Here is a 96836-nt window from a genome sequence, read left to right as displayed (position 1 = left end):
CGGCCGCGGTGAGGATCGACTCGACCTCGGCCCGGTCTTTGGCGACGGACACCACCGCTTCGGTGGTCGACGACTGCGCCACCGCGGCCGCGCGCCTGTTCGCCGCCGGGGTGGGCGTGGACTGGGCCGCGACGTTCGCCGGCCTCGACCCCCAACGCGTCGACCTGCCCACGTATCCCTTCCAGCGCCGCAGGTTTTGGCTGTCGGCGGAGATGGTGGGCTCACGCGATGTCGACGGCCTGGGCCTGACCGGGTCCGACCATCCCCTGCTGGGCGCGGTCGTGGAACGGCCCGACTCGGGAGAGGTGGTGCTGGCGGGCCGGTTGTCGCTCGCCGCGCAACCGTGGCTGGCCGATCACGCGGTGGGTGGGGTGGTGCTGTTTCCCGGGGCCGGCTTTGTGGAGCTGGCGCTGCGCGCCGGTGACGAAGTCGGCTGTTCGGCAATCGAGGAGCTCACGTTGTCGGCGCCGCTGGTGTTGCCGGCAACCGGCGGCGTCCAGGTGCAGGTGCTGGTGGGTGTCGCCAACGACGCGGGCGCTCGGGCCGTGTCGGTGTATTCCTCAGGCGCGCAGTCGGATTCGGGATGGGTGCTGCACGCCGAGGGCGTGTTGACTGCGCGGGCGGTGGCGCCGATCGCGGATTCCTCGGCATGGCCGCCCGTGGGTGCGGTCGCCGTCGACGTCAGCGGCGCCTACGAGAGCATGGCCGACCGCGGCTACGGCTACGGCCCGGCGTTCCGGGGGCTACGGAGCGTGTGGCGGCGGGGAACGGAGATATTCGCGGAAGCCACCGTCCCGCAGGACGCGGGGGTCGCGTTGGGCGGGTTCGGGATTCACCCGGTGCTGCTCGACGCGAGCCTGCATGCCCTGGGGGTGGGCGGCGAGCAGGATCAGATCCTGCTGCCCTTCTCCTGGCAGGGTGTGACGTTGCACGCCGCGGGCGCAGCGCACGTGCGGGTTCGGATTGCGCCGACGGGGTCGGGGGCGATGTCGCTGGAGATCGCCGACGCGGCGGGGCTGCCGGTGTTGTCGGTGGGGGAGTTGGTGGTTCGCCCGGTGTCGCCCGAGCAGCTGGCAGCGGCGAGTCGTCCCGGCGGGGGCCTGCTCGAGGTCAGCTGGTCTCCAATTTCGCTGAACGGCGATGCGCCGGCCGAGCCCGCGGAGGTGTGGGAATGCGCCCCCAGTGCGGGCAACCCGGTCGAGTCGGTGCACGCGGCCACCGCGGACGCGCTGGAACTGCTGCAGTCGTCGCTGACCGAGGATCGAAGCGGTCCGTTGGTGGTGGTGACCCGCGGCGCGGTGGGGCTGGCCGGCGAGGACGTCACGGATCTGGCCGGCGCGGCGGTGTGGGGGCTGGTGCGTTCGGCGCAGGCCGAGCATCCGGGCCGGGTGGTTTTGGTCGATTCCGACGGGTCGCTCGACGCCGAGTCGGTAATCGGCTGTGGTGAACCGCAATTGGTGGTGCGCGAGGGCGTGGCCTACAAGGCGCGGCTGACCCCCGCGCAGTCGGGCCCGGCGCTGGAGCTGCCGGCGGGCGAGTGGCGACTGGCCGCCGGTAGCGGGGGAACGCTCGAAGACCTGGTGGCCCAGCCGTGCCCCCGGGCGGACGTGGCCGCCGGCCAGGTGCGGGTGGCGGTCGCCGCGGTCGGCGTGAACTTCCGGGATGTGCTGGTGGCCCTCGGGATGTACCCGGGCGCGGCGCAATTGGGCGCCGAGGGCGCCGGCATCGTCGTCGAGGTCGGCCCCGAGGTGACGGGCCTGGCCGTCGGTGATGCGGTGATGGGGATCCTGGGCCTGGCGGGTTCCGAAGCGGTCGTCGATCAGCGGTACGTGGTGCGGGTGCCGCAGGGGTGGTCGTTGACCGAGGCCGCGGGTGTGCCGGTGGTGTTCTTGACGGCCTTGTACGGGTTGTCGGTGCTGGCCGGGGTACGGGCCGGGCAGCGGGTTCTGGTGCACGCCGCGGCCGGCGGGGTCGGCATGGCCGCCGTCCAGCTGGCCCGGCACTGGGGCGCGGAAGTGTTCGTCACCGCGAGTCGCGGCAAGTGGGACACGCTGCGCGCCATGGGATTTGACGAAAACCATATCGGTGACTCGCGGTCGCTGGAATTCGAGCAGAAGTTCTTGGCGGCCACCGACGGGGCCGGCGTGGACGTGGTGCTCAACTCGCTGGCCGGGGAGTTCACCGACGCGTCGTTGCGGTTGCTCGCATCCGGCGGGCGCTTCATCGAGATGGGCAAGACCGATCTGCGTGACCCGCAGGCGATCGCCGCGACCTATCCCGGTGTGCAGTATCGGGCGTTCGACCTGATGGAGGCCGGGCCCCGGCACATCCAGGAGATGTTGGTCGAGCTGATCGGGCTGTTTGAGGGCGGCGCCCTGCGGCGACTGCCGTTGCGGGCCTGGGACGTGCGCCGCGCCGTCGAGGCATACCGGTTCGTCAGCCAGGCCCGGCACATCGGCAAAGTGGTTCTGACGCTGCCGAACCGGCCCGGCGTCGGGCTGGCCGGCGGCACGGTGTTGATCACCGGCGGCACCGGGATGGTCGGCGGTCTGGTGGCACGTCACGTGGTCAGCCGGTACGGGGTTCGCCACGTCGTCTTGGCCAGCCGCCGCGGCCAAACCGCCGACGGCGCCGACGAACTGGTGGCCGACCTGACGCGGGCGGGTGCCACGGTCCAGGTGGTGTCCTGCGACGTGAGCGACCGCGCTGCGGCCGCGGACCTGTTGGCGGGGCTCCCCGAACAGCATCCGTTGAGCGCGGTGATTCACGCCGCCGGAGTGCTCGACGACGCGGTGATCGCCTCGCTGACGCCCGAGCGCCTCGACACGGTGCTGCGGGCCAAAGCCGACGCCGCCTGGAACCTGCATGAGCTGACCCGGGACCTGAATCTCGCAGCATTCGTGGTCTTTTCATCGATGGCCGGCGTGGTGGGCGCACCCGGTCAGGGCAACTACGCGGCGGCCAACAGCTTCCTCGACGCGCTCGCCGTCCACCGACGCGCGAATGGCCTTCCCGCACTGTCGGTCGCCTGGGGACTCTGGGAACAGGATTCCGGAATGACGCAGCATCTCGGCGATCGCGACAAGGCCCGGATAAGCCGCGTCGGGCTGGCCCCGCTGTCCGGCGAGCAGGCGCTCGATCTCTTCGATACCGCACTGCTGAGCGAGCAACCCATCGTCGTGGCCACCCGCCTCGACCGGGACGCGCTCGCCCGCAACAGCGCGGCGCTGCCCCCGCTGTTGAGCGGCTTGGCCAACCGTCCCGCCCGACGCGTGGTCGACCACGTCGAGATCGCGATGGCGTCGACGGGTTTGCGGGCGCGGCTGGCCGGCCTGACCCCCGAGCAGCGGCACCGCGAACTGGTGGATCTGGTGTGCGGCAACGCCGCCACGGTGCTCGGTCACAGCAACACGGACGTCGAGGCCGAACAGCCCTTCCAAGATCTCGGCTTCGATTCGCTGACCGCCGTCGAACTACGCAACCGGCTGAAAAATGCTACCGGCCTTACCCTTTCGCCGACGCTGATCTTCGATTACCCGTCCCCCGCCGCGCTCGCCGAGCATCTGGACGGCCAGCTCGCCGCGGGCCCGGGCGCCGAAAAGCCCGACCCGATGTCCCGCTTTGGCGACGTTGTCCGCGAACTCCAGACGCTGATCGGCCAACCCGGCTTGGACCCCGACGACAAGAAGCGCATGACGGCACGCATCGAGATGCTGCTGACCCTGAGCACCGCTCAATCCGATCCCGCCGCCCATGACGAGCTTTTCGACGACGACATCAAGAACGCCACCGAGAGCGAACTGTTCGCCATCCTCGACGAAGAATCCGGACCCTGACCGTGCGCCCGGCAGACGTAGCGATCATCGGGATCGCCTGCAGGTTCCCGGGCGCCGCCAACCCCGCCGAATTCTGGCGCGTGCTCCGCGACGGAAAAGAAGTCACTCGTGTCGCCGATGGGAAGACCCGCCGAGAGGGGCTGCTGGACAACGTTGCCGAGTTCGACGCGGACTTCTTCAACATCTCGCCGCGCGAGGCCGGCGCGATGGATCCCCGCCAGCGGCTGGCGCTGGAGCTCGCCTGGGAGCTTCTCGAGGACGCGTTCCTGTTGCCGGAAAGCCTGCGCGGAGAACAGGTCGCCGTTTACCTCGGCGCGATGAGCGACGACTACGCGGTGCTGACGCTCGACACCGTGGAACACGTCGACCATCACTCCTTCGCCGGAATCAGCCGGGCGATGATCGCGAACAGGATTTCCTACGCCTTGGGCGTGCACGGCCCGAGCATGACGATCGATTCCGGTCAGTCATCGTCGTTGGTGGCCGTTCACGCCGCGGCGGAGAGCCTGCGCTCGGGCGAATCGAAGCTGGCCATCGCGGGCGGTGTCCACCTGAACCTGGCCAGCGAGACATCCTTGCTGGAAAGGGAATTCGGGGCGCTATCGGCGTCAGGCCACACCTATGCCTTCGACGCCCGCGCCGACGGTTACGTGCGCAGCGAGGGCGCCGGGCTGGTGCTGCTGAAGCCGTTGCGGGCCGCCCTCGAGGACGGGGACCGCGTCCGGGCGGTCATCCGCGGCAGCGCGGTCGGCAACGCCGGGCACACTGCCGCCGGGCAGACGGCGCCCTCGGTCGCGGGACAGGCCGACGTCATCCGACGCGCCCTTGGCGACGCGGGCCTCGAACCGGGCGAGTTGGAGTATGTCGAGGCGCACGGCACCGGCACCCCGATCGGCGACCCGGTGGAGGCGAATGCGCTGGGGGAGGCGATCGGCAGGCTCGGACAGCGCCCGCTGACCGTGGGATCGGTGAAGACCAACATCGGCCACGCGGGCGGCGCCGCGGGCATCGCGGGTTTGCTCAAGGCCGTGCTGTCGATCGAGAACGGCGCCATTCCCGCGAGCCTCAACTACGCCGGGCCGGCGATCGATCTGGACGGCCGCGGGCTGCGCGTCAACACCGAGCTGACCCCCTGGCCGCCGCGGGAGGGTCCGCGCCGGGCGGGGGTGTCGTCGTTCGGCATGGGCGGCACCAACGCCCACGTGATCGTCGAGCAGGGGCCCGCGCGCCCGGAAACGCCCGTGACCGAACGGGAGAACGGGCCGACCGTGTGGGTGCTGTCCGGCCGCTCGCAGCGCGCGTTGGCCAATCAGGCCGCGCGACTGCGCGCGCGTGTGGCCGGCGACCCGGGGCTGGATGCGAGCGACGTGGCGTGGTCGTTGGCGACGACGCGCTCGGTGTTCGAGCATCGCGCGGCGCTGGTGGGCGCCGATCGCGAGGCGCTGACCGAGGCATTGGCCGGTTTGGCGCGCGGCGAGCCGCGTACCGACACCGTCCTCGGCCGGGCGCACGCGCCGGGCACGACGGCGTTCGTCTTCCCCGGGCAGGGCGCGCAGTCGCTGGGGATGGGTGCCGAACTGTACGGCCGGTTCCCGGTGTTCGCGAAGGCTTTCGACGAGGCCACCGCCGCGCTGGATGACCGGCTGCGCGGCGTGATGTGGGGGAGCGACCCAAACCTGTTGGATAACACCGAGTTTGCACAGCAGGCGTTGTTTGCTGTCCAGGTGGGGCTGGCGGCGCTGCTGCGGCACTGGGGGGTGGTCCCCGGCGTGGTGATGGGGCATTCCGTCGGCGAGATCACCGCCGCCCATGTCGCGGGCGTGTTGTCGCTGTCCGACGCGGCCAAGGTGGTCGCGGCGCGGGGCAGGTTGATGGCGGGGTTGCCCGCCGGCGGCGCGATGGTTGCGGTCGGCGCCGGCGAGGGCGAGGTGGGGCCGCTGCTCACCGACGGGGTGGCCATCGCGGCGATCAACGGCCCCGAAGCGGTGGTGATCTCCGGCGCGGAAGCCGCCGTCGGCGCCATCGCCCAAACCCTGGCGGACCGGGGCAGGCGCTTCCATCGGTTGGCGGTCTCGCACGCGTTCCACTCGCCGCTGATGGAGCCCATGATCGAAACCTTCGAAACCGCGGTGTCCGACATCTCGCCAGAAGAGCCTCGAATACCGTTGGTGTCCAACGTGTCTGGGCAGCTCGTCGGACCCGGCTACGGATCCGCGCGGTACTGGGCCGAGCATGTGCGCCGTCCGGTTCGCTTCGCCGACGGGGTGCGGGCCGCCGAGGCGTCCGGGGCCGGCGTGTTCGTCGAAGTCGGTCCCGGCGGCGGGCTTAGCGCCGCGGCGGAGCAGTCTCTGGTAACCGAGCACTCCGTCGCGACGGTCACGCTGGCCAAGGATCGCCCGGAGGTCGAGTCGCTGCTCATGGCGGCCGCTCGGTTGTTCACCACCGGCGTGGCGGTCGACTGGAGCGCGGTCCTGCGGGCCGGCCGGCGGGTCGAGTTGCCGACGTATGGCTTTGTGCGCCAGAGGTTTTGGCTGGGCACCGGTACAGATGCGCCGACACCGGACGCCCAGCACGAGACGGCCGAGCGCCTACGCCAACTGCCGCCCCGCGAGCGCCGCCGCCGCCTGATCGAGCTGGTGTGCGCCCACGCCGCAGCGGTGTTGGGACATCCGGACGGCCACGCCGTCGACCCGGACCGCGCCTTCCAGGATCTCGGATTCGACTCCCTGACCGGGGTGGAACTGCGCAACCGGCTCAAAGCCGATACCGGGCTGGCCTTGTCGCGCACGCTCATCTTCGACTATCCCAACCCCGCGGCGCTGGCCGACCATCTCGGTCAACAATTGCTGAGCGGCGAATCCGAAGAGTCCGACGAGGAAAAGGTGTGGTCGGTGCTGAGAAAGATTCCGCTTCAGGAACTTCGCAGAACCGGATTGCTGGACAAATTGTTGCTGTTGGCCGGCGACCCGGAAACGTCGCTCGACGATTCGACGGTTACCGATGACGCCATCGATTCCTTGAGCCCTGACGCGCTAATTGCGCTTGCCCTTGACGCGGCAGAAGGCGACGACGTTCAATAGTCAAACTGCTACTGGCGGAATTGATTACGCGTCGCGTGCCCACCTTAATTTGACACACGTTGAATATCAACCGAATTGCGATGCTGCGCGAAAACTCTTAAACTTCCCACGATACGGAGCGGTTCTCAGCCTCGGGTGAAAGTCTTCGCTTTCATCCGCCCATAACCAACAAGGTGGGCGCATGAGCGTCATCGCAGGTGTGTTCGGCGCGTTGCCGCCGTATCGGTATAGCCAGAGCGAGATCACGGACCAATTCGTCGAGTTTCCGGGGCTGAAGGAACACGAAGAGATCGTGCGACGTCTCCACGCCGCCGCGAAGGTGGACAGCCGCCACTTCGTGCTGCCGTTGGAGCGCTACCCCACGCTGACCGACTTCGGGGAGGCCAACGCGATCTTCATCGACGCCGCCGTCGACCTTGGTTGCGAGGCGCTGTTGGGCGCGCTCGACGAGGCCGGCCTGGAGCCGAAAGACATCGACATGATCGCGACCACCACGGTCACGGGAATCGCGGTGCCATCGCTGGACGCCCGCATCGCCGGGCGGCTCGGCCTGCGTCCCGACGTGCGCCGGGTGCCGCTGTTCGGATTGGGTTGCGTGGCCGGCGCCGCCGGGGTGGCCCGGCTGCACGACTACCTGCGCGGCGCGCCCGACGGCGTCGCGGTCCTGGTTTCGGTCGAGCTGTGTTCGCTCACCTACCCGGCCGTCAAGCCGACGGTGTCCGGCCTGGTCGGCAGCGCGCTGTTCGGCGACGGCGCGGCCGCGGTGGTGGCGGTCGGCGACCGGCGCGCCGACCAGGTTCGCGCGAGCGGGCCCGACATCCTCGATTCGCGCAGCCGCCTCTACCCCGACTCGCTGAACATCATGGGCTGGAACGTCAGCTCCTCGGGGCTGCAGCTGGTGCTGTCGCCGGACTTGACGACGTTGATCGATCGCTACCTGGCCGACGACGTCAACGGCTTCCTCGCCACCCACGGGCTCAGCAGGGACGACATCGGCGCATGGGTCAGCCATCCGGGTGGCCCCAAGGTGATCGACGCCATCACCCGAGCCCTGGAATTGGCCCCCGACGCGCTCGAGCTGACGTGGCGCTCGCTGGGCGAAATCGCCAACCTCTCGTCGGCCTCGGTGCTGCACATCCTGCGCGACACCATCGCCAAGCCGCCACCCAGTGGTAGTCCCGGGCTGATGCTCGCGATGGGTCCCGGCTTCTGCTCGGAATTGGTCCTACTGCGCTGGCACTGAGCGAAGCACTTCCACCGTCAGTCCCGGCTTGGGCGACAGCGCCGCGAGGTTGTGCGCGCGGATGCGCTGCGGGGGCAGCCGCAACGTGGTCCGCGCCACGAGGCGGGCGAGCATGACGGTCATCTCGGTGGTGGCCATGACCGCCCCGATGCACCGGTGCAGGCCCCCGCTGAACGGAATGAATTCGTGGGGAGCGGGTTTGCGGTAGCCCGGTGCGCCGACGTCCCAGCGTGACGGCCGGAATTCCGTTGGCTGCGGCCACAGCTCGGGCAGGCGGTGCGTGACGTACGGGCTGAAGATCAGCAACCGGCCCGCCGGGATGCGATGCCCGTCGAACCTGAGGTCGCGCATCACCTTGCGCGCCGAGATGACCCCGGGCGGGTAGAGCCGCAGCGTCTCGTGCACGACGCCGTTAAGGTAGACCAGCTTGTCGAGGTCGGCGGCTGCGGGAGACCGGTCGCCGAGCACCCGGCGCACTTCGTCGACGGCGGTGTCCCAGGCGCCAGGCACGGAGAGCAGCGAATAGATGGCCCAGGCCAACGCGCCGCTGGTGGTCTCGTAGCCGGCGGTGATCAACGAAATCACCGCATCGCGAATCTCGTCATCGCTCAACGCGTAGCCCTCGTCGCCGCGCCCGTCGATCAGCATCGTCAGCATGTGGTCGTCGGGCCTGGGATCCGCACGGGCGGCGGCGATCTGGGCGTCGACGAGGTCGTCGATGCGTCTCCGCGCCACCTCCGCCCGCCGCCAGCCCGGCGCCCGGAACCGTCGCTGCAAAGTCACCGCCTGCGGAAGCATGTGGGTCAGGTCCAGCAGGGGCTGCAGTTGTTCGCCGAGGAAATCGGAGTGCACGGCCATGCGCTGGCCGAACAGGCTTTCGGCGGTGCTGCGCCGCACCGCCGAGCGGCAGTGGCGATAGATGTCCAGCCGCTGCCCGGCCCGCCATTCGTCGATGACGGCGTCGACGTTGGCGACCATGGTCTGGACGTAGTCCTGGATCTGCCGATGCCGCAGACCGGGCGCGACGACGCTGCGCCGGCGCCGGTGGTCGTCGCCGTCGCTGACGATCAACGCGGTGGGCCCGTCGACGATGGCGAGGTTCTCGAACGTCTCCCGCCAGCTGAACGCGTCGGCGTTGGCGAACACGAACTTGTTTGCCTCGGGGCCAAGCAGGTAGGTGTAGCCGTGGCGACCGACGCCGGAATTGACCATCGGGCCCCGCCAGCGGTACAGCGCCAGCAACGCCTCGCCGGGCGGGTACCGTACCGGCCGATACGTCTCGCGCCTGACCGCGAACATGACCCAATTATTCGAGTAGCTCAGATAGCTCCAGCCAGCGGCTCTCCGCCGCGGCGACCTCGCTTTCCAGACCGCGCAACTCGCCCGTCAGCCGCGCCAGGCCGACGTGATCGGACTGGTCGTGCTCGGCGAGCTCGTGATGTTTGGCCGCGATCCGCTCGGCGAGGCGCGCGAGCTGACGGTCCGTCGCGGCCAGCTCCTTCTCGGCGGTGCGGCGCTCCGCGCCCGACATGCCCGAAACGGACGCCGGCGCAGCCGAGGCCGACGCCGCAACCGGCCGGCGGGCCGACAGCCGCAGATACTCGTCGACGCCGCCGGGCAGATGCCGCAGCCGGCCGTCGAGGATCGCGTACTGCTGATCGGTGACCCGCTCGAGCAGGTACCGGTCGTGCGACACGACGATCAGGGTGCCCGGCCACGAGTCGAGCAGGTCCTCGACCGCGGTGAGCATGTCGGTGTCGACGTCGTTGGTGGGCTCGTCGAGCAGCAACACGTTCGGTTCGGACAGCAGCGTCAGCATCAGCTGCAGCCGCCGTCGCTGGCCGCCGGACAGGTCGCCGACGCGCGCGGACAGCTGCCCGCGGCCGAAGCCGAGCCGCTCCAGGAGCTGGGCCGGGGTGACCTCCTTGCCCTCGACCTCGTAGCCGCCGCGCAGGCCGCCCAGCACGTCGGCGATCCGGTCGCCGGCCAGCGCGTCCAGCTCCTCGCCCCGCTGATCCAGCACGGCGAGCCGCACGGTCTTGCCGCGCTTGACGCGCCCGCTGTCCGGTAACACCGTGCCGGCGATCAATCCCAGCAGCGTCGACTTCCCGGCACCGTTGGCCCCGACGATGCCGGTGCGCTCGCCGGGCGCGATCCGCCATTCGACGTCGCGCAGCACCGGCCGCCCCTCATACGCCACCGACACGTCGAGCAGATCGACGACGACCTTGCCCAGCCGCGCGGTCGCCAGCTTGGCCAGCTCGACGTTGTTGCGCAGCGGCGGCACGTCGGCGATCAGCTGGTTGGCGGCCTCGATGCGGAACTTGGGCTTGCTCGTCCGCGCCGGCGGGCCCCGACGCAACCACGCCAGCTCCTTGCGCATCAGGTTCTGCCGCTTGGCCTCGGCAGCCGCGGCCAGCCGGTCGCGTTCGACCCGCTGCAGCACGTAGGCGGCGTAGCCGCCCTCGAACGGCTCGACGATCCCGTCGTGCACCTCCCACGTCGCGGTGGCGACTTCGTCGAGGAACCAGCGGTCGTGGGTGACCACCAGCAGCCCGCCGGTGCTGCGCGCCCAGCGCTCGCGCAGATGGGCGGCCAGCCAGGTGATGCCCTCGATGTCCAGGTGGTTGGTGGGCTCGTCGAGGGCGATCACGTCCCACTCGCCAATCAGCAGCCGCGCCAGCTGCACCCGTCGTCGTTGCCCGCCGCTGAGCGTGGAAACCGTTGCATCCCAGGCGATGTCGGATACCAGCCCGCCGACCACGTCGCGCACCCGGGCGTCGCCGGCCCACTGATGCTCCGGTTGCTCGCCGACCAACGTCCAGCCCACCGTGCGGTCCGCGTCCAGGGTGTCGGCCTGGCTCAGCTCGCCGACCCGCAGCCCGCTGCGGCGGGTGACCCGCCCGGCGTCGGGCCGCAGCCTGCCGGTCAGCAGGCCCAGCAGGCTGGACTTGCCGTCGCCGTTTCGCCCGACGATGCCGATGCGCGCGCCGTCGTTGACCCCCAGCGTCACCGACTCGAACACGACCTGCGTCGGATATTCCAGGCGTATGCCCTCGGCTCCCAGTAGGTGCGCCACCGGGCAATTATTCGAGGGTCAGCAGCGCGTGGTCGACGTGGGTCCGGGTGTCGGGCGACGCCTTGCCGGCGACGGCCTCCAGGAAGCGGGCCGCGAGGTCGCGGACCTTGAGATTGGTTTCCTGGGACCGCCAGGCCAGGATGTCGAAGGCGCGTTCGGCGGAGATGCCGTAGGCGCTCATCAGCACGCCCTTGGCCTGCTCGATCCGGGCGCGCGCGTCGGCCACCGCCTCCAGGACGTTGGTGATGTCGGAGTGCAGCGAATCGGTGACGTCGACGTAGAACCCGGACGTGCCGATCAGCGCGCCGGTGTCATCGAGCATGCGGTCTCCCGCGACGACGACGCAGCGGGTGTGCCCGGCGGTGTCGATGATGCGGTGCCTGCTGCTGAACGGCTTGCCGTTGACCACGCGGTCCAGCACGGCGGCGACGCGCTCGCGGTCCTCGGGGTGCTTGTGGCGCAGCAACAGCTCGGTGGTGGGTTCGGCCTGGCCGGGCTCGTAGCCATGCATGCGTGCGACGGCGTCCGACCATTCCCAGCGCTGGCCGTCCAGGAAGAACCGGAACCTGCCCACCCGCTGCGGCTCGCCCAGGCCCAGCACCAGGTCGAGCGCGCCCAGCTCGCGCCCCCCGACTCCGTCGGACAGCGCCCGCGGTCTGTCTGCGGCTGCATCTTCGAAGTTCACAGCCATCGCGTCTCTCCCGGAATGCTTGCGCTTTTGCCTTATCAATGCCCGTTTTCGGGAACGTTCAAGCACGCCGGGGCCGCGCCAAATCCGTGGATCAACTCACGCGGTACTGCTCGGCGTCGGCGTGCTTGAATTCCAGCCCGAGCCCGGGCCGGTGCTGATCGGGCCGCAAGGACCCGCCGTTGGGGGGCAGGGCGCCTTCGAACAACATGTGCTCGATGCGGTGGTGGTCGTGGAAGTACTCCAGGTGCCGCAGGTTGGGAATCGCGGCGGCGACGTGGGCATGCAGGTTGGGTGCGCAGTGTCCCGACACGTCGACGTGATAGGCGGCGGCGACGGCCGCGGCACGGTGGAAGTCGGTGATGCCGCCGCAGCGGGTGACGTCGATTTGCAGGCAGTCGACCGCGTCGGCCGCCAGCATCCGGCGGAAATACGTAATGTCGTAGCCGTATTCGCCGGCGGTGACGTCCGGCGGCACCTGGTCGCGCACCTCCCGAAGCCCGGCGAGGTCGTCGGAGGAGACGGGTTCCTCGAACCAGGTGACATCGTGCTCGGCCATGGCGTGCGCGACCCGGATCGCCTGCTTGCGCCCGTAGCCGCCATTGGCGTCGACATACAGTTCGACGTCGGGCCCGATCACCGTGCGCGCGAAAGCGATTCGGTCCAGGTCGCGGCGCTCGTCGGAACCCGACGACTCGCCGATCTTGATCTTCACGCGGGGGATTTTCCAATCGTCGACCCAGCGCTCGAGCTGTGCGCGGGTCGCGGTGTCGTCGTAGGTGGTGAAGCCGCCGCTACCGTAGATCGGCACCTCGGGATGCGCCACGCCGAGCAGTCGGCACACCGGGATGTCGAGCAGCTTGCCCTTGAGGTCCCACAGCGCAGTGTCGACCGCCGAGATCGCGCAGGACGCCAGGCCCGGGCGCCCGCTGTTACGGACCCCTTTGACCATCGACTCCCAGGCGCCGGGGATGTCGAGGGCGCTGTGACCCTTGACCGCGCCGGCGAGCGGACCGGTGATCAGCTCGCGGCAGGCGCCGGCGGCGTAGGTGTAGCCCAACCCGCGGCGGCCGCCCGCGACCACCTCGGCCAGGATCAGCGTCGTCGACGACCACGCGAACGTGCCGTCGGCTTCCGGCGCGTCGGTGGGGATTTCGTACGCCTGCCCGGTGACCTCGTCGATGCAAGCATCCAGCATGCGGTCCTCCTAAGTTTTCAGGGTCGCGCGAACGCCGCCCGGCAGGGTGTATCGGGCGACCGCTTCCGCGATCCGGTGGCGCAGCCGGACGAGCGTGGCCAGCACGTCGCCGGTCGGCGCGTCCGCCACCGCCGGCGTCCGCCGCGCCTGGGCGGCGCCGGCGACCGCGAACAGGCCGGCGGTCGCGGCGCTCAGCAGCGTCAGCCGCCGGGCGCCGCGGTCCACGGCCGCCCAGCCGAGCATGGTGATCGCGTGTACGAAGTCGACCTCGGCACCCAGCGCCACGCTCACCGCGTCGGGCCTGATGTCGGTCGCCGCCGCCTGCGTCAGCAGCCGCGCCCCCAGGATGCGGGTCACCGCGCGCTCCCGACCGGTCGCCGGCTTGCCGGACGCCAGCCGCAGCAGCGAACTCGGCGCGGCGAGGAGCACCAAGCCGTAAGCGATTCGCGCCCAGGCCGTCATCGCGCCCGCCGCATCGCCAGCATCGCACCCAGCCCGAGCCCCAGCGCGCCGGTGCCGCCGACGAGCAAATGCTGGGACATCCACACCTGCGGGCTATGGGAGTGAGCCTTGCCGTCGAACTCGCCGTGCGCGCCGTGGTCGCTGCCGGGCTCCTCGTCGACCGGCTGCCAAAGATTGTGTGGCCGTTGCCCGTTCGTGCGTTCATCGGTCTGTTGCGAGTCGTATCCGGTGCGGCCGAGGTAGCGATCCAGCAGCGGCGCGACAAACTTCTGCGCGAGGAGGGTGACCGCGGTGCTGTCGCCGACCCAATACTGTTTGCGCCCAGGATGATCCGCCGCATACACGACACCCCGAGCCGCGACCTCCGGCTGGTAGATCGGCGGCACCGGCTGCGGGTGCCGGGGCAGCCGGGACAGCACCCAGGAGAACTGCGGGGTGTTGACCGCCGGCATCTGCACCACGGTGATCCGCACGTTCGAGCCCTCGTGCAGCAGCTCGCAGCGCACCGATTCGGTGAACCCGTTGGTGGCGTGCTTGGCGCCGCAGTAGGCCGACTGCAGGGGGATCGACCGCTCGCTGAGCGCCGAGCCGACCTGCACGATGGCGCCGCGATCGCGCGGCCGCATCTTCGCCAGCGCCACCATGGTGCCGTGCACGTAGCCGAGGTAAGTCACCTCGGTGACGCGTTTGAACTCGTCGGGCGTGATCTCGTGAAACGGCGCGAACACGGACGTGAACGCGACGTTGATCCAGGTGTCGATAGGGCCGAAGGTCAATTCGGCCTCGTCGGCGGCGGCAGCGACGGCCGAATAGTCGGCCACATCCGTCTGGATTGCCAGCGCCTTCCCTCCGCCGGCCTCGACGTCGCGCGCCGCGCCCTCCAGCCCGGCCGCGCCGCGGGCGAGCAGCGTGACATTGGCGCCGCGCTGCCCGAACAATTGGGCAGTCGCGCGGCCGATGCCGGCGCTGGCCCCGGTGATCACCACGTTTTGTGTCATAGCGTCTGCCTTTCGTCTTGGCGGGTCAGTCGTGATGGACGGCGTCGTCGGCGAGGGTGGCCGTGCATTCCAGCAGCAGGGCGTGCGCGAATGCCTGCGGCAGGTTGCCGCGCAGCTGTCGCTGCCTGACGTCGTATTCCTCGCAGAAGAGTCCGGGCGGCCCGCAGGCGGCGCGGTTGCGTTCGAACCAGCGCATCGCGCAGTGGGCATGGCCCAGTTGGTGTTCCGCCAGGGCCATCATGAATCCGCAGAGCAGGAAGGCTCCCTCGGCGTCGCCGAGGTCGCGCTCGTCGTGCCGGAAGCGGTACACGAACCCGTCGTCGGTGAGTTGTGCGCGGACGGCGTCCAGTGTGGCGCGGGTGCGCGGGTCGTCAGCAGGCAGGGCGCCGCGTACCGGGGGCAGCAGCAGCGACGCATCGACTCCCGAAATCCCGGGACTGCGTTGCCAGTATCCGTCCTGTGGGTGCAGGCTCTTGCCCGCGGTGTCGGCGAGGATGGCGTCGGCCAATGAGGCGGAGGAGGAAACCTCCGCACCACCGCCGGCCACCTTGGCGATGGCGCGTAGCCCGGCCACACATGCCAGGCGCGACTGCGTCCAGTACTCGTCTTCGAGCTCCCAGATTCCCGCATCCGGTTCGCCCCAACGCTTTTCGATCGCGACGATGGCCGTCTGGGCGGCGCGCCAGCCGTCCGCGTCGAGCCGATCGGCGGCGGCGGCCCTGGCCAGTAGCTGCAGCGCCTCGCCGAAGACATCGAGCTGGAACTGTTGGTTGACCCAGTTGCCCATCTTGTCCGTGCCGCCCGGGTAGCCGGGCAGGTCGAGCGTTTGTTCGCTGGGAACGGGGGCGCCGCTGACGGTGTAGGCGGGCTTGAGCTTCGGGCCCTCGTCGAGCAGCCGGCCACCGACGAATTCGACCGCTCGGTCGAGCAGCTCGGTTGCGCCCACGGCCGCCGCGCCCATGCCGGCGTACACCTGGTCGCGGATCCAGGCGTAGCGGTAGTCGTAGTTCTGGTTGGTGTGCGCACGTTCGGGCAGGCTCATCGTTGCGGCCGCGACCATGCCGCCACCGCTGCTGGTCAGCCCGCGCAGCACCGCATACGAATGCCGCCCGTCGCGCGGCGCGATGGTGCAGCTGAGCGCGGGCATGCTGCGCTGCCAGGCGGCCGCGGTGGCGTCCCAGGTGGTGTCGGGGTCGGGCGGCCGGTCGGGCAGTTCGTGCTCGGACAACTCCAGCACGAAGTCGTGGTGCCGGCCCTCGCCGATGGTGCTCTCGCAGGTGAGTAGCTCGTTGCGGTCATAAGAGGAACGCGCGGCGCGCGCGTCAGCGCCGCCCGACCACCGCCAGCGCAGCCGCCCCGATCGCCCGCTCCATACCCCGTCGTCGAGGCTGAGCTTCCCCGCGCCGTGCCGACCGAATTCCGCGCTCGGCCGCAGCAGCACGCGCACGCGCGCGGTCCCCTGGCAGCCAATCAGCCGACGCAACAGCACCACCCGATCGAGGTCGCCCGGAAAGGCCAGCGCCTCACGGCATTCCACGATGCCGCCGCGGGTGATCCAGCGGTTGCGCCAGATCAGGCTGCCCGGCTCGTAGTAGCCGCCCCATACGTGCCGCGCATCGGTCGGGGTGATCGCATACACCCCGTCGCCGCCGATGAGGTCGGAGAAGACGGCGTCGGAGTCCCAGCGCGGCGCGCACAGCCACGCAACGTCGCCCTGCGGACCGATCAACGCGCCCCGTTCGCCGTCGGCGAGTAGCGCGTACTCGCGCAGCACCCGCGGGGAAAACTCCGCATCGACGACGGTCGTCCGCTCAGCCACGGGCCGCCGCCTCGGACCGGACCGGGCGGCTGCCGCCGGGCGCCGCGGCGCTGATCTTTCCGGTCGCCAAGCGCTCGGCCAGCCGCGAGGCCAGCGCCATGATCGTCAGGGCCGGGTTGGCCGAGCCCTGTGTCGGGCAGACCGACCCGTCGGCGAGGAACAGGTTCGGCATGCCCCACACCCGGTGGTCGGAGTCGACCACCGAATTCTGCGGGCCGGTCCCCATGCGGGCGCCACCGATCAGGTGGGCGTAGCGCTCGACGGTCACCACGTCCTGGGCGTCCCCCGCGCGCAGGATGTCCTTGATCACCTTGGTGGAGTAGGCCATGTTGGCCCTGTCGTTGTCGCACAGCGAGTAGTCGAACCGGGCCACCGGGATGCCGTACGGGTCGGTCTCGTCCGCGAGGGTGACCCGATTGTCCGGCCGAGGCAACAGCTCGTTGAGCACCCCGATGGTGGCCCAGTGGTTGTAGTCGCGCATGTACTCGCGTAGCGCGCGGCCCCAGTGCCCGTCGGCCATCACGTGTTCGGCCCAGCCGATGGGCATGGGCGACACGGTCTGGATGGAAAAGCCGCGGGCGAAGCCGCGATCGGGGTCGGTTTCGTAGAACTGCTCGGAGGACACCTCGGGGGGAGGCGCCTTGTACATGCGCAGCTCCTCAGGCCACCGGCCTGCGGACTGCGTGGCGCCCTGCACCATCACGTACCGCCCGACCTGATCGTCGTTGTTACCCAGCCCGTTCGGGAAGCGGTCGCTGGCCGAGTTCAGCAGCAGGCGCGGGGTTTCGATCGAGTATCCCGCCACGGCAACGGCTTTGGCGCGCTGCAGGCGCTCGGCGCCGCCCACCTCGTCGTAGTACACCACCCCGCGCGCCGCGCCGTTCTCGTCGAGTTCGACGCGGGCGGCCATGCAGTTGGCGCGGATCTCCACGCCGTGGGCCAGCGCGTCGGGCAGGTGCGTGACGTACGGGCTGGCCTTGGCGTTGACCTTGCAGCCCTGCAGGCAGTAGCCGCGGTAGATGCAGTGCGGGCGGTTGCCGAAGGTGCCGTTGACGATGCCGACGGGCCCGACACGCATCTCGATGCCGAGTTTCATCGCGCCGCGCCACAATTTGGCGGCCGCCCCCGAAATAGGATGGGGGGCAAAGGAATAGCGGTGTTTGTGGCCCCATGGCCAGTCCTGGCCGGCGACCGGCAACTCGAGCTCGACGCGCTCGTAGTGGGGCAGCACGTCTTCGTAGCGGATGGGCCAGTCGGCCCCGACCCCGTCGAGGGTGCGGGTGGCGAAGTCGCTGGGGTGGAACCTCGGACAGTAGCCGGCGTAGTGCACCATCGAGCCGCCCACCCCGCGCCCGGAGTTGTTCTTGCCCAGCTCGATCGGGTCGTCGCCACCGATGATGCGCTTCTGCGTCCAATACAGTGAATGGGAGCCGGCCTCGTCGGACACCCAGTCCTCGTCGGGGTGCCAGAACGGGCCGGCCTCGAGGATGACGATCCGCCACCCGGCGCGCGCCAGCCGTTGCGCCAGCACCGAGCCGCCGGCGCCGGCGCCGACGACGACCAGGTCCACCTCGTCGTCGTCGCGGAAGCGCCGCATGGTCTTCTCGCCGGGCAAGTCGCGGGAGTGCACGTCGAGCAGGAAACGCGAATCGTTGTCCTTGGGACCGACCGCCCCCTTGAACAGGCCTCGCCAGAAGTCACCCATCAGATCTCGCCGTTCTGTACGACTTCGACCGGGTCCTCGTCGGTGGCGCCCGGGGTTTCGAAGGGCTCGCGCGCCGCGGCCGGCCCGGTCGCACCGCCAAGACGCATGAACCCGCGCGGGTAGGCCGGCCCGCCGAAGCCGATCTCGTTCCAGGCCCAGGGATGGGAGTAGAAGCCCGACAGTGTCATTCGCATGCACACCGACCAGGCGCGGTTGACGTTCAGGCGCTCCCACGCCCCGCCCTCCAGCTGGCCCTGCGAGAACTGCTCGATGATCGCTTCGCGGGCGTGGGGCTCGGCTTCGGCGAAGGTCTTGCCGTAGCGGCGGGCCGCCGTCTCGTCGAGTGCGCGCAGGACCAGTCGCCAGGTGTCTCGGTCGTCGGGCATGTCGGCGTACTGGTAGCCGTCCAGGCGCCCGTCGGCGAGCTTGCCGTCGACCGACTCGGCCACCGGCACCCGCGGCTCGCCGTCCTGTGCCAGCACCGTGTCACAAAACGCACGCAGGCAGGGTTCCTGCTCGGCGGTGAAAAACCGGAGGGGACCGGGCGGTTCCAGCCGGGCCAGCACCACCTTGCGGGTGGCGTCGTCCCACGAGTCGGCGGTCTGAAGAACGTCGAAATCGGGGTAGCGCCCGATCATTTGGGGCGTGGTGCCGCGGCGTTGTTTCGGAAGCCACGACGGGTGCGGCGGCTGGCGGTCGGGGCGCAGGTTGGGCAGGTGGTCGGGGAGAGAGATATCGGCCATAGTCAAAGTCCCTCGCAATCCGTCGTTATCGCCGGAACCGTTCCCGGCGCAGGATCGAGGCCAGCAGTCCCATCCCGCCGACCATGCACATCAATCCGGGCGCAGCGATCGGCGGGCCCATCGGCACGTTGTAGGACGCGTTCTTCCACCCGCCCGGTTTGCGCGCAACGCCGCGAGCGTGCAGGTATTCACCCATCAGGCCGTTGGCCGTGTAGATGCCCGCGGTGATCGGGAGCCAGAGCTTGGCCCAGCGTCGCGAGAAAACCCCGCCGATTCCGGCGACGACCACCGGCGGGGTGACGACGATCGGGCTCCACATCCATTTGTTGCCGAAGCTGGCCTTGTAATGCTCGAAATAGATTTCCGCCGTGGTGACCACTGCCGCGATTGCCGTCAGTCCCGACAGGGAACGTTCGAAGCGACCGTGCGCGACGTCGTACAAGGCGAGCTCGGCCACCTGCCCCGCTCCGCCGCCCCGGCGCCGTCCGGCGTTGTCCAGCAACATCATTTGACTTTCCCTTCGTGCCGTCGGCCGGGCCTGGGCGGCCCGGGCCGAATCCGGTGGCGAGCTGTCTGGTGGCGAACGCGGGTACAGCGTCCTGAACCGGTGAGTCGTGTCGACGTTCCGCGCCAAGAGGCCCTCGTGGGGGAAACCCGCCGTCTGCCCATCGGGGCACCTCACTCCCGCAGGGAAACACGCTCGGACGGCTACCCCTACGACGCCGCTCAGAGTCGAGTCGAGGTAGCTGCCCAGAGGACCAGTTAGCGCCCAGCTGCGTGTTTCAACCGAAGTGGTCGTGACGGCATGCAGGCATGCGTCGCAAACCCTGCGCTCGGGTGTAATACCCGGATTCGTGGGGGCTAACCATCCAATTCCGCGCCGGGCCAGGGGTGGCGCTAAGCCATGGGCGGCAACGCAAGTCATCCTTCGCCGATTCGTCGGCTCGGATCGGTTTCAGCCGCGACGACCGGGTCAATCCTGCGCTCAAGGAAGGACCGGATGATGGTCAGCGCACACGATGGACTCCAGGCCGAATCTGGTCCCGGGGCATGGGGCCTCGCGGACGCGTTGCGCGCGAGCCAGCGGGCCGAGCAGGCGCGGCGGCTGGCGAGGGCGGCGCAGCGATCCGCGGCGAACAGCCTGGATAATTCGGCGGACAGTCACGAGCGAACCGCGAACGCGTATGACGACGCGGCCCAGCGCGGCGATCTGCGCGCGGACGAGTACCGCGAACATGCGGCTCGCCACCGTGAGTATGCGGCGGAGGACCGCAGCATGGCGCAGCGCCTGCGGCGCATGGCCGACAGCGACCCGTTGGGATTCGGCGCCTAAGAAGCGGCGCGGAGCGGCCGAAGAATTTACGGGCTCGACTAATTCGATGCCCCCATCGAGCCGCGCTGGGCCGCCCCCGGGCAAACAGCCTGACCAGAACCGCCGGGAACGCCGGTGTGCCATGATGGCGGAGCTGTCAAGAGTCAGGGAGCAGCGGTGGATCTCAATTTTTCGATGGTCACGCGTCCGGTCGAACGGCTGGTCGCCACGGCACAAAACGGGTTAGAGGTCTTGCGGCTGGGGGGCTTGGAAACCGGCACGGTGCCGTCGCCGTCCCAGATCGTCGAGAGCGTCCCGATGTACAAGCTGCGCCGGTATTTTCCCCCGGACAGCCGGCCCGGGCAGCCGCCGGTGGGCCCGCCCGTCCTGATGGTCCACCCGATGATGATGTCGGCGGACATGTGGGACGTCACGAAAGAAGACGGCGCGGTCGGGATCCTGCACGCCGGGGGGCTGGATCCCTGGGTCATCGACTTCGGTTCGCCGGACAAGGTCGAGGGTGGCATGCGCCGCAACTTGGCCGACCACATCGTCGCGCTCAGTCAGGCCGTCGACACCGTCAAGGACGTCACCGGCAGCGATGTGCATCTGGTGGGCTATTCGCAGGGCGGGATGTGGTGCTATCAGGCCGCGGCGTACCGCCGTTCGAAGAATATCGCCAGCATCGTCGCCTTCGGGTCGCCGGTGGACACCCTGGCCGCCCTGCCCATGGGCATCCCGGCAAACTTCGCCGCGCCGGCCGCGAACTTCATGGCCGACCACGTCTTCAGCCGGATGGCCATCCCAAGCTGGATGGCGCGCGCCGGCTTCCAGATGATGGACCCGCTCAAGACGGCCAAGGCCCGGGTGGACTTCGTGCGCCAGCTGCACGACCGCGAGGCGCTGCTGCCGCGCGAACAACAGCGCCGGTTCCTCGAGCGTGAAGGCTGGATCGCGTGGTCGGGCCCGGCGATCTCCGAGCTGCTCAAGCAGTTCATCGCGCACAACCGCATGATGACCGGTGGCTTCGCGATCAACGGCCAGATGGTCACGCTCACCGACATCACCTGCCCGGTGCTGGCCTTCGTCGGCGAGGTGGACGACATCGGGCAGCCGGCCTCGGTGCGTGGCATCCGGCGGGCGGCGCCGAACGCCGAGGTCTACGAACGCCTCATCCGCACAGGGCATTTCGGTCTGGTGGTCGGATCCCGGGCGGCGCGCGAGAGCTGGCCCACCGTCGCCGAGTGGGTGCGCTGGCTGTCGACGGGCGGGGACAAGCCGAGCGGCATCGACCTGATGGCCGATCAGCCGATCGAGCACACCGACAGCGGTGTCGCGATGAGTTCGAGGATCACGCACGGCATCGGTGAGGTCTCCGAGGCGGCGATCGGGGCGGTGCGCGGAGCGGCCAGCACCGTCGTCGCGGCCAACAAGTCGATGCGCACGCTGGCCGTCGAGACCATCCGCACGCTGCCCCGGCTGGTGCGGCTCGGGCAGATCAACGACCACACCCGGATCTCGCTGGGCCGCATCATCGAAGAGCAGGCGCGCAACGCCCCGCAGGGCGAATTCCTGCTGTTCGACGGGCGCGTGCACACCTACGAGGCCGTCAACCGGCGCATCAACAACGTCGTCCGCGGCCTGATCGAGGTGGGGGTGCGCCAGGGCGATCGGGTCGGCGTGCTGATGGAGACCCGCCCCAGCGCCCTGGTGGCCATCGCCGCGCTGTCTCGGCTGGGCGCCGTCGCCGTGGTGATGCGGCCTGACGCCGACCTGGTTGCGTCAGTGCGGCTCGGGGGAGTCAGCGAGATCCTCACCGACCCGAGCAACCTCGACGCGGCGCGCGACCTGCCGGGTCAGATCCTGGTGCTCGGTGGCGGTGAGTCGCGCGATCTGCACCTGCCGCATGACAGCGACGTCATCGACATGGAACAGATCGACCCGGACGCGGTCGCGCTGCCGGCGTGGTACCGGCCCAACCCGGGATTGGCGCGCGACCTGGCGTTCATCGCGTTCACCGCCGCCGGCGGCGAGCTGGTGGCCAAGCAGATCACCAACTACCGGTGGGCGCTGTCTGCGTTCGGGACCGCTTCGACGGCCGCCCTGGATCGCAGCGACACCGTGTACTGCCTCACGCCGCTGCACCACGAGTCGGCCCTGCTGGTCAGCCTCGGCGGCGCGGTGGTCGGCGGCACCCGCATCGCGCTGTCGCGCGGTCTGGACTCGAAGCGCTTCGTCCAGGAGATCCGCCAGTACGGCGTGACGGTCGTGTCCTATACCTGGGCGATGCTGCGCGACGTGGTCGACGATCCGGCGTTCGTGCTGCACGGCAACCATCCGGTGCGGCTGTTCATTGGCTCGGGCATGCCGACCGGTTTGTGGCAGCGGGTGCTCGACGCGTTCACGCCCGCCAACGTCGTGGAATTCTTCGCCACCACCGACGGACAGGCCGTGCTGGCCAACGTGTCCGGCGCCAAGATAGGCAGCAAGGGCCGCCCCCTGCCCGGCGTCGGGCGCGTCGAGCTCGCGGCCTACGACGCGGAGCACGACCTGATCCTGGAGGACGACCGCGGCTTCGTGCAGCGCGCCGAGCCCCTGCAGGTGGGGGTCCTGCTCGCCCAGTCCCGCGGGCCGATCGATCCGAGCGCGTCGGTCAAGCGGGGGGTCTTCGCCCCCGCCGACACCTGGATCTCCACCGAGTACCTGTTCTACCGCGACGGGGACGGCGACTACTGGCTGGCGGGCCGGCGCGGCTCGGTCGTCCACACCGCGCGCGGGCTGGTGTTCGCCGAGCCGGTCACCGACGCGCTGAGCTGCATCAACGGGGTCGACCTCGCGGTGACCTACAACGTCCCGGTGGGTGACCGCCAGTTGGCGGTCGCTGCCCTGACGCTGTTGCCCGGGGCCAGCATCACCGCAGCGGATTTGACTGAGGCTGTCGGCGACCTGCCCATCGGGGTGGGGCCCGACATCGTGCAGGTGTGCCCAGAGCTGACGCTCAGCGCCACCTACCGTCCCACCGTCAGCGCGCTGCGCGCGGCCGGGATCCCGAAGGCGGGGCGCCAGGCGTGGTACTTCGACGCGACCAGCGAGCAGTTCCGCAAGCTGACGCCGGCCGCGCGGTCCGAACTGAGCGGTGGGCAGTGATGCTCGACGATGCCCTGCTCGCCATCCTGGTGTGTCCGGCCGACCGGGGACCATTGGTGCTCATCGGGGACGAGCTGCTCTACAACCCGCGGCTGCGCCGCGCCTACCGCATCGAGGACGGCATCCCGGTGCTGCTGATCGACGAGGCGCGCGACGTCGACGACGACGAGCACGAACGGCTCATGGCGCGATCCCGTCCGGCAGATCCCCGGTAAGGTAGCGCTGCAGATTCGGCGCGATGGTTGCGGCGATCTGATCGGCCGGTAGCGACGCGAACGGCTCGAATTCAAGGATGTAGCGCGCCATCACGACGCCGACCAGTTGCGAGGCGACGAACTGGATGCGGATTTGACCGGTGCCCGGCGGATTGTCGACGCGGGGACCCATTTCGACCGCGATCACGTCTTCTATGAACGAACGAAACAGGTTGGTCTGCGAGCCGGCCAGGATCGACCGCAGCGCGGCGACGAACGCCGTACCGATCTCGGAGTCCCACAGCGGCAACAACATTGACGGTAAGGTGTGGCCGAGCTCCTCGACGGGCACCTCGCGCAGTGCGCCGATGACCTCCATCGGGTCGATCGGGATGTGCACGGCGGCGGCGAACAGCTTTTCCTTGGTGCCGAAGTAGTGATGCACCAGCGCCGAATCGACGCCGGCCGAAGCGGCCACCGCGCGAATCGACGTGTTACGGATACCGTTGCGGGCAAACAGCTCTCGGGCGCTGGTCAGGATCCGCTCGCGGGTATCCGAGCTGCCCGCCGGTCGCCCGGGCCGCCTCCGGCCCGTGTTGATAGCCGTCATGCTATGGCCCTCCGTGGCGACCCGCTGCGCCCGGCTCCGCCGCGCTTGCGATCGCCACTAGGGCGTCCGTGGCGACCCGCTGCGCCCGGCTCGGCCGCGCTTGCGATCGCCACTAGGGCGTCCGCCGGTGCAGTGTCGCCGCCGCCAGGCACAGCGCCGCGAGCGCGAAACCCATCACAACAACGATGTCGCGCACGGCGATGTAGGTGAGTTCGCTGTGCGTGCCCACCTGCTGCAGCGCCTCCAGCGCGTAGCTCGCCGGAAGCACATTGCTGATCCACTGCAGCCAGTGCGCCATCAATGCCCGGGGCACGATGATGCCGGCCAAAAGCAGCTGCGGGACCATCACCAGCGGGATGAACTGCACGGCCTGAAACTCGGTGCGCGCGAAGGCGCTACACAGCAGGCCCAGCCCGACACCCAGCACGGCGTTGACGATGGCGATCACGAACACCCACACCGGGCTACCCGCGGTGTCGAAACCCAGCAACCAGAACGACACGATGCAGGCCAGGATCGCTTGCGCCGCAGCGGCTATGGAGAACGCGGTGCCGTAGGCGATGAGCAGATCCAGCCGGCGCAGCGGCGTGGTCAGGATGCGCTCCAGCGTCCCGGAGGCCCGCTCGCGCTGCATGGTGATCGACGTGATGATGAACATCACGAAGAGCGGGAACAGGCCCAGCAGGATCAGGCAGGCGTTGTTGAACGGGGACGGGGTGCCGGGGCGGTGCGGGGCGTTCTCGAACATGAAGTACATCAGCGTGATCACCAGGATCGGCACGAGCAGGATCAGCGCGACGCTGCGGTGGTCGGCGGCCAGCTGACGCAGGATGCGCGTCGTGGTGGCCGCGTAGGCCTTCAGCCCTAACCGGCCCGGAGCTTCGTGCTGCGCTTGATGATGGACAGGAACGCGTCCTCCAGTGACGGACATCCGGTGTCCTCTCGTAGTCGGGTCGGGGTGGTGTGGGCGACGAGGTGGCCCTCGCGCATCAGCAACAAGTCGCCGCAGTGGTCGGCCTCGTCCATCACGTGGCTCGAGACCAACAGTGTGGTGCCGCCGCGGGCGAGCTCGGTGAACTGCTCCCACAGGTCGACCCGCAGCACCGGGTCCAGACCTACGGTCGGCTCGTCGAGCACGAGCAGTTCGGGCCGGCAGACCAGCGCGCACGCCAACGACGCCCGGGTGCGCTGACCGCCGGACAGGTTGCCGCAGAAGGCGGTTCGATGGTCGGTCAACCCGACCCGCTCGATGGCCGCGTCGGCGGCGGAGTTGTCGAAGCCGTACAACGAGGCGAAGTAGCGGACGTTGTCCACGATCCGCAGGTCGTTGTAGATCGTCGGGTCCTGCGGCATGTATCCCACTCGGCGGCGCAGCGCCGGGCTTCCGGCCGGCCGGCCCAGCACGGTGACGGTGCCCGACTTCACGATCTGGGTGCCGACGATGCAGCGCATCAGGGTCGTCTTGCCGCAGCCGGACGGGCCGAGCAGCCCGGTGATCGTGCCCTTGGCGATGGTTACCGAAAAGTCATGCAGCGCAGGGCGTTTACCCCGGACGACGCGCAGATGCTCGATGCTGACCGCGGGGGCGTGTCCCCTCGCCAATAATTCATCACTCGATGAACTCATCATGTGATGAATACTCCGCCCCTGCCCGGACGATGTCAAGACCCGCTTCCCGCGAGCGTGAAATCCATGACGTGACACGCCGCGGCGTCGTGGATTTCACGCTGGGCGGCGCCCGTCCGCACTTCCTCTCGGCGCTTAACCAGCACGCAGCCCGGCCGCGGCCGATAAGATCACCGCGACGTACCGGACCCACTGCAGGCCTGGCTTTTACACTGCCGTTGGGAAGGCCGACCGACCCCGAGCCGCACATCGACAGGACCACTGACAGGTCCAGGGAAAGGCAACACGTCATGGCTGAGGAGCTGACACCGCATTTCGAGGATGTGCAGGCGCACTACGACCTATCGGACGACTTCTTCCGCCTGTTCCTCGACCGCACCCAGATGTATACGTGCGCGTACTGGCTCGGCGGCGACGACATGACACTGGAACAGGCGCAGATCGCCAAGATCGACCTGTCGCTGAGCAAGCTGGGCTTGCAGCCGGGCATGACGATGCTGGACCTGGGCTGCGGCTGGGGCGCCGCCATGATGCGCGCCATCGAGAAATACGACGTCAACGTCGTCGGCATCACGCTGTCCAAGAACCAGGTCGCCCACGTCGAGCAGCTGTTCGCCGAGTCGGACAGCCCGCGTTCCAAACGGGTGCTACTCGAGGGCTGGGAGCGGTTTCACGAGCCGGTGGACCGGATCCTGGCGATCGGCCCGTTCGAACACGTCGGTTACGACCGCTACGACGCGTTCTTCAAACGGACGTATGAGCTGTTGCCGAGCGGCGGCACGATGCTGCTGCACACGATCACCGTCCTCTCGGAGAAGGAGATCATCGAGTCCGGCTTGCCGCTCACCCCGGCGATCGTCGAGTTCAGCGACTTCATGAAGACCGAGATCTTCCCGGGCGGCTTCCTGCCGACCATCGACATGGTCAAGGAGTTCTCGGCGAAGGCCGGCTTCAAGCTGAAGCGTCGCCAATCGCTGCAGCGCCATTACGCGAAGACCCTGGACGTCTGGGCCGCGGGCCTGGAGGCGCACAAAGAAGAGGCGATCGCGATCCAGTCCGAAGAGGTCTACGAGATGTATATGAAGTACCTCACCGGCTGCGCGAACCTCTTCCGTAAGGGTTACACCGACCTCAACCAATTCACGCTACGCAAGTAGCGATCGGCTCATCGTCCTCCCGGGCGGCGTAGCGGCTGATGACCGTGCACGCCTTCGGCGTAAGCGGGTTCGGCGTGCTCGGTGAGGTCGACGGCGGTGGTGTCGTCTTCGGCGCTGAGCCGAAAGCCCATCACACGATCGATCCTGCCGTGTCGGTAGGTTCGGTGGGTGGTTGCAGGGGAGCTGGTGGTGGATCCGGTCGCCGCGGCGCACCGGCTGCTCGGCGCCACCCTCAACGGCAGGGGCGTGCGGGCCGTCGTCGTCGAGGTCGAGGCCTACGGCGGGGTTCCCGACGGTCCCTGGCCGGACGCCGCGGCCCACTCGTACCGCGGCCGGTCCGGCCGCAACGCGGTCATGTTCGGCCCGCCCGGGCGCCTCTACACCTACCGCAGCCACGGGATCCACGTCTGCGCGAACGTCTCGTGCGGGCCCGACGGGACCGCCGCGGCCGTCCTGCTGCGCGCCGCCGCCGTCGAGGAGGGCACCGACGTTGCGCGCGCCCGGCGCGGCGAGCTGGTCCGCACCGCCGCGCTGGCGCGTGGCCCGGGCAACCTGTGCTCGGCGTTGGGAATCACCATGGACGACAACGGGATCGACCTGTTCGATCCCGACGGCCCGGTGACCCTGGAACTGAACGCCCCGCTGACCGGCACGGCGGGACCCCGCGTCGGCGTCAGTCAGGCGGCGGACCGGCCGTGGCGACTGTGGCTCGCCGGGCGCCCGGAGGTGTCGGCCTACCGGCGAAGCCCGCGCGCACCGGCGCCGGGCGAGAGCAACTAGCACGCGCGTCGGCGTTCGCTGCCGGCCCGTAACATTGGTCTGCGAAATGGTGAGCCTGACTCAGCTCGAGGTGCTGATCGCCGTCGTGGAGGCGGGAGGGTTTTCCGGAGCGGCGAAGAAGCTTTATATGAGCCAGCCGTCGGTGTCCAACCACATCCGTAATCTCGAGATCTCACTCGGCGTGCCGTTGGTTCAACGCAGCACGAAGGGCGCGCGCACCACACCGGCCGGCGATGTCGCGGTCGCGCACGCCCGCAAGGTGTTCGAGTTACTGGAAAGCCTGCGACATGGGGCCGCCGGCTTCCAGGGGCTGGAGGCGGGTCGGCTGTCGATCGCGGGCACGACCACATTGGGGACGTATTTGTTGCCAAGGCTGCTGGCCGATTTCGCCGGACGGGCGCCCAGGGTCGAGTGTCAGGTTCGGGTGGGCAATGAGGACACTGTGGAAAACTGGCTGCTGGACGGCGAGGTAGCCCTGGGCTTGTGCGCAGACACCCCGCGCGAGGAGCAGTTGATCGCGCAGCCGATGTTCTCCGAAGCGATGTTGTTGGTGGCGCCCGCCGGAACGTCGCTTGGCGGTCGAATCGTTCGACCCAAAGACCTTGCGGGTCAACGCTTCCTGCTGCGCGAGATGGGTTCGGCGACCCGGCGGCAGCAGGAGGCGGCGCTTCGGTCGTGGGGTTTGGACGCCGCCGAACAGTGGGATCTGTGGGGGCCCGACACACTCAAGGAAGCGGTCCATGCCGGGCTGGGTCTGACGTTGCTTTCCGAGCACGTGACAGCGCGGGAGCGCGCATCGGGAACCCTGGTCGGGTTGCAGGTCGATCCGCCGGCGCCGAGACGAACGGTGTATCTGGTGCGGCGGGCCGACCGGGTTTTGACTCCGCCAGAGCAGGCCTTCGTCGCGCTGATCGGCGGCATCGGCTCCTGGCCCGGCTAATCCATCAGTACTTGATGCAGGCCGAACGCAGTTCGGTGTAAAAGTCCCACATGTCGGGCGAACACTCTGGCGGGCCGAGCTGGGATGCCTTGGCGCCGACGTGCGGAAGGTGGGCGTACGCACCGACGCCCGGTCGGTTTACGTGCAGCATGCCCGCCTGAAAGTCGTGCAACGCCTTAAAAATCAGCGCAGGATCTCGCGTGAAGATGGTGCCCGACATGCCGTAACGCACCGAGTTCGAGATCCGCATCGCGTCGTCATACCCGTCGCAGACGATTACCGACAGCACCGGGCCGAACACTTCTTCCTGGGCCACTTCGCTGTTCCAGCCGACGTTCGTCAAAACCGTCGGCTCGACAAAGTACCCTGGGGGGTCCAAGGTGAGAGTGTTTCCGCCGCAGGCGATCTCGGCCCCGTCGGCGACCGCCTTGTCGACCGCGTCAAGGCATGCACGCTGGCGTTCGGCGTTCACGACGGGGCCGATGTCAACGTGGTCCTCGTCGCCACGACCGACCCGCATCGCGCGCACGCGCGGGACCAGTCGGGCCAGCAGGGCGTCGTGCACCGTGCGGTCCACGATGACGCGGCTGGTGGCGCTGCACCGCTGACCGCTTTGGCCGAACGCGCCGTAGAGGATCGCGTCAACGGCGGCGTCGAGGTCCGCGTCGCCTAGGACGATCAACGCGTTCTTGCCGCCGAGCTCCAGTTGGGTTCGCATCAGCCGGCCGGCGCCGGCCCGGTTGATGGACTGTCCGACCGGCAGCGAGCCTGTGAACGAGATGCCCGAAACGCGGGTATCCGCAACGAGGGCCTCGCCGGCATCCCGGTCGCCCTGAATCAAATTCAGCACACCGGCCGGTGCGCCGGCGTCAGCAAACGCCTGCACCAGCAAGGCCGACGTGTGCGGCGTCAGCGGCGAGGGTTTGAGCACGGCGCTGCACCCCGCCAACAGTGCGGGGGCAACTTTCCACGTCGGGATGGTCAGCGGGAAGTTCCACGGGGTGATCAGCCCGACGACCCCAAGCGGGCGGCGAAACGTCATCGCGATGGTGCGTGGTTCCTCGGCCGGCGTGGTCACGCCGTTGATACGGCGCGCCTCACCGATGGTGAAGTCGAGGATGGCCAGCGAGCGGTGCACCTCGCCCTTCGCCTCGGTGAGCCGCTTGCCCTGCTCCCGAGTGATGGCGGCGGCGAATTCGTCGGCGCGCTGTTCGACCAGGCGTCGGGCGCGGCCGAGCACCTCGGCGCGGGCGATCGGCCCGGCGGCGTCCCACGCCGGTTGGGCCGCGACGGCTGCGTCGATCGCGGCGACGACGTCGGCGGCGCCCGATTCTGTGAACTCCCCGATGACGTCGTCGGTGTTGGCCGGGTTGATGTTGCTCCGCAGCCGCCCGCCCGCGCTCGGCTTCCACGCGCCGCCGACGTAGTTCAGCAGATGGTCGGGATGGGGCTGGGTCACTGTGGCTCCTGTGGGGCGCGCGTAATCAGCGCATCCGGACGGCGATGCGTAGGGACGCGCCGCTGCTGGCGGCGGCGACTGCGGCGTCGATGTCGTGCAAGGGGTAGGGCTGCGGGACGAGGGCGGCGAGGAATTCCTGCGAGTCGGTGCGGACAAGGAAGTCGACGGCCTCAGCGAGATCGTCGAGCCGGTAGTTGTGGCTGCCTACGACGGTCGTCAGGTTCTTGACGTAACTGCTGGGTTCGAAGCCGATCTCCGGCGCCGGCGACACCGAACCTACCAGGGCGATCCTCCCACCCACATCGATGATGTCGAACGCCCCCCGTATGGCGGCGTTGTCGCCCGACATCTCGAAAATGACGTCCGCTCCGTATTTACTTGCTGCACAGGCGATTTGATCCGGATCACAGGCCACGGTGGCGCCAAACCGGCCGGCCATCTCCCGGCGCGCTGCATCGACGTCGCAGGCGATGATGTGCTTGACTCCCAGGTCACGGGCATATGCGATGGAGGTAAGGCCCAGCATGCCGCAGCCCAAGACCACGACGGTGTCCTCGCCGCTGAGCCCCACGCGTCGGGCCGCGCACACCACCGTCGCGGTGGCGCAGTTGGCCGGCGCCGCCAAGGCGGACGGGAGATGGCGCGGCACCCGAACCAAGCCGGTGCCGGCGAGGAGGTGGCAGTGCGTCGCCAGCCCGCCGTTGAGTCGCCAGTGCGGCTCGATCGCCTCGTGTCCGTACTTGCGGACGCTCACGCATTTCTGCGGAAGGCCCCGCCGACACCGGCGACACTCCCCGCACGCGGTGCCGATGGTCCAGGTGACCCGGTCACCGGTGGCGAGTGCCCGTCCGTCGTGCCCGTAGGCCGCCGCGCCCATCGCCGCGATCGAACCGACGGCCTCGTGGCCGAGCACGGTCGGCGCGGGCGTGGGCCGGTCGCCGGCGATGGTGTGCAAATCGCTACCGCAGATGGTGGCCTGCTCGACCGCGATGAGCAGCTCACCGGGGCTCAGCCGGGGGAGCGGTTGGCTTTGCAGCGAGAATCCCTCCTCGACGCCAGACCACACCGCCGCGGTGGCGGTGTCGGAACTCAACGCCGGATCGTCAGCGCAACCAGAGCGCTGAGCACGCACGACGTGGCGACGATCGGAAAAACCAGGGCGGTATTACCTGTGTGGTCCATGACTCGGCCGATCAGCGGCTCGGCCGCCCCGGCGAACAAGTAGGAGAAGAAATCCACCACCCCGGTTGCGGTTCCGGCCATCCTCTTGCCCGCGATATCGGGACAGAGCGCCCAGAACGACGACTGCGGGCCGTACACGAAGAACCCGGTCAAGAACAGCACCACGATGCCGGCGCCGGTCCCGAGATGCCCGAGATACATGGCCATCGCAAAGACGGCACCGAGCAGCATGAACAGGATGATCGGTCGGTCGCGACGAGATCCGAAGATGCGATCGGACACTTCGCCGTTGGTCAGCGCGCCGAACGCCATGCCCACCGGAAGCGCGACGGAGATCCACAGCGGGCTGATGGCACCGCCCCCCTTGGTCCAGTTCTTGCCCAGGAAGTACACCGGCACCCAGATCAGCAACCCGTACCGCGCGGCGTTCTGAAAACCGATCGCGATTCCGGTCGACCAGATCTTGGGGTTGCGCAGCACCGCCTTGTACCGATCCAGCGACCGCCCGCCGTCCCCGTCCGCGGCGGACGGCTCGACGTGCTCGGCGTCGCCGACATAGGACGCCGGCGGCTTGACGCGGGCATTCTTGGGGTTCTCCCGGGAAAGCAGGTAGAAGGTGATCCCACCGAAGAGCATGAGCAACACCGGGATTCGGAAGATCCACTGCCAATGCAGGTGCAGCGTGTCGACCACGATCGTCGACGTCACGAACGCCACGACCGATGCCATCCCGGCCGCGAAAGTGTAGAAACCGAAGCTCTTGCCGCGTTCGTGCGGACCCCACCAGTTCGAGATCACCCGACTGCCCGACGGCCAGCCCATGGCCTGGGCGAAGCCATTGGCGCACCAGAAGAACGCCAGCGACTTGGTGCCCACCGCAAAGCTGGTGCACCAGTTGAGGATTGTGGACAGCACCGCGCCCAGGGTCATCAGCCGCCGGCCGCCGAACTTGTCGGCCACATTGCCATTGAGCATTTGGCCGGCGGCGTAACACCACAGCATCGCGCCGCTGATGGCACCTAGCGTGCCCTTGCTCAGCCCTAGATCGGCCTGGATGCCGGGGATCGCAAAGCCGAAGGTCTGCCTGCCGGTGTAGAAAAATAGGTAACAGAACATCGTCGCGAGCAGCATCCGCCACTTGAGCCTCGCGAATTTCGCCTCCGACACCGCCACCGGATCCAAAGTGGCCGTTTGCTTTTGGTAGGTGCTAGACATCGTCTTCCGCCGATCTTGGGTTGGTCACACCGCCGAAGCGGCGTCGGAATGGTGCTGTGCTACGAAAGTCGTTGCCACCCAGAAGGCGTCGTAGTTGTGCACGGACGCCGGCAGGCCGTAGGGCTCGTCGACGAGTTCGGGCGGGGGCAGACAACGGTTGATGATGAACGGGACCTGAAGCTCGCCCAGCGCGCCGTGGGAGCGCAGCGGGGCGTCGAGGCCGGTGAGGTCGTGCCAAGCCGCGAACCGGCCGAGCGCGGTGTCGGCCTCGGCGAGCACCACCACATCGCCGATCCGGTCGGGGGGCAGGCCATAGATCCGGGCGGCGTCCTCCCGACCATGGGCCGTCTCAATCCCGTCGAGCTGGCGCAGCCGCGCGATGACACGATCGCGGTCGGCACCGGCGGGGAGGTAGACGCTGGCGAACGAACCCAGCGCCCCGTGGTGGACGGTGTAGGGATCGGTGATCGGCAGGATGACCCGCACGTCGTCGCCGCCCTCAGCCCCGTCGGCGTCAGGAAGGCCGAGGATGCCCCGCACCGCGTCCTCGACGTAGAGCACCTTGGCCGTGCCGGTTTCGTCCGTCTTGGCGCTCATGCCGTGGTCGGCGGTGAGCACCACGATCGCGCCGAGGGCGTCGATTTGTGCTGCGTAGGAATCGATCATCTCGTAAAACGCGTTGGCGGCCGCGGCGCCCGGCGGGTGTTTGTGCTGGATGTAATCGGTCAGCGAGAGGTACATCAGATCGGCCCCGCGAGCCTTGAGGATCGCGACGCCCGCAGCCAGGGTGAACTCGCTGAGGTCCGCCGAATAGACCTGCGGGAGCGGCATGCCGACGAGATCGAGGACATCGCCGATGCCGTTGCCGATGATGGTGGCTTCATCGGCCTTCTCGGCGGAAAAACAGATGCCACTGCGGGCGGGGGAGACGAACTTCTCGCTGCCATCGAGGCTCGGCCCCTGATCGACGAGGCCGGCGCCGAGCAGCCGGCGCAGTTTGTCCTTGGCCGTGACGACCACAACGTCCAGGCCGGCGTGATTGGCCGCGGCGAAGATGGTCGGCGCGCGCAGGAACCGGCTGTCGTTCATCAACACCTCTTCGCTGCGCTCGGCGTCGAAAAGGTAATTGCCGCAGATGCCGTGGACGGCTGGCGGCTGACCGGTCGCGATGGAAAGGTTGTTCGGGTTGGTCAATGCGGGCATCGCGCAGTGCGCCGGCCATGTGCTGCCCCGACCGGCCAGCACCGCGCTCAGCCACGGCATCCGACGGGCCTTCATCGCTTCCACGTGATAGTCCGGTTCGCTCCCGTCGATGCAAATGACGACGACGGGGGCGTCGGTCATCAGGTACGCCCGGTTGTTGACGGAGAAATTGGTCGACCGCACTGCCGCTCCTTGTTCGGTGGCTTGCCGGGGAAAAGAGTGCCTGCGGTCGACGCCGGGCAGAACCCCGAATTGCCCTATGGGAGCCATAGCCCGCGCGATGAAACGTCGACAACATTTAGGCCGAACGTTTTCTGGTTGAACGGCGGGTGAGCACAACGTAGCGAGTTCAAGCTCTCTCGCATACGCGATGCTCAGCCGGCGCTAACCCATGCCGACCCTCATCCGAAACGGCTTCTGGCCCAAGCGCTTAATGGGCTTCGCGCTTGCGCCCGGCTAGGCAGCAGCGGGAGTGTCCGGGCGCGATACGACCCGAAACGCCGGGTCCAGGCGGCGCGCGATCAACACGAACGTCACGGCCAGCAGCGGCGCGATGGCGCTGTAGACCGCGGCGGGCGTGGCCATCACGGCGCTGTTCAGCAACTGCGGGCTCAGCGCGATGCCCATCGCCACGACGGCGTTGTGCATCCCGACCTCCAGGCTGACAGCGACGGCCTGCCGCGGGGCCAGGCGCATCAGGCGTGGCGCGAGGTAGCCGACCATCAGGCTCACGGCGCAGAAAACCACGACGGCCCCGGTCAGCAGGCCGATGTTGTGCCAGAGCGTTGTTCGTCCGCCGGCGATGGCCGCAACGATCGCCAGCACCAGCAGCGTGAGCGCCGCGATCCGGACCGGCTTCTGCATTCGCCGGGCCAGCTCGGGGAAGCGGTGACGAATGGCAACCCCGATCGCGATGGGAACCAGCACCAGGCCGATCACCGCCAGGAACTTGTCCAGCTGCAGCGGCAGAAACCGCCCTTCACCGAGAAACCACGTCATCGCCACCGCCAGAATCGTGGGCAGGGCAACGATTGACAGCACCGCGTTGATTGCGGTCAGGGTGAGGTTTAGCGCCAGATCGCCGTTGAACAAATGGCTCAGGATGTTCGACATCGTCCCGCCGGGGGTCGCCGACATCAGCATGAGCCCGACCGCCAGGTGCGGTTCGAGATGGAAGACCTCGGCGATCACCAGGCACAGGGTCGGCAGCAGCAACGCCTGACAGATGAGCGCCACCGTGAGTGGTTTGCGCAGGCCCGCGGCCCGCTTGAAATCGTCGACGGTGAGGGTCAGCCCCAGCGCGAGCATGATGATCGCGACGACCAACGGCCAGTATCGGTTGTCCATGACGCTCCGCGTTGTTGGTGCGCGTACCGGGAAAAGCGGGGGCGCGACGATGCGCCACGTAGTTAGCTTGCCTTATATCACGGCGCGTGGGCGAATCGACCGCGTCACAGCGACTAAAGTCGTGCGCGATGAATTCCGGGATCCTTGACGAGCTGGGGTGGCGCGGGCTGATCGCGCAGTCCACCGACCTTGACGCGCTGGCCGCCGAGGCGGAGCGCGGTCCGATGACCGTCTACGCCGGATTCGACCCGACCGCGCCGAGCCTGCACGCCGGGCACCTGGTTCCGCTGCTGGCGCTGCGCCGCTTCCAGCGGGCCGGCCACCGGCCGATCGTGCTCGCCGGCGGCGCCACCGGAATGATCGGCGACCCGCGCGACGTCGGCGAGCGCAGCCTCAACGAGGCGGACACCGTCGCCGCGTGGACCGAGCGCATCCGCGGGCAGCTGGAGCGCTTCGTCGACTTCGACAACTCGCCCACGGGAGCCGTCGTCGTCAACAACCTGGACTGGACGGGCCCGCTGTCGGCCATCGAGTTCCTGCGCGACATCGGCAAGCACTTCTCGGTCAACGTGATGCTGGACCGCGACACCATCCGGCGGCGCCTCGACGGCGAGGGCATCTCCTACACGGAGTTCAGCTACATGCTGTTGCAGGCCAACGACTACGTCGAGCTGCACCAGCGCCTCGGCTGCACGCTGCAGATCGGCGGCTCGGATCAGTGGGGCAACATCATCGCCGGGGTACGCCTGGTCCGCCAGAAGCTCGGCGCGACGGTGCACGCGCTGACGGTCCCGCTGGTGACCGCGGCCGACGGCACCAAGTTCGGCAAGTCCACCGGCGGCGGCAGCCTGTGGCTGGACCCCGAGATGACCAGCCCGTACGCCTGGTACCAGTACTTCATCAACACCGCCGACGCCGACGTGATCCGCTACTTGCGCTGGTTCACCTTCCTGTCCGCCGACGAGCTGGCCGAGCTGGAGCGGGCCACCGCCGAGCGCCCGCAGCAGCGCGCCGCGCAGCGGCGACTGGCCCGCGAGCTGACCGTGCTGGTGCACGGCGAGGCGGCCACCGAGGCCGTCGAGCACGCCAGCCGGGCGCTGTTCGGGCAGGGCGAACTGGACCGGTTGGACGAGGCGACGCTGGCCGCGGCGCTGCGCGAGACGTCGGTCGCCGAGCTCAAGCCCGGCAGTCCCGACGGGATCGTCGACCTGCTGGTGGCCAGCGGCCTCTCGGCGAGCAAGGGCGCCGCGCGGCGCACGATCGGCGAGGGCGGTGTTTCGGTCAACAACGTGCGCGTCGACAGCGAGGAATGGGCGCCCCGGCCCTCGGACTTCCTGCACGGCCGATGGCTGGTGCTGCGGCGCGGCAAGCGCAACGTCGCGGGCATCGAACGCGTCGCCTAGTCGTTACCGTGTCGTATCGCCGACGTGACCTCGGCTGACCAGGGTGGTCACGGTGACTAGCGCGACGCGGATGCTGCGGGTGATGGTGCTGAGCGCGGGCCTGGCCGGCCTGACCGCCGTACTGGCCGCACCCGTGCACGCCGACTGGATGGGCAACGCGTTTCTGCGGGCCCTCACCAACGCCGGCGTCCCGGTGTCGCAGCCCGACAGCGCGACGGCGCTCGGTAGGTCGGTGTGCCCGATGCTCGTGGAACCCGGCGGGTCGTTTGACTCGGTGATCAGCACGGTCGCCGATGGCCACGGAATGTCGCACGACGCGGCGGGCGTTTTCACCATCGTCGCGATCGCGACCTACTGCCCCGCGGTGCTGGCGCCGCTGCTGACGGACCGCCCGCCCGCGTAGTCGGCCTCGCGCCGCCCGCCGTGTGTACTCACGGCTTTCGGTGTGTACACGGGGCGCGATCTGGGCACTTTTCCCGCCCTGGCCGCACACTCAAGGCCATCACCGCACACTCGTCAAAGGCCCCGCCGCCGCGCCCGTATCCTTTGCAGAGTGGTCGACGACAGGCAGGGGCACAGCGGTAGGCGGGGACCGCGCAAGGCATCCGGCTCCTGGTCGGGTCCCGGCCGCGCCCGGCCGGCGCAGCCGCGCACCGCTGACAAGGACCATCGCGCGCCGAACGACGGGCCCCCGATACCGCCCGGCGTGGAAGCCAAACAACTGGCGCCCGAAATCCGCCGCGAGCTGAGCACGCTGGACCGTGCCACGGCCGACGCGGTGGCGCGGCACCTGGTCGCCGCCGGTGAGCTGATCGACGAGGACCCCGAGGCCGCGCTGAAACACGCCCGTGCGGCGCGGGCCCGGTCCAGCCGGATCGCCGCGGTCCGCGAGGCCGTCGGAATCGCCGCCTACCACTGCGGCGACTGGGCCCAGGCGCTCGCCGAATTGCGAGCCGCCCGCAGGATGGGCAGCAAGTCGCCGCTGCTCGCGCTGATCGCCGATTGCGAACGCGGCCTTGGCCGTCCGGAGCGGGCGATCGAATTGGCGCGCGGCGAGGAGGCGGCCCAGCTGTCCGGCGACGACGCCGACGAGCTGCGGATCGTCGCCGCCGGCGCCCGCGCGGATCTCGGGCAGCTCGAGCAGGCGCTGACCGTCCTGTCCACCCCCCAGCTCGACACGAGCCGCAGCGGCTCGACGGCGGCCCGGCTGTTCTACGCCTACGCCGACACGCTGCTGGCGCTCGGCCGCAATGACGAGGCGCTGGAATGGTTCCTGCGCTCGGCGGCCGCCGATATCGACGGCGTCACCGACGCCGAAGAGCGCGTCGGCGAGCTCGCCTGAGATGAAAACCATTGCGCAGCAATACGATTGCCTGCTCGTCGACCTGGACGGCACCGTCTTCCGCGGCGCCCAGCCCACCGAGGGCGCCGTGCGGTCGCTTGACGAAGTCGAAAGCCGCAAGCTCTTTGTGACCAACAACGCCTCCCGCAGCGCCGACGAGGTGGCGCTGCACCTGCGCGAGCTCGGCTTCACCGCGACCGCGACCGACGTCGTCACCAGCGCCCAGAGCGCGGCCCGGCTGCTGGCCGACGAGCTCGCCCAGGAATCGCGGGTGCTGATCGTCGGCACCGACGCGCTGGCCAACGAGATCGCCGCCGTCGGGCTGCGCCCGGTGCGCCGCTACGACGACGACCCCGTCGCCGTCGTGCAGGGCCTCTCCACCACCATCGGCTGGCCCGACCTCGCCGAGGCCGCCCTGGCCATCCGGGCGGGCGCGCTGTGGGTGGCCGCCAACGTCGACCCGACCCTGCCCACCGAGCGCGGCCTGCTGCCGGGAAACGGATCGTTCGTCGCCGCGCTGCGGGCCGCCACCGGCGCCGAACCGCGGGTCGCGGGCAAGCCGGCGCCCCGGCTGCTGCAGGACGCGGTGGCCCGCGGCGACTTCCGCGCGCCCCTGGTGGTCGGCGACCGGCTGGACACCGACATCGAGGGCGCCAACGCCGCTGACCTGCCCAGCCTGATGGTGCTCACCGGGGTCAGCACCGCCCGCGACGCCGTGTTCGCAGCGCCGGAGCTCCGGCCGACCTACATCGCCCACGACCTGCGCTCGCTGCACTCCGAGGGCGAGCGGCTCGCGGTGAAGCCGCAGCCCGGCTGGCACGTCGAGGTCGGGGACCGGGTGGTGACGGTCACCGCCAACGGCGCCGACGAGGGCGACGGGCTCTCGGTCGTCCGGGCCGTCGCGCACGCGGTGTGGGGCGCCGCGGCGGCCGGGCCCGTGCGCATCGAGGCGGCCGACGCGCGCGCCCGGGACGCGCTGCAGCGCTGGTCTCTGGACTAGCGTGGGTACCCGATGAATATCGATCCCGATCAGCTTCGCGCTGAAATAGATGCCCTGGTCGCCCAGCTGTCGGATATCGGGGATCCGGAAAACCCCGAACACGAGCCGTCCCTCGCCGAGCTCGAAGAGATAGCGCGCCGCCTCTCCGAGGCGCACGACGTGCTGCTGGCCGCGCTGGAGTCGGCGGAGAAGGGCTGAGTACCGCCGTGGCACGACGTGCCCGCGTCGACGCCGAGCTCGTCCGCCGCGGGCTCGCCCGATCCCGCCAGCAGGCCGCGGAGTTGATCGGCGCCGGCAAGGTGAGCATCGACGGCATGCCCGCGCGCAAGCCCGGCACCGCGGTCGACATCACCGCCGCCCTGACCGTCACTGACGAGAACGAGCGCGCCTGGGTGTCGCGAGGGGCGCACAAGCTCATCGGCGCCCTGGACGCCTTCGGCGTTGCGGTCGCGGGCCGCCGCTGCCTGGACGCGGGCGCGTCGACGGGCGGGTTCACCGAGGTGCTGCTGGATCGCGGGGCGACCGAGGTGGTGGCCGCCGACGTCGGCTATGGCCAGCTGGCCTGGTCGCTGCGGTCCGATCCCCGGGTAATCGTCGTCGAGCGCACCAACGCCCGCGCACTGACGCCGGAGGCCATCGGCGGCCCGGTCGACCTGGTGGTGGCCGACCTGTCGTTCATCTCGCTGGCCACCGTGTTGCCCGCGCTGATTGGATGCGCTTGGCCCAGCGCGGATATCGTTCCCATGGTGAAGCCGCAGTTTGAGGTGGGCAAAGGCCAGGTCGGCGCCGGTGGGGTCGTCCAGGATCCCGGCCTGCGCGCCGACGCGGTTTTGCGGGTCGCGCGGCGCGCGGGGGAGCTGGGCTGGCAAGCCGTCGACGTCACCGCCAGCCCGCTGCCGGGCCCGTCGGGCAATGTCGAATACTTCTTGTGGCTGCGTGCCGAGACCGATCGGGGGCTATCTGCTGATGGGCTGGTGGACGCGGTGCGGCGCGCCGTGGAAGAGGGCCCGCAATGAACACTGAGCGCACCGTGCTGCTGGTGGTGCACACCGGCCGTGAGGAAGCGACCGAGACCGCGCGCCGGGTTCAGAAGGTGCTGGGCGACAATGGGATTGGGCTGCGGGTGCTGTCCGCCGAGGCGGTCGACCGCGGACCGCTGAACCTGGCCCCCGACGACATGCGGGCCATGGGCGTGGAAATCGAGGTGGTCGACGCCGAGCCGTCGGCGGCCGAGGGCTGCGAACTGGTGCTGGTGCTCGGCGGCGACGGTACCTTCCTGCGCGCGGCCGAATTGGCCCGCAACGCCGGGATTCCGGTGCTCGGCGTCAACCTGGGCCGGATCGGCTTCCTCGCCGAGGCCGAAGCCGAGGCGATCGACCGGGTGCTCGATCACGTGGTGGCCCGCGACTACCGGGTGGAGAACCGCCTGACGCTGGACGTCGCGGTGCTGCACAAGGGCCACGTCGAACACGGCTGGGCGCTTAACGAGGTCAGCCTGGAAAAGGGTCCCCGGCTGGGCGTGCTCGGCGTGGTCGTCGAGGTTGACGGCCGCCCGGTGTCCGCGTTCGGCTGCGACGGGGTGCTGGTGTCGACGCCGACCGGCTCCACCGCCTACGCGTTCTCAGCCGGCGGCCCGGTGCTCTGGCCCGACCTGGAGGCAATCCTGGTGGTGCCCAACAACGCTCACGCGCTGTTCGGCCGGCCCATGGTCACCAGCCCCGAGGCCACCATCGCGATCGAGACCGAGGCGGACGGGCACGACGCCCTGGTGTTCTGCGACGGGCGCCGCGAAATGAGGATCCCGGCCGGCAGCCGGATCGAGGTGACCCGCTGCGACACCCCGGTCAAGTGGGCGCGGCTGGACAGCGCGCCGTTCACCGACCGCTTGGTGCGCAAGTTCCGGTTGCCGGTGACCGGTTGGCGCGGAAAGTAATGACCGGGTGCTTACCGAAATACGCATCGAGTCGCTGGGTGCCATCAGCGCCGCGGTCGGGGAGTTCGGCCACGGCCTGACGGTGCTGACCGGCGAGACCGGCACCGGCAAGACCATGGTGGTGACCGGGCTGCACCTGCTCGGCGGGGGCCGGGCCGACCCGAACCGGGTCCGCTCGGGGGCCGACCGCGCCGTCGTCGAAGGCCGTTTCACCACAACCGATCTCGACGACGAGACGGCGGCGCAACTGGACGCGATCCTGGAAGACTTGGGCGCCGAGCGTGACGAGGACGGCAGCGTGATCGCGCTGCGCTCGGTCAGCCGCGACGGACCGTCGCGAGCTTCCCTTGGCGGGCGCAGCGTGCCCGCCAAGTCGTTGGGCGACTTCACCACCGAGCTGCTCACCCTGCATGGGCAGAACGACCAGCTGCGCCTGATGCGGGCCGAAGAGCAACGCGGCGCGCTGGACCGCTTCGCCGAGGCCGGTCCCGCCCTCGAGCGATACCGCAAGCTCCGCGAGGCGTGGCTGACGGCGCGCCGCGACCTGATCGACCGCCGCGAGCGAGCCCGCGAGCTCGCGCAGGAGGCCGACCGATTGCAGTTCGCGCTGAACGAGATCGACACCGTCGACCCGCAACCCGGGGAAGACGACGCGCTCGTCGCCGACGTCCTGCGCCTCTCGGAGCTGGACACGCTGCGCGAGGCCGCCGCCACGGCGCGCGCCGCGTTGTCGGCCGACGACGGCGACGGGCTCGGCGGGGGCGCGATCGACTGTCTCGGAAAGGCAAGGGCCGCACTCGAATCCACCGACGACGCCACGCTGCAGGCATTGGCCGGCCAGATCGCCGAGGCGCTGACGGTGGTCGACGACGCGGCTCACGAACTGGGCGGCTTCCTCGACGAGCTGCCCGTCGATGCGAGCGCGCTGGAATCCAAGCTGGCTCGCCAGGCCCAGCTGCGCACGCTGACCCGCAAGTACGCCGCCGACATCGACGGGGTGCTGCGGTGGGCGGGCGAATCGCGGGAGCGGCTGGCGCAACTCGACGTGTCCGAAGAGGCGATCACCGCGCTGCAACGCCGTGTCGACGAGCTGGCGCGCGAATTGGGCGACGCCGCAGTCGATCTCGGTAAGGTTCGGCGCAAGGCCGCCAAGCGGCTGGCCAAGGCGGTGACCGCGGAACTGTCCGGGCTGGCGATGGCCGACGCCGAGTTCACCATCGACGTGGCCATCGATGTGGCAACTGACCCGGACGATCCCGCCACCCTGACGCTGCCCTCGGGCGAGACGGTTCGCGCCGGCAGTGACGGCATCGACCAGGTCGAGTTCGGCTTCGCGGCGCATCGCGGCATGACCGTGCTGCCGCTGGCCAAGAGCGCCTCCGGCGGCGAGCTGTCCCGCGTCATGCTGGCGTTAGAGGTTGTCTTGGCGGCCTCGGCCGCCGGCACCACGATGGTGTTCGACGAGGTGGACGCCGGCGTCGGCGGCCGCGCCGCGGTCCAGATTGGCCGGCGGCTCGCGCGGCTGGCCCGCACGCATCAGGTCATCGTGGTCACGCACCTGCCGCAGGTCGCCGCCTACGGCGACGTGCACCTGGTGGTGCACAGCGCCGGACCCAAGGGCACCAGCGTGGTGCGCCGGGCGAGCGGCGACGAGCGGGTCGCCGAGCTGGCGCGGATGCTCGCGGGCCTCGGCGACTCCGACAGCGCCCGCGCGCACGCCCGGGAACTGCTCGAGACCGCCCAGGCCGACGCCGACTAGTCCCCCTCCACGCGTGCGTCCGCGTTTGTACGCCGACACGCCGCAAACTGCGTACAGATGCGCGCCCTCGCCTCCAGAATCAGAAGTTGTAGCCCTTGTTGATCGGCTTGGTCTACGGTGCGGCAATGCAGCGAATTAGCCTGGCATTGAACACAGCCACGTCCGGGCCTTGGGCCGAATATGCGGGGGTTGCAGTCGCAGCGGTGCTACTAATCGGTTTGCCACTGGGTGCGGTGATTTATGGTCTGGTGAGCGCCCGCGGCCGGCAGCGCAAAAGGCTCGTCGTCCTGGTGTTGACCACATTCCTCGTTTACGTCGGCGTCTTGCTTGCTGTGAACCTTTGGAACCACGCACACAGGCATCACAGCCCCAGCCATCCCACCGGCGTGCCCTCCGGCCGCCCTTCGTGACTGTCGAGGTTCGGGCACTCACCTCCCACCCTCACCGCGACCGAACCGGGATCAGCCTGTTACTAATGTGACTCTAGATAACTTATGAGGCAGATGTTACGGCGCGCCTACTCGCCTCGCCCTGGCTTCGCGGACAGAATCGCCCCCATGAAGATGTCAGGTCTGCTTTCGCGTAACACGACACGGCCGGGCCTCACCGGCACCGCCCGGGTCGACCGGAACATCGATCGCCTGCTGCGCAGGGTGTGTCCCGGCGACATCGTGGTGCTCGACATCCTGGATCTGGACCGCATCACAGCGGACGCGTTGGTGGAGGCCGACATCGCCGCCGTCGTCAACGCGTCGCCGTCGGTGTCGGGGCGCTACCCGAATCTTGGCCCCGAGGTTCTGGTCAACAACGGGGTGACCCTGATCGACGAGACCGGGCCCGACGTCTTCAAGAAGGTCAAGGACGGCGCCAAGATCCGCCTCTACGAGGGCGGCGTGTATTCCGGTGACCGGCGGCTGGTCCGCGGCACCGAGCGCACCGACCACGACATCGCCGACCTGATGCGGGAGGCCAAGAGCGGCCTCGCGGCCCACCTGGAGGCGTTCGCCGGCAACACGATCGAGTTCATCAAGAGCGAGAGCCCGCTGTTGATCGACGGCATCGGCATCCCCGACATCGACGTCGACCTGCGCCGCCGGCACGTGGTGATCGTGGCCGACGAGCCCAGCGCCGAGGACGAGCTGCGCTCCCTCAAACCGTTCATCAAGGAGTACCAGCCGGTGCTCATCGGCGTCGGCACCGGTGCGGATGTGTTGCGCAAGAACGGTTATCGCCCCCAGATCATCGTCGGCGACCCCGACCAGATCAGCACCGACACCCTCAAGTGCGGCGCCCAGGTCGTGCTGCCCGCCGACGCCGACGGCCACGCGCCGGGCCTGGAACGGATCCAGGACCTCGGCGTCGGGGCGATGACCTTCCCGGCCGCCGGTTCGGCGGTCGACCTGGCCTTGCTGCTGGCCGACCACCACGGTGCCGCGTTGCTCGTGACGGCCGGCCACACCGCCAACATCGAGACGTTCTTCGACCGCAACCGCACCCAGAGCAACCCCTCGACGTTCCTGACGCGGCTTCGGGTGGGGGAGAAGGTGGTCGACGCCAAGGCCGTTGCGACCTTGTACCGCAACCACATTTCGGCGGGCGCCATCGCGCTGCTGGCGCTGACGATGCTGATCGCCGTCATCGTCGCGCTGTGGGTCTCGCGCACCGACGGCGTGGTGATGCACTGGATCACCCACTACTGGAACCACTTCACCCTGTGGATACAGCACTTGCTCACATAGCTTTTCGACGAACGGTGCGTTAAATGATCTCGTTACGCCAACACGCCCTATCCCTGGCCGCGGTCTTCCTGGCGTTGGCCGTGGGCGTCGTGCTGGGCTCCGGATTCCTCTCGGACACCCTGCTGTCCAGCCTGCGTGACGAGAAGCGCGACCTGTACACCCAGATCAACGGGCTGAACGACCAGAAGAACGCGATGAACGAAAAGCTTGCCGCCGCAAACAATTTCGACAACCAGCTGGCCGGCCGGATCGTGCACGACGCGCTGGGTGGGAAGTCGGTGGTGATGTTCCGCACCCCGGACGCCCGGGACGACGACGTCGCCGCGATCGCGAAATTCATCGGCCAGGCCGGCGGAACCGTCGCCGGAACGGTCTCGCTCACCCAGGAGTTCGTCGACGCCAACTCCGCGGAGAAGCTGCGGACGGTGGTGAACTCCTCGATCCTGCCCGCCGGTCAGCAGTTGAGCACCAAGCTCGTCGACCAGGGCTCGCAGGCCGGCGACCTGCTCGGCATCGCCATGCTGATCAACGCCAACCCGGCCACCCCGCCGATCGACGACGCGCAGCGCGACACCGTGCTGGCGTCGCTGCGCGACACCGGCTTCATCACCTATCAGCCCGCCGACCACCTGGGGGCGGCCAACGCCGCGCTGGTCGTGACCGGCGGCGCATTGCCGCAGGACGCCGGCAATCAGGGCGTGAGCGTGGCCCGGTTCTCCGCCGCACTTGCACCCCACGGCTCGGGCACCCTGCTGGCGGGCCGCGACGGCTCGGCGACGGGGGGCGCGGCGGTCGCCACCGCCCGCGCCGACGCCGGCATGAACACGGCGATCAGCACCGTCGACGACATCGACGCCGCGCCGGGACGGATCACGACGGTCCTGGGCCTGCACGATCTGATCAACGGCGGCCACATCGGGCAGTACGGCACCGGGCACGGCGCCACCTCGATCACCGTGCCCCAGTAAATCGTCGGTGGGCCCTCGCTAGGGCGTGTTCGCGGCGCGTCGGCGTGCCGGATGTTAGGGTGGATTTCCGTGGGTCGGCAGGCCCAGCTAGTTAAATTGCTAGACAAATCCAAGCCCTGCCCGTCTTCACGGAGGTCGCCAGTGCGCAAGCACCCGCAAACCGCCACCAAGCACCTCTTCGTCAGCGGTGGGGTTGCTTCCTCGCTCGGCAAGGGGCTCACCGCCAGCAGCCTGGGGCAGCTACTGACGGCTCGCGGGTTGCACGTCACGATGCAAAAGCTCGACCCCTACCTCAATGTGGACCCGGGCACCATGAACCCGTTCCAGCACGGCGAGGTGTTCGTCACCGAGGACGGCGCTGAGACCGACCTCGACGTCGGCCACTACGAGCGGTTCCTGGACCGCGACCTGTCCGGATCGGCGAATGTGACCACGGGGCAAGTGTATTCGACCGTCATCGCCAAGGAGCGGCGCGGCGAGTACCTCGGCGACACCGTCCAGGTCATTCCGCACATCACCGACGAGATCAAGCGGCGGATCCTGGCCATGGCCCAGCCGGACGCCGACGGCAATCGCCCGGACGTCGTCATCACCGAAATCGGCGGCACCGTAGGCGATATCGAGTCGCAGCCCTTTCTGGAGGCGGCGCGCCAGGTGCGCCACGACCTCGGCCGGGAAAACGTGTTCTTCCTGCACGTGTCGCTGGTGCCGTACCTGGCGCCCTCGGGTGAGCTCAAGACCAAGCCCACCCAGCACTCGGTCGCCGCGCTGCGCAGCATCGGTATCACCCCGGACGCGCTGATCCTGCGCTGCGATCGCGACGTCCCCGAGCCGCTGAAGAACAAGATCGCCCTGATGTGTGACGTCGACATCGACGGCGTCATCTCCACCCCGGACGCGAAGTCGATTTACGACATCCCGAAGGTGTTGCACCGCGAGGAGCTCGACGCGTTCGTGGTCCGCCGGCTCAACCTGCCGTTCCGCGACGTCGACTGGACCGAATGGGACGACCTGCTGCGCCGGGTACACGAGCCGCACGAGACCGTGCGAATCGCGTTGGTGGGCAAGTACGTCGAGCTGTCCGATGCCTACCTGTCGGTCACCGAGGCGCTGCGCGCCGGCGGGTTCAAGCACCAGGCCAAGGTCGAGATGGTGTGGATACCGTCCGACGACTGTGCGAACCCCCATGACGCCGCCGCCGCGCTGAGCGACGTGCACGGCGTCCTGGTGCCCGGCGGTTTCGGCATCCGCGGCATCGAGGGCAAGATCGGCGCCATCCGGCACGCCCGCGGCCGCGGCTTGCCGGTGCTGGGGCTGTGCCTTGGGCTGCAGTGCATCGTGATCGAGGCCGCCCGCTCGGCCGGCCTGATGGAAGCCAACTCGGCCGAATTCGAGCCGGGCACACCGGATCCCGTCATCTCCACGATGGCCGACCAGGAGCACATCGTGGCCGGCAACGCCGACCTCGGCGGCACCATGCGGCTCGGGGCCTACCCCGCCGTGCTGGAGCCGGATTCGATTGTGGCCCAGGCGTACGGCGCGACGGAGGTGTCCGAGCGGCACCGGCACCGCTACGAGGTCAACAACGCCTACCGCGACAAGATCGCCGAGAGCGGCCTGCGCTTCTCGGGCACCTCGCCCGACGGCCACCTCGTCGAGTTCGTCGAGTACCCGCCCGAGGTGCACCCGTTCATCGTCGGCACCCAGGCCCACCCGGAGCTCAAGAGCCGGCCCACCCGGCCGCACCCGCTGTTCGTCGCGTTCGTCAAGGCCTCCCTGGACTACAAGGCGGGCGAGCAGCTTCCGGTGGAGATCCCGGAGCAGTCGTCCAACGGCAACCAGCATCGTGACAGCGTTCAGCGGCCGCTACCCGAGCCCGCGACCCGTGGCTGAGCACGTCTTCGAGACGGCGTCATCCGAAACGCTGCACACCGGAAAGATATTCGCGCTGCGCCGCGATCAGGTCCGGATGCCCGGCGGCAAGCTCGTCACCCGTGAAGTCGTCGAGCACTTCGGCGCGGTGGCCGTGGTGGCGATGGACGACGACGGCAACATCCCGTTGGTGTATCAGTACCGGCACGCGTTCGGGCGGCGGCTGTGGGAGCTGCCCGCCGGGCTGCTCGACGTCGGTGGCGAGCCCGCGGAGCTGACCGCCGCCCGGGAACTGCACGAGGAGGCCGGCCTGAAGGCCGACACCTGGCGCGTGCTCGTCGACCTCGACTCCACGCCCGGCTTCAGCGACGAATCCGTGCGCGTCTACCTGGCCACCGGCCTCACCCAGGTGGACCGGCCCGAAGCGCACGACGAAGAGGCCGACATGACGCTGCAGTGGTATCCGCTGGAAGATGCCGTCGACAAGGTGTTCAGGGGCGAGATCGTGAATGCCATTGCGGTGGCGGGGATTTTGGCCGCGCACGTCGCCACCACCGAGTTCATGATGACGCGCCCGCCCCGCAGCCCGTGGCTCGACAAGCCGACCGCGTTCGCCGCGCGAAAGGCCGCGCAATGACGGCGGCGGTTCTGGACACCCAGCTGCAGGGCTACCTCGACCACCTGACCATCGAACGGGGCGTGGCGAAGAACACGCTGACCTCCTATCGCCGCGACCTGCGCCGCTATTCGAAGCACCTGTCGGACCGCGGAATTCACGACCTGGCCAAGGTCGGCGAGGACGACGTCAGCGAGTTCCTCGTCTCGCTGCGCCGCGGCGACCCCGACGCCGGGACGGCGGCGCTGTCGGCGGTGTCGGCGGCGCGGGCGCTGATCGCGGTGCGCGGTCTGCACCGGTTCGCCGCCGCCGAAGGCCTCGCCGAGCTGGATGTGGCTCGGGCCGTGCGCCCCCCGACGCCCGGCCGTCGGCTTCCCAAGAGCCTGACGATCGACCAGGTGCTGGCGCTGCTCGAAGGCGCCGGCGGGGACGGCCCGAGCGACGGCCCGCTGACGCTGCGCAACCGTGCCCTGCTGGAGTTGTTGTACTCCACCGGATCTCGGATCTCCGAGGCCGTCGGCCTCGACGTCGACGACATCGACACCGAGGCACGGTCGGTGCTGCTGCGCGGCAAGGGCGGTAAGCAGCGACTTGTGCCCATCGGGCGCCCCGCCGTGCAGGCGCTGGACGCCTACCTGGTGCGCGGCCGCCCCGACCTGGCACGGCGCGGCCGCGGCACGCCGGCCATCTTCCTCAACGCCCGCGGCGGCCGGCTGTCGCGGCAGAGCGCGTGGCAGGTGCTGCAGGACGCCGCCGAGCGCGCCGGGATCACCTCGGGCGTGTCGCCGCACATGCTGCGGCATTCCTTTGCGACCCACCTGCTGGAGGGCGGCGCCGACGTTCGCGTCGTGCAGGAGCTCCTCGGGCACGCGTCGGTAACGACGACGCAGATCTACACGCTGGTCACCGTGCACGCGCTGCGCGAGGTGTGGGCCGGGGCGCACCCGCGCGCGCAATAATTGGCGGGACCGGGCGCAATAACGGCGCGAGCAGACGCAAAAGCCCCCATTTCGTCGGCGTGTCGGGGGCTTTTGTGTCTGCTCACGGTCAATCTAGCCCAGGTATTCGGACTCCAGCACCAGGTCGGACACCATCGACTGGTACTCGACGTGCGTCTTGTGCTCGACGGTGTTCCACCCCTTGCCCTGTTGCTGGCGCATGTATTCGCGGTACTTCGGCGCACCGGGGATTCGCACGTTGTCGGCGACCACGATCGCGCCCGGATGCAGCCAGCCCCGATCGACGATGCTCATCAGGTCGCCCAGGTAGGCGTCCTTGTCGTGATCCAGAAACACGAAATCCAATGCCCCCGAAGTAAATCCGTGCTCGCCGGCCAGCGCGTCCAGGGTGCGCCCGCCGTCGTCGATGGTGCCGACGACACAGGTGACCCGGTCGGCTACGCCGGCGTGCTCCCAGATCCGGCGGGCGTTGACGGCGTTGGCCTCGGCGAGCTCGACGGAATACACCTTGGCCGTGGGGGCGGCGCGGGCGATCCGCAGGGCGCCGTAGCCGCAGTAGGTGCCCAGCTCGAGCGCCAGCGCGGGATCGGCACGGCGCACGGCCGCATCGAGCAGGAGCCCCTTCTCGTCGCCGATGCTCATCAGCATCGACTTCTCGTAGGCGAACTTGTCCAGGGCGGCCAACGCGTCGTCGACGTCGCCGGCGCGGGCGTTCCGCAGCACGTATTCGGCGGCGGCCACCTCGCGGCCGTCACCGATCTGGCCCGTCCTGGTGATGTTGCGCACGCCGGTGGCCATCCGCAACACCGACCAGCGCAGGATGGGCAGCCTCCGCTTGAGGTCCATGTAAAACCACGATAGCGACCTCCCGAATGTTGCTGGTGTGACTGAAGTTAACTCCCCTTACGCATGAGCGCTCGACCAGCGATTTCCGCCCATATTGGCTGGTGACTCGCCAGCGCGGCGCCCCGGTTAAATGCGCGAAGCCGTTAGACTTTCGAGCGATGTTCACCTCCCGAACACGCCGGGCGTGATGACCGAGCACCCGGAAAACGGCGTCGAGATCGGCTTGACGGGACGCCCGCCGCGGGCGATCCCCGAGCCGGCGCCGCGCACTTCGCACGGCCCCGCCAAGGTCGTCGCGATGTGCAACCAGAAGGGCGGCGTCGGGAAGACCACGTCGACCATCAACCTGGGCGCCGCGCTGGCCGAGTACGGCCGCCGCGTGCTGCTGGTGGACATGGACCCGCAGGGTGCCCTGTCCGCGGGCCTGGGCGTGCCGCACTACGAGCTGGACAAGACCATCCACAACGTGCTCGTGGAACCGCGGGTGTCGATCGACGACGTGCTGCTCAAGACCCGGATCAACCACATGGACCTGGTGCCCAGCAACATCGACCTGTCGGCCGCCGAGATCCAGCTCGTCAACGAGGTGGGCCGCGAGCAGACCCTGGGCCGCGCGCTGTACCCGGTGCTGGACCGCTACGACTACGTGCTGATCGACTGCCAGCCGTCGCTGGGCCTGCTCACCGTCAACGGGCTGGCCTGCGCCGACGGCGTGGTGATCCCGACCGAGTGCGAGTACTTCTCGCTGCGCGGCCTGGCGCTGCTCACCGACACCGTCGACAAGGTGCGCGACCGGCTCAACCCGAAGCTGGAGATCAGCGGCATCCTGCTCACCCGTTACGACCCGCGCACCGTCAACGCGCGCGAGGTGATGGCCCGCGTCGTCGAGCGGTTCGGGGACCTGGTGTTCGACACCGTCATCACCCGGACCGTCCGGTTCCCGGAGACCAGCGTGGCGGGCGAACCGATCACCACCTGGGCGCCCCGATCGACCGGCGCGATCGCCTACCGCGCGTTGGCCCGCGAGTTCATCCACCGATTCGGCGCGTGAACTCAACCGCCAACGGTGAGGCGCCACCCCAGACCGGCTTCCAGGTCCGCCTCACGAACTTCGAGGGGCCGTTCGACCTACTCCTGCAGCTGATCTTCGCCCACCGCCTCGACGTCACCGAGGTGGCGCTGCACCAGGTCACCGACGACTTCATCGCCTACACCAAAGCGATCGGCTCCCAGCTGGGGCTGGAGGAGACCACCGCGTTCCTGGTGATCGCCGCGACGCTGCTCGACCTCAAGGCGGCGCGCCTGCTGCCGGCCGGGCAGATCGACGACGAGGAGGACCTGGCGCTGCTGGAGGTGCGCGACCTGCTGTTCGCCCGGCTGCTGCAGTACCGGGCGTTCAAGCACGTCGCGGAGATGTTCGCCGAGCTGGAGGCCGCCGCGCCGCGCAGCTACCCGCGCGCGGTGTCGCTGGAGGACCGGTTCACCGAGCTGCTCCCCGAGGTGATGCTCGGCGTCGACGCCGAACGCTTCGCCCAGATCGCGGCGGTCGCGTTCACCCCGCGCCCGGTGCCGACGGTGTCGATCGGGCACCTGCACGAGGTGGCGGTCTCGGTTCCCGAGCAGGCCAAGAAGTTGCTGGAGATCCTGGAGGCCCGCGGCAGCGGCCAGTGGGCGACGTTTTCCGAGCTGGTCGCCGACTGCGAGGCGCCGCTGGAGGTCGTCGGCCGCTTTCTAGCGCTGCTCGAGCTGTATCGGACCCGGACGGTAGCATTCGACCAGTCAGAGCCGCTTGGCGTGCTCCAAATTTCGTGGACCGGGGAACGGCCGGCAGAAGTGCGTGACGAATGACTGAAGAGTTGCCCGAAGAGCTGCCCGAGATCGATCTGGGGATCGAGATCGCCGAGGCGGCGCCGATGGACGCCGACGAACTCGGCTCGGTGCTGGAGGCGCTGTTGCTGGTGGTGGACACCCCGGTCACCGTCGAGGCGCTGGGCGCGGCCACCGGACAGCCCGTTTACCGTATCGCGGCCAAGCTGCAGCAGATGTCCGAGGAACTCGCCGAGCGCGAGAGCGGCATCGACCTGCGGCAGAACAGCGAGGGCTGGCGGATGTACACCCGCGCCCGCTTCGCCCCCTACGTCGAGAAGCTGCTGCTGGACGGCGCGCGATCCAAACTCACCCGCGCCGCGCTGGAGACGCTGGCCGTGGTCGCCTACCGCCAGCCTGTGACCCGCGCGCGGGTGAGCGCGGTGCGCGGCGTCAACGTGGACGCCGTCATGCGCACCCTGCTGGCCCGCGGCCTGATCACCGAGGCCGGCGTCGACGACGACACCGGCGCGACGACGTTCGCCACCACCGAGCTGTTCCTGGAGCGCCTCGGGTTGGAGTCGCTGGGCGACCTTCCCGACATCGCGCCGCTGCTTCCCGACGTCGACACGATCGAGGACCTCACCGAATCCCTGGACAGCGAGCCACGTTTCATCAAACTCGCGGGCGGTTCGGCGTCCGAGCAGTCGCTGTCCTTCGATGTGGACAAGGATTGATGGCCGATACTGAAGGGATCCGGCTGCAAAAAGTCTTGTCCCAGGCCGGAATTGCCTCGCGGCGGGCGGCCGAGAAGCTGATTATCGACGGCCGCGTCGAGGTTGACGGGCAGGTGGTGACCGAGCTCGGGACGCGGGTCGACCCGGACGCCTCGGTGATCCGCGTCGATGGGGCCCGGGTGGTCGTCGACGACTCGATGGTGTACCTGGCGCTGAACAAGCCGCGCGGCATGCACTCGACCATGTCGGACGAACGCGGCCGCCCGTGCATCGGCGACCTGATCGAGCGCCGGGTCCGCGGCAACAAGAACCTCTTTCACGTCGGACGGCTGGACGCCGACACCGAGGGGCTGATCCTGCTGACCAACGACGGCGAGCTGGCGCACCGGCTGATGCATCCCTCCCACGAGGTGCCCAAGACCTACCTGGCGACGGTGGCGGGCACGGTGCCGCGCGGGCTGGGCAAGCGGCTGCGCGCCGGAATCGAGCTCGACGACGGGGTGGCGCGCGTCGACGACTTCGCCGTGGTGGATGCGATCCCGGGTAAGACGCTGGTGCGGTTGACATTGCACGAGGGGCGCAACCGCATCGTGCGCCGGCTGCTGGGCGCCGCCGGCTTCCCGGTGGAGGCGCTGGTGCGCACCGACATCGGCGCGGTGTCGCTGGGCGAGCAGCGCCCGGGCAGCATCCGGGCGTTGCGGCGAGACGAGATCGGCGCGCTGTACAAGGCGGTCGGGCTGTGACGGGCGTCGTTGTCGCCATCGACGGCCCGGCGGGAACCGGAAAGTCGTCGGTGTCAAAGGCTTTGGCGGCTGCGTTGGGCGCCCGCTACCTGGATACCGGGGCGATGTACCGGATCGTCACGCTGGCGGTGCTGCGCGCGGGGGTCGACCCGGATGATGCCGAAGCCGTCGCGACCGTGGCGTCGACGGTGCCGCTGTCGGTGGACGATGAGCACTACTTCCTTGAGGGAAAGGATGTCTCGGTCGAGATCCGCGGCGACGAAGTGACCCGGGCCGTCTCGGCGGTGTCGGCGGTGCCGGCCGTTCGCGCGCGGCTGGTGGGGTTGCAGCGGGCCTTGGCAGAGGGGCCCGGCAACGTCGTCGTCGAGGGCCGCGACATCGGAACCGTTGTATTGCCCGACGCTCCGGTGAAGATCTTTTTGACCGCGTCGGCCGAGACCCGTGCGCGACGCCGCAACGACCAGAACGTCGCGTCCGGGCTTCCCGACGACTACGAGGGCGTGCTGGCCGACGTGCGCCGCCGCGACCATCTCGACTCGACAAGGCCGGTGTCGCCGCTACGCGCGGCCGACGACGCGGTGGTCGTCGATACCAGCGACATGAGCGAGGCCCAGGTGATCGCCCACCTGCTCGAGCTGGTCCGCCAGAAAAGCGGGGCGGTGCGATGACGTCCGACGGCACCTGGTCCGACGAAAGCGATTGGGAGCTCACCGATTCCGGTATCGATGACGTCGACGAGCCCGGCCCCGCGCCCGTCGTCGCGGTGGTGGGCCGGCCCAACGTCGGCAAGTCGACCCTGGTCAACCGGATCCTCGGACGGCGCGAGGCGGTGGTACAGGACATCCCCGGCGTCACGCGCGACCGCGTCTCCTACGACGCGCTGTGGACCGGGCGCCGGTTCGTCGTGCAGGACACCGGAGGATGGGAGCCCGACGCCAAGGGCCTGCAGCAGCTGGTGGCCGAGCAGGCGTCGGTGGCCATGCGCACCGCCGACGCGGTGATCCTGGTGGTCGATGCCACCGTCGGCGCCACCGCGGCCGACGAGGCCGCCGCCCGGATCCTGCTGCGTTCGGGCAAGCCGGTCTTCTTGGCCGCCAACAAGGTTGACAGCGAGAAGGGCGAGGCGGACGCCGCCGCGTTGTGGTCGCTGGGGCTCGGTGAGCCGCACGCGATCAGCGCGATGCACGGTCGCGGCGTCGCCGATCTGCTCGACGAGGTGCTGGCCGCGCTGCCCGAGGTCTCCGAGGCCGCGCCCAAGGCGGGCGGCCCGCGACGGGTGGCGCTGGTCGGCAAGCCCAACGTGGGCAAGAGCTCACTGCTGAACAAGCTTGCGGGAGACCAGCGTTCGGTTGTGCACGACGTCGCCGGCACGACGGTGGACCCGGTCGACTCGCTCATCGAATTGGGCGGCAAGGCGTGGCGGTTCGTCGACACCGCCGGCCTGCGGCGCAAGGTCGGCCAGGCCAGCGGGCACGAGTTCTACGCCTCGGTGCGCACGCACTCGGCCATCGACGCGGCCGAGGTCGTCGTCGTGCTGATCGACGCCTCCGAAACGCTGACCGAACAGGATCAGCGGGTGCTGTCGATGGTGATCGAGGCCGGCCGCGCCTTGGTGCTGGCCTTCAACAAGTGGGACCTGGTCGACGAGGACCGCCGCGACATCCTGGAACGCGAGATCGACCGCGAACTGGCGCAGCTGCGCTGGGCGCAGCGGGTCAACATCTCCGCCAAGACGGGCCGCGCCGTGCAGAAGCTGGTGCCGGCCATGGAGACCGCACTGGAATCCTGGGACAAGCGGATCTCCACCGGCCAGCTGAACACCTGGATCAAGGAAGTCGTCGCGGCCACGCCGCCCCCGGTGCGTGGTGGCAAGCAGCCGCGCATCCTCTTTGCCACCCAGGCCACCGCCCGACCGCCGACGTTCGTGTTCTTCACCACCGGCTTCCTCGAGGCCGGTTATCGGCGCTTCCTGGAGCGGCGGCTGCGCGAGACGTTCGGGTTCGAGGGTTCGCCGATCCGCATCAACGTGCGGGTGCGCGAGAAGCGGGGAGCCAAGCGGCGCTGAGCGTCGTCCCGGCCGGATGGTGCGGGTCACACCTGTCACATGGGCCCCGGCGCGGAGGGCAATAGGCGATGTGCCCGCCTCGCAGCGACAAGTCGGTTGTGCTCCCTTCTGTGGCTGATGTGCCGTTTGTCGGCAATAAACACCCGCAATACGGGTAATGACGCCTATATCACAGGAGTAAGGCATTGATTTCCAGCGACCGCAGGCACTAACCTCTCTCGTATATCGGGTTGAAATACCCGCATCGTAGGAATTACGGAGACAGCGATGAAGCTGTTCAGTGTTCAGGACAAGTCGATACTGATCACCGGCGCGACGGGCGCCCTGGGCAGTGTCGCGGCCCGCGCATTGTCCGAAGCCGGGGCGCGGCTGACGCTGGCCGGCGGCAACGCCACAGGACTGGCCCAACTGGTCGACGAGGCCGGCCTCGACGCCGCCGTCGTCACCCGCCGGCCCGAGACACCCGCCGATGCTGAAGAGATGGTGGAGGCGGCGGTCGCTCGGCACGGCCGCCTTGACGGGGTCTTGGTGGCATCCGGCATGAACCACGTCGCGCCGATCACCGAGATGGCCGTCGAGGACTACGACAAGGTGATGGGCGCCAACGCCCGCGGCGCCTGGCTGGTGTGCCAGGCGGCCGGGCGGGTGCTGTTGGAGCAGGGCACCGGGGGCAGCGTCGTGCTGGTCTCATCGGTGCGCGGCTCCCTCGGCCACGCCGCCGGCTACAGCGCCTACTGCCCGTCGAAGGGGGCCACCGACCTGTTGGCCAAGAGCCTGGCCGCAGAGTGGGGACCCGACGGCATCCGGGTGAATGCCCTTGCGCCAACGGTTTTCCGGTCCGAGGTGACCCAATGGATGTTCGCCGCCGACGAGAAGGGCCGCCAAACGCGCGAGGCGATGTTCGCGCGAATCCCGTTGCGCCGCTTCGCCGAGCCCGACGACTTCGTCGGCGCACTCATCTATCTGCTCAGCGACGCGTCGAGCTTCTTCACCGGCCAGGTGATGTATCTCGACGGCGGCTACACCGCGTGTTGATTGGAAGGAAACCATGAGTATCAGTTGGCCCCTCGGTGAAGCCGAGTCGAAGCTGGAGTTCTACGACCTGTCCCATCCCTGGGGGCATGGCGTGCCGGCGTGGCCGTACTTCGAGGATGTGAAGATCGAGCGCCTGCACAACATGGCGAAAAGCCGGGTGCTGACCCAAAAGGTCACCACCGTAATGCATTCCGGCACCCATATCGACGCGCCCGCGCACGTCATCGAGGGAACCCCCTTCCTGGACGAGATCCCGCTCAGCGCGTTCTTCGGCACCGGCGTCGTCGTCTCGATCCCAAAGAAGAAGTGGGAGGTCGTCACCGCCGACGACCTTGAGAACGCGACGCCGCAGATCCGACCCGGCGACATCGTCATCGTCAACACCGGCTGGCACCACACTTATGCCGACAGCGCCGAGTACTACGCCTACTCGCCGGGTTTTTACAAGGAGGCAGGGGAGTGGTTTGCGGCCAAGGGCGTCAAGGCCGTCGGCACCGACACTCAGGCGCTGGATCACCCGATGGCCACGGCGATCGCCCCACACGGCCCGGCGGAACACACCGGCGGCCTATTACCTTGGGCGGTAAGGGAATACGAGGAGGCAACCGGCCGCAAGGTGCTCGATGATTTCCCGGAGTGGGAGCCGTGTCACCGCGCGATCCTATCCAAGGGCATCTACGGTTTCGAGAACGTCGGGGGAGACCTGGACAAGGTCACCGGCAAGCGCGTCACATTCGCCGCGTTCCCATGGCGCTGGGTGGGCGGCGACGGCTGCATCGTGCGGCTGGTCGCGATGGTCGACCCCTCCGGGACCTACCGCCTCGAGACGGGACATGCGGCGTGACGTCCGACGGCGGCATCCAGGTCATCTCCCGCGCAGGCGAAATCCTGCGGCTGCTGCAAGCGCACCCGGGAGGGTTAAGCCAGGCCGAGATCGGCGAGCGGCTGGGCATGGCGCGCTCCACTGTCAGCCGGATCCTCGGCGCGCTGGACGACGAGGGCCTCGTGGCCTGGCGGGGGGCCCGCGGCCCGTATCGGCTCGGGCCCGAGATCGCACGGATGGCCGCCACCGTGCGGCTCGGCGTGGTGATGGACGTGCACCCGTTTATGGAGGAGCTGTCGCGCGAGGTGGAGGAGACGGTGGACCTGTCGATCCTCGATGGTGAGCGCGCGACGTTCGTCGACCAGGTCGTCTCGCCGCACCGGCTGCGGGCGATCAGCGCGGTGGGGGAGTCATTTCCGTTGCACTGCTGCGCCAATGGCAAGGCGCTGCTGGCGAGTCTGCCGCCCGAGCAGCAGGCGCAGGTCCTGCCCAGCCGGCTGGCCCGGCTGACCGATAACACGATCACGACCCCGGCGGCGCTGCGCAAGGAGCTCGACCGCGTCCGCGCCGAAGGGCTTGCCTACGACCGCGAGGAACAGACCGAAGGTGTCTGCGCCGTCGGCGCCGTGCTACCCGGGGTGAGCGAGCAGCTGGTGGCGGTCAGCGTGCCCGTGCCGGCGCAGCGGTTCTACCGCCGCGAGTCTGAACTAGCCGAGGCGCTGCTGGCCTGGGTGGAGAAGACGCGCAGTTCGCTCGGGCATTAGTAAGGTGGCGGCTCGTCTGCGGTAGGCTGTCGACCTGCTGCCGGTGATTCAGGCGGCATGCGGGCTGTGGCGCAGTTTGGTAGCGCACTTGACTGGGGGTCAAGTGGTCGCAGGTTCAAATCCTGTCAGCCCGACGCATGTGATGTCTCAGGACATCGGGATAGCTCTGAACTTACGTTCACTTTGGCGGAATCACGTTTTTGATTCCACCAAAGAATGACTCGGCAACATCGAAACCGGAGCCAGCGATAATCTGTTGCGCCAATGTCACTGCCAAGAATGCCGCCGGGGCGACGGCGGCGACAACCTCGCCGTAGTTTTGCAGCGAATACACGGTGCGCAGGTCCCGCCACGTGCCGCCAGCTGACTTGATGGTGGCAAGGTCGACCAGCACCGCAAGAATGATGATGAAAAGCGCGAATTGCGCACTGCGATATATGAACTGTTGTGACAGATCAACCGAAAAACCCCTCGCAACCGCCGTAGGTACCAGGCAGCTGAGTACCCACAGTCCGGCGAACCAGATGGCTTTCTCTGGGCCGACACGGCCGGGAATCTTTGTATAGAAGAATCCGAAGACGAATCCACTGACCACCCAGCGCGCCGCCTCAGTAACGAGAGCAGCAAACACCATCAAAACGCCCTCATTCCCCGTGAGGGCGTCGTGGGCTTGCCCGAGGGTCGTCCAGACAAAATACAGAACCAAAGGAACAGACAGGTAACCAGCAAGCGTCGCTGCTCGACGCGCATTTCCTATTTTAGTGTAGCGAGGCCCCGCTTCTAATAGGTCGTGGCCAGCTTTCGCGGAGGCGAGATCCGCGGCGCTTTTGGTGGCAGGGCTTTTCGCGGCCTTGAGCAGTAGCTTCTTGCGAAAGGAGGGCTCATTATCGTCGGAGTCGTCTGGATCCTGCGGCTTGAGCCACCGGCGGAAACCAATCCAAATGATCACCACCTGCAACGGGGATAAAAGCCCGGAGATGATTTGGACGAGAACGTCCTCACGGTTTTGTGACCACGGCGCGGCGAGACCCAACATCAACGCCAAGCCGGCGGGCAATACCCACGCTGGGCGTACTCGGCTCTGCGAGGGGCGCTCGACAGCCAAGAACGCGACCGCAATCAGAGCGCCGAGCTGTAACAGGGGCAAGCTGCCGTTAAGGCTGGTCATGATCATCTTGCCTGGCATGCCTGTGATAGTGAACTCTAGGTTTCCGTCCGGTCCTATTGCCCTCTCGCCTAGTCCGAATGCGAACAAGAATGACAACCCCACTATGCCGACGCAGGTGACTATATTGCGGAACTGGTGGTCGGTTGCTGCAGTGTCGTCCCTCAAGTCGAATGCTTGCATCAGCCGACGGAACAGTTCAGCGAGAGCTGTCACCGCCAACACTGTGAAGGCGATGGCCAGCGCCACGCCTGTGGGCACAACATCCGGCAGCCACGGCGCCGAGAAAGCCACAGCTGCGGCGAGGATCCCTACGACAGCGGAGCGCCAGCTCCGAGCAGCCGCCAATAACACGATCAACCAGGCGACCGTCGCATAGATACCAGTCCACACGCCGGAGCACTTCAGTAAGAGGCTGCCGAGTCCCAATGCTCCAAGAGTGATCCCCGCCAGCCTCCACCCTGCGGCCGACCTCCACAACGCAAATGACCCGATCAGCAGCGCCACAAACGACGACAAGCCATACGCCAAGAAGCGCACGTTCAAATCCAACGCCGGAATATCGTCACACTTTGTCACATGCGGGGACTTAAGGTATCCAACCGCAAGGGCCTGTAGTGGAAGGTCGGTCGAGACCGTTACCGGCGGCGCGGACGGTCCGGGGAACGACCACGTGTAGATGTAGGTGTGGACGTCGTTGTCTTTGTGCTCGGTGTGCCGCGGGAACGGCTGGGCGACCGGCTCAAAGCCGGATGAACTGGGCACCTGCACGTCGATGGTGGTTCGACTGTTCGGATTGCAGACTAGTCCACTCGCGCTAGGTTTTGGCCAACCGCACGGGGCCACCGTCAGGCTGGAGTGTGGGAACCCGATCGCCGCGAAAACTAGGGGCTGAAACGGGTCACCGGGACGCGGCGCACCCATATTCACGCTGGATTTTAGATCGAAACGCGCTGTAATCGAACCGTTGGACCAATCGAGGTATTGCAGCTTCGCCGCGAGCATTGTCGGGACAAAGCATTCGGTGAAGAAGGAAGCACCAGCCGCAAAATCCAAATGAGGCCTGATCGGATCTGGAGGATTCACGCCTTGCAAGCGGACTTCCAACGTGGAACTGAGATTCAGGCGGCTGTTTTTGCCTGAAACATTGATGACCACATGTGAATTGATGTCACGAGCCGTAGGACAGTCGTTTTCGAGGCGGTGTTCGACAGGCTTATGACCTGCATGTATGCCGGCGAAGAGACCCGCCGCCACGCTGAAGACCGCCATCGCGACGAAGATCCAGGCACGTAGTTTCGTTAACCGCCTAGGCTCCTTCATGATTTCAGGCCGTCGCCACGCAACTTGTAAGGCGTCCGTCCCGTGAGCATAAGCCGCCAAACGGCGTCATGGTTGACCAGTTTACACATCGGGAAAATATAAACAGGCCCAAAATGGACGATTCCTTGAGCGGGAGTGGACTGACATAAGGGCCGCCTTGGACCAGATCAACCCGAACGCGACAGGGGTCTCGATGCGGTTGATCGACGGGCCCGTCGACCCCAACTCCGGTGCCCAGATGGCGTGCCGCTACGCCGAGGTGATCCCCGACGCCGACGTGGTGATGCTCGCCGACGACATCGGGCACTGGCCGCAACTCGAAGCGCTTGAGGAAGTGCTACGGCACTTCCTCGCCCACATCGACCGATACTCCCGGCGAGATGAATAGGCACACGCTAAGTCGCTGCCCGTAGAGGAGACCCGGCGCAGGCCGCCGCGCTGCATAATTGTGAACGTTGGGTTCAGTTTTTGGTCGTAGAGGTGACGGGTGGCTGAGGATCCGAGGTCTCGTCCGGGCCGGCCGCGCAGCGAGCAGTCCCGTTCGGCCGTGCTGCGCGCCACGTCGGAATTGATCAACGAGGTGGGCCTGCGTGCGATGACGACCGACGAGATCGCCACCCGTGCCGGCGTGAGCAAGGCGACGATCTACAAGTGGTGGCCGAACAAATACGCGGTGGCAGTCGAGGCGTTCCTGTCGGAAATGGCGAAGGAGTCGCCGGACCCGGACACGGGGTCAGCGGATGAAGACTTCCGACAAGCGCTCCGGGGTCTGATCCGCTTCTACCGCAGCAAAAATGGCCGAGCGTATGCCCAACTGATCGGGGAGGCGCAGTTCGATCCCCAGATCGGCAAGGAACTGCGGGAGCACCTCGTGGGCTCTCGACGGGAATTGGTGCGGGCGATCTTGGACCGCGGCATCGCGCGGGGGGAGCTGCGGCCCGACGTGGATGCAGATGCCGCGATCGACCTGATCTTCGGGCCCGCGATGTACCGGCTGGTCGCCGGTCACGCCGCACTTGATCGCAACGCCGCCGACGCGATCGTGGACGCGGCAATGCGAGGCCTGGCGCGCTGAGAGCGATTTCACAGATCCGGCGGGATCAAAACCGCTGTGCCGCGCGTTGGCCGCATTTAGAAACTAAACGTTCAGTTTTACAAGGAGTCATCCATGACGAACGCCTTTCCGATCACCAAACGTAAGACACGGGCCACGGCGAATCGCCCCACGACAATCCGCAAGATGACCGTCGAGTTGATCGGCACCTTCTTCTTGGTGTTCACCGTCGGGGCCACCGTGCGCGGCGGCGCTGCGCTGGCTCCGCTGGCGATCGGGTCGGCACTGATGGTGATGGTATATGCCGGCGGCCACATCTCCGGCGGCCACTACAACCCGGCGGTGACGCTCGCTGCGCTCGTCCGCGGCCGGATCGACCGCATAGACGCGTTGGGCTACTGGATCGCTCAGCTGGTTGGCGGCGTTGCGGCCGCTCCGGTGGTCCGCGCGGTTGTCAGTGCTTCGCAGGCCCGCGCCGTCGCGCCGGCTGGCCATGCCATGACCAGTGCGCTCGTCGTCGAGTTGCTGTTCACCTTCGCGCTCGCCTATGTCGTGCTCAACGTCGCCACGAGCAAGGACAACACCGATAACTCCTTCTACGGCCTGGCGATCGGGTTCACGGTTGTGGTCGGGGCCGTCGCGGTCGGCGGGATATCGGGTGGCGCCTTCAACCCCGCCGTGGTCGTGGGTGGCGCGGCGATGGGGCTGTTCGCATGGTCGACGTTGATTTATGTGGCCGCACAACTGGCTGCCGGAGCCTGCGCCGGCCTGGTGTTCCGCGTGCTCAACCCCGACGACAAGTAACCGCCAACCATCGGCCCAATTGCGAGGGCAGCCAGCCGATTTCGTGGACCTGCCGGCAGCCGCCAGTCTCCTGCTGACGCCAATAAAGGGTGCCGGAAACCTCTAGAAAAAGCCGGCAACGCGATGAGCGATCAAAAATGAGGCTGTACAGCAATGGACTTCGCAGTGTTTCTACCGGAAATCAACTGCGCGCGAATATATATCGGACCCGGGGGTCCAAGTGGTCGCAGGTTCAAATCCTGTCAGCCCGGCGATGTCAGCCCGACGACGACCGTCAGCCCGACGCGGTCGCACGTGCTGCTTTGCGGCATCGGCGCCGCGACCACAAACGATATGCTCCCGGCCTTGCACTCCCATGTCAGGACATGATGCGGCGTAGGGTTGGCGCCGATGACTGTCGTGACCGTTAAGTTCGTCGAACCGACGCCGACAGCGGTGGTAGCGGCGGTGGCTACGTGGGCGGAGTTCCCCAAGATGTGGGGGCCGATGCTGGACAGCGTGTGGAGCTTTCTCCGGGGTGACGCTCCAGTGGGGCTCTACAAGCGGGGGCACAACATCATGCTCTACAAGGACGATGTCCCCAACGTTGAAGTCGGCGTTGAGGTAAGCGGCTCATTCGAACCTGCCGGTCATGTGGTCGCGTCAACGCTTCCGGGCGGGCTCGTCGCCACCGCCAGTCACACTGGCCCGATCGCCCAGATCGGCAACACTCATCAGGCGGTGTGCGAGTGGAGCCAGGCGAACGGGTACCGGATGGCCGGCCCTCGGTGGGAGATCTACGGCGATCCCGATCCGTCGACCAACCACTTCGATGTAGGCGTGTTCTGGGCGTTGGTGGCGCCATAACCCTTGGGTCGACGTTGTCTCACTGGACTACAGTCTCGTGCACGTGTTCAGGGGTCCGGCCAGCGGTGACTGTGGTGTGTCTGGCAGCGTTAGGAAGTAGCGGCTGTCGAGTCGTTCCGAGAAGGTGCAGCGATTACATCGGTGAGCAGCGGATGGTTGTCACAACCTTTGACTAGGCGCCGTTCTGGCCCATGCTGACAAACCGGTTCACCGTCATCGGACCGGACATGATAGGCATGGGCTTCTCCGCAAAGCCCGCTGCCTACCAATATTTCGTAAACCGTCGACCGATGGTACGAAATGCCGTGCGCGGGCCTTCTACCCACCTGTAAGGCGTTGATGATTAACAACTTTGGCTTATCGAGCGAGAATTACTTTGTATCGATTGCGATTTCAGCAGAACAGCCGTGCCCGATGCGCTGAATTCGTTGACAACTCACAGCTACTCGTACGTCACCTTGGAGCTTTCGTGCTTAGCGTCGTCGTGAGCCGCTCTTGGTCACGGAAATTTTGGGGGATTGTCGATGAGTCGGGCGCAACGCATTTCGAATTGGGATCCCGAGGACCTCGCGGCTTGGGAGGCCGGCAATAAGAAGATCGCCCGGCGGAACCTGATCTGGTCCGTGTTCGCGATGCACGTCGGCTACTCGGTCTGGTCGATCTGGTCGGTGATGGTGTTGTTCATGCCCAGATCTGTCTACGGCCTTTCGCCGGCCGACAAGCTTCTCTTGGGTGCCACCGCAACCCTCGTCGGCGGCTGCCTGCGCATCCCGTACGCGGCGGCGGTGGCCAAGTTCGGCGGCCGCAATTGGATGTTGTTCTCTTCGCTGGTGCTGTTGATCCCGACAGTCGGCACGATTCTGCTGCTGGCCAACCCCGGTCGGCCGTTATGGATGTATCTGGTGTGTGCGGCGCTAACGGGTATGGGCGGCGGCAATTTCTCGGCGGCGGTCGCCAACGTCAACGTCTTCTATCCTCAGCGACTCAAAGGCGCGGCGCTGGGCATTGCCGGTGGCGGTGGCAACATTGGGGTGCCGATGATCCAGGTCATCGGTCTGCTAGTGCTCGCGACCGCCGGCAACCGGCAGCCCTACTGGGTATGCGCGATTTATCTGGTGCTGTTGTCGGTGGCCGCGCTCGGGTCGGCATGCTTCCTGGACAACATGGAATTGCCCCGCGCCGAGCACAAACCCACGCGAGCGGCTCTGGTACGGCGCGACACCTGGATCCTGGCGACGCTCTACGTCGCGACCTACGGCTCATTTATCGGATTTTCGTTCGCGTTCGGCGAGGTCCTGGAAATGAACTACGTGGCCGCCGGGCAAGGTCCGCTGCAGGCGTCGTTGCACGCCGCCCGGGTCGCCTTCCTCGGACCGCTGCTCGCGTCGCTGGCCCGGATGTACGGCGGCAGGCTCTCGGACCGCCTCGGCGGAGGCACCGTCACTCTGGGAGCTCTGTTTGCCATGATCGCTGCCGTCAGCGCGCTGATCGTGCTGAGCGCACACGCCGACAATCGCTCCGGCCCGTTGAGCGTCACCACAATGACCGGCTACATCGTCGGTTTTATGGCACTTTTTGTCTTGTGCGGGATCGGCAACGGGGCCGTGTACAAAATGATCCCGGCGGTTTTCGAATCGCGCAGCCACTCCATCAAAGCCGCCGAGGCCGAACGCCGCCACTGGGCCCGCGCGATGTCCGGCGCCGTGATCGGAATCGTCGCCGCGGTCGGCACGCTCGGCGGCGTATTGATCAATCTGGCACTGAGACAGTCCTATCTGACCACAGGCTCGGAAACGACGGCGTTCTGCTTTTTCTTGCTGTGCTACCTCGTCGGGTCTGGGCTGACGTGGTGGGTCTACGTGCGGCGCCCGTCCGCCGGGGCGAAATCCGAATTGTGCGAAGTACCGCTCGCCGAGACCAGTAGTTCATATTAAGGCACACTGGCGGTCGCGACGGTGCGGCGCATCTTGGTCACCGGCGGAGGAACTTTTCGCGGTCAACTATCACGCGGTCGATTTCGCCGCGAGCAACAAGCTGTCCTGAATCGTCAACCGCCTGCACTTCGAACGTCAGAAGGCGCCCCTCGCCCGGCGATCGCGCCTCGGCGGTGACCTCTACGGTGCCGCCTACGTGGGTCGCGCGCCGGTGCTCGATGCGCACCGCGGTGCCAACGGTCGTCTGGCCAGGGCCGGTGAAGGGCGCGGCGGCTTGCACCGTGGCCGCTTCCAGCCATGCAATAAGCCGTGGAGTCGCGAGCACCGGCACATCGCCGCTGCCGATCTGCGCGGCTGTGTCGGCGTCGGTCACTTGGTAGTGCATTACTACACGCTAGCTCGCCCGGCGAGTGTCTCGCTGCAGCGAGGAAGTCTGGTCAATGACGGCTAGCCACTCGGGTCGGCGCATGATGGCTGTCATGGACGCTGAACTGAAACGCTGGCTGGACTCGGGCAAGCACTTCGACTACCTGGGCTTCGACATCTTCTATCGCGTCGAGGGCAGCGGGCCTCCGCTGCTGCTGATCCACGGTTACCCGTTCAATTCCTTTGACTGGGCGCCGATCTGGCCGACACTGACCCAACGCTTCACCGTCATCGCCCCCGACATGATGGGCATGGGATTCTCCGCCAAACCGACAAACTACCAATACTCGGTGCACGACCACGCCGACATGCACGAAGCGCTGCTGGCCCACCTGGACATCCACAACGCGCACATCCTGGCCCACGACATCGGCGACTCGGTCGGCCAGGAACTGTTGGCCCGCCACGAGTTCGGGCAGCAGACGTATGGCGAATGGCGCATCGACTCGATCACCTGGCTCAACGGCGGCATGTTCATCGAGGCCTACACGCCCAGGGCGGCGCAGAAGCTGATGTCGGGCACCCCGCTGGGCGACCTGTTCAGCCCTGTGCAGGGCAGCCCGCTGGCACGACGACTGCTCGAGCCGACAATGCGCGAGATGTTCGGCCCGAACACCAAGCCGACTCGGCACATGATGGAGGTGTTCAACCAGATCCTGGACTACAACGACGGGCGCCGGGTGCTGCACAAGGTCGGCCGGTTCATCAACGACCGATACACGCATCGCAACCGGTGGGTGCGCGCCATGCGCCAGACCGCGGTTCCGATGCGGTTGATCGATGGACCGGTCGACCCCAACTCCGGTGCCCACATGGCGCGCCGCTACGAAGAGGTGATCCCCGACCCCGACGTCGTGATGCTCGCCGACGACATCGGGCACTGGCCGCAACTCGAGGCGCCCGACGAAGTACTACGGCACTTCCTCGCCCACATCGACCGAATCGCGCGGCTGAACGAATAGGTACTCGTCTGTGGGTCTCCTCGCATCGGAAGACCAGAGGGAAGCGGTGGCCTCGATGTCACGCGTGCGCGGAGCTTGGATCCGCGACAGCACTTCCGCCGCTTCACATCTCCGCGAGGCTGGCGAAGGTGCGGGCTTGTTGGGTTAGGCTATGAGCTGCGCTGATCCGTAGCTTTAGCGGCTGTCGCGGGGGTGTCAGGTGAGCTTGAGTGATTTGGCGGCGAGGTTTGTGGCGTTCATTCGAGCCGGCTACCCGCATGGCATCCCCAAGACCGACTGCAGAGCGCTCCTGGCATTGTTGCGGCGTCGGTTATCCGAGGACGAGGTAGCGGCAGTGGCCAGAGACCTGGTGGCTCGCGGCGAGTTGAAAATCGCCGATATTGGCGCGACCATCGCGTGGTTCAGTGACAAACCGGCCACAGCGGCAGACCTTGAACGTGTCCAGCGCCGCCTTAGGGGTGATTGGCTGTCGCGTTGATCCCGACCAATTCGGCGTAGGTGTTGCTCGGCGGTTTTCCATCACTTGTGGGCTTCGCAGTGGAGCACGCCGGCGGGTGGGGCCGCGTTCGCGCGCACTGGTACATGCTGCGGGGAACGCCGCTCCATCGAGGAACGCGAGGAACGGCTCGACGAACGCCTGAGATCATCAAGTCACGCCGCGACGGCAGCTAGCTCAAATCTCATCGTCGACGAGTTCGCCGATAATCAGCGAATGGCGAGAGTGGGCGGATCAGTCCTCACCGGGCAACGTCAGCCGTCGCGGGCCCGAGGGTGACGGGCAACTTCTTGATCCCGCGCAGCAGGGTGCTGTCGTTCGGGATCGGCTCGCCGGCCAGGGCCAGCCGGGGGAAGCGTTCGAACAGCGCCTGCAGGCCGATCTGTAGTTCCATGCGCGCGAGCGACGCGCCGAGGCAGCTGTGGATGCCGCTGCCGAAGCTGATGTGTTCGCGGGCGTTGGCGCGGGCGGTGTTGAATTCGTTGGGACGCTCGAAGATGGCCGGATCGCGGTTGGCCCCGCCGATCAGAAGGAAGATCGCCGAGCCTTTCTGCACGGTATGTCCGTCGATCTCAACGGTTTCGGTGGCCACCCTGGCCGCGATGTGCGCGACGGAGTCGTAGCGCAGCACCTCCTCGACCGCGTTCGGCCAGCCCCCCGGATGTTCCTGCAGTCGGGCGAGCTGATCGCGATGCCCGACCAGCGCCACCACCGCGTTGCCGAACGCATGGGTGGTGGTGATGAACCCGGCGCCCAGCAGTAGCCCCGCGAACATCCTGACCTCGGTCTCGGTGAGGTCGCCGTCGTGCAGGACGGCGGACAGGATGCTGTCCTCGGCGCGGCCCCGACGTAGGCGCTCGATATGCGTGGCGAGGTAGGTTTCGAACTCGCGCAACGCCGCGACGGCGGTCCGGTACTCGCGCCAGGACGGCGACGTGCTGTTAAGGATTTTGGTGCCGGGTTCGGCGAATGTTTGGAGATGGGGTGCCTCGTCGCGAGAAATGCCCAGCATCTCGACGATGACGGCGATGGGGATTTGAGAGGCATAGGCGGCGATCAAATCGCATTGGCTACTGCCTTCGAGATCGTCGAGCAGGGTGTCGGCGATCTCCTGAATGCCCTGACGAAGTCCGTCGATCGCTCGCGGCGTAAATGCCCGCGACACCAGGCGCCGCAACCGCGCATGCTCGGGCGGATCGGCAACAAGCAACGACGGCGGTTCCACGCCATTCAGCACGCCGGGGTTGGTTTTCGCGAACATCCGCTGAACGACGGGAAACGGCGACCGGTCCCGTGGCTTCGACGTCCGGAACCTGTCGTCGCGCAGCACGTCTCGGACAATCTGCGCGTCGGCGGTGACCCACCCGCCCACAATCGCGGAGACACGTCCCCGTTCGCGGATCTGCTCGATGCGGCGATTCACTTCCTCGGGCTGACCGCTTTGGATTAACAGCTGGGAAAAAGGATCGCCCCGCCGCGCGAGAAATTTCAGCGTCCAGCGCGGCAGTCCATATCCCAGCAGCCAATGCACCCGGGTCTTGATCTCGGCATTCATATTCGCCCCTGCCTCCGGCTACCGATGAGGCTAGCGGTCAACGAGCGGCGATACGCGTCAAAGAAACGCGCAGGAATCTATCGGATCGGACAATTGCGGCGGGCCATTCTGACGGGGCGCGACCGGTCGAGGCTCAGCCCCGGGCGACTCACCTGCGTCCCCACCGGGTAGCTATACCGGTGTGATGGACAAACAGGAGTTGGCTCGGGAGCTCGGCCACCCCGACGCCCAGAAATTGCTCTCCGGTTCAATGGCCCGGCTCGCCTACAACGGCCACGACGGCTTCCCGCGAGTCATCCCCGTCGGGTTCTACTGGACCGGCGAACGCATCGTCGTCTCGACGGCACCGACCTCCCCGAAAGCCCGCGCGCTAGCCTCCCGCCGGAAGGTCGCGCTGACGATCGACACGGGCTCCACACCCGAAGAGGCGAAGGCGCTGTTGGTCCGTGGCCTTGCCACACTGCAAACCGTCGACGGCGTCACCGACGAGTACCTCGCCGCCGCGAGGAGCTCGATGGACGAAGCGCAGCTTGCCGAGTTCGAACGCAACGTGCGATCGACCTATCCGCAGATGGTGCGGATCTCGATCGAGCCGCACTGGGCGCGGTTTTACGACTTTGGCGCCGGCCGGTTACCCGCGTTCCTTGCCGAGCTTTCGCAGTGAAACCTCGCTAGGCGAGTCACTGGACGCCGAAGGCAAAGACGGTTGTCGAATCGTAGGTCTGGCCCGGGTTGAGCGTGGTGGTCGGGAAGTTCGGGTGATTCGGGGAATCGGGGTAGTGCTGGGTCTCCATCGTGAATCCGGCGCCCTGCCGGTAGCTATGCCCGCTGGTGCCCGTGAACGCCCCGTCGAGGAAATTGCCCGTGTAGAACTGCACCCCGGGCTCGGTTGTGGAGACCGTCAGGGTGCGGCCCGATTTGGGGTCTTGGGCCCTGGCCGCCTCCACCAGCCCGGTGTTGTTGCCGCGGTTGATCACCCAGTTGTGGTCGTAGCCGTGGGCGAGCAACAGCTGCGGGTCATTCGCGGTGATACGCGCGCCGATCGCGGTCGGCGACGTGAAGTCGAAGGGTGTGCCCTGCACCGGGGCGACCTGCCCGGTCGGGATCTGAATGGGGTCGGTCGGGAGGTAGTTGTCGGCATGGATGGTGACCTTCTGGTCGTAGACGTCGAGTGTGTCCTCGCCCGCCAGGTTGAAGTAGCTGTGATTGGTCAGGTTGACCACGGTCGGCGCATCGGTGGTCGCGTGGTAGTCGATGCGCAGTTCGTTGTTCTGGTCCACGGTGTAGGTGACGGTGGTCGTCAGCGTCCCGGGATAGCCCATTTCGCCTGCGGGGCTGACGTATTGGAGCTTCAGGCCGGCGCGGTCGCTACCGTTCTGCTGACTTGCCTGCCACACTTTCGTATCGAAACCCGCGGTGCCGCCATGCAGGCTGTTGCCGTTGTTGTCGGTCGGCACGTGATACTCGATGCCGTTCAACGTGAACGCGCCCTTGGCGATCCGGTTGCCGTAGCGGCCGATGATGGCGCCGAAGTAGGTCTTGGCGGATCCCGTGTTGTTCACGTAGTCGGCCAGGGCCGGAAAGCCGAGCACCACATTGCCGACGTTTCCGGCGCGATCGGGGACCTCGATGGACTGGATGATGCCGCCGTAGTTCAGGATTCGCACACGCATGCCGCGCCCAGTGGTGAGGGTGTAGCGGGTCACCGGGTTGCCATCCACCTGGCCGAACGGCTCGCTGCTGATCGACGGCGGTCCGGCGGGGATCGAGGCGCTGCCACCGTTGCTACACGCCGCCAAGCCCGCTACGCCGGCGATGGCGATCGGCCGAAGTAATCGTCTGCCGCGCATCGGCTCTCCTCGCACTCGTACCGAACCCATCCGTGCAGACCCCGGACGAGGATAGCGCCAGCAACGCGCGGATCGATTCGATCGGCACACTCAGTCGTGGCTGCGTCGACCTCGTGCGTCCTCGGTTACGCTCACCCTCGTGTCCGCCGGATACATCAGGGCTACCGACAGTGACCGCGACGAGACCGGGCGAGTGCTGGACGCGGCGCTGAGCGACGGCCAGCTGTCGATGGAGGAATATCGCCAACGGGTGAGCGCCGCGAGCCGTGCCGCCACCGTCGGCGAGCTCGAGTCGCTCGTGGAAGATCTCCAGGTCCACAACGCCCAACCCCCGACGCCGAGCAGTCGACGGGGCATCCTGGTCGCCGGCGTCGCGGTATTGGCGCTCGCGGGCCTCGGCATCGGCTGGAAGATGCTCGGCAACAGCGCTTCTCGGCCGCAACCCGCCTCACTTCCGAGCGCCACCAGCATCGTGGCGATAACCCCGACGACGCCGTCGCCACCGCCACCACTCCAACTGCAGACCACCGACGGGCTGTCCGGGCTGTTGGCGCAAATGCGAAAAGAAATCGGTGACACCATGGGCTACCGGCTGGTGGTCTATCAGGATCACGCGGACCTCGACCGCCCCGACCCTCAAGACCCTCGCAACTCGGTGACCTACCACTACGCCGGCCGCGGCTGGTCGCAGTGGGGCGCCAGCGCCATTCCGTCCACCTCGACCGCCGGTGACTTGAGCAAGTTCAACGTGCAGGAGGTGGCCAGCGTCCTACGCGGGGCGCCGCAGATCCTTCAGGTCGCCGGCGCCAACAACACCTATCTGATGGTCGAATCCGCCCGAGACGGCAGCCTGGCGTTGTCGATCTATGTATTCAGAGACCGCGACGGCGGGCATATGGAACTGAACGCGGACGGCACCGTCCGGGCAATCGAGCCGGCGCGCCGCTGAGACCTTCTAGGATCTTCCCGTGGCCACCGCAAACACCCGGGCTACCGACAGCAACCGTGTCGACACCTGCCAGCTGTTGGATCTGGCGCTGAGCGACGGCCAGCTGTCGATGGAGGAGCATCGCCAGCGGGTGAGCGCCGCGACCAACGCCACCACCCTCGGCGAGCTGCAGTCGCTGGTGGCGGACCTGCAGATCCGCAGCGCCCCGGCCCAATCCCCGAGCCTGAAATCGCTGGCCGGCCGCCGGGGGATACGGATCACCGTGCTCGTGACGTTGGGCCTTGTGGGCGTCGGCATCGCCTGGGCTTGGTACAGCAACACCGCTTCGTCGCGCGACGCAACGCCCCAGCCGGCCGCCGCCAGCCCGGTCGTCGTCGCGCCGCAGCCACCGTCAACACCGGCACCGACCGTCGAACCGCCGCCAGCATCGACCCAGCCGCAGGCGCCGACGCAACTGCTGACCCTGGGCGGGCTGTCGAGCTTGATTGCGCAAGTTCGGACGACGTTCGGGGACACGATGGGCTACGAGCTGGTGGTCTATCCCGATCACGCCAGCATCACTCGCCCCGACACGATCAACGCACACAAAACCGTGCGCTACACGTACGGGGGTCGCGGTTGGGGCACGGGCAGCAGCACCACCATCCCGATGGACACGGCCATTGGCGACCTCGGCAAATTCGACGTCCAGGCCGTCATAAGCGCCCTTCGTGCGGCGCCCCAGACTCTGCACATCGACGGCGGCAACCCCGAGAACATCATCATTGAAGCGGCCCAAGATGGGACCCTGCGCATCGAGCTCTACGTCTCCGATGGTCACACCGAGCGTTACCTCATGGTCAACGCCGACGGCAGCATTCGGCCCGACTTCTGATCGGGCAGCCGCACTTATTGCCCAAGGTGTTTCTCGCGCGTGACCTTCCCGCGACAGCGACGAAGGACGCTGATCGTCATGGCGGTATTGGCGCTACTGTGCGCTCTCGCAACCGCGACATGCTTCGGCTACTACCTAGGTCGACGCGCGGGCTCGCGGCCGCCGACCTGGAAGCAGCGCACCAGTCGGGTCGCGCTTGGCAGGCTTGCGATCAGCCTGCTTGTGGCGATGACCGCGCGTCGCGTCCTGAAGCTGAGAACCGTTGCGGGCGTGGCGCGGATCCTCTCGTACTGAGGCCGCGATGTAGCCTTTGAAGCCCGTCACCGCACCAAGAAGGGCCGATATGTCAGCACTGCAGGGCAAGGTCGCGTTGGTCACCGGTGCGTCGTCGGGCCTGGGTGCCGAAACCGCCCGGCTGTTTTCCCGCCAGGGCGCAACGGTTTTCGGCATCGGCCGCGACACCGAACGCCTGGCCGCGGTGTTCAACGACGTGGAATCCGGCTCCTACGCGTCGGTGGACGTCGCTTCGCCCCAGGCCTGCCGGGACGCGGTCGAGCAGTGCGTCCACGAGTTCGGCGGATTGGACGTCCTGGTCAACGTCGCCGGCAAGCATCAGATGCGCCGAACCGAGTCGATGACCGACGACGACTGGGCGGAAGACCTCGCGGTCAACCTGAACGGACCGTTCTACCTGTGCCGGGCGGCCCTGCCCCAGCTGCTGGAGCGCGGCGGCAACATCGTCAACGTCGCCTCCATTGCCGGCGTCGAGGGCCAGGCGTATTCGGCCGGCTACTGCGCCGCCAAGCACGGGCTGATCGGGCTCACGCGGGCGTTGGCGGTGGAGTACACCGCGGATCGCCTGCGCGTCAACGCGGTATGCCCGGGCGGCATGCTCACTCCGCAGATCGAACACTTCAGCGCGCCCGAGAACCCGAACTACGATCTGATCCTGCGCACGGCCTCACCGCGCGGCATGATGCAGCCCCTCGACGTCGCGAACGTGATCGCGTTCCTCGCCGGCGATGCCGCGGCCGCCGTCCACGGCGCGGTCTATCGCGTCGACAACGGCAAGGGGGCCGGGTAAAGCGCCTACGCTTCAATGGACACGTCCGAGGAGGCCTATGCGACACGCGAGCTATGTCATCGCCTCCACCCCCCGTTCGGGTAGTTCGTTTTTGGCTGCCGGGCTCGTTGCGACCGGAGTTGCCGGGCGGCCCGAGGAGTATTTCGCGGCGGACCACATCGCGGCCTACAAGGAAGACCTGGGGCTGCCGTTGGACTGCTCCTGGGCCGAATACCTGACGAGGGTCAGGGCGTTCGCGGCGACGGAGAACGGCGTGTGGGGCTTCAAGATCCACTGGCGGGACGTCGTCTCGCTGGCGCAGGCCTTAGGGTTTCGTGCAGATCCGGGCGCGGTTCTCGAGACGCTCTTTCCGACAGCGGTTTTCGTCAACATCGTCCGTGTCGATCGGCGCGCCCAGGCCATCTCGCTGTTTCGTGCCGAGACGACGGGCGAGTGGTTCCGTTCTCCGGGCCCGCCGACGACGGAACGTCCCTGGGGGCTATATCTGGGCCGGCCCACGCCGCAGCGGCCCGCGGTCGACCTCGCCGCCGTCGCGCCGACGCGCGAGCAGATCACCGAGATGGAACGGAGCCTCGGCGCCGAACAGGCGGCGTGGACCGACTACTTCACCACCCGGCGTCCCGAAGTTCTCACGGTCCGCTACGAAGAGCTCGACGAGAACTATCCCGACGAGATCGCGCGCGTCCTGCGATTCCTCGGGGCCGACCCCGCACACGCGACCGGCGCGCCCAAGCCTCCGCTCGAGCGTCAGTCCGACCACGTCAACGAACACTGGCGGCGACGAATCGACGACGAGGAACGCCGCTACCCGGTGCAGTGAACCTCGAGGGCCGCGGCCTGCGCGGCGGGCGATGCCATGAACGCAGCGCCGCTTGAGTGATCCTCAAGAAATCCTTGGCGTTACCGCTCCTTTCGCAAATCGGCGAGCGAGTTGCGCAACCCACCGTCCAACGGGATCTGTATGGCCGCCACCGCGAGCATCACCGCCGCGGTCACCAGGTGCACCACCGCGTCGGTGGTGTTGTTGGGGAAGGTGAAGACGAACGCGACCTGGTGCGAGAAGAACGCCCAAATGCCCGGCAGCGCACCGGCAATCGCCGCGGCGATCAGATACAGCACCGCCCACGACTTGCGCAGCGCGAACACCAGGCCCGGGCCGAACAGGGCCAGGCCGGCGACGGCGTGCCAGCCGTTGTAGTCCATGCCGAGCAGCTGGACGGTCGGCGCGTCGGGGCCCGTCGCGAAGCTGGGCTCCATGATGAACCCGACCACCGCCTGGATGACGTGCAGGACACAGATGATCAGCAGCCCGATTTGGGCGAAACTCCACCTCACGTTGCACCTCCCTGTGCACGGTGGGGATGCCCTGGATACTACGCTCGGTAGTAGACGCTGACAATGACGATCCGCGCGTCGAGACTGCAACTACGCACGCTCGCGTCGGCGTGTCGTGTGCGTGGTGTAAGTGTCGCGATGGCCTGTCAGAGCTCGCCGAGGACCGGACCCGTCACTTCCGCCCGGGAAGCTTCATCATCGTGCGCACGACGGGCACCAGCGACTTCTGCCAGAGGGTCGGCGGAATGCCGCGCGGCGGATCGAGATTGAACACCCGCGCGGCCGCGATCGTCTGCGATTCGGTGTACTTCAACAGGCCCTCGGCACCGTGCCGGCGGCCGACGCCGGACTGGCCCATCCCGCCCATCGGCGCGCCGAGGCTTCCCCACGCGAAGGCGTAACCCTCGTCGACGTTCACCGTTCCCGAGCGCAGCCGGGCGGCGATCTCCTGGCCCTCCGCGGTGGACCCGGCCCACACGCTGGCGTTCAGGCCGTATTCGGTGTCGTTGGCCTTCTCGACGGCCTCGTCCACATCGGCGACGGGATAGATCGAAACCAGCGGACCGAACGTCTCGTTGGCCGCACACTCCATCTCAGGCGTGACATCGGTGAGCACCGTCGGCTCGTAGAACAGCGGGCCGATGTCGGGTCGCGGCTTGCCGCCCGCAATCACCTTGGCGCCCTTGGCCTTCGCGTCCTCGACATGTTCGGTCACGGTGTCGAGCTGACTCGGCGAGATCAAGCTGCCCATGTCGACCGAGAAGTCATACGCAGTGCCGAGCTTCATGTTTCGCACCGCCGCGCCGAACTTGTTGGTGAACTCGTCGGCGACGTCCTTCTCGACGTAGATGCGCTCGATGGAGATGCACAGCTGACCCGCGTTGGAGAAGCACGCGCGGGTTGCCGCCTTGGCGGCCTTGTCCAGGTTGGCCCCCCGCGTGATGATCATCGCGTTCTTGCCGCCGAGCTCGGCCGAGAAGCCGATGAGCCGACGGCCCGCGTGCTCGGCGAGCTGCCTGCCGGTGGCGGTCGAGCCGGTGAACATCAAGTAGTCGCAGTTCTCGATGATCGCGTTGCCGACCACCGAGCCGGGCCCGGGCACGACCGCGTACAGCGCCCGCGGCAGCCCGGCCTGGTATAAGAGCTCGGCGCACGCCAGCGCGCAGTACGGCGTCTGGCTGTCGGGCTTGATCACCACCGCGTTGCCCGCCACCAGCGCGGGCACCGAGTCGGACGCGGTGAGCGTCATGGGGTAGTTCCACGGCGAGATCACCCCGACCACGCCCTTGGGGTGGTAGACGACCGTGGTCTTGCCGACCGCCGGGAGCAGCGCCTGCACCTTGCGCGGCTTCAACAGGTCGGCGGCCACGTTCACGTAGTAGTTGGCGTTGGCCATCAGATCCACGATTTCCTCCTGCGCCGCCCAGCGGGCCTTGCCCGCCTCGGCCTGCAGGAGGTCCATCAGGAACTGGCGGTTCTCGATGACTAGGTCGCGGTAGCGGCGGATGACGTCCACCCGCTCGGCGACCGGGCGCTTCGCCCACTCGACCTGCGCCGCGCGGGCCTCGGCGAAAGCGGCCTCGACGTCGGAGGCCGTGCCGATGGGGATCGTGGCCAGCGGTCTACCGGTGAAAACCTCGTCGATCGTCTTGGTCTCGCGTGCGGTGATGTCCTTGATCGCGACCAGTTGACGCAGGCGGTCGAAGACCTCGGCTGACGGTGCGGACATGTCGTTACCTCTCGAAAAAGCGCAGGCGGCCAAAACACCAGCCTAGGCCCGGCGGACCCGGGCCGGTAACGGTTGGGGCACGGTCCGGTTGCCCCGCGGCACGCCACACGGCACCGCGGCACCCGGGAATGACAATGCGGAACATGACGCAATCGCGGGAGCCCGACGATGGCGCGTGAGTTCTCCCGCCAGGCGTTCCTGCGCGGGGCCGCCGGCGCGTTGGCCGCCGGCGCGGTCTTCGGCCCCGTGCGGGCGACCGCGGCCCCGAACCCCTCCGGCTGGGACGGCCTGACCACCGCGATCGGCGGGCGGGTCGTGCTGCCGCAAGATCCCCAATTCGCCGGCGCGAAGCAGGTTTTCAACACCAACTACAACGGGTTCACGCCGGCGGCGATCGTCACACCGACCTCGGCGGCGGACGTGCAGAAGGCGATGGCCTTCGCCGCCGCCAACAACCTGAAGGTCGCCCCGCGCAGCGGCGGGCACTCCTACATTGGCGCGTCGACCGCGAACGGCGCCGTGGTGTTCGACCTGCGCCAGCTGCCCGGCGGGATCAACTACGACGCGTCCACCGGGCAGGTCACCGTGACGCCCGCGACCAGCCTGTACGCGATCCACGAAGCGCTGGCCGCGGCCGGACGGGGCATCCCGACGGGTACCTGCCCGTCGGTCGGCGCCGCGGGGCACGCGCTGGGCGGGGGACTGGGCGCCCAGTCGCGGCACGCCGGACTGCTCTGCGACCAGCTGACGGCGGCGTCGGTGGTGCTGCCCGGCGGCCAGGCGGTCACCGCGTCCGCCGCCAACAACCCCGACCTGTTCTGGGCGCTGCGCGGCGGCGGGGGCGGCAACTTCGGGGTGACGACCTCGCTGACCTTCGCCACTTTCCCCGCCCGCGACGTCGACGTCGTCAACCTCAACTTTCCGCCGCAGGCGTTCGCGCAGGTTCTGCTCGGCTGGCAGAACTGGCTGCGCACCGCCGACCAAAGCATGTGGGCGCTGGCGGACAACACCGTCGACGGGTTCGGCACGCATCCCCGGATAATGGCGACCTGCCCGGCCGGATCGGGGAACAGCGTCGCGGCCGCCATCACCAAAGCCGTTGGGGTGCAACCGAGCGGGACCGAAAACCACACGTTCAATTACATGGACCTGGTGCGCTACTTGGCCGTCGGCAACCTCAACCCGTCGCCGCTGGGATACGTCGGCGGATCCGACGTCTTCACGGCGATGACCCCGGCCGCCGCCCAGGGGATCGCGTCGGCGGTCGAGGCGTTCCCGCGTGGCGCGGGCCGCATGCTGGCGATCATGCATGCCCTCGACGGCGCCCTCGCCACCGTTGCGCCAGGTGCGACGGCGTTCCCGTGGCGCCGGCAGGCCTCGCTGGTGCAGTGGTACGTCGAAACGGGTGACCCGGCGGCGGCGACGAGCTGGCTCGCCACGGCACACCAAGCGGTGCAACCATATTCGGTCGGCGGCTATGTGAACTACATCGAGGCGAACCAACCGGCGTCGCGCTACTTTGGGCCCAACCTGTCGCGGCTCAGCGCGGTGCGGCAGAAGTACGATCCCGGTCGGGTCATGTTCTCGGGGCTCAATTTCTAGCAGTCGGTGAGTCTCATTCGTGATAGCGCCGGTGATATCGCAAATGAGACTCACCGCATGGTCGGCTGACGGTGCTCACGTGGCCGGCGTGGCCCCGCGGACCGGCAACGGACGGGACCGCACCAGCGTCGGCCACCAGAACCACGGCCCAAGGATGCGCAGGATGCAGGGCACGACGAACGACCGCACGATCAGCGTGTCGAGCAGCAGGCCGATGCAGACGGTCGAACCGACCTGACCGACGGTGCGCAGATCGCTGCTCAGCATCGCCAGCATGGTGAACGCGAAAACCAAACCGGCAGAAGTCACTACACCACCGGTGCTGCCGAGCGCGCGGATCAGGCCGGTGTGGATCCCGGCATGCAGTTCCTCTTTGACCCGAAGGATCAACAGCAGGTTGTAGTCCGAACCCACCGCCACCAGGATGATGAACGTCAGGGGCAGTATCAACCAGTGCAGCGGCAGGCCGATGAGGTGCTGCCAGACCAGGACGGAAAGCCCGAACGCCCCCGCGTACGAAAACGCCACCGTGCCGGGGATGACAATCGCCGCCATCAGACTCTTCGTGAGGAACAGCATGATCAAGAAGATCAGCACGAAGGCGGCGATCGCCACGATGAGCAGATCGGACGCGGCGTATTGCTTGATGTCCTTGTTGGTGGATCCGGAACCGCCGATATAGACCTTCGAGCCGGCCAGCGAAGTCTCTTTGAGCGCAACGGTTATCGCGTTGGGGAACTGTTCGACGTGCTGCACGCCTTCCGGGCCGTTGGCATCGCCTTCGTGGGTGACGATGATCCGAGCGGCCTGGCCGTCCGGTGACATCAGCAGCTGCATGCCGGTCTTGACGTCCTCGTTGTCGAAACCCTCGTGCGGGATGTAAAAGAAGTCGTCGCTGCGGGCCTGGTCGAAGTCGAGCCCCACATTGATCTGATCGTCAAACGTCTGGTTGGTCTGGGTCGTCTGCAGAGCCGACTGGCCATAGGTGCTGACCAGAAGGTTCGCCAACGCCTCCGAGTCGTCGGCCGTCAGCTTCAGCTGCACGATGATTTGCGGCACGATCTTGTCCATCTCCTCGAGGGAGACCTTGGCGTCGTTGATGTCAGCCGCCAAATGGTCGATGTTGTCGAGCGCGTCGAACAACGACCTGAACGCCCAGCACATGGGGATGTCGAAACAGTGCCGCTCCCAATAGAAGTAGCTCTTGATCGGCCGAAAGAAGTCGTCGAAGTTCGAGATTTCCTGGTTCATCTGGTCGGTGACCCGCTGCAGATCTTCGACGGTCAGAACCGTCTTGTGCAGCTCGTCGGACAGGTTCTGGAAATAGTCGATCTCCTTGCGCGTGACCTCGACGGTGTGCTGCGTGATCTGCGCCTGCTGATTGGTATTGGCATTCTGCTGCTGATTGAACGGGAGCTGCTGGCCGCTCCCGCTGCCCTGTGTGGTGAACAGATACGGAATCGTGGCGTGTTCCAAAGCTCGACCCATCGGCCTGGTGATGCTTTGCACCATCGCGACGCCCGGAAGGCGCTCGAGAGCCTTGGCCGCGCGGTCCAACGAGATGAAGTCGCCCGAGTTCCGCATGTCGTGATCGCTCTCGATCATCAGCATCTCGGAGAACAGCTTGCTCTTCGGGAAATGCCGATCGGCCGCCTGGAAGCCCAAATTCGCGGGCGCGTTGCGCGGCTGGTACTGACGGTCGTCGTAGTTCTGCCGGTACGTCGGCACGAAGATCGCCCCCAACAGAACCGCGGCGGCACTGGCGAAGAGGATCGGCACCGGCCACCGCACCACGCTCGCCCCGATCCGCCGATACAGGTGCGCTTTGGCTTTGCTCCTCGGGTCGAAGAGCCCGAACAGGCTGCCCAGTGTCAAGAAGGCGGGGCCGAGCGTCAGCGCCGCCGCGATGGTGAACAGCATGCTGATCGCAACGGCCGGGCCCATGGTGTGGAAGTAGTTGAGCCGAGCGAACGTCAGGCAGTAACACGCCCCGGCGATCGTCAGGCCCGAGCCGAGGATGACGGGCGTGACGCTCTTGTACGCGGTGTAGAACGCGTCCTCCCGGCTCTCGCCGTCGTGGCGCGCCTCGTGATAGCGGCCCATCAGGAAGATGCCGTAGTCCGTGCCGGCTCCCAGGGTGAGCGCGACGACGATGTTCACCGCGAACGACGAGAGTTCGATGTACCCGAGATGCCCGAGGGTCGCGATAACCCCCTTGGCGACAAGCATCTCGAACAGCACCCCGGCCAGCGGCACGAACAGGGTGACGATGGAGCGGTACACCAGCAATAACATTCCGATGATGAGGAAGATCGTCACGATCGTGATGTCGTTCAGGCTCGAATTGGCGATCGCCACCGTGTCCGAGGCGAGCGGGGCCGCGCCGCTGACGTAGACCTTGAGCCCGGGCGGCGGCGTGTCCTTCGCGACGATGTCCCGAACGGCGGCGACGGACTCATTCGCTTGCATCTGGCCGATATCGCCCGCGAGGCGCAACAGTACGTAGGCGCACTTGCCGTCGAGGCTCTGCGCGCCGGCCGCGGTGATCGGCTTCCCCCACAGATCCATGGCGTACTGCACGTGCTTGGGGTCGCCCTTGAACCGGCGCATCAAATCGTCGTAGTACTGGTGATCCGCGTCGCCCAGCGGCCGGTTGGCCTCCAGCACGATCATGGCCAGGCTGGTCGAATTGGACTCGCGGAACTTCGCCCCGATGGACAGCAGCGCCCGCTGCGACGGCGCGTAGTGCGGGACCAGCGGGCCCGCGAGCTCCTCGGCGACCCGCTCGACCTGGGGCATGAAGGTGTTCGTCGACACGGCGAGCAGGCCCCAGAAGATGATGATCGGGATCGCAAGGGCGCGAACCATTCTGGGGACGAACGGGCGCTTCGTCCGCTGCTCCGCATGATGCTCGCTCATGCGGATTTCACCAGGCAATAGACGTGTGCATCCTGATTGGTGTCGGACTGTTCAGCGCGGATGACGCCATTTACCCGTAGTCGACAGCCGACTTGACCGCCGTGCACCTGCGCCGAGAGGCTGCCGGACACCACGGTGAGTGTCGTCGCCTCCGTATGCGACCACGGCAAGCTTGTGAGATCGACCCGATGCGGATGCCCGTTGATATCCACCCAGACGAGCATCCCGCCTTCCCCGACGGAACCGAACAATTCGTACGTGAGCCGCTTGATGCTGAACTCCGGCGGTGCCGCCGGCTGATTGACGGTGATGACGGGCGGGGGCTCCGAGAACTGGTGCACCTTGTACATTGCCACCCCGCCGACACCGAGCGCGATGACGGCCACCAGCGGCAGCCAGACTCGCGCCAAGACCCGCCTGCCCACCGGACGAGGGCTCATTCGATCACCTCTCGTAGCTCGCTCGGGCCACCGTCTTCTCCCCCCGGCCCCACCCCTAGGCCAACTGCAGATAGTAGACGGTCATGTACCCAATGGACAGATGATCGTGCAAGAGTAGCGACCTTGCAGCCGGAACGCGACCGCAACGACCTGCGGGAGCACGCTTCGGTCGCTCACGGCAGCGGCTTCAGGACATCTTTTGCAGACGCCGTTTCAGTCTTGCGCTGCGGATGATTTGAGTCGTGAGATTTATGGAGGCCAAGATCGGGAACAGCCCGAGAAACGTCCGCTCGGAGGGCGTCGCCCCATGCAAGTGGTAGAGGCTTCCGAACACGTAGAAGCAGCCCAGCGAGAACAACGCACCCGGGATGCAGAGCGTCAACAGCGAGCTACGAGCGCCGAGGAGTTGCCTCGCGTAATCCAGCTCCTCTTGTGACATGGGTTCGCGCTTGCGCACTTTGCGCGTAACCGCCTTGGCGCTGCCGATTTCGTCGCTGATCGGAGGGGGCGGACGGCCCTCCAGCCGTTTGATGTGCACGGCGGCGACGGCGGCGAACAACAACGCGCACATCAGGGCCAGCAGCGTCAGGAAACCGAACAAACCCGAAGTCACCATTTCGCTCCCTCGCTCCCCGTAGGCCATCAAAAGCCGCTTCAGACGCTACGCCACACCCCTCATGCGCGGCGGCCTGCCGAAGATAGGTGACCGGTCGGCTAACATTGTTGCCATGCCCCGCCCACCGAACCCCGAGGTGCGGTCCCGCCTGCTCGCGGCGGGCCAGGAACTCGTGCACAAGCGCGGATTCGCCGCCAGCGGAGTTAAGGACATCACCGACGCGGCCGGCGTCCCGAAGGGGTCGTTCTACGCGTATTTCCCGAGCAAGGAGGCCTTCGGCGCGGCGATCCTCGAGCATCACTGGGCAGACACCGAGGCGCGGCTTCTGCCGATCCTGCAGGCGGACGGGCCGGTGCAGGAGCGGATCGCACGCTTCTTCCACGCGCTGGCCGACGAGCACGAGGCCGGCGACTTCCTGCTCGGCTGCCTGGTCGGGAACCTGTCGCTCGAGCTCAGTGGGACGAGCGAGCCGGTACGCAAGGAGCTCGTGAGCATTTTGGACCGCTGGGGTGCGGCCCTCGGCGAGTGTCTGCGGTCGGACGGCCGGGGCGACCTGGAAGCGGGGGACCTGGCGTTTCGGCTGATCGAGGCGTGGGAAGGCGCGGCGCTGCGCGGGAAAGTCACCCGCAGCCGCGTCCCGTACGACCGGTTCGAAGCGGTCACCCTGCCGGCGCTGCTGCGCTGATCCGCCGCCCGGGAATGCCGGCACCCCCACCCGTTGTTAGATAGACGACTGGTCATTTATAGTACGAGCCCAGGAGCCCGCCCGCCATGACACCCGAGCAGAAGCTAAGCCGGCACAGATTCGTCTTGAACGACGGCAGTGGCGCGATTCCGGCGCTCGGCTTCGGCACGTCGCTGTCGGATCGCACCGAGACGCGAGACGCGGTCAAGACGGCGGTCGAGATCGGGTTCCGCCATCTCGACGCGGCCGAGCGGTACCGCAACGAAGCGGACGTCGGCGCGGCGCTCAAAGAGTTGTTCGCCGCTGGGACCGTGCGTCGTGACGAACTGTTCGTCACCACCAAGCTGTGGAACAACAACCATCGGCCCGAACGGGTGAAGCCCGCGCTGCAGGCCAGCCTGGACAGGCTCGGCCTCGAGGCGGTCGATCTGTACCTGGTGCACACGCCGTTCGCGTTCCGGCCCGGCGACGACCAAGACCCCCGCGACGGGCACGGAGCCGTCGTCTACGACGACGGGGTCACCCTCCAGGAGACCTGGGCCGCGATGGAAGCCCTTGTGGACGAAGGTCTTTCGCGGGCGATAGGCCTGTCCGACATCGACGCCGCGGGCGCCCGGAAGATCGTCGAAACCGCCCGAATAAAGCCGGCCGTCGTCGAGGTCGAGTCGCACCCGTATCACCCGCAATGGGAACTCCACGAACTGTGCAAGGAGCACGGGATCATCCTGTTGGCCTTCGCCTCGCTGGGCCATGCGCTCGAACCGCGATTGCTCGACGACCCGCTCATCGTCTCGATCGCACGGCGCGTGGGAAAGACGCCGGCGCAAGTGCTTTTGGCGTGGGGCATCCAGCGCGGTTCGGCCGTCCTCACCTCGTCGGTCAAACCCGCGCGCATCGGGGAAAACTTCGACGTGACCGCGCTTCCCGAGAGCGCGATCCAAGAGATCAATGAAAGTCTGGAAACGCGATACCGGTTCAATTCCGTCGTCGACGCCGGACAACCGGGCTTTGCCGAGGTTCCCCGATGACATCGAGCGTGGGTTTCCACACCGGCGAGTTGGCCGTCCAACGACAAGCCGGCGTCGAGGCCGAGGCCGCCCGGCTCGCCGCGATGGTCGGCCGCGGACAACTGCGCGCCGGTATGGCCGCCTTCCTCTCCGAGGCGCCATTCGCGGCCATGGCCGCCCGAGACCGGTCCGGCCGCCTTTGGACCTCGCCGCTGTTGGGCCCACCCGGGTTCCTTCGGGCGGCCTCGTCGACCGCACTGGAGATCGGAACGGAGCTGCCGAGCGCGGACCCGCTCCACGACCTCCCTTCGGGACAGCCGGTGGGCGTCATCGCCATGAACTTCCTCACCCGGAGGCGCGTTCGCATCAACGGTCTCCTCAGCTCTACCGGGGCCGGCGCCCTGACCGTCGACGTGGACCAGGCCTACGGCAACTGCCCGCAATACATCCACCCGCGCCGCTTGGATGTCCATGGGGCGCCCGCCGATGACCGGAAGCTGTTGTACTCCGGAAAAGCGTTGCGAGCCAATGACGTTCGTCTCATCGAGGCGGCCGACACCTTCTTTCTGGGCACCACGCACCCCACTGCCGGCAGCGACGCCTCCCACCGCGGCGGTTCCCCGGGGTTCGTCCGGGTTGCCGAGGGGCGCCTGTGGTGGCCGGACTATCCCGGCAACAACATGTTCAACAGCTTCGGAAACCTCGCCGCCGACCCCTCCGCGGCGCTGCTGTTCGTAGACTTTCGCGCCGGCATCACGCTCCAGCTCTCCGGCCGCGCGAGCGTCCACTGGGACGGCCCGGACGAGGCCGGCACCGGTCGCCGTGTGGAATTCAGTCCCGAGTGGGTAATCACCACCGCGATACCCGCACTCGGTGCGATCGACCGTGCCCCTGACCCGGCCAACCACCGAGGCCCAAACGGAGAGTCGCAATTTAACAATTAGATTTGGAGCTATGGGGCACAACGACCCGGACGACCCGAGGTCCCAGCTCGACGAGCTGGAGGCAGCTCGCGACCAGATGGAACATCTGGTCCGGGTCATCGTCGAGATCAACGCCGACCTGGATCTGGATTCGACGTTGCATCGAATCGTCAACGCGGCGATGGAGCTGACCGACGCCCGGTACGCGGCGCTGGGTATCCGGGCGCCCGATGGCACCCTGGCCTCGTTCGTTCAGGCGGGCATCGACGCCGACACGGCTCGGCGACTCGGCGATCTGCCGGTGGCCGACGGCCTGCGCGTCGACGATCTGAGCGCCCATCCGGCGGCCGCCGCGCTGCAGACGCACGAACCGCGACTGCGGGCGCTGCTCGGTATACCGATCACCGTGCGCGCGGCTAACTTCGGCAGCCTCTACCTTGCCGACGATCGTCCGGGCCGGGTGTTCACCGACTCCCACGAAGCCGCCGTCCGGGCGTTGGCCACGGCGGCGGCGGCCGCCATCGACAACGCGCGATTGTTCGAGCGGGAACGCGAATCGTCGAAATGGACTAAAGCCAGCAGGGAAATCACGACCGCTCTGCTGTCCGGTGACCCACAGACCGGGCCGTTGCAGCTCATCGTCAACCGGGCGCTGGAGCTGGCCGACGCCGAACAGGCCATCTTGCTGGTCCCAAGGGAGCCCGATCTGCCCTCCGATCAGGTGGACACCCTGGTCGTGGCCGCCACGGCGGGCCGGTACTCCTCGGAGGTGATCGGCCGACAGGTGCCGATGGACGCCTCCACGACCGGCGGCGTGGCGCGTCGCGGTCTGCCGCTGATCACCGATTCCTTCCAGTATCCGATCGAGGGGTTCACCGACGTCGGTGAACGCTCGGCGATCGTGATGCCGCTGATCGCCGACGGCCGGGCGCTCGGGGTGATTGCCGTCGCGCGTCACCCGGGGCGGCCGGCGTTCGGCAACGATTACCTCGAGCTGGTCAGCGACTTCGCCCGGCACGCGGCCATCGCGTTGGCCCTGGCCGCGGGCCGCCAACACGCCCTCAACCAGGAACTCGCCGAAGCGGACAGCGTCGAAGATGCCGTGCACGCCGCGGCCGAGGAACTGCGCCGGCTGTGGCGGGCCCGCCGCGTCCTGGCGGTCACCTTCCCGACCCACGACTCCACCGCGGAAACCGCCTCTCGTGAACCGTCGGTGGAATCGGTCGGCGAGTCGGCGCAATGGTCGGATCTGCCCGCCGAAACCCGGCGGATGCTCAGCTCGTTGCGCGACGGCGACCTGCTCACGCCCAACGCAGCCGAGCCCGGCACCGCGGGAATCGCGCTGCAGCATCCCGAGGGCGTCCTCGTCGTGCGGATCGACCTGACCGAGCGGCGGCCGTTCACCCTGGAGGACCAGACGTTGCTGACCGTGCTCGCAGGCCGTCTCGGTCAGGGCCTGCAACGGGTGCATCAGGTCGACCAGCAGCGCGAAACGGCCCTCGCGCTCCAGCACGCCATCCTCGGCCCCGCCGACCTGCCCCACGGGTTCGCCGTGCGCTACCAGGCCGCCAGCCGGCCCCTCCAGGTCGGCGGCGACTGGTACGACGTCGTCGACCTGGACGACGGGCGCATCGCGTTGATCGTCGGGGATTGCGTCGGCCATGGGCTGGCCGCCGCCACCGTGATGGGGCAGGTGCGCAGCGCTTGCCGCGCGCTGCTCTTCGAGAACCCCAGCCCCAGCGCCGCCCTGGCGGGCATCGACCGCTTCGCCGCGCGGCTGCCCGGCGCGCAATGCACCACCGCCGTCTGCGCGGTGCTCGACCCCGAGACGGGTGAACTGGTCTACTCGAGCGCCGGGCACCCGCCGCCCGTCCTCGTCGACGCCGACGGCACCACCCGAATGCTCGATGACGGCCACACCATCGCGCTGGGAGTTCGACCCGACTGGCCCCGCCCCGAAGCACGGGTGACCATTCCGCCGCGCGCCACGTTGCTGCTCTACACCGACGGACTGGTCGAACGTCGCCGTCGACTGCTGCACCAGGGCATTTCGCGCGCCGCCGCCCTCGTCCAGGACGGCCGCGATTCCACACTGGACGATCTGGCCAACCAGATCATGTCCGGTCTGGCGCCGGACGGCGGCTATCAGGACGATGTCGTCCTGCTGCTCTACCGCCATCCCGCCCCGCTGGAGTTGGAGTTTCCGGCCGACGTCAGCCAGCTCGCACCCACCCGCACCGCACTGCGCCGGTGGCTGACCCGGGCCAAGTTGGACGCGGATCAGACGATGAACGTCCTCGTCGCCGCCGGAGAGGCCGTCGCCAACGCCATCGAGCATGGTCATCGCCACAGCCCGGGGGGAACGATCAGCCTGGGCGCCACCATCTTGGTCGACCAGGTGCGCTTGACCATCACCGACACCGGCTCGTGGAAACCTCCGCAGCCGGCCGCCGAGACGAATCGCGGCCGTGGCATCGCTTTGATGCGGGGGCTCATGCAGGATGTCACCATCAACCCCGAGGCCGCGGGAACTACGGTTCACTTATGCGCGAGGATCACCTGATGCCCACGTCGCTCACCCTCGACACCGCGCGCCGCGACGACGGGAAGCTCGTGCTGACCGCGACTGGGGAGATCGACCTGAGCAACATCGACGAGTTCAACGACGCGCTCAGCGGCGCCATCGCCGAGGCGGCGAGCAACGGTGGCACGTTTACCGTCGACCTCAGCGCGGTGGAGTACCTGGACAGCGCAGCGATCAACGCCTTGTTCGTCCGGGCCGCCCACATCGATGTCATCGCTCACCCACTGGTGATGCCGGTCCTCACCGTAAGCGGCATAACGGAGCTCGTCACCGTCGAACCGGCAGCCGAACGCTAACGCGATGATTCACGGAAAGTCGGTACTCGTAACGGGTTCCACGTCCGGCATCGGTCTCGGCATCGCGCGTGCCTTCGCCGCCGAGGGCGCGAACGTGACCCTCAACGGCTTCGGTGAGCCGGATGTTATTGAAGGACAGCGGCGCGACATCGAGGAGACGTTCGGGGTGACCGCGGCCTATTCGGGCGCCGATGTGACCAAGCCGGACGAGGTCGCCGACATGATCGCCGGCGCCGAAAAGTCCTTCGGCGCAATCGATGTCCTCGTGAACAATGCCGGCATCCAGTACGTGGCGAAGCTGGAGGAGTTCCCGGTCGAGAAGTGGGATGCCGTGATCGCGACGAATCTGTCGGCCGTTTTCCACACGTGCCGCTGCGCGCTGCCCGGGATGAAACGCCGCGGTTGGGGCCGAATCATCAACATCGCCTCGGCGCACGGCCTCGTTGCAAGCGCCGAAAAAGCGGCGTATGTCGCGGCCAAGCACGGTGTAGTCGGACTGACAAAAGTGGTGGCCATCGAAACCGCCAACCACGGCATAACATGCAACGCGATATGTCCCGGTTGGGTGATGACGCCTCTGATTGCCCAGCAGATCCAAACGCGCGCCGATGCGGCGGGTAAGTCGTTCGACGAGGTCAAGCCGGAATTCGTCGCCGAAAAGCAACCGATGGCCCGCTACACCCAACCGGAGGACATCGGCGCGCTCGCGATCTTTTTGGCCGGTGATGCGGCCGCCACCATCACTGGAGCCAGTTATTCGATCGACGGCGGGTGGACGGCCCAGTGAGGCGAAATACACCACGGCCCTGAGGTTTTGGGCGGCGAGCGCAATCAACCGTCGTTGCCCGCCGACGCCCGCAGTTGAGGCTCATTTGACCGGTGTCATTACTGAAAAACGGGGTTTTCGTAGGCATTTCGGCAATATCCCAGTACGCTCTTATTGCTGAGTCATCGGGCGACTGTCGCAGCGGATTGGCGGGAGGCGCGTTTTGTCATATCTCGTGACGGCTCCAGAGCAGCTGCAGTCTGCGGCCGAAGGTCTGGCAGGCATCCGCTCATTGCTGTCCGGGTCCGCCGCGTCGGCCGCGGCGCCCACGACGGCCGTGGCCGCCGCCGCTCAGGACGAGGTATCGGCCTTGGTCGCAACGTTATTCAGCGATTTCGGCCAGGAGTTTCAAGCCATCAACGCCCAGGCGAACGTGTTTCACGAAGAGTTCGTCGGTCTGATCAACGCGGGCGCGGGCGCCTACCTCAGCACCGAGCTCGCCAACGCCGGGGCCGCGGCCGCCGGGGACTTGAACCTGTCGTCGTTCCTGGGCGGCAGCGCGAGCCTGAACCTGAACGGTGGGCTGGTGACCCTGCCGCCGATTCTGGGCGGTGGCGTGCTGAGCGTGCCGTCGTTCATCACCGGGGGTGTGCTGGATCTACCACCGATCTTGGGCGGTGCGGAATTGATCGTGCCGCCGATCTCCAGCGTCGGGTCCGCGATCGTCACCGCCGCGAGCCCGATCATCAACGGCGGCGTGGTGGCACTGCCGGCATTCCTCGGAGGTGGGGAGCTGACCGTGCCGTCGATCCTCACCGGCGGCGTGCTCGACCTGCCCGCAAGCCTTGGCGGCGGCGTGGTGGGGTTGCCTTCCATCATCACCGGCGGTCTGTTGAGCCTGCCCTCCAGCCTTGGCGGTGGCGTGTTCACCGTGCCCCCGATCACCAGCGTGTTGACGCCAATCCTCGACGGTGGCGCGGTGACCTTGCCACCGGTCCTGGGCGGGGGGCAGCTGAGCATCCCGTCGGTCCTGACCGGTGGGGTGTTGAGCCTGCCGCCGATCGCCGGGGGCGGGGACGTCAGCATCCCATCGATCCTGACCGGCGGTGTGCTGAGCCTGCCCTCGAGCGTCGGCGGCGGAGACGTCGGGATCCCCTCGATCATCACCGGCGGCACGCTGACCCTGCCGTCGAGCCTCGGCGGCGGTCAGTTGACGGTGCCCCCGATCCTCACCGGTAGCTTGCTGGGCCTCCTCGGCGGCTGACCGGAATCCCGAAGGCGCCGTTGATCACTCGGACGGCGCGGGCGTCATCGACCCGATGTAATACGTCTCGTGACCGGTCGGGTAGCCGCCGCCGTTGGTGGCGATGTGAACGTGGTCGTAGTGGTTGAGCGTTTCGTTGCCCAGGTTCGACATCCAGCTCGGCGCGCCGACGCCCGGGTAGATCTTCTGGCGCCAGATCACGTGGTTGATTCCCCACCGTTTCGCGTTCGCCAGGGCGTAGCCGGCGATTTCGTTACCGAGTTGGATGCCTTCCGGGCTGGCGTGATTGGGGATCATCACGTCGATCGCCAGCCCGTTGGGATGCCACGGCAAGGGGTCCTCGCGATACCCCCAGATGGTGGTGATCTCCGGGAACAGCACGCTGATGGCGCGCGCCGCCCAGATGGTCTTGACTTGCAACCGCTGTTCGTTCGCGACGCCGGGAGACAAGGGGAACAGGAATTGCTGGGCGGCCGCGGGAGCACCCGCCGCCAGCTTCTCCACCTCCGCGGGACTGGCGATCTGCGGCGCCGGACCCGCCGGCGGCGCGGCGGTCGGACCCGGTGCCGCCGCGGCGATCGGCGGCACCGACGGCCCGGCCGCCTGGCCTGCCGCCGGCTTGTCGGGGCAGCAGGGCTGTGTGCCTTGGGCGTTGATCGGCTTGGTGCCTTGGGCGTAAATGATCGCGGCCGAGACCACCAGCGAGGCCGCCAACGCCAACCACCGGCTTCGCCCGATGGCTAATACGCCTTTGCGCACGAACAGCAGCTTAGTGCCGTCCGGGACGGCCGTGGCAATCTTTTGCGAAGAATCAGGGCACCATCCAGGACAGCACCGACGCCTGCAGCCCCGAGAGGGCGCAGATGAACGCCAGGAACACCAGGCTCCAGATGAACACTCGGCGGAAGATGTCCCCTTCCCTGCCGTGCACGCCGACCGCCGCCGCCCCGATCGCGAGGTTCTGCGGCGAGATCATCTTGCCGAGCACTCCGCCGGAGCTGTTGCCGGCGGCCATCAACACCGGGGACAGTCCCGCCTTGGTCGCCGCGGTCACCTGCAGCGCGCCGAAGAGCGAGTTCGAGGAGGTGTCGGACCCCGTCACCGCCACACCGAGCCACCCCAGGATGGGGGAGAGGAGCGCGAACGCGCCACCGGCCCCGGCCATCCACGTGCCCAAGGTGATGGTCTGCCCGGACGCGTTCATCACGAATGCCAGTGCCAGCACGGCCATTACGGTGACGATGGCCCATCGCAGCTGATGCAGCGTCGCCCCGTAGGCCCTCAGCGCGCCGCCCACCGACAGGCGCAGCGCCACCATGGTGAGGACCCCGGCCACGAGCATCTGCGTGCCCGGCGTGGTCAGCAGGTTCAAGGTGAAGTTGGGCAGCGACGACGGGGCGCCCTTGGCCGTATAGAGGTGCAGCCCCGGCCAATGCACGATGAAGGTCGCCTTGTCGAGAAGCTTCTTCACCCAAGAGATCTGGCAAATCACGAAGACGGCGATGACGATCGCGTACGGCGCGTACGCGCGCAGCACCTGCCCGCGCGGGTCGGGATCCGCTACGCGCTCGTCGAAGTCGGGAGCCGGCGCTCCCGCCGCCCCGCCGGCGCCGACCGGGGCGCCAACGTGTTCGGGGCGCGACGGCCTGATGCGAACCACCGAGACCACGGCACCCGCGGACAACAGCGACGCGATCACGTCGGCCAGGGGCACCGACAGGAAGTTCGAGGTCGCGTACTGGCCCAGGCCGAAAACCAGGCCCCCGGCAAGCGCGGGGATCCATGTGTCGCGCACACCGCGCCTGCCGTCGACGATGGCGACCAGCGCGAGGGGGACGAAGACCGCCAGGATCGGGGTTTGGCGCCCGACCATCGCGCCGAGCGTGTCGGTCGGCAGCCCGGACGTCTTGGCGAGCGTGATGATGGGCGTGGCCATCGCCCCGAATGCCACCGGCGCGGTGTTGGCGACCAGTGCCAGCACCGCCGCCTTGATCGGTTTGAAGCCCAGCGCGAGCAGCATCACCGAGGTGACCGCCACTGGCGTGCCAAACCCGGCCAGCGCTTCGAGCAACGCGCCGAACGAAAACGCGATGATGATCGCCTGAATCCGGTGATCGTCGCTGACCGTCGCAAAGCTGCGGCGCAGCACGTCGAAATGGCCTGTCTCCACCGTCATCTGGTAAACCCAGATCGCGTTGATCACGATCCACAGGATCGGGAAGAACCCGAAGACGGCCCCCTCCGCACCCGCCAGCGCCGCCTGGCCGATCGGCATCCCGTAGACCGCGACCGCGATCACGAGGGCGACGGCCAGCGATGCAACCGATGCCAGCCAGGCCCGGACCCGCAACACACCGAGCATCACGAACAGCGAAGCCAGCGGCAGCGCCGCCACGAGTGAACTCCAGGCCAGCGAGTGGACGACGGGATCGAGGATCTGACGATACATATTGCGCACCTTCCGGACGGATGGGTGTGGAGGGCGTTTCTGGCCGCGAACCTCGTTGCGCTGCAACGGGAGTCGGTGGCCGGCCTCCGGCACGCCACCATGGCGACCGTCGTCGTTGTCGTATCAGTGCTCTACGCAGCACTCTATATCCGCGGACATCGGTCGCGGCGTTCTGATTTCGCGCGGCGAGTTTTTCGCGGCACCGTTAGCCGTTGAGACTTTCGGCGTTCACCCCGACTTAATCTCGGCCTGTCCGGCAGGAGGTCGAGACCCGCCCGACACCATGCGGGCCAATCTTGCCCGCCCAGCTTCATCGCGAATCCATCCAGCACGACCTTCGCGGCTCGCTGCGGAAGTAGGCGACTCTCGGATGCGCTATCGCATGCGATATCGGACTCGGGGATCATCGTATGACCGCCGGTCGGTACTGATGTGGCGAAAGTGACCTCAGCTGGAGAGAAGCGTCGCGCTGAACGGAATCGCCCGCATGGCCATCGCGGCGCCGCGCGCGGGTGATCGGTCGCCGGGTGCTGTTCGGCGTGCAGAGCCGGCCGGTCTGATCAGACGGCGATAGCCTCGTCGACCGCAGGCTCGGAGAGCGGGCGGCGGCCGGTCAACAGGAGCAGCGCCAGTTCCTGGCCCGCGAAACGCTCGACGAGAAGCGGGACATACTCACGCACCGGTCGGCCCTCGAACCGGGCATGGACACCCTGCACCACGGCGGCCACGGTTTCCGTGGGAATGGTCGAATACTTGCTGGTCAAGCGATCGGCCACCTGGGCGATGATCGTCTGTTCACTCAACTCGATCACCGCGCCAGGTTCGCATGCGTTTCACGGCGAAGTCAAACTCCGTTAACGGGGTATCGGGAGCCCCGGGAGCGCGGACTAGCTGAGTATTGTGTACTATACCGAGCATGGCGGAAAGACTCCCGGCGAAGCTGGCGGAACACCCCACCGTGAAGAAGGTGAGTGCCCGCCAGAAACGGCGCCCCGGCGTGCTGGACGCCGACTGGTTGCGCGAGCTCTGCCTGGCCGCCGGCGCCGACGACGTCGCGTTCGCCGCCGTGGACAACCCCGACCTGGCCTCGGAGGTCGAGCATGTCCAGGCCGCGCTGCCGGGGACCAGGAGCTACATCTCGCTGGTGGTCAAGATGAACCGCGACAACGTGCGCTCGACGGCGCGCAGCGTCGCGAACCAGGAGTTCCACCGCAGCGGCGAACTGCTCAACGAAGCGGCCCACCGGATCGTGCGCCGGCTGCAGGACACCGGTTATCGGGCCCTGAACCCGTCGGCGACGTTCCCGATGGAGATGGACAACTTCCCCGGCCGCATCTGGGTGGTGGCACACAAGCCCGTCGCGGTGGCCGCGGGCCTTGGCGTTATGGGCATCCACCGCAACGTGATTCACCCGCGGTTCGGCAACTTCATCCTGCTGGGCACCATCCTGGTGGACGCCGCGATCAGCAGCTACGGCGAGCCGCTGGATTACAGCCCGTGCCTCGAGTGCAAGTTGTGCGTTGCGGCGTGCCCGGTCGGGGCGATCGGCAAGGACGGCGATTTCGACTTCGTCTCCTGCTCGGTGCACAACTACCGCGAGTTCATGGGTGGGTTCACCGACTGGGTGCAGACGGTCGCGGACAGCGCCGACGCGGCCGACTTCCGTTCGCGGGTCAGCGATTCGGAGAACGCGTCGATGTGGCAGAGCCTGTCGTTCAAGCCGAACTATAAGGCCGCCTACTGCCTGGCGGTGTGCCCGGCGGGGGAGGAGGTCATCGAGCCCTACCTGGAGAACCGCAAGGGCTTCATGGACTTGGTGCTGAAACCGCTGCAGGACAAGAAGGAGACGCTGTACGTGCTGCCGAACTCGCGGGCGAAGGCGCACGCCGAACGCCGCTATCCGCACAAGCCGGTGAAGGTCGTCGACAGCGGGGTCCGGGGGCGCTAGGGATCGGCCCCGGGGAAGCGGCAAGGCGCTCGGCCGCACCATGTTTCGCGGGTCGTCTAGCGACGACGGGGCCCGGACGTTTCTCTCACCGTGACTTTTATCCCCGGGTCTCGCTTCGGCCCACGGTGAGCGCCGAAGGCGCGGCCGACCACGCGTCCCCGCCGCAGGGCTGTCGCCGAACGGCGTCCGCGTCCCCGAATCGGCGAAGCCCTCCTCGACCTGTGCCTTTGCGGTCCATGGCGCCGATGCGTTGCTGGGCATGTCGATCGACAACGGGATCGAGTCAACCGATCACGCGCGATCCCGGCGTTACGGTCGGGTTACACCGCCCGCCTTGCGTATGACGTAGTACGGCGGCGCGGGTGGCGCCGCGTTGCTGTCACCGCGCCGATAGGGGCGTGCGCTGTTAGGCTTCCCGCCATGCACGCGGCAGCCCTTGTTTGCTCCCCATTCGTGCATTGTTGTCGCTGACTCGTAAGCCCGTGCGCGGATTGGGAGTTGGTAAAGAACGGTTGATGTTCTAGCGCCTTCCGCAGCCACGGGACCGACACGTCCGAGTCCCACCCTGGAAGGCCACCAATTGCTCAGCGACATCCGAAGCACACGCCAGGGGCGGCGCGCCCACCAGCTGGCCGCGCTGACCCTTGTCGTCGGCGTGGTCACGGCATGCGGCGGCGGCGCCAGCGACATCGCGGGCGGCACCGGCCCGGCCAACGCGAACACGAAGATCACCCTGGTCGCGTATTCGGTCCCGGAACCGGGCTGGAGCAAGGTGATTCCGGCGTTCAACGCCTCGCAGGAGGGTCGCGGCGTGCAGGTGATCACGTCCTACGGGGCCTCCGCCGATCAGTCCCGGGGCGTCGTCGAGGGCAAACCGGCAGACATCGTGAACTTCTCGGTCGAGCCGGACATCACCCGGTTGGTCAAGGCCGGCAAGGTCTCCGCGGACTGGGACAAGGGCGTCGCCAGCGGGATCCCCTTCGGTTCGGTGGTGACACTGGTTGTCCGCAAGGGCAACCCGAAGAACATCCGCGATTGGGACGACCTGCTGCGCCCGGGCATCGAGGTCGTCACGCCAAGTCCGCTGAGTTCGGGCGGTGCCAAATGGAACCTGCTCGCTCCGTACGCAGCAAAGAGCGGCGGCGGCCGGGACACCAATGCCGGCGTCGATTTCATCAGCAAGTTGGTGCACGAGCACGTCAAATTGCGTCCGAGTTCGGGTCGTCTGGCCACGGGTGTCTTCATCGAAGGCAGCGGTGACGTGTTGATCAGCTACGAGAACGAGGCCATCGCCATTGAGCGGCAAGGAAAATCGGTGGAACACGTCAACCCGGCACAGACCTTCAAGATCGAGAACCCGCTGGCGGTGGTGAGCACCAGTGCGCACCTGGATGCCGCGACCGCGTTCAAGAATTTCCAGTACACCGCCGAGGCGCAGAAGTTATGGGCGCAGGCCGGTTTCCGGCCGGTCGACCCCGCTGTGGCCGACAAGTTCCGCGACCAGTACCCGGTGCCGGTGAAGTTGTGGACGATCGCCGAGCTCGGAGGCTGGAGCAAGGTGGACGCGCAGCTGTTCGACCGGAGCGGCGGCAGCATCACCAAGGTCTACCTGCAGGCGACCGGATGACCGCGGCCGTTCTCCCCGACCCGGAAGCGGTCCGGCCGGAACTCGAACCACCCGCCGGTGAGCCGCCGGAGCCCCGCCCGGCGCGTGCGCCCGGCCCGCCGGGCGGTTTATCGCTTCAAGTCGGGGTGGCGACGTTGTGGCTCTCGCTGATCGTGCTGCTGCCACTGGCCGCCATCGCCTGGCAGGCCGTCGGCGGGGGCTGGCAGGCGTTCTGGCTGGCGGTCACGTCGCACGCCGCGCTGGAGTCGTTCAAGGTGACGCTGACGGTTTCGGTGGTCGTCACCATCGTCAACCTGGTGTTCGGTCTGGCGACCGCCTGGGTGCTGGTGCGCGACGACTTCGTCGGCAAGGGAGTGCTCGACGCCATCATCGACCTGCCGTTCGCGCTGCCCACCATCGTCACCAGCCTGGTGATGCTGGCCCTCTACGGCAAGAACAGCCCGATAGGCATTCACTTGCAGCACACCCCGCCGGGCGTGGCGGTCGCGTTGATCTTCGTGACGCTGCCGATGGTGGTGCGGGCCATCCAGCCCGTGCTGCTGGAAATCGACCGGGAAGCCGAGGAGGCGGCGGCGTCCCTGGGTGCGACCGGTCCGAAGGTTTTCACCTCGGTCGTGTTGCCTTCGCTGACGCCGGCCTTGTTATCCGGTGCGGGCCTGGCGTTTTCGCGTTGCATCGGCGAGTTCGGTTCGGTGGTGACGATCGGGGGGCAGGTGCCGGGCAAGACCGAGGTGTCGTCGCAGTGGATCCGCGCCCTGATCGAGAACGACGACCGCACCGGCGCCGCTGCGATATCCATTGTGTTGCTGTCGATCTCGTTCACCGTGCTGCTGCTCTTGCGCATCGTGGGCGGCCGGAGGGCCAACCGCGAGGAGAAGGCCGCATGAGCTCGGGGCGCTACGCGCTCCGCTCGGTGGTGCTCGCCTACCTTGGGGTGGTGCTGGTCGCCCCGGTGGCCATCATCCTGTGGCGCACCTTCCGGCCCGGCCTCGCTCAGTTCTACACGTGGATCAGCACGCCGGCGGCCATCTCGGCCCTGCACCTGTCGCTGCTGGTGGTGGCCATCGTGGTGCCGCTCAACGTCGTATTCGGTGTCTTGGTCTCACTCCTGTTGGCGCGCAGCCGATTCCGCGGCCGCGGAGTGCTGCAGACGGTCGTGGACCTGCCGTTCGCGGTCTCGCCGATCATCGTGGGGGTCGCGCTGATTGTGCTCTGGGGCTCGGCCGGCGCGCTGGGCTTCGTCGAAAAGGACCTCGGCATCCCGGTGATCTTCAGTACGCCCGGCATCGTGTTGGCCAGCATCTTCGTCACCCTGCCGTTCGTGGTGCGCGAGGTCCAACCGGTGCTCCAGGAAGTGGGGACCGAGCAGGAACAGGCGGCCGCGACGCTGGGTTCGGGTTGGTGGCAGACGTTTTGGCGGATCACACTGCCGTCCATCCGGTGGGGGTTGACCTACGGCATCCTGTTGACCACCGCGCGCACCCTCGGCGAGTTCGGCGGGGTCATCATGGTGTCGTCCAACCTGCCGGGGGAATCGCAGACGCTCACGCTGCTCGTGAACGATCGCTACAACCGCGGGGCCGAATACGGCGCCTACGCGCTGTCGACCCTGATGATGGGCGTCGCGGTCGCGTTTCTGATCGTCAAGGCCATTCTGCTCATTCGCCGGGCGCGAGCCCGGGCCCAGGCATGACAAGGAGACAACCATGACCGAAACGTGGGGCGACCCGACCGCCTACGCGATCACGGTGCGTGACGCCTACAAGCGTTACGGCGATTTCGTGGCGTTGGATCATGTGGATTTCGTGGTGCCAAAGGGGTCGTTGACGGCGTTGTTGGGGCCCAGTGGTTCGGGCAAGTCGACGCTGTTGCGGGCCATTGCGGGGCTGGA

General features: G+C 67.7%; 89 protein-coding genes and 1 tRNA gene. 58 read left to right on the top strand and 32 right to left on the bottom strand.

The features are described from left to right. From A5706_RS20975 to A5706_RS20965, 3 genes are all read left to right on the top strand, one after another. Positions 1–3836, top strand: a 3836-nt coding sequence (locus A5706_RS20975) for an SDR family NAD(P)-dependent oxidoreductase (protein WP_156767260.1), incomplete at its 5' end; no start/stop codon positions are given. A 2-nt stretch (positions 3837–3838) separates the two neighbouring features. After that, a complete protein-coding gene (locus tag A5706_RS20970) occupies positions 3839–6916 on the top strand; it encodes a type I polyketide synthase (protein ID WP_068134690.1) in 3078 nt (1025 codons plus the stop codon). Positions 6917–7097: 181 nt separating this feature from the next. Next, on the top strand, positions 7098–8159 hold the full coding sequence (locus A5706_RS20965; RefSeq protein WP_068134687.1) for a type III polyketide synthase: 1062 nt from the start codon (positions 7098–7100) through the stop codon (positions 8157–8159). Here the strand turns inward: A5706_RS20965 and A5706_RS20960 are convergent. From A5706_RS20960 to A5706_RS20915, 10 genes are all read right to left on the bottom strand, one after another. Further along, positions 8142–9458 (bottom strand): cytochrome P450, encoded by a 1317-nt coding sequence (locus A5706_RS20960; RefSeq protein ID WP_068134684.1) that lies wholly within the window; start codon positions 9456–9458, stop codon positions 8142–8144. The two genes, A5706_RS20965 and A5706_RS20960, sit on opposite strands and share 18 nt — an antisense overlap. Positions 9459–9465: 7 nt before the next feature. Beyond that, entirely contained in the window at positions 9466–11238 is a 1773-nt protein-coding gene (locus A5706_RS20955; RefSeq protein WP_068134680.1) for an ABC-F family ATP-binding cassette domain-containing protein, read from the bottom strand. A gap of 7 nt (positions 11239–11245) precedes the next feature. Further along, positions 11246–11929 (bottom strand): PAS and ANTAR domain-containing protein, encoded by a 684-nt coding sequence (locus tag A5706_RS20950; RefSeq protein WP_068134677.1) that lies wholly within the window; start codon positions 11927–11929, stop codon positions 11246–11248. A 91-nt stretch (positions 11930–12020) separates the two neighbouring features. After that, the gene (locus tag A5706_RS20945) at positions 12021–13124 is read right to left on the bottom strand and encodes an enolase C-terminal domain-like protein (RefSeq protein ID WP_068134673.1); all 1104 of its coding nucleotides are present in this window, start codon (positions 13122–13124) and stop codon (positions 12021–12023) included. A gap of 9 nt (positions 13125–13133) precedes the next feature. Next, positions 13134–13586: a hypothetical protein gene (locus tag A5706_RS20940; RefSeq protein WP_068134671.1), complete on the bottom strand. Its 453-nt coding sequence runs from the start codon at positions 13584–13586 to the stop codon at positions 13134–13136. Next, positions 13583–14584, bottom strand: a complete 1002-nt coding sequence (locus tag A5706_RS20935) for an SDR family oxidoreductase (RefSeq protein WP_068134666.1) — start codon at positions 14582–14584, stop codon at positions 13583–13585. The genes A5706_RS20940 and A5706_RS20935 overlap by 4 nt, the downstream gene beginning before the upstream one ends. Positions 14585–14609: 25 nt before the next feature. Then, entirely contained in the window at positions 14610–16403 is a 1794-nt protein-coding gene (locus tag A5706_RS20930; protein ID WP_068134664.1) for a glycoside hydrolase family 15 protein, read from the bottom strand. Continuing rightward, entirely contained in the window at positions 16396–18108 is a 1713-nt protein-coding gene (locus tag A5706_RS20925; RefSeq protein ID WP_068134663.1) for a GMC family oxidoreductase, read from the bottom strand. Before A5706_RS20925 ends, A5706_RS20930 begins: the two co-directional genes overlap by 8 nt. Further along, the gene (locus A5706_RS20920; protein ID WP_068134661.1) at positions 18108–18851 is read right to left on the bottom strand and encodes a gluconate 2-dehydrogenase subunit 3 family protein; all 744 of its coding nucleotides are present in this window, start codon (positions 18849–18851) and stop codon (positions 18108–18110) included. Before A5706_RS20920 ends, A5706_RS20925 begins: the two co-directional genes overlap by 1 nt. Positions 18852–18876: 25 nt before the next feature. Continuing rightward, the gene (locus tag A5706_RS20915; RefSeq protein ID WP_068134660.1) at positions 18877–19359 is read right to left on the bottom strand and encodes a hypothetical protein; all 483 of its coding nucleotides are present in this window, start codon (positions 19357–19359) and stop codon (positions 18877–18879) included. A 492-nt stretch (positions 19360–19851) separates the two neighbouring features. Here A5706_RS20915 and A5706_RS20910 point away from each other — a divergent pair, with 492 nt between their 5' ends. The 3 genes from A5706_RS20910 to A5706_RS20900 all read left to right on the top strand — a co-directional run bounded on the left by A5706_RS20910 (position 19852) and on the right by A5706_RS20900 (position 23525). Further along, entirely contained in the window at positions 19852–20184 is a 333-nt protein-coding gene (locus A5706_RS20910) for a hypothetical protein (RefSeq protein WP_082964524.1), read from the top strand. A gap of 156 nt (positions 20185–20340) precedes the next feature. Then, positions 20341–23310 (top strand): acyl-CoA synthetase, encoded by a 2970-nt coding sequence (locus A5706_RS20905; RefSeq protein ID WP_068134658.1) that lies wholly within the window; start codon positions 20341–20343, stop codon positions 23308–23310. Then, complete coding sequence (locus tag A5706_RS20900) at positions 23310–23525, top strand: Trm112 family protein (RefSeq protein WP_068134656.1); 216 nt, start codon at positions 23310–23312, stop codon at positions 23523–23525. The genes A5706_RS20905 and A5706_RS20900 overlap by 1 nt, the downstream gene beginning before the upstream one ends. Here the strand turns inward: A5706_RS20900 and A5706_RS20895 are convergent. From A5706_RS20895 to A5706_RS20885, 3 genes are all read right to left on the bottom strand, one after another. After that, positions 23491–24114 carry a TetR/AcrR family transcriptional regulator gene (locus A5706_RS20895; protein ID WP_068134654.1) on the bottom strand — a complete coding sequence of 208 codons (624 nt, stop codon included), beginning with the start codon at positions 24112–24114 and terminating at the stop codon, positions 23491–23493. The genes A5706_RS20900 and A5706_RS20895 overlap by 35 nt on opposite strands. Before the next feature lie 112 nt (positions 24115–24226). Continuing rightward, the gene (locus A5706_RS20890) at positions 24227–25045 is read right to left on the bottom strand and encodes an ABC transporter permease (protein ID WP_197517910.1); all 819 of its coding nucleotides are present in this window, start codon (positions 25043–25045) and stop codon (positions 24227–24229) included. Continuing rightward, on the bottom strand, positions 24979–25743 hold the full coding sequence (locus A5706_RS20885; protein WP_068134651.1) for an ABC transporter ATP-binding protein: 765 nt from the start codon (positions 25741–25743) through the stop codon (positions 24979–24981). Before A5706_RS20885 ends, A5706_RS20890 begins: the two co-directional genes overlap by 67 nt. A 287-nt stretch (positions 25744–26030) precedes the next feature. On the opposite strand from A5706_RS20885, the gene A5706_RS20880 reads away from it, so the two are divergent. After that, positions 26031–26897, top strand: coding sequence for a cyclopropane mycolic acid synthase family methyltransferase (locus A5706_RS20880; RefSeq protein WP_068134648.1), 867 nt, complete (start codon positions 26031–26033; stop codon positions 26895–26897). A gap of 8 nt (positions 26898–26905) precedes the next feature. On the opposite strand, the gene A5706_RS34820 is transcribed toward A5706_RS20880, so the two are convergent. Further along, a complete protein-coding gene (locus A5706_RS34820; RefSeq protein WP_255406328.1) occupies positions 26906–27028 on the bottom strand; it encodes a hypothetical protein in 123 nt (40 codons plus the stop codon). A gap of 37 nt (positions 27029–27065) precedes the next feature. On the opposite strand from A5706_RS34820, the gene A5706_RS20875 reads away from it, so the two are divergent. Together A5706_RS20875 and A5706_RS20870 are read left to right on the top strand one after the other, a co-directional pair. Further along, positions 27066–27677: a DNA-3-methyladenine glycosylase gene (locus tag A5706_RS20875; RefSeq protein WP_068134645.1), complete on the top strand. Its 612-nt coding sequence runs from the start codon at positions 27066–27068 to the stop codon at positions 27675–27677. Between the two features lie 46 nt (positions 27678–27723). Beyond that, on the top strand, positions 27724–28617 hold the full coding sequence (locus A5706_RS20870) for a LysR family transcriptional regulator (protein ID WP_068134641.1): 894 nt from the start codon (positions 27724–27726) through the stop codon (positions 28615–28617). Positions 28618–28621: 4 nt separating this feature from the next. On the opposite strand, the gene A5706_RS20865 is transcribed toward A5706_RS20870, so the two are convergent. The 5 genes from A5706_RS20865 to A5706_RS20845 all read right to left on the bottom strand — a co-directional run bounded on the left by A5706_RS20865 (position 28622) and on the right by A5706_RS20845 (position 35074). Beyond that, positions 28622–30076 carry an aldehyde dehydrogenase gene (locus A5706_RS20865; protein ID WP_068134637.1) on the bottom strand — a complete coding sequence of 485 codons (1455 nt, stop codon included), beginning with the start codon at positions 30074–30076 and terminating at the stop codon, positions 28622–28624. Between the two features lie 25 nt (positions 30077–30101). Next, positions 30102–31169 carry a zinc-binding dehydrogenase gene (locus A5706_RS20860; RefSeq protein WP_068134634.1) on the bottom strand — a complete coding sequence of 356 codons (1068 nt, stop codon included), beginning with the start codon at positions 31167–31169 and terminating at the stop codon, positions 30102–30104. Continuing rightward, complete coding sequence (locus tag A5706_RS20855) at positions 31166–32473, bottom strand: MFS transporter (protein WP_068134631.1); 1308 nt, start codon at positions 32471–32473, stop codon at positions 31166–31168. Before A5706_RS20855 ends, A5706_RS20860 begins: the two co-directional genes overlap by 4 nt. A 24-nt stretch (positions 32474–32497) precedes the next feature. Next, a complete protein-coding gene (gene phnA / locus A5706_RS20850; RefSeq protein ID WP_197517909.1) occupies positions 32498–33859 on the bottom strand; it encodes a phosphonoacetate hydrolase in 1362 nt (453 codons plus the stop codon). 273 nt (positions 33860–34132) lie between these two features. Then, positions 34133–35074 carry a bile acid:sodium symporter family protein gene (locus A5706_RS20845; RefSeq protein ID WP_255406327.1) on the bottom strand — a complete coding sequence of 314 codons (942 nt, stop codon included), beginning with the start codon at positions 35072–35074 and terminating at the stop codon, positions 34133–34135. Positions 35075–35151: 77 nt separating this feature from the next. Between A5706_RS20845 and tyrS the strand changes: the two genes are divergently transcribed. From tyrS to xerD, 13 genes are all read left to right on the top strand, one after another. After that, positions 35152–36426, top strand: a complete 1275-nt coding sequence (gene tyrS, locus A5706_RS20840) for a tyrosine--tRNA ligase (RefSeq protein ID WP_068134626.1) — start codon at positions 35152–35154, stop codon at positions 36424–36426. A 43-nt stretch (positions 36427–36469) separates the two neighbouring features. Further along, the gene (locus A5706_RS20835) at positions 36470–36829 is read left to right on the top strand and encodes a DUF732 domain-containing protein (RefSeq protein ID WP_277622340.1); all 360 of its coding nucleotides are present in this window, start codon (positions 36470–36472) and stop codon (positions 36827–36829) included. Positions 36830–36979: 150 nt separating this feature from the next. Next, positions 36980–37768: a tetratricopeptide repeat protein gene (locus A5706_RS20830; protein WP_082964521.1), complete on the top strand. Its 789-nt coding sequence runs from the start codon at positions 36980–36982 to the stop codon at positions 37766–37768. Position 37769: 1 nt separating this feature from the next. Beyond that, positions 37770–38768: an HAD-IIA family hydrolase gene (locus tag A5706_RS20825; protein ID WP_068134621.1), complete on the top strand. Its 999-nt coding sequence runs from the start codon at positions 37770–37772 to the stop codon at positions 38766–38768. Between the two features lie 12 nt (positions 38769–38780). Next, complete coding sequence (locus A5706_RS20820; RefSeq protein ID WP_068108770.1) at positions 38781–38966, top strand: hypothetical protein; 186 nt, start codon at positions 38781–38783, stop codon at positions 38964–38966. An 8-nt stretch (positions 38967–38974) separates the two neighbouring features. After that, positions 38975–39784: a TlyA family RNA methyltransferase gene (locus A5706_RS20815; protein ID WP_068134618.1), complete on the top strand. Its 810-nt coding sequence runs from the start codon at positions 38975–38977 to the stop codon at positions 39782–39784. Next, a complete protein-coding gene (locus A5706_RS20810; protein ID WP_068134614.1) occupies positions 39781–40701 on the top strand; it encodes an NAD kinase in 921 nt (306 codons plus the stop codon). The genes A5706_RS20815 and A5706_RS20810 overlap by 4 nt, the downstream gene beginning before the upstream one ends. 7 nt (positions 40702–40708) lie before the next feature. Beyond that, positions 40709–42460 carry a DNA repair protein RecN gene (gene recN, locus A5706_RS20805; protein WP_068134611.1) on the top strand — a complete coding sequence of 584 codons (1752 nt, stop codon included), beginning with the start codon at positions 40709–40711 and terminating at the stop codon, positions 42458–42460. Positions 42461–43017: 557 nt separating this feature from the next. Beyond that, on the top strand, positions 43018–44199 hold the full coding sequence (gene steA, locus A5706_RS20800; protein WP_068134606.1) for a putative cytokinetic ring protein SteA: 1182 nt from the start codon (positions 43018–43020) through the stop codon (positions 44197–44199). Positions 44200–44222: 23 nt separating this feature from the next. Then, positions 44223–45167: a copper transporter gene (locus A5706_RS20795; RefSeq protein ID WP_068134603.1), complete on the top strand. Its 945-nt coding sequence runs from the start codon at positions 44223–44225 to the stop codon at positions 45165–45167. A 141-nt stretch (positions 45168–45308) separates the two neighbouring features. Beyond that, the gene (locus tag A5706_RS20790) at positions 45309–47060 is read left to right on the top strand and encodes a CTP synthase (protein WP_068134602.1); all 1752 of its coding nucleotides are present in this window, start codon (positions 45309–45311) and stop codon (positions 47058–47060) included. Beyond that, entirely contained in the window at positions 47053–47676 is a 624-nt protein-coding gene (locus A5706_RS20785; protein ID WP_068134710.1) for an NUDIX hydrolase, read from the top strand. Before A5706_RS20790 ends, A5706_RS20785 begins: the two co-directional genes overlap by 8 nt. After that, the gene (gene xerD / locus A5706_RS20780; protein WP_068134599.1) at positions 47673–48614 is read left to right on the top strand and encodes a site-specific tyrosine recombinase XerD; all 942 of its coding nucleotides are present in this window, start codon (positions 47673–47675) and stop codon (positions 48612–48614) included. Before A5706_RS20785 ends, xerD begins: the two co-directional genes overlap by 4 nt. A gap of 93 nt (positions 48615–48707) precedes the next feature. Here xerD and A5706_RS20775 read toward each other — a convergent pair whose 3' ends face one another. Further along, entirely contained in the window at positions 48708–49460 is a 753-nt protein-coding gene (locus A5706_RS20775; protein ID WP_068134596.1) for an O-methyltransferase, read from the bottom strand. A 187-nt stretch (positions 49461–49647) separates the two neighbouring features. Here A5706_RS20775 and A5706_RS20770 point away from each other — a divergent pair, with 187 nt between their 5' ends. From A5706_RS20770 to A5706_RS20725, 10 genes are all read left to right on the top strand, one after another. After that, positions 49648–50511, top strand: coding sequence for a ParA family protein (locus A5706_RS20770; protein WP_068134593.1), 864 nt, complete (start codon positions 49648–49650; stop codon positions 50509–50511). Then, complete coding sequence (locus A5706_RS20765; protein ID WP_068134589.1) at positions 50508–51308, top strand: segregation/condensation protein A; 801 nt, start codon at positions 50508–50510, stop codon at positions 51306–51308. The genes A5706_RS20770 and A5706_RS20765 overlap by 4 nt, the downstream gene beginning before the upstream one ends. Next, positions 51305–52003 (top strand): SMC-Scp complex subunit ScpB, encoded by a 699-nt coding sequence (gene scpB, locus A5706_RS20760; protein ID WP_068134586.1) that lies wholly within the window; start codon positions 51305–51307, stop codon positions 52001–52003. Before A5706_RS20765 ends, scpB begins: the two co-directional genes overlap by 4 nt. After that, positions 52003–52746 (top strand): pseudouridine synthase, encoded by a 744-nt coding sequence (locus A5706_RS20755; protein ID WP_068134584.1) that lies wholly within the window; start codon positions 52003–52005, stop codon positions 52744–52746. The genes scpB and A5706_RS20755 overlap by 1 nt, the downstream gene beginning before the upstream one ends. Then, complete coding sequence (gene cmk, locus A5706_RS20750) at positions 52743–53414, top strand: (d)CMP kinase (protein ID WP_068134581.1); 672 nt, start codon at positions 52743–52745, stop codon at positions 53412–53414. The genes A5706_RS20755 and cmk overlap by 4 nt, the downstream gene beginning before the upstream one ends. Further along, positions 53411–54811: a ribosome biogenesis GTPase Der gene (der, locus tag A5706_RS20745; protein WP_068134579.1), complete on the top strand. Its 1401-nt coding sequence runs from the start codon at positions 53411–53413 to the stop codon at positions 54809–54811. Before cmk ends, der begins: the two co-directional genes overlap by 4 nt. A 267-nt stretch (positions 54812–55078) precedes the next feature. Continuing rightward, positions 55079–55846, top strand: a complete 768-nt coding sequence (locus A5706_RS20740; protein ID WP_068134576.1) for an SDR family NAD(P)-dependent oxidoreductase — start codon at positions 55079–55081, stop codon at positions 55844–55846. Positions 55847–55859: 13 nt separating this feature from the next. Then, positions 55860–56690, top strand: coding sequence for a cyclase family protein (locus A5706_RS20735; RefSeq protein WP_068134573.1), 831 nt, complete (start codon positions 55860–55862; stop codon positions 56688–56690). Continuing rightward, positions 56687–57433, top strand: coding sequence for an IclR family transcriptional regulator (locus A5706_RS20730; RefSeq protein WP_068134570.1), 747 nt, complete (start codon positions 56687–56689; stop codon positions 57431–57433). Before A5706_RS20735 ends, A5706_RS20730 begins: the two co-directional genes overlap by 4 nt. A 60-nt stretch (positions 57434–57493) precedes the next feature. Beyond that, a tRNA-Pro gene (locus A5706_RS20725) sits at positions 57494–57567 on the top strand. A gap of 44 nt (positions 57568–57611) precedes the next feature. Here the strand turns inward: A5706_RS20725 and A5706_RS20720 are convergent. Further along, complete coding sequence (locus A5706_RS20720) at positions 57612–59870, bottom strand: DUF6185 family protein (RefSeq protein WP_156767258.1); 2259 nt, start codon at positions 59868–59870, stop codon at positions 57612–57614. A 244-nt stretch (positions 59871–60114) separates the two neighbouring features. Here A5706_RS20720 and A5706_RS20715 point away from each other — a divergent pair, with 244 nt between their 5' ends. The 5 genes from A5706_RS20715 to A5706_RS20695 all read left to right on the top strand — a co-directional run bounded on the left by A5706_RS20715 (position 60115) and on the right by A5706_RS20695 (position 64559). After that, positions 60115–60309: an alpha/beta fold hydrolase gene (locus tag A5706_RS20715; protein WP_369831921.1), complete on the top strand. Its 195-nt coding sequence runs from the start codon at positions 60115–60117 to the stop codon at positions 60307–60309. A gap of 99 nt (positions 60310–60408) precedes the next feature. Continuing rightward, positions 60409–60996 (top strand): TetR/AcrR family transcriptional regulator, encoded by a 588-nt coding sequence (locus tag A5706_RS20710; protein ID WP_068134562.1) that lies wholly within the window; start codon positions 60409–60411, stop codon positions 60994–60996. Between the two features lie 93 nt (positions 60997–61089). Continuing rightward, on the top strand, positions 61090–61779 hold the full coding sequence (locus A5706_RS20705) for an aquaporin (RefSeq protein WP_197517908.1): 690 nt from the start codon (positions 61090–61092) through the stop codon (positions 61777–61779). A 390-nt stretch (positions 61780–62169) separates the two neighbouring features. Continuing rightward, on the top strand, positions 62170–62625 hold the full coding sequence (locus A5706_RS20700; protein ID WP_068134559.1) for a GyrI-like domain-containing protein: 456 nt from the start codon (positions 62170–62172) through the stop codon (positions 62623–62625). A 524-nt stretch (positions 62626–63149) separates the two neighbouring features. Further along, positions 63150–64559: a NarK/NasA family nitrate transporter gene (locus A5706_RS20695; RefSeq protein WP_068134557.1), complete on the top strand. Its 1410-nt coding sequence runs from the start codon at positions 63150–63152 to the stop codon at positions 64557–64559. A gap of 37 nt (positions 64560–64596) precedes the next feature. Here the strand turns inward: A5706_RS20695 and A5706_RS20690 are convergent, their stop codons facing one another. Beyond that, the gene (locus tag A5706_RS20690; protein WP_068134555.1) at positions 64597–64944 is read right to left on the bottom strand and encodes a thioesterase family protein; all 348 of its coding nucleotides are present in this window, start codon (positions 64942–64944) and stop codon (positions 64597–64599) included. A gap of 94 nt (positions 64945–65038) precedes the next feature. On the opposite strand from A5706_RS20690, the gene A5706_RS20685 reads away from it, so the two are divergent. Continuing rightward, on the top strand, positions 65039–65947 hold the full coding sequence (locus A5706_RS20685; protein ID WP_068134705.1) for an alpha/beta fold hydrolase: 909 nt from the start codon (positions 65039–65041) through the stop codon (positions 65945–65947). 199 nt (positions 65948–66146) lie between these two features. Next, on the top strand, positions 66147–66425 hold the full coding sequence (locus A5706_RS20680) for a DUF3349 domain-containing protein (RefSeq protein ID WP_369831920.1): 279 nt from the start codon (positions 66147–66149) through the stop codon (positions 66423–66425). Between the two features lie 259 nt (positions 66426–66684). Here A5706_RS20680 and A5706_RS20675 read toward each other — a convergent pair whose 3' ends face one another. Continuing rightward, positions 66685–67998 (bottom strand): cytochrome P450, encoded by a 1314-nt coding sequence (locus A5706_RS20675; protein WP_068134551.1) that lies wholly within the window; start codon positions 67996–67998, stop codon positions 66685–66687. A gap of 184 nt (positions 67999–68182) precedes the next feature. On the opposite strand from A5706_RS20675, the gene A5706_RS20670 reads away from it, so the two are divergent. Beyond that, entirely contained in the window at positions 68183–68662 is a 480-nt protein-coding gene (locus A5706_RS20670; protein ID WP_068134547.1) for a pyridoxamine 5'-phosphate oxidase family protein, read from the top strand. A 16-nt stretch (positions 68663–68678) separates the two neighbouring features. Here A5706_RS20670 and A5706_RS20665 read toward each other — a convergent pair whose 3' ends face one another. Beyond that, positions 68679–69848 carry an aldose epimerase family protein gene (locus A5706_RS20665; protein ID WP_068134544.1) on the bottom strand — a complete coding sequence of 390 codons (1170 nt, stop codon included), beginning with the start codon at positions 69846–69848 and terminating at the stop codon, positions 68679–68681. Positions 69849–69987: 139 nt separating this feature from the next. On the opposite strand from A5706_RS20665, the gene A5706_RS20660 reads away from it, so the two are divergent. Genes A5706_RS20660 through A5706_RS20640 form a run of 5 tightly spaced genes read left to right on the top strand, consistent with a single transcriptional unit; the run spans position 69988 to position 73575 of the window. Continuing rightward, the gene (locus tag A5706_RS20660) at positions 69988–70797 is read left to right on the top strand and encodes a DUF1707 domain-containing protein (protein ID WP_068134541.1); all 810 of its coding nucleotides are present in this window, start codon (positions 69988–69990) and stop codon (positions 70795–70797) included. Between the two features lie 19 nt (positions 70798–70816). After that, positions 70817–71671: a DUF1707 domain-containing protein gene (locus tag A5706_RS20655; RefSeq protein ID WP_068134538.1), complete on the top strand. Its 855-nt coding sequence runs from the start codon at positions 70817–70819 to the stop codon at positions 71669–71671. A 39-nt stretch (positions 71672–71710) separates the two neighbouring features. Beyond that, complete coding sequence (locus tag A5706_RS20650) at positions 71711–71965, top strand: hypothetical protein (protein ID WP_231985365.1); 255 nt, start codon at positions 71711–71713, stop codon at positions 71963–71965. 49 nt (positions 71966–72014) lie between these two features. Next, positions 72015–72755, top strand: coding sequence for an SDR family NAD(P)-dependent oxidoreductase (locus A5706_RS20645; RefSeq protein WP_068134533.1), 741 nt, complete (start codon positions 72015–72017; stop codon positions 72753–72755). Positions 72756–72792: 37 nt separating this feature from the next. Then, a complete protein-coding gene (locus A5706_RS20640; RefSeq protein WP_197517907.1) occupies positions 72793–73575 on the top strand; it encodes a Stf0 family sulfotransferase in 783 nt (260 codons plus the stop codon). Between the two features lie 80 nt (positions 73576–73655). On the opposite strand, the gene A5706_RS20635 is transcribed toward A5706_RS20640, so the two are convergent. Together A5706_RS20635 and A5706_RS20630 are read right to left on the bottom strand one after the other, a co-directional pair. Continuing rightward, the gene (locus tag A5706_RS20635) at positions 73656–74090 is read right to left on the bottom strand and encodes a DUF4383 domain-containing protein (RefSeq protein ID WP_068134526.1); all 435 of its coding nucleotides are present in this window, start codon (positions 74088–74090) and stop codon (positions 73656–73658) included. 172 nt (positions 74091–74262) lie between these two features. Continuing rightward, the gene (locus A5706_RS20630; protein WP_068134523.1) at positions 74263–75819 is read right to left on the bottom strand and encodes a succinic semialdehyde dehydrogenase; all 1557 of its coding nucleotides are present in this window, start codon (positions 75817–75819) and stop codon (positions 74263–74265) included. A gap of 168 nt (positions 75820–75987) precedes the next feature. Here A5706_RS20630 and A5706_RS20625 point away from each other — a divergent pair, with 168 nt between their 5' ends. Beyond that, positions 75988–77421 (top strand): FAD-binding oxidoreductase, encoded by a 1434-nt coding sequence (locus tag A5706_RS20625; protein ID WP_068134520.1) that lies wholly within the window; start codon positions 75988–75990, stop codon positions 77419–77421. A gap of 75 nt (positions 77422–77496) precedes the next feature. On the opposite strand, the gene A5706_RS20620 is transcribed toward A5706_RS20625, so the two are convergent. The 3 genes from A5706_RS20620 to A5706_RS20610 form a co-directional block, all read right to left on the bottom strand. Further along, positions 77497–80340, bottom strand: a complete 2844-nt coding sequence (locus A5706_RS20620) for an RND family transporter (protein ID WP_068134518.1) — start codon at positions 80338–80340, stop codon at positions 77497–77499. Further along, on the bottom strand, positions 80337–80780 hold the full coding sequence (locus tag A5706_RS20615) for an MmpS family transport accessory protein (RefSeq protein ID WP_068134515.1): 444 nt from the start codon (positions 80778–80780) through the stop codon (positions 80337–80339). The genes A5706_RS20620 and A5706_RS20615 overlap by 4 nt, the downstream gene beginning before the upstream one ends. A gap of 187 nt (positions 80781–80967) precedes the next feature. Further along, positions 80968–81396 carry a hypothetical protein gene (locus tag A5706_RS20610; RefSeq protein WP_197517906.1) on the bottom strand — a complete coding sequence of 143 codons (429 nt, stop codon included), beginning with the start codon at positions 81394–81396 and terminating at the stop codon, positions 80968–80970. Positions 81397–81508: 112 nt separating this feature from the next. Between A5706_RS20610 and A5706_RS20605 the strand changes: the two genes are divergently transcribed. The 7 genes from A5706_RS20605 (at position 81509) to A5706_RS20575 (ending at position 88921) form a co-directional block, all read left to right on the top strand. After that, a complete protein-coding gene (locus A5706_RS20605; protein WP_068134512.1) occupies positions 81509–82081 on the top strand; it encodes a TetR/AcrR family transcriptional regulator in 573 nt (190 codons plus the stop codon). Between the two features lie 86 nt (positions 82082–82167). Continuing rightward, the gene (locus A5706_RS20600) at positions 82168–83109 is read left to right on the top strand and encodes an aldo/keto reductase (RefSeq protein ID WP_068134508.1); all 942 of its coding nucleotides are present in this window, start codon (positions 82168–82170) and stop codon (positions 83107–83109) included. Further along, complete coding sequence (locus A5706_RS20595) at positions 83106–84032, top strand: pyridoxamine 5'-phosphate oxidase family protein (RefSeq protein WP_068134505.1); 927 nt, start codon at positions 83106–83108, stop codon at positions 84030–84032. Before A5706_RS20600 ends, A5706_RS20595 begins: the two co-directional genes overlap by 4 nt. 10 nt (positions 84033–84042) lie before the next feature. Further along, positions 84043–86574 (top strand): SpoIIE family protein phosphatase, encoded by a 2532-nt coding sequence (locus A5706_RS20590; protein WP_068134503.1) that lies wholly within the window; start codon positions 84043–84045, stop codon positions 86572–86574. Beyond that, positions 86574–86891, top strand: coding sequence for an STAS domain-containing protein (locus tag A5706_RS20585; RefSeq protein ID WP_068134696.1), 318 nt, complete (start codon positions 86574–86576; stop codon positions 86889–86891). The genes A5706_RS20590 and A5706_RS20585 overlap by 1 nt, the downstream gene beginning before the upstream one ends. A 4-nt stretch (positions 86892–86895) precedes the next feature. After that, positions 86896–87678, top strand: coding sequence for a 3-hydroxybutyrate dehydrogenase (locus A5706_RS20580; protein ID WP_068134501.1), 783 nt, complete (start codon positions 86896–86898; stop codon positions 87676–87678). Positions 87679–87892: 214 nt separating this feature from the next. Beyond that, complete coding sequence (locus A5706_RS20575; RefSeq protein WP_068134488.1) at positions 87893–88921, top strand: PE family protein; 1029 nt, start codon at positions 87893–87895, stop codon at positions 88919–88921. A gap of 24 nt (positions 88922–88945) precedes the next feature. On the opposite strand, the gene A5706_RS33165 is transcribed toward A5706_RS20575, so the two are convergent. The 3 genes from A5706_RS33165 to A5706_RS20560 form a co-directional block, all read right to left on the bottom strand. After that, a complete protein-coding gene (locus A5706_RS33165) occupies positions 88946–89680 on the bottom strand; it encodes a glycoside hydrolase (RefSeq protein WP_369831918.1) in 735 nt (244 codons plus the stop codon). Positions 89681–89732: 52 nt separating this feature from the next. Beyond that, positions 89733–91370, bottom strand: a complete 1638-nt coding sequence (locus tag A5706_RS20565; protein WP_068134483.1) for an L-lactate permease — start codon at positions 91368–91370, stop codon at positions 89733–89735. 560 nt (positions 91371–91930) lie between these two features. Next, positions 91931–92182, bottom strand: a complete 252-nt coding sequence (locus A5706_RS20560) for a three-helix bundle dimerization domain-containing protein (RefSeq protein WP_068134480.1) — start codon at positions 92180–92182, stop codon at positions 91931–91933. A 104-nt stretch (positions 92183–92286) separates the two neighbouring features. Here A5706_RS20560 and A5706_RS20555 point away from each other — a divergent pair, with 104 nt between their 5' ends. The 5 genes from A5706_RS20555 to A5706_RS20535 all read left to right on the top strand — a co-directional run. After that, the gene (locus A5706_RS20555) at positions 92287–93318 is read left to right on the top strand and encodes an epoxyqueuosine reductase (RefSeq protein ID WP_068134475.1); all 1032 of its coding nucleotides are present in this window, start codon (positions 92287–92289) and stop codon (positions 93316–93318) included. 628 nt (positions 93319–93946) lie between these two features. Next, positions 93947–94945: a sulfate ABC transporter substrate-binding protein gene (locus A5706_RS20550; protein WP_369831924.1), complete on the top strand. Its 999-nt coding sequence runs from the start codon at positions 93947–93949 to the stop codon at positions 94943–94945. Beyond that, entirely contained in the window at positions 94942–95832 is an 891-nt protein-coding gene (gene cysT, locus A5706_RS20545; RefSeq protein WP_068134471.1) for a sulfate ABC transporter permease subunit CysT, read from the top strand. The genes A5706_RS20550 and cysT overlap by 4 nt, the downstream gene beginning before the upstream one ends. Beyond that, entirely contained in the window at positions 95829–96638 is an 810-nt protein-coding gene (gene cysW, locus A5706_RS20540; RefSeq protein WP_068134469.1) for a sulfate ABC transporter permease subunit CysW, read from the top strand. The genes cysT and cysW overlap by 4 nt, the downstream gene beginning before the upstream one ends. A gap of 13 nt (positions 96639–96651) precedes the next feature. Continuing rightward, positions 96652–96836: ATP-binding cassette domain-containing protein (locus A5706_RS20535; protein WP_156767255.1), on the top strand; the 185-nt coding region annotated here is incomplete at its 3' end.

The organism is Mycobacterium sp. E796 (assembly GCF_001672815.1).
In the GTDB taxonomy this organism is placed as follows: Bacteria; Actinomycetota; Actinomycetes; order Mycobacteriales; family Mycobacteriaceae; genus Mycobacterium.
The sequence above is the reverse complement of the archived record's forward strand: the minus strand, read 5'-3'. Positions and strand labels throughout refer to the sequence as shown.

Coding starts and splice junctions, on each gene's coding strand:
- A5706_RS20925 (WP_068134663.1), bottom strand. CDS start 18,108: ATGGGTGACTTCTGGCGAGGCCTGTTCAAGGGGGCGGTCGGTCCCAAG.
- A5706_RS20720 (WP_156767258.1), bottom strand. CDS start 59,870: ATGGCGGTCTTCAGCGTGGCGGCGGGTCTCTTCGCCGGCATACATGCA.
- A5706_RS20690 (WP_068134555.1), bottom strand. CDS start 64,944: ATGCACTACCAAGTGACCGACGCCGACACAGCCGCGCAGATCGGCAGC.
- A5706_RS20900 (WP_068134656.1), top strand. CDS start 23,310: ATGCTCGACGATGCCCTGCTCGCCATCCTGGTGTGTCCGGCCGACCGG.
- A5706_RS20580 (WP_068134501.1), top strand. CDS start 86,896: ATGATTCACGGAAAGTCGGTACTCGTAACGGGTTCCACGTCCGGCATC.
- A5706_RS20775 (WP_068134596.1), bottom strand. CDS start 49,460: ATGGACCTCAAGCGGAGGCTGCCCATCCTGCGCTGGTCGGTGTTGCGG.
- A5706_RS20555 (WP_068134475.1), top strand. CDS start 92,287: ATGGCGGAAAGACTCCCGGCGAAGCTGGCGGAACACCCCACCGTGAAG.
- A5706_RS20630 (WP_068134523.1), bottom strand. CDS start 75,819: ATGTCCGCACCGTCAGCCGAGGTCTTCGACCGCCTGCGTCAACTGGTC.
- A5706_RS20715 (WP_369831921.1), top strand. CDS start 60,115: ATGCGGTTGATCGACGGGCCCGTCGACCCCAACTCCGGTGCCCAGATG.
- A5706_RS20625 (WP_068134520.1), top strand. CDS start 75,988: ATGGCGCGTGAGTTCTCCCGCCAGGCGTTCCTGCGCGGGGCCGCCGGC.
- tyrS (WP_068134626.1), top strand. CDS start 35,152: ATGAATTCCGGGATCCTTGACGAGCTGGGGTGGCGCGGGCTGATCGCG.
- A5706_RS20595 (WP_068134505.1), top strand. CDS start 83,106: ATGACATCGAGCGTGGGTTTCCACACCGGCGAGTTGGCCGTCCAACGA.
- A5706_RS20880 (WP_068134648.1), top strand. CDS start 26,031: ATGGCTGAGGAGCTGACACCGCATTTCGAGGATGTGCAGGCGCACTAC.
- A5706_RS20940 (WP_068134671.1), bottom strand. CDS start 13,586: ATGACGGCCTGGGCGCGAATCGCTTACGGCTTGGTGCTCCTCGCCGCG.
- A5706_RS20965 (WP_068134687.1), top strand. CDS start 7,098: ATGAGCGTCATCGCAGGTGTGTTCGGCGCGTTGCCGCCGTATCGGTAT.
- A5706_RS20605 (WP_068134512.1), top strand. CDS start 81,509: ATGCCCCGCCCACCGAACCCCGAGGTGCGGTCCCGCCTGCTCGCGGCG.
- A5706_RS20920 (WP_068134661.1), bottom strand. CDS start 18,851: ATGGCCGATATCTCTCTCCCCGACCACCTGCCCAACCTGCGCCCCGAC.
- A5706_RS20890 (WP_197517910.1), bottom strand. CDS start 25,045: ATGTCCGTCACTGGAGGACGCGTTCCTGTCCATCATCAAGCGCAGCAC.
- A5706_RS20915 (WP_068134660.1), bottom strand. CDS start 19,359: ATGATGTTGCTGGACAACGCCGGACGGCGCCGGGGCGGCGGAGCGGGG.
- A5706_RS20945 (WP_068134673.1), bottom strand. CDS start 13,124: ATGCTGGATGCTTGCATCGACGAGGTCACCGGGCAGGCGTACGAAATC.
- A5706_RS20695 (WP_068134557.1), top strand. CDS start 63,150: ATGAGTCGGGCGCAACGCATTTCGAATTGGGATCCCGAGGACCTCGCG.
- scpB (WP_068134586.1), top strand. CDS start 51,305: ATGACTGAAGAGTTGCCCGAAGAGCTGCCCGAGATCGATCTGGGGATC.
- A5706_RS20960 (WP_068134684.1), bottom strand. CDS start 9,458: ATGTTCGCGGTCAGGCGCGAGACGTATCGGCCGGTACGGTACCCGCCC.
- cysT (WP_068134471.1), top strand. CDS start 94,942: ATGACCGCGGCCGTTCTCCCCGACCCGGAAGCGGTCCGGCCGGAACTC.
- A5706_RS20820 (WP_068108770.1), top strand. CDS start 38,781: ATGAATATCGATCCCGATCAGCTTCGCGCTGAAATAGATGCCCTGGTC.
- A5706_RS20885 (WP_068134651.1), bottom strand. CDS start 25,743: ATGATGAGTTCATCGAGTGATGAATTATTGGCGAGGGGACACGCCCCC.
- A5706_RS20615 (WP_068134515.1), bottom strand. CDS start 80,780: ATGAGCCCTCGTCCGGTGGGCAGGCGGGTCTTGGCGCGAGTCTGGCTG.
- A5706_RS20735 (WP_068134573.1), top strand. CDS start 55,860: ATGAGTATCAGTTGGCCCCTCGGTGAAGCCGAGTCGAAGCTGGAGTTC.
- der (WP_068134579.1), top strand. CDS start 53,411: ATGACGTCCGACGGCACCTGGTCCGACGAAAGCGATTGGGAGCTCACC.
- A5706_RS20600 (WP_068134508.1), top strand. CDS start 82,168: ATGACACCCGAGCAGAAGCTAAGCCGGCACAGATTCGTCTTGAACGAC.
- A5706_RS20740 (WP_068134576.1), top strand. CDS start 55,079: ATGAAGCTGTTCAGTGTTCAGGACAAGTCGATACTGATCACCGGCGCG.
- A5706_RS20950 (WP_068134677.1), bottom strand. CDS start 11,929: ATGGCTGTGAACTTCGAAGATGCAGCCGCAGACAGACCGCGGGCGCTG.
- A5706_RS20685 (WP_068134705.1), top strand. CDS start 65,039: ATGGACGCTGAACTGAAACGCTGGCTGGACTCGGGCAAGCACTTCGAC.
- A5706_RS20755 (WP_068134584.1), top strand. CDS start 52,003: ATGGCCGATACTGAAGGGATCCGGCTGCAAAAAGTCTTGTCCCAGGCC.
- A5706_RS20640 (WP_197517907.1), top strand. CDS start 72,793: ATGCGACACGCGAGCTATGTCATCGCCTCCACCCCCCGTTCGGGTAGT.
- A5706_RS20825 (WP_068134621.1), top strand. CDS start 37,770: ATGAAAACCATTGCGCAGCAATACGATTGCCTGCTCGTCGACCTGGAC.
- A5706_RS20675 (WP_068134551.1), bottom strand. CDS start 67,998: ATGAATGCCGAGATCAAGACCCGGGTGCATTGGCTGCTGGGATATGGA.
- A5706_RS20770 (WP_068134593.1), top strand. CDS start 49,648: ATGACCGAGCACCCGGAAAACGGCGTCGAGATCGGCTTGACGGGACGC.
- A5706_RS20670 (WP_068134547.1), top strand. CDS start 68,183: ATGGACAAACAGGAGTTGGCTCGGGAGCTCGGCCACCCCGACGCCCAG.
- A5706_RS20620 (WP_068134518.1), bottom strand. CDS start 80,340: ATGAGCGAGCATCATGCGGAGCAGCGGACGAAGCGCCCGTTCGTCCCC.
- A5706_RS34820 (WP_255406328.1), bottom strand. CDS start 27,028: ATGGGCTTTCGGCTCAGCGCCGAAGACGACACCACCGCCGTCGACCTC.
- A5706_RS20585 (WP_068134696.1), top strand. CDS start 86,574: ATGCCCACGTCGCTCACCCTCGACACCGCGCGCCGCGACGACGGGAAG.
- A5706_RS20700 (WP_068134559.1), top strand. CDS start 62,170: ATGACTGTCGTGACCGTTAAGTTCGTCGAACCGACGCCGACAGCGGTG.
- A5706_RS20705 (WP_197517908.1), top strand. CDS start 61,090: ATGACGAACGCCTTTCCGATCACCAAACGTAAGACACGGGCCACGGCG.
- xerD (WP_068134599.1), top strand. CDS start 47,673: ATGACGGCGGCGGTTCTGGACACCCAGCTGCAGGGCTACCTCGACCAC.
- A5706_RS20855 (WP_068134631.1), bottom strand. CDS start 32,473: ATGTCTAGCACCTACCAAAAGCAAACGGCCACTTTGGATCCGGTGGCG.
- A5706_RS20895 (WP_068134654.1), bottom strand. CDS start 24,114: ATGACGGCTATCAACACGGGCCGGAGGCGGCCCGGGCGACCGGCGGGC.
- A5706_RS20870 (WP_068134641.1), top strand. CDS start 27,724: ATGGTGAGCCTGACTCAGCTCGAGGTGCTGATCGCCGTCGTGGAGGCG.
- A5706_RS20565 (WP_068134483.1), bottom strand. CDS start 91,370: ATGTATCGTCAGATCCTCGATCCCGTCGTCCACTCGCTGGCCTGGAGT.
- A5706_RS20810 (WP_068134614.1), top strand. CDS start 39,781: ATGAACACTGAGCGCACCGTGCTGCTGGTGGTGCACACCGGCCGTGAG.
- A5706_RS20795 (WP_068134603.1), top strand. CDS start 44,223: ATGATCTCGTTACGCCAACACGCCCTATCCCTGGCCGCGGTCTTCCTG.
- A5706_RS20645 (WP_068134533.1), top strand. CDS start 72,015: ATGTCAGCACTGCAGGGCAAGGTCGCGTTGGTCACCGGTGCGTCGTCG.
- A5706_RS20610 (WP_197517906.1), bottom strand. CDS start 81,396: ATGGTGACTTCGGGTTTGTTCGGTTTCCTGACGCTGCTGGCCCTGATG.
- A5706_RS20665 (WP_068134544.1), bottom strand. CDS start 69,848: ATGCGCGGCAGACGATTACTTCGGCCGATCGCCATCGCCGGCGTAGCG.
- A5706_RS20935 (WP_068134666.1), bottom strand. CDS start 14,584: ATGACACAAAACGTGGTGATCACCGGGGCCAGCGCCGGCATCGGCCGC.
- steA (WP_068134606.1), top strand. CDS start 43,018: ATGAAGATGTCAGGTCTGCTTTCGCGTAACACGACACGGCCGGGCCTC.
- A5706_RS20910 (WP_082964524.1), top strand. CDS start 19,852: ATGATGGTCAGCGCACACGATGGACTCCAGGCCGAATCTGGTCCCGGG.
- A5706_RS20590 (WP_068134503.1), top strand. CDS start 84,043: ATGGGGCACAACGACCCGGACGACCCGAGGTCCCAGCTCGACGAGCTG.
- cysW (WP_068134469.1), top strand. CDS start 95,829: ATGAGCTCGGGGCGCTACGCGCTCCGCTCGGTGGTGCTCGCCTACCTT.